99 protein-coding genes and 1 pseudogene (2 of these 100 cut by a window edge) are annotated in these 115343 nt (G+C 48.7%); 53 read left to right on the forward strand and 47 right to left on the reverse strand.

Annotated features, from left to right (window positions below):
* From BLU97_RS06870 to BLU97_RS06880, 3 genes are all read left to right on the forward strand, one after another.
* On the forward strand, positions 1-955 hold the 3' portion of the coding sequence (locus tag BLU97_RS06870; protein WP_074760817.1) for a glycoside hydrolase family 10 protein. The gene continues 512 nt to the left of window position 1, outside the view; 955 of the gene's 1467 nt are visible here — the last part of the coding sequence; its start codon lies off the left edge, out of view; its stop codon occupies positions 953-955.
* Positions 956-1037: 82 nt separating this feature from the next.
* Positions 1038-2291 carry a mannonate dehydratase gene (gene uxuA / locus BLU97_RS06875; protein WP_074760818.1) on the forward strand — a complete coding sequence of 418 codons (1254 nt, stop codon included), beginning with the start codon at positions 1038-1040 and terminating at the stop codon, positions 2289-2291.
* Between the two features lie 61 nt (positions 2292-2352).
* A complete protein-coding gene (locus tag BLU97_RS06880) occupies positions 2353-3939 on the forward strand; it encodes a mannitol dehydrogenase family protein (protein WP_074760819.1) in 1587 nt (528 codons plus the stop codon).
* 55 nt (positions 3940-3994) lie between these two features.
* Here the strand turns inward: BLU97_RS06880 and BLU97_RS06885 are convergent, their stop codons facing one another.
* From BLU97_RS06885 to BLU97_RS06910, 6 genes are read right to left on the reverse strand one after another with little or no spacing between them, the layout of a single operon-like run.
* Entirely contained in the window at positions 3995-4663 is a 669-nt protein-coding gene (locus BLU97_RS06885; protein WP_074760820.1) for a tetratricopeptide repeat protein, read from the reverse strand.
* Entirely contained in the window at positions 4656-5717 is a 1062-nt protein-coding gene (gene leuB / locus BLU97_RS06890) for a 3-isopropylmalate dehydrogenase (protein WP_074760821.1), read from the reverse strand. The genes BLU97_RS06885 and leuB overlap by 8 nt, the downstream gene beginning before the upstream one ends.
* A gap of 23 nt (positions 5718-5740) precedes the next feature.
* Positions 5741-7315 carry an alpha-isopropylmalate synthase regulatory domain-containing protein gene (locus tag BLU97_RS06895; protein ID WP_074760822.1) on the reverse strand — a complete coding sequence of 525 codons (1575 nt, stop codon included), beginning with the start codon at positions 7313-7315 and terminating at the stop codon, positions 5741-5743.
* Complete coding sequence (gene leuD, locus BLU97_RS06900; protein ID WP_074760823.1) at positions 7294-7890, reverse strand: 3-isopropylmalate dehydratase small subunit; 597 nt, start codon at positions 7888-7890, stop codon at positions 7294-7296. Before leuD ends, BLU97_RS06895 begins: the two co-directional genes overlap by 22 nt.
* Before the next feature lie 10 nt (positions 7891-7900).
* Positions 7901-9286 carry a 3-isopropylmalate dehydratase large subunit gene (gene leuC / locus BLU97_RS06905; RefSeq protein ID WP_074760824.1) on the reverse strand — a complete coding sequence of 462 codons (1386 nt, stop codon included), beginning with the start codon at positions 9284-9286 and terminating at the stop codon, positions 7901-7903.
* On the reverse strand, positions 9287-10792 hold the full coding sequence (locus BLU97_RS06910) for a 2-isopropylmalate synthase (protein ID WP_074760825.1): 1506 nt from the start codon (positions 10790-10792) through the stop codon (positions 9287-9289).
* 426 nt (positions 10793-11218) lie between these two features.
* Between BLU97_RS06910 and BLU97_RS06920 the strand changes: the two genes are divergently transcribed.
* On the forward strand, positions 11219-12535 hold the full coding sequence (locus BLU97_RS06920) for a GH25 family lysozyme (protein ID WP_074760827.1): 1317 nt from the start codon (positions 11219-11221) through the stop codon (positions 12533-12535).
* A gap of 2 nt (positions 12536-12537) precedes the next feature.
* The gene (rlmH, locus tag BLU97_RS06925) at positions 12538-13008 is read left to right on the forward strand and encodes a 23S rRNA (pseudouridine(1915)-N(3))-methyltransferase RlmH (RefSeq protein WP_074760828.1); all 471 of its coding nucleotides are present in this window, start codon (positions 12538-12540) and stop codon (positions 13006-13008) included.
* Here the strand turns inward: rlmH and BLU97_RS06930 are convergent, their stop codons facing one another.
* Together BLU97_RS06930 and BLU97_RS06935 are read right to left on the reverse strand one after the other, a co-directional pair.
* Positions 13009-13884, reverse strand: a complete 876-nt coding sequence (locus BLU97_RS06930; protein ID WP_074760829.1) for a neutral zinc metallopeptidase — start codon at positions 13882-13884, stop codon at positions 13009-13011.
* A 57-nt stretch (positions 13885-13941) separates the two neighbouring features.
* A complete protein-coding gene (locus tag BLU97_RS06935; RefSeq protein WP_074760830.1) occupies positions 13942-14712 on the reverse strand; it encodes a DUF5715 family protein in 771 nt (256 codons plus the stop codon).
* Between the two features lie 78 nt (positions 14713-14790).
* Here BLU97_RS06935 and BLU97_RS06940 point away from each other — a divergent pair, with 78 nt between their 5' ends.
* Genes BLU97_RS06940 through BLU97_RS06960 form a run of 5 tightly spaced genes read left to right on the forward strand, consistent with a single transcriptional unit; the run spans position 14791 to position 19407 of the window.
* Positions 14791-15753, forward strand: coding sequence for a PhoH family protein (locus BLU97_RS06940; protein WP_033149339.1), 963 nt, complete (start codon positions 14791-14793; stop codon positions 15751-15753).
* 31 nt (positions 15754-15784) lie between these two features.
* Positions 15785-16741, forward strand: coding sequence for a phosphoribosylaminoimidazolesuccinocarboxamide synthase (locus BLU97_RS06945; RefSeq protein ID WP_013064788.1), 957 nt, complete (start codon positions 15785-15787; stop codon positions 16739-16741).
* A 1-nt stretch (position 16742) separates the two neighbouring features.
* Complete coding sequence (gene ubiE / locus BLU97_RS06950) at positions 16743-17474, forward strand: bifunctional demethylmenaquinone methyltransferase/2-methoxy-6-polyprenyl-1,4-benzoquinol methylase UbiE (protein WP_074760831.1); 732 nt, start codon at positions 16743-16745, stop codon at positions 17472-17474.
* 11 nt (positions 17475-17485) lie between these two features.
* Positions 17486-18232, forward strand: a complete 747-nt coding sequence (locus BLU97_RS06955; RefSeq protein ID WP_033149280.1) for a shikimate dehydrogenase family protein — start codon at positions 17486-17488, stop codon at positions 18230-18232.
* Between the two features lie 8 nt (positions 18233-18240).
* Positions 18241-19407, forward strand: coding sequence for an AIR synthase-related protein (locus BLU97_RS06960; RefSeq protein ID WP_074760832.1), 1167 nt, complete (start codon positions 18241-18243; stop codon positions 19405-19407).
* Between the two features lie 87 nt (positions 19408-19494).
* On the opposite strand, the gene BLU97_RS06965 is transcribed toward BLU97_RS06960, so the two are convergent.
* From BLU97_RS06965 to BLU97_RS06980, 4 genes are all read right to left on the reverse strand, one after another.
* Positions 19495-21846, reverse strand: a complete 2352-nt coding sequence (locus BLU97_RS06965; protein WP_074760833.1) for a DNA/RNA helicase domain-containing protein — start codon at positions 21844-21846, stop codon at positions 19495-19497.
* Positions 21843-22172, reverse strand: a complete 330-nt coding sequence (locus BLU97_RS06970; protein ID WP_139208883.1) for a nucleotide pyrophosphohydrolase — start codon at positions 22170-22172, stop codon at positions 21843-21845. Before BLU97_RS06970 ends, BLU97_RS06965 begins: the two co-directional genes overlap by 4 nt.
* Positions 22173-22405: 233 nt before the next feature.
* Entirely contained in the window at positions 22406-23191 is a 786-nt protein-coding gene (locus BLU97_RS06975; protein ID WP_317039891.1) for a metallophosphoesterase, read from the reverse strand.
* A 352-nt stretch (positions 23192-23543) separates the two neighbouring features.
* Complete coding sequence (locus BLU97_RS06980) at positions 23544-24854, reverse strand: ATP-binding protein (protein ID WP_074760835.1); 1311 nt, start codon at positions 24852-24854, stop codon at positions 23544-23546.
* Between the two features lie 1307 nt (positions 24855-26161).
* On the opposite strand from BLU97_RS06980, the gene prfA reads away from it, so the two are divergent.
* From prfA to mnmE, 17 genes are all read left to right on the forward strand, one after another.
* Entirely contained in the window at positions 26162-27277 is a 1116-nt protein-coding gene (prfA, locus tag BLU97_RS06985) for a peptide chain release factor 1 (protein ID WP_074760836.1), read from the forward strand.
* A gap of 11 nt (positions 27278-27288) precedes the next feature.
* On the forward strand, positions 27289-28152 hold the full coding sequence (gene pyrF, locus BLU97_RS06990) for an orotidine-5'-phosphate decarboxylase (RefSeq protein ID WP_013063298.1): 864 nt from the start codon (positions 27289-27291) through the stop codon (positions 28150-28152).
* Between the two features lie 36 nt (positions 28153-28188).
* The gene (locus tag BLU97_RS06995) at positions 28189-29418 is read left to right on the forward strand and encodes an HD domain-containing protein (RefSeq protein ID WP_074760837.1); all 1230 of its coding nucleotides are present in this window, start codon (positions 28189-28191) and stop codon (positions 29416-29418) included.
* Between the two features lie 37 nt (positions 29419-29455).
* The gene (lpxD, locus tag BLU97_RS07000) at positions 29456-30499 is read left to right on the forward strand and encodes a UDP-3-O-(3-hydroxymyristoyl)glucosamine N-acyltransferase (protein WP_013064825.1); all 1044 of its coding nucleotides are present in this window, start codon (positions 29456-29458) and stop codon (positions 30497-30499) included.
* 6 nt (positions 30500-30505) lie between these two features.
* On the forward strand, positions 30506-31903 hold the full coding sequence (locus BLU97_RS07005) for a bifunctional UDP-3-O-[3-hydroxymyristoyl] N-acetylglucosamine deacetylase/3-hydroxyacyl-ACP dehydratase (RefSeq protein WP_139208886.1): 1398 nt from the start codon (positions 30506-30508) through the stop codon (positions 31901-31903).
* Positions 31904-31925: 22 nt separating this feature from the next.
* Entirely contained in the window at positions 31926-32699 is a 774-nt protein-coding gene (gene lpxA / locus BLU97_RS07010) for an acyl-ACP--UDP-N-acetylglucosamine O-acyltransferase (RefSeq protein ID WP_074760839.1), read from the forward strand.
* Complete coding sequence (miaA, locus tag BLU97_RS07015) at positions 32686-33606, forward strand: tRNA (adenosine(37)-N6)-dimethylallyltransferase MiaA (protein WP_074760840.1); 921 nt, start codon at positions 32686-32688, stop codon at positions 33604-33606. Before lpxA ends, miaA begins: the two co-directional genes overlap by 14 nt.
* The gene (locus BLU97_RS07020; protein WP_074760841.1) at positions 33587-36085 is read left to right on the forward strand and encodes a transglycosylase domain-containing protein; all 2499 of its coding nucleotides are present in this window, start codon (positions 33587-33589) and stop codon (positions 36083-36085) included. The genes miaA and BLU97_RS07020 overlap by 20 nt, the downstream gene beginning before the upstream one ends.
* Positions 36085-37893, forward strand: a complete 1809-nt coding sequence (locus BLU97_RS07025; RefSeq protein ID WP_074760842.1) for an ATP-dependent RecD-like DNA helicase — start codon at positions 36085-36087, stop codon at positions 37891-37893. The genes BLU97_RS07020 and BLU97_RS07025 overlap by 1 nt, the downstream gene beginning before the upstream one ends.
* A gap of 434 nt (positions 37894-38327) precedes the next feature.
* On the forward strand, positions 38328-38645 hold the full coding sequence (gene rplU, locus BLU97_RS07030) for a 50S ribosomal protein L21 (RefSeq protein WP_028903441.1): 318 nt from the start codon (positions 38328-38330) through the stop codon (positions 38643-38645).
* 21 nt (positions 38646-38666) lie between these two features.
* The gene (rpmA, locus tag BLU97_RS07035) at positions 38667-38930 is read left to right on the forward strand and encodes a 50S ribosomal protein L27 (RefSeq protein WP_013064241.1); all 264 of its coding nucleotides are present in this window, start codon (positions 38667-38669) and stop codon (positions 38928-38930) included.
* 165 nt (positions 38931-39095) lie between these two features.
* Positions 39096-40415, forward strand: a complete 1320-nt coding sequence (gene serS / locus BLU97_RS07040) for a serine--tRNA ligase (protein WP_074760843.1) — start codon at positions 39096-39098, stop codon at positions 40413-40415.
* 20 nt (positions 40416-40435) lie between these two features.
* A complete protein-coding gene (locus BLU97_RS07045) occupies positions 40436-42814 on the forward strand; it encodes a bifunctional dihydroorotate dehydrogenase B NAD binding subunit/NADPH-dependent glutamate synthase (protein ID WP_074760844.1) in 2379 nt (792 codons plus the stop codon).
* Positions 42801-43580 (forward strand): tRNA 2-thiocytidine biosynthesis TtcA family protein, encoded by a 780-nt coding sequence (locus BLU97_RS07050; RefSeq protein WP_074760845.1) that lies wholly within the window; start codon positions 42801-42803, stop codon positions 43578-43580. The genes BLU97_RS07045 and BLU97_RS07050 overlap by 14 nt, the downstream gene beginning before the upstream one ends.
* A 3-nt stretch (positions 43581-43583) precedes the next feature.
* Positions 43584-44714, forward strand: a complete 1131-nt coding sequence (locus BLU97_RS07055) for a hypothetical protein (protein WP_139208888.1) — start codon at positions 43584-43586, stop codon at positions 44712-44714.
* Positions 44715-44726: 12 nt separating this feature from the next.
* Positions 44727-45599, forward strand: a complete 873-nt coding sequence (locus tag BLU97_RS07060) for a nucleoside phosphorylase (RefSeq protein WP_013064290.1) — start codon at positions 44727-44729, stop codon at positions 45597-45599.
* 34 nt (positions 45600-45633) lie between these two features.
* Positions 45634-46977 (forward strand): tRNA uridine-5-carboxymethylaminomethyl(34) synthesis GTPase MnmE, encoded by a 1344-nt coding sequence (gene mnmE / locus BLU97_RS07065; protein ID WP_074760846.1) that lies wholly within the window; start codon positions 45634-45636, stop codon positions 46975-46977.
* A 234-nt stretch (positions 46978-47211) separates the two neighbouring features.
* Here the strand turns inward: mnmE and BLU97_RS07070 are convergent, their stop codons facing one another.
* The 6 genes from BLU97_RS07070 to BLU97_RS07095 form a co-directional block, all read right to left on the reverse strand.
* The gene (locus BLU97_RS07070) at positions 47212-48375 is read right to left on the reverse strand and encodes a hypothetical protein (protein WP_074760847.1); all 1164 of its coding nucleotides are present in this window, start codon (positions 48373-48375) and stop codon (positions 47212-47214) included.
* A gap of 142 nt (positions 48376-48517) precedes the next feature.
* Positions 48518-50281: a hypothetical protein gene (locus BLU97_RS07075; protein WP_139208890.1), complete on the reverse strand. Its 1764-nt coding sequence runs from the start codon at positions 50279-50281 to the stop codon at positions 48518-48520.
* Between the two features lie 32 nt (positions 50282-50313).
* A complete protein-coding gene (locus BLU97_RS07080; RefSeq protein WP_074760849.1) occupies positions 50314-51225 on the reverse strand; it encodes a nucleotidyl transferase AbiEii/AbiGii toxin family protein in 912 nt (303 codons plus the stop codon).
* 63 nt (positions 51226-51288) lie between these two features.
* Positions 51289-53322 carry a DUF262 domain-containing protein gene (locus BLU97_RS07085; RefSeq protein ID WP_074760850.1) on the reverse strand — a complete coding sequence of 678 codons (2034 nt, stop codon included), beginning with the start codon at positions 53320-53322 and terminating at the stop codon, positions 51289-51291.
* Between the two features lie 5 nt (positions 53323-53327).
* Positions 53328-54839, reverse strand: a complete 1512-nt coding sequence (locus BLU97_RS07090; protein WP_074760851.1) for a DUF262 domain-containing protein — start codon at positions 54837-54839, stop codon at positions 53328-53330.
* Positions 54832-55593, reverse strand: a complete 762-nt coding sequence (locus BLU97_RS07095) for a type IV toxin-antitoxin system AbiEi family antitoxin (RefSeq protein ID WP_074760852.1) — start codon at positions 55591-55593, stop codon at positions 54832-54834. The genes BLU97_RS07090 and BLU97_RS07095 overlap by 8 nt, the downstream gene beginning before the upstream one ends.
* Before the next feature lie 300 nt (positions 55594-55893).
* Here BLU97_RS07095 and BLU97_RS07100 point away from each other — a divergent pair, with 300 nt between their 5' ends.
* Complete coding sequence (locus tag BLU97_RS07100) at positions 55894-56463, forward strand: PHP domain-containing protein (RefSeq protein ID WP_074760853.1); 570 nt, start codon at positions 55894-55896, stop codon at positions 56461-56463.
* A 12-nt stretch (positions 56464-56475) separates the two neighbouring features.
* Here the strand turns inward: BLU97_RS07100 and BLU97_RS07105 are convergent, their stop codons facing one another.
* The 6 genes from BLU97_RS07105 to BLU97_RS07130 all read right to left on the reverse strand — a co-directional run bounded on the left by BLU97_RS07105 (position 56476) and on the right by BLU97_RS07130 (position 60292).
* A complete protein-coding gene (locus tag BLU97_RS07105) occupies positions 56476-57003 on the reverse strand; it encodes a hypothetical protein (RefSeq protein WP_074760854.1) in 528 nt (175 codons plus the stop codon).
* Between the two features lie 19 nt (positions 57004-57022).
* Positions 57023-57550 carry an RICIN domain-containing protein gene (locus tag BLU97_RS07110; RefSeq protein WP_074760855.1) on the reverse strand — a complete coding sequence of 176 codons (528 nt, stop codon included), beginning with the start codon at positions 57548-57550 and terminating at the stop codon, positions 57023-57025.
* A 5-nt stretch (positions 57551-57555) separates the two neighbouring features.
* Complete coding sequence (locus BLU97_RS16195) at positions 57556-58044, reverse strand: hypothetical protein (RefSeq protein ID WP_074760856.1); 489 nt, start codon at positions 58042-58044, stop codon at positions 57556-57558.
* 227 nt (positions 58045-58271) lie between these two features.
* Positions 58272-58403: a 4Fe-4S binding protein gene (locus BLU97_RS16430; RefSeq protein ID WP_139208891.1), complete on the reverse strand. Its 132-nt coding sequence runs from the start codon at positions 58401-58403 to the stop codon at positions 58272-58274.
* Between the two features lie 565 nt (positions 58404-58968).
* Positions 58969-59148: a hypothetical protein gene (locus tag BLU97_RS07125; protein ID WP_074760858.1), complete on the reverse strand. Its 180-nt coding sequence runs from the start codon at positions 59146-59148 to the stop codon at positions 58969-58971.
* A 271-nt stretch (positions 59149-59419) separates the two neighbouring features.
* Entirely contained in the window at positions 59420-60292 is an 873-nt protein-coding gene (locus tag BLU97_RS07130) for a helix-turn-helix domain-containing protein (protein WP_074760859.1), read from the reverse strand.
* A gap of 186 nt (positions 60293-60478) precedes the next feature.
* On the opposite strand from BLU97_RS07130, the gene BLU97_RS07135 reads away from it, so the two are divergent.
* From BLU97_RS07135 to BLU97_RS07150, 4 genes are read left to right on the forward strand one after another with little or no spacing between them, the layout of a single operon-like run.
* On the forward strand, positions 60479-61498 hold the full coding sequence (locus tag BLU97_RS07135) for an efflux RND transporter periplasmic adaptor subunit (RefSeq protein WP_074760860.1): 1020 nt from the start codon (positions 60479-60481) through the stop codon (positions 61496-61498).
* Entirely contained in the window at positions 61495-64551 is a 3057-nt protein-coding gene (locus BLU97_RS07140; protein ID WP_074760861.1) for an efflux RND transporter permease subunit, read from the forward strand. Before BLU97_RS07135 ends, BLU97_RS07140 begins: the two co-directional genes overlap by 4 nt.
* 2 nt (positions 64552-64553) lie before the next feature.
* Positions 64554-65807, forward strand: a complete 1254-nt coding sequence (locus tag BLU97_RS07145) for a TolC family protein (protein WP_074760961.1) — start codon at positions 64554-64556, stop codon at positions 65805-65807.
* Between the two features lie 22 nt (positions 65808-65829).
* A complete protein-coding gene (locus BLU97_RS07150) occupies positions 65830-65988 on the forward strand; it encodes a flavodoxin (protein WP_081352902.1) in 159 nt (52 codons plus the stop codon).
* A gap of 47 nt (positions 65989-66035) precedes the next feature.
* Here BLU97_RS07150 and BLU97_RS07155 read toward each other — a convergent pair whose 3' ends face one another.
* The 9 genes from BLU97_RS07155 to BLU97_RS07195 form a co-directional block, all read right to left on the reverse strand.
* A complete protein-coding gene (locus BLU97_RS07155) occupies positions 66036-66560 on the reverse strand; it encodes a M48 family metallopeptidase (protein ID WP_175456323.1) in 525 nt (174 codons plus the stop codon).
* A 43-nt stretch (positions 66561-66603) separates the two neighbouring features.
* Complete coding sequence (locus BLU97_RS07160) at positions 66604-67332, reverse strand: sulfite exporter TauE/SafE family protein (RefSeq protein WP_074760863.1); 729 nt, start codon at positions 67330-67332, stop codon at positions 66604-66606.
* Positions 67333-67342: 10 nt separating this feature from the next.
* Entirely contained in the window at positions 67343-68833 is a 1491-nt protein-coding gene (locus BLU97_RS07165; protein WP_074760864.1) for a type II toxin-antitoxin system HipA family toxin, read from the reverse strand.
* A 6-nt stretch (positions 68834-68839) separates the two neighbouring features.
* Positions 68840-69154 carry a helix-turn-helix domain-containing protein gene (locus BLU97_RS07170; RefSeq protein ID WP_074760865.1) on the reverse strand — a complete coding sequence of 105 codons (315 nt, stop codon included), beginning with the start codon at positions 69152-69154 and terminating at the stop codon, positions 68840-68842.
* 685 nt (positions 69155-69839) lie between these two features.
* Entirely contained in the window at positions 69840-70880 is a 1041-nt protein-coding gene (locus BLU97_RS07175) for an ABC transporter permease (RefSeq protein WP_074760866.1), read from the reverse strand.
* Positions 70881-70899: 19 nt separating this feature from the next.
* On the reverse strand, positions 70900-72000 hold the full coding sequence (locus BLU97_RS07180; RefSeq protein ID WP_074760867.1) for an ABC transporter permease: 1101 nt from the start codon (positions 71998-72000) through the stop codon (positions 70900-70902).
* A gap of 26 nt (positions 72001-72026) precedes the next feature.
* Positions 72027-73496, reverse strand: a complete 1470-nt coding sequence (locus tag BLU97_RS07185) for an ATP-binding cassette domain-containing protein (RefSeq protein ID WP_074760868.1) — start codon at positions 73494-73496, stop codon at positions 72027-72029.
* 23 nt (positions 73497-73519) lie between these two features.
* Positions 73520-74410: an HlyD family secretion protein gene (locus BLU97_RS07190; protein WP_074760869.1), complete on the reverse strand. Its 891-nt coding sequence runs from the start codon at positions 74408-74410 to the stop codon at positions 73520-73522.
* Positions 74411-74414: 4 nt separating this feature from the next.
* Complete coding sequence (locus BLU97_RS07195; RefSeq protein WP_074760962.1) at positions 74415-75689, reverse strand: TolC family protein; 1275 nt, start codon at positions 75687-75689, stop codon at positions 74415-74417.
* Positions 75690-75850: 161 nt separating this feature from the next.
* Here BLU97_RS07195 and BLU97_RS07200 point away from each other — a divergent pair, with 161 nt between their 5' ends.
* A complete protein-coding gene (locus BLU97_RS07200) occupies positions 75851-76756 on the forward strand; it encodes a helix-turn-helix domain-containing protein (protein WP_175456324.1) in 906 nt (301 codons plus the stop codon).
* Positions 76757-77223: 467 nt separating this feature from the next.
* On the forward strand, positions 77224-77604 hold the full coding sequence (locus tag BLU97_RS07210; RefSeq protein ID WP_074760871.1) for an MmcQ/YjbR family DNA-binding protein: 381 nt from the start codon (positions 77224-77226) through the stop codon (positions 77602-77604).
* Positions 77605-78131: 527 nt separating this feature from the next.
* On the opposite strand, the gene BLU97_RS07215 is transcribed toward BLU97_RS07210, so the two are convergent.
* The gene (locus BLU97_RS07215; RefSeq protein WP_074760872.1) at positions 78132-78641 is read right to left on the reverse strand and encodes a NimIJ family nitroimidazole resistance protein; all 510 of its coding nucleotides are present in this window, start codon (positions 78639-78641) and stop codon (positions 78132-78134) included.
* A 143-nt stretch (positions 78642-78784) separates the two neighbouring features.
* On the reverse strand, positions 78785-79678 hold the full coding sequence (locus tag BLU97_RS07220) for a helix-turn-helix transcriptional regulator (RefSeq protein WP_074760873.1): 894 nt from the start codon (positions 79676-79678) through the stop codon (positions 78785-78787).
* Between the two features lie 178 nt (positions 79679-79856).
* On the opposite strand from BLU97_RS07220, the gene BLU97_RS07225 reads away from it, so the two are divergent.
* Genes BLU97_RS07225 through BLU97_RS07260 form a run of 8 tightly spaced genes read left to right on the forward strand, consistent with a single transcriptional unit; the run spans position 79857 to position 88151 of the window.
* Positions 79857-81023, forward strand: coding sequence for an iron-containing alcohol dehydrogenase (locus BLU97_RS07225; RefSeq protein ID WP_074760874.1), 1167 nt, complete (start codon positions 79857-79859; stop codon positions 81021-81023).
* A 3-nt stretch (positions 81024-81026) separates the two neighbouring features.
* Positions 81027-82133: a cyclophilin-like fold protein gene (locus tag BLU97_RS16145; protein ID WP_074760875.1), complete on the forward strand. Its 1107-nt coding sequence runs from the start codon at positions 81027-81029 to the stop codon at positions 82131-82133.
* On the forward strand, positions 82130-83065 hold the full coding sequence (locus BLU97_RS07235) for an EFR1 family ferrodoxin (protein ID WP_081352903.1): 936 nt from the start codon (positions 82130-82132) through the stop codon (positions 83063-83065). Before BLU97_RS16145 ends, BLU97_RS07235 begins: the two co-directional genes overlap by 4 nt.
* A gap of 1 nt (position 83066) precedes the next feature.
* Positions 83067-84155, forward strand: a complete 1089-nt coding sequence (locus BLU97_RS07240) for an alpha/beta hydrolase (protein ID WP_410543905.1) — start codon at positions 83067-83069, stop codon at positions 84153-84155.
* 1 nt (position 84156) lies between these two features.
* Positions 84157-84729, forward strand: a complete 573-nt coding sequence (locus tag BLU97_RS07245; RefSeq protein WP_074760876.1) for a DapH/DapD/GlmU-related protein — start codon at positions 84157-84159, stop codon at positions 84727-84729.
* A 13-nt stretch (positions 84730-84742) separates the two neighbouring features.
* Positions 84743-86086 (forward strand): amidohydrolase family protein, encoded by a 1344-nt coding sequence (locus BLU97_RS07250; RefSeq protein ID WP_217631760.1) that lies wholly within the window; start codon positions 84743-84745, stop codon positions 86084-86086.
* Positions 86087-86099: 13 nt separating this feature from the next.
* Positions 86100-87134, forward strand: coding sequence for an aldo/keto reductase (locus BLU97_RS07255; protein WP_074760878.1), 1035 nt, complete (start codon positions 86100-86102; stop codon positions 87132-87134).
* A 9-nt stretch (positions 87135-87143) separates the two neighbouring features.
* Positions 87144-88151, forward strand: a complete 1008-nt coding sequence (locus BLU97_RS07260; protein ID WP_081352904.1) for a carboxymuconolactone decarboxylase family protein — start codon at positions 87144-87146, stop codon at positions 88149-88151.
* Positions 88152-88335: 184 nt separating this feature from the next.
* Here BLU97_RS07260 and BLU97_RS07265 read toward each other — a convergent pair whose 3' ends face one another.
* Positions 88336-89664 carry a uracil-xanthine permease family protein gene (locus tag BLU97_RS07265; RefSeq protein ID WP_254771677.1) on the reverse strand — a complete coding sequence of 443 codons (1329 nt, stop codon included), beginning with the start codon at positions 89662-89664 and terminating at the stop codon, positions 88336-88338.
* A gap of 12 nt (positions 89665-89676) precedes the next feature.
* On the reverse strand, positions 89677-91374 hold the full coding sequence (gene ettA, locus BLU97_RS07270; protein ID WP_074760879.1) for an energy-dependent translational throttle protein EttA: 1698 nt from the start codon (positions 91372-91374) through the stop codon (positions 89677-89679).
* A 129-nt stretch (positions 91375-91503) separates the two neighbouring features.
* Here ettA and BLU97_RS07275 point away from each other — a divergent pair, with 129 nt between their 5' ends.
* Positions 91504-91809 (forward strand): Dabb family protein, encoded by a 306-nt coding sequence (locus BLU97_RS07275; protein WP_013065314.1) that lies wholly within the window; start codon positions 91504-91506, stop codon positions 91807-91809.
* Here the strand turns inward: BLU97_RS07275 and BLU97_RS07280 are convergent.
* Positions 91806-92750 carry a D-2-hydroxyacid dehydrogenase gene (locus BLU97_RS07280; protein WP_074760880.1) on the reverse strand — a complete coding sequence of 315 codons (945 nt, stop codon included), beginning with the start codon at positions 92748-92750 and terminating at the stop codon, positions 91806-91808. The two genes, BLU97_RS07275 and BLU97_RS07280, sit on opposite strands and share 4 nt — an antisense overlap.
* 76 nt (positions 92751-92826) lie before the next feature.
* Here BLU97_RS07280 and BLU97_RS07285 point away from each other — a divergent pair, with 76 nt between their 5' ends.
* Positions 92827-93357, forward strand: a complete 531-nt coding sequence (locus BLU97_RS07285) for a hypothetical protein (protein ID WP_074760881.1) — start codon at positions 92827-92829, stop codon at positions 93355-93357.
* An 82-nt stretch (positions 93358-93439) separates the two neighbouring features.
* Here BLU97_RS07285 and BLU97_RS07290 read toward each other — a convergent pair whose 3' ends face one another.
* From BLU97_RS07290 to pyk, 4 genes are all read right to left on the reverse strand, one after another.
* A complete protein-coding gene (locus BLU97_RS07290) occupies positions 93440-94456 on the reverse strand; it encodes a GGGtGRT protein (protein WP_013063070.1) in 1017 nt (338 codons plus the stop codon).
* A 15-nt stretch (positions 94457-94471) separates the two neighbouring features.
* The gene (locus BLU97_RS07295; RefSeq protein ID WP_013065322.1) at positions 94472-95173 is read right to left on the reverse strand and encodes an iron-sulfur cluster assembly scaffold protein; all 702 of its coding nucleotides are present in this window, start codon (positions 95171-95173) and stop codon (positions 94472-94474) included.
* 129 nt (positions 95174-95302) lie between these two features.
* Positions 95303-97393 carry a M3 family metallopeptidase gene (locus BLU97_RS07300; protein ID WP_074760882.1) on the reverse strand — a complete coding sequence of 697 codons (2091 nt, stop codon included), beginning with the start codon at positions 97391-97393 and terminating at the stop codon, positions 95303-95305.
* 24 nt (positions 97394-97417) lie between these two features.
* Complete coding sequence (gene pyk, locus BLU97_RS07305; RefSeq protein WP_074760883.1) at positions 97418-98863, reverse strand: pyruvate kinase; 1446 nt, start codon at positions 98861-98863, stop codon at positions 97418-97420.
* Positions 98864-99056: 193 nt separating this feature from the next.
* On the opposite strand from pyk, the gene BLU97_RS07310 reads away from it, so the two are divergent.
* From BLU97_RS07310 to BLU97_RS07330, 5 genes are all read left to right on the forward strand, one after another.
* A complete protein-coding gene (locus BLU97_RS07310) occupies positions 99057-99332 on the forward strand; it encodes an HU family DNA-binding protein (protein WP_028907795.1) in 276 nt (91 codons plus the stop codon).
* Positions 99333-99588: 256 nt separating this feature from the next.
* Positions 99589-101163 carry a ribonuclease E/G gene (locus BLU97_RS07315; RefSeq protein WP_074760884.1) on the forward strand — a complete coding sequence of 525 codons (1575 nt, stop codon included), beginning with the start codon at positions 99589-99591 and terminating at the stop codon, positions 101161-101163.
* A 24-nt stretch (positions 101164-101187) separates the two neighbouring features.
* Entirely contained in the window at positions 101188-102372 is a 1185-nt protein-coding gene (locus BLU97_RS07320) for a glycosyltransferase family 2 protein (protein ID WP_074760885.1), read from the forward strand.
* An 86-nt stretch (positions 102373-102458) separates the two neighbouring features.
* Entirely contained in the window at positions 102459-103712 is a 1254-nt protein-coding gene (locus BLU97_RS07325) for a hybrid sensor histidine kinase/response regulator (RefSeq protein ID WP_074760886.1), read from the forward strand.
* A gap of 35 nt (positions 103713-103747) precedes the next feature.
* Entirely contained in the window at positions 103748-104824 is a 1077-nt protein-coding gene (locus BLU97_RS07330) for an endonuclease/exonuclease/phosphatase family protein (RefSeq protein ID WP_081352905.1), read from the forward strand.
* 37 nt (positions 104825-104861) lie between these two features.
* Here BLU97_RS07330 and BLU97_RS07335 read toward each other — a convergent pair.
* Positions 104862-105323, reverse strand: a pseudogene (locus BLU97_RS07335) (hypothetical protein); the annotation flags it as partial.
* A gap of 127 nt (positions 105324-105450) precedes the next feature.
* Here BLU97_RS07335 and BLU97_RS07340 point away from each other — a divergent pair.
* Positions 105451-106116, forward strand: coding sequence for a GIN domain-containing protein (locus tag BLU97_RS07340; protein WP_175456325.1), 666 nt, complete (start codon positions 105451-105453; stop codon positions 106114-106116).
* 160 nt (positions 106117-106276) lie between these two features.
* Here the strand turns inward: BLU97_RS07340 and BLU97_RS07345 are convergent, their stop codons facing one another.
* Complete coding sequence (locus tag BLU97_RS07345) at positions 106277-107932, reverse strand: alpha-amylase family glycosyl hydrolase (RefSeq protein ID WP_074760889.1); 1656 nt, start codon at positions 107930-107932, stop codon at positions 106277-106279.
* Entirely contained in the window at positions 107919-108809 is an 891-nt protein-coding gene (fabD, locus tag BLU97_RS07350) for an ACP S-malonyltransferase (RefSeq protein WP_074760890.1), read from the reverse strand. Before fabD ends, BLU97_RS07345 begins: the two co-directional genes overlap by 14 nt.
* 192 nt (positions 108810-109001) lie before the next feature.
* Between fabD and BLU97_RS07355 the strand changes: the two genes are divergently transcribed.
* The 3 genes from BLU97_RS07355 to BLU97_RS07365 are packed head-to-tail and all read left to right on the forward strand — an operon-like array spanning position 109002 to position 111183.
* Entirely contained in the window at positions 109002-109610 is a 609-nt protein-coding gene (locus BLU97_RS07355) for a thiamine phosphate synthase (protein WP_074760891.1), read from the forward strand.
* Positions 109611-109652: 42 nt separating this feature from the next.
* Positions 109653-110591: a ribose-phosphate pyrophosphokinase gene (locus tag BLU97_RS07360; RefSeq protein ID WP_074760892.1), complete on the forward strand. Its 939-nt coding sequence runs from the start codon at positions 109653-109655 to the stop codon at positions 110589-110591.
* Position 110592: 1 nt separating this feature from the next.
* Positions 110593-111183 (forward strand): DUF4369 domain-containing protein, encoded by a 591-nt coding sequence (locus BLU97_RS07365; RefSeq protein ID WP_074760893.1) that lies wholly within the window; start codon positions 110593-110595, stop codon positions 111181-111183.
* Positions 111184-111217: 34 nt separating this feature from the next.
* On the opposite strand, the gene glgP is transcribed toward BLU97_RS07365, so the two are convergent.
* Both glgP and BLU97_RS07375 read right to left on the reverse strand, forming a co-directional pair.
* The gene (glgP, locus tag BLU97_RS07370; RefSeq protein ID WP_074760894.1) at positions 111218-113797 is read right to left on the reverse strand and encodes an alpha-glucan family phosphorylase; all 2580 of its coding nucleotides are present in this window, start codon (positions 113795-113797) and stop codon (positions 111218-111220) included.
* A 39-nt stretch (positions 113798-113836) separates the two neighbouring features.
* Positions 113837-115343 carry the 3' portion of a glycogen/starch synthase gene (locus tag BLU97_RS07375; protein ID WP_074760895.1) on the reverse strand. 167 nt of this gene lie beyond the right edge of the window, so the window shows 1507 of its 1674 coding nt (coding positions 168-1674); the start codon falls outside the window, past its right edge — the gene reads right to left on this strand; the stop codon is at positions 113837-113839.

Raw genomic sequence — 115343 nt, forward strand, 5'->3', positions numbered from 1 at the left:
AGTTACCCGCAATTACGATGTAGATGGCATCCATCTGGATTACATCCGCTACCCCGAAACCTGGAAGCTGAAGGTATCGCGCCCACAAGGTCGACAGTACATCACCGATATCGTTCGCAAGATTAATCGCTCCGTTAAAGGTTTAAAACCATGGATTAAGCTATCTTGCTCGCCTATAGGAAAATACGACGACTTGACTCGTTACAAAAGTTCGGGTTGGAATGCCAACACCACCGTGTGTCAGGATGCCCAAGGATGGTTGCGCGACGGACTGATGGATGCCCTGTACCCGATGATGTATTTTCAGGGTAATAACTTCTTCCCCTTTGCGGTAGATTGGTTGGAGCATAGCTACGGACGTATGGTAGCTCCAGGCCTGGCTGTTTACATGATGCATCCCCGCGAAAAGAACTGGAATCTGGATGTGATTACCCGCGAGATGAACGTGCTGCGCCAGCTTGGTTTGGGATGCACTTTCTTCCGCAGTAAGTTCTTTACCGATAATACCAAAGGTATCTACGATTTCACCCGCGATTTCAATATCGTACCAGCCCTCATTCCACCTATGACGTGGGCAGGCAAGCAGGCCCCATCGGCTGTTAACCATTTGCAGATGAAACGCGGTTTGATCAACGATATGATTTCGTGGCAGAAGGCTACCGACTATTCGGGTGCCGACTATCTATTATATAATGTCTATGCCTCAGAAACACTTCCCGTTGACGTGAACAATCCCGAGAACCTGATTGCTACCCGTCAGCGTGATTTGTCGATTACCGTACCCCATAAGGGTCGCACCTTGTATTATGCCGTTACAGCCATGAATCGTTATGGGATGGAGGGCGAGGCTGCCTGCATTCCCACAGCAATGGGGCCTCAAGGTAGCAATCGCTTCGATTTTCGCGAGCTAATCATGGGAAATAAGCTAAAAAAGTACAAATCAACAAAGAAATGAGCTAAAAACACAACCTCATTTGCCAATAATTGCGTAATTTTGCAGCATTCAAAAATATAGCAAATCAAAAATATAACTAATTATGGAAAGAACTTGGAGATGGTTTGGCAAGAAGGATAAGATTACTCTTGCACAACTCAGACAAATCGGTGTTGAGGGCATTGTTACCGCCCTGCACGATGTACCCCTTGGCGAGGTTTGGACTCGTGAGAAGATTCGCGACCTGCGCGAGTACATCGAGAGCTACGGCATGCGCTGGAGCGTAGTAGAATCGTTGCCCGTTGTTGAGACAATCAAATACGGCGGTCCCGATCGCGATCACCAGATTGAGGTTTACAAAGAGAGTCTGCGTAACCTTGCTGCCGAAGGTATCCACTGCATCTGCTACAACTTCATGCCCGTACTCGACTGGGCTCGCACCGACTTGTTCCACGACAACCCCAACGGTGCCACTAACCTCTATTTCAACTATGCCGAATTTGCTTATTTCGACATCTATATCCTGAAGCGTCCAGGCGCTCGCGAGGAATGGGAGAAGTTCCAGTTCCCCGAGGGATGGGGCCAGGGCCGCAGCGTCATCGCCGAGTGCGATGAGCTGGCCAAGACCATGACACCAGAGAAGGACCACAAACTGGTAGAGAATATTGTGATTAAGACGCAGGGCTTTGTATCAGGTAACTTCAGCGAGAACGATGAGGCTCCTGTACAGAAGTTCCGCGAGTTCCTCGATCTGTATAAGGGCATCGACAAGGCTAAGCTGCGTGCCAACATGAAGTACTTCCTCGAGGCTATCATGCCTGTTTGCGAGGAGTGCAACATGAACATGTGTGTTCACCCCGACGATCCCCCTATCGAGATTCTAGGCTTGCCACGTATCGTACGTACCGAGGAGGATATCCAGTGGTTCCTGGATGCTGTGCCCAACAAGCATAACGGACTCACCTTCTGTGCTGGTTCGCTCTCTGCAGGCGCTTATAACAATGTGGTTGAGTTGGCTAAGAAGTTTGCCTCTCGCACACACTTCGTTCACCTGCGTTCGTGCCACATCTTCCCCAATGGCGACTTTACTGAGGCCTCTCACCTGGGCGGTCGTGCCGACCTGATCGAGCTGTGCCGTATCTTCGAGAAGGAGAATCCCGCTCTGCCCATGCGTGTGGATCACGGTATGACCTTTACCGATGAGCCTGGTGGCATTATGGACGAGAGCAGTCACGGTCACAATGCCGGTTACACTCTCCTGGGTCGTATGTTCGCCCTCGGTCAGGTACAGGGTATCCTCGCCGCCGTTGATCGCGAATTAGGCATCGAATACAAACAACCCGGCTTTTTCGATTAATTAAAGCCTACCCCAACCCCTCCCAAAGGGGAGGGGCTTTAAAATATTAAAACAAAAAGAAATGAAACTTAATGATATTATAAGCGGTAAGTTTAGCGCCGCAGAGTGGGAAGCTAAGGGCTACCAGCTTCCTAAGTTTGATATCAAGGCTGTACGCGAAAAGACAGCCAAAGAGCCCACATGGGTACACTTCGGTGGCGGAAACATCTTCCGTGCTTTCCCTGCTGCCATCCTGAACGACGCACTGAACACAGGTAAGTACGATCGCGGTGTGATTGTAGCCGAGACTTTCGACTTCGAGGTCATCGATAAGGCTTATGCCCCCTATAACAACCTTTCGCTTTGCGTGAACCTCTGCTCAGACGGTTCTATCGAGAAGAAGGTGATTGCCTCAGTAACCGAAGCCCTGAAGGCCGACCCACAGTTTGAGGATTGGAACCGTCTGGTTGAAATCTTCAAGAACCCATCATTGCAGATGATTTCGTTCACCATCACCGAGAAGGGTTACACTTACAACGAGGCCGATCTGGCTCGCGGACTGAAGCCCCTCTTCGCTATGGGTAAGGTTTGTGCCCTGTTGCTCGAGCGTTTCAACGCCGGACAGCTGCCTCTCACCGTTCAGAGTATGGACAACTGCTCGCACAACGGCGATAAGGTAAAGGCTGGCGTATTTGCTTATGCCGAGCGTTGGGTGAAGGACGGACTGGTACCTGCTGCCTTCCTCGACTACCTGAAGGATGAGAAGAAGATCACCTTCCCATGGTCGATGATTGATAAGATTACCCCTCGTCCACACGAGAAGGTAAAAGAGATGTTGGCTGCTGATGGTTTCGACGACAACAACTACATCGAGACCGAGAAGCACACCTTCACAGCTCCATTCGTAAATGCCGAAGAGGTGCAGTATCTGGTAATCGAGGATAACTACACCAACGGTCGCCCACCATTGGATCTGGGCGGTGCGCTCTACACCACTCGCGAAACCGTTGATAAGGTTGAGACCATGAAGGTTACCACCTGCCTGAACCCTCTGCACACCGCCATGAGTATCTATGGCTGCATGCTGGGCTACACCTTGATTTCTGCCGAGATGGCCGACGAGGACCTGCGCCCATTCGTTCAGAAGCTGGGTTATATCGAGGCTATGCCGGTAGTAGTTGATCCAGGTGTGCTGAACCCCTACGAGTTTATCGGCGCTGTTATCAATCGCCGTTTACCAAACCCATTCATGCCCGATGCCCCACAGCGTATCGCTATGGATACCAGTCAGAAGCTGCCTATCCGTTTTGGTGAGACTCTGAAGAAGTACATCGCTCGCGGTTTGGATAAGAGCAATCTGGTACTCATCCCTCTCACCTTGGCTGGTTACGCCCGCTACCTGAAGGGAATTAAGGATGATGGTACAGCCTTTGATTGTTCCCCCGACCCCATGCTCGAGGAACTGCAGGCTATCGTTGCTCCATTGCAGATCGGTAAGGCCGATCAGGATTGGAGTTGTCTGAAGACGCTCTACAGTCGCAAGGACGTGTTCGGTCTCGACCTTTACGAGGCTGGTCTGGGCGAGCAGATTGAGGGAATGGTTAAGGAACTGTTTGCTGGCAATGGTGCCGTTCGTGCAACCTTGCACAAATACGTTTCTGCTAGATAAAATAAAATGGCCCTAATAATAATGAAGCCCGCCAAATTTGGTGGGCTTTATTATTTTATTTGCACTTATCGTACCACTCACGTAACGCAGCACGTGGGGTGCCTTGTTTTACGGCTTGGTCTAATGCCTCGCGGGCCTCTTTCTTTCTGCCTAAGCGCAACAGCACATCAACCTTCGATGCCGTCAGTTCTGCGTTCTTAGGCGCTAATCGTAAAGCTTCGTCCCAATCGTACAGGGCTGCATCGTATTGCTCCTGTTGGGTTTCAAATACAGCTCTGGCTGCATAGGCATCCGTACTGTCGGGGAACATCTGTACAGCACGGTTCAACTCATCGGCAGCATCGGTCTTTCGTCCCAACAACTGCAACACGTGCGCCAAACCCAAGCGTGCCTCCAGGTGTTCGGGCTGGATAGCTAAGAACGCCTCGTAATCAGCACGGGCAAAACTATACTGTCGCAACTGCGTCTGACAGAACGCACGGAAGTAAAGTGCCGCCAAGTTTTTCTCGTCTTTCTTCAATACAGCCGAATATTCATCGCGGGCATACTCGTACTGCTGCAGATTAATATTAGCCTCAGCCTTTTTTAATCGCAACTCCAGATTACTGGGATTCAGATTTATCTGCTCTATCAGTACCGATACCGAATCGCGCCATTGTTTGGGCGTCTGGGCAGCTGCGCCCAACGCCACAAACATAGCAGCTATCATTACAACTTTACGCATTCTTAATGTAATTTACAATCCACTCTCCTACTTCGGTTGTGCCGTATTTCTTGCCACCCTCGACCTGAATCTCCGGGGTGCGTACGTTGGCATCGAGCGAGGCGGTGACAGCCTTACGGATAAGACCACCCTCCTCGTTCAGTCCGAAGTGCTCCAGCAGCATAGCTGCTGAGAGAATCTGAGCGATTGGGTTAGCCAGATTCTGACCGGCAGCCTGTGGCCACGAACCATGAACGGGCTCGAACAGCGGTGTGTGCTCGCCTAATGACGACGAAGGCTGCAAGCCCATCGAACCAGTAATACAGCTGGTCTCGTCGGTCAGGATATCACCAAAGGTATTCTCGGTAACAATCACATCGAAGTAACGGGGCTCTGTGAGGACACGCATCGAGGCATTATCGATAAACATGTAATCGGTAGTAACCTCGGGATACTGCGACTCCATCTCCTTGGCTATCTGGCGCCACAAACGACTAGATGCCAGCACATTAGCCTTATCAACCACAGTCAGGTGCTTCTTACGGGTCATCGCCATCTCGAAGCCCACCTTCAGGATGCGCTCCACTTCTGGACGGGTGTAGATATTGGTATCGTAGGCCTGATCGTTATCCTGATACTTGGCACCGAAATACATACCGCCAGTCAACTCGCGAATCACCACAAAGTCGGCACCCTTCAGGAGCTCTTCTTTCAATGGCGACTTGTGCAGCAGACAATCGAAAGTAGCCACAGGGCGCACGTTGGCAAACAAACCCAGCTTCTTACGCATGGCCAGCAAACCTGTCTCAGGACGTATCTTAGCGGTAGGATCGTTGTCGAACTTCAGCGAGCCAACAGCAGCAAACAGCACAGCGTCGGCCTGCATACATACCTCGTGAGTGCTGTCGGGGTAAGGATCGCCCACCTCTTCGATGGCGTGAGCACCACAGATAGCAGGGGTATATTCAAACTCGTGACCGAACTTAGCGGCAATCGCATCCATCACAGCCACACCTTGTTTCATAATCTCTGGGCCTATTCCGTCGCCCTCTAATACAGCAATTTTCAGTTTCATAATTCCATTTTTGTTTTTTCCAACTAAATTTCTTTCTCTTGTTCATCTTCGATGATGTTCAGCATCTTGAAGGTAGCCTTGATGGCCGCTTCGGTCTGGTCGGCATCCAGTCCGCGGGTGCGGAGGATTTTGCCGTTATCATTCCAGGTAATCACGGTCTGTACCAACGCATCGGTTCGTCCACCTGGTGGGATGGTAACAGCGTAGTTCTGCAGGATGGGGAACGTACGTCCGAGATACTTCTTATAGATATAGCGCAACGACTTTACGAAGGCATCGTACTGACCGTCACCAGTAGCCGAAGCCTCATACGCCTGTCCGTTAATCTCCACCTTCACATTTGCTCCAGGTTTTAAGCCATAAGCCGTTGATACCACGTAACTTACCAACTTAACTTTATTCTCAGGCGCATCGTGTTTCAGCACGTCGCTCACAATGAATGGCAGATCCTCCTGCGTTACAATCTCCTTCTTGTCGCCCAGTTCGGTAATACGCTGGGTTACACGTTTGGTCTGTTCAGGTGTGAGTTCCAAACCGAGCTCCTCCAGATTCTTGGCGATGTTAGCCTTACCGCTATTCTTGCCAAGGGCATATTCACGCTTTCTACCGAATCGTTCTGGCACCAAGGCGTTACAATACAGGTTGTCCTTCTTATCGCCATCGGCATGCACGCCAGCCACCTGGGTAAACACATTGTCGCCGATGATGGGCTGATTAGGCGCTACGGCAATACCGCTATAGCTCTCAACCATTCGCGAGATATCGTTCAGCTTGTCCTCGCGGATATTGGTGCGGGCGTTAAACTGATCCTTCAGAATTACCTGCACACTCGACAGCGGTGCATTACCACAACGCTCACCCAGTCCGTTCACCGTTACGTGCAGACCTTTGGCGCCACTCAGCACAGCAGCCAACGAGTTTGATACCGCCAGGTCGTAATCGTTATGGGCGTGGAAATCGAAGTGTGTATCGGGATAACGCTTCAGCATTTTGCGGAAGTACTCGATACACTGCAACGGGTTCATGATACCCAAGGTATCGGGCAGCATAAAGCGTCGGATACCTACATCGCACAGCGCATCCATCAGCTTGTAAACGTAGGTGGGCGACTCGTTCATACCGTTGCTCCAATCCTCCAGATACAGGTTAACGGTGATACCTTTCTCGTGGGCATAACGCACCTCGCGATGGATATCCTCAATGTGCTCGTCGGGTGTTTTCTGCAACTGCTGGGTACAATGCTTCAGCGAGCCTTTGCCCAACAGATTCACGGTCTTACAACCGCACTCAGCAGCCCAGTCGATGCTTTTGCCGCCATCGATAAAGCCCAGCACCTCTACCCTTTCGAGGGCATCGATACGTGAGGCATAGCGACAAATCATGCTTACCGCCTCGCGCTCGCCCTCGCTCACTCGGGCCGATGCCACCTCGATACGATCCACATTCAGATCGTTCAACAGCATACGGGCCATCATCAGCTTTTCGTGGGGCAGAAACGATACGCCGCTGGTTTGCTCACCATCGCGTAGCGTAGAGTCCATAATCTCCACAAAGGGCTTTACACGCTTGAATTTGTTTACTTGTTCGCTTGTTCCCATTGTTCTGTTTTCTGTTTGTTCTCCACCAAGAAGTCGATATCGTCTAAGCCGTTCATCAGACAATGCTTCTTGTAGGCGTTAATGTCGAAGTGCTCGCTACGACCGGTAGCCTTGTTGGTTACCGTCTGGTTGGGCAGATCCACCTCTACTTCGGTCTTAGCGTCAGCATCGATGCTGGCAAAGAGTTCAGCCAGGAACGCCTCGCTTACTACCACGGGCAGCACAAAGTTGTTCAACTCGTTGTTCTTATGGATATCGGCAAAGAAACTGCTGATAACCACACGGAAGCCGTAGCCTGCGATGGCCCACGCAGCGTGTTCGCGACTACTACCCGAACCAAAGTTCTTACCTGCCACCAGGATGCAACCCGAGTACTTGGGGTTGTTAAGCACAAAGTCGTTGTTCAGCGTACCGTCGGCATTGTAACGCCAGTCGCGAAACAGGTTGTCGCCAAAGAATTTCTCTTCGCGTGTGGTAGCCTTCAGGAATCGGGCGGGTATGATCTGGTCGGTATCCACATTCTCCATCGGCAGGGGCACACACGTACTTGTTATGATGTTGAATTTCTGTTTCATCTTTTTTTTGCTATATTAACTCTCGTGGATCTGTTATTACACCCGTGATGGCTGCGGCGGCAGCGGTGAGGGGCGATGCTAAGATGGTGCGGGAACCGGGGCCTTGACGACCTTCGAAGTTGCGGTTGGATGTTGATACCGCCAACTTGCCTGCGGGCACCTTATCATCGTTCATGGCCAGACAGGCCGAACAGCCAGGCTGACGGATTTCGAAACCAGCAGCCTCGAGCACCTTGTCGAGTCCTTCTTCGCGAATCTGCTTGTCAACAGCCCACGAACCAGGTACCAGCCAAGCCACTACATCGGGCGACTTATGGCGCCCCTTAACCAGATGGGCAAACGCACGGAAATCCTCGATACGTCCGTTGGTACAAGCACCCAGGAACACATAATCCACCTTGGTGCCCAGCAACTTCTGTCCAGCCTCAAACTGCATATAATTCATAGCCTTTTCGTAGCTCTCCCTCCCTTTGGAGGGGGCTGGGGGGAGGCTTTCAGTAATACCGATGCCCATACCTGGGTTGGTACCATAAGTAACACGGGGCTCGATATCAGCAGCATTAAACGATAGCTCCTTGTCGAACACAGCATCGTCGCCGCTCTTCAGCGTTTTCCAATAGGCCACAGCCTTGTCCCACGCCTCGCCCTTGGGTGCATACTCCCTACCCTTCAGGTAATTAAACGTGGTGCTGTCGGGAGCGATAAAACCACCACGCGCACCCATCTCTATCGAGAGGTTACACAGCGTCAGTCGACCCTCCATACTCATGGCCTTTACTGTCGATCCGGCATACTCGATAAAATAGCCTGTAGCACCACTGGTAGTTATCTGTGCCATCAGGTAAAGGGCCACATCCTTAGGGGTTACCCCCTTACCCAACACACCGTTGATGGTGATACGCATCGACTTGGGTTTCTGCTGCAGAATACACTGCGAAGCCATTACCATCTCTACCTCGCTGGTGCCGATACCAAAGGCCACAGCACCCATTGCGCCATGGGTAGAGGTGTGCGAATCGCCACAAACAATCGTCATGCCTGGCAGCGATAATCCCTTCTCTGGACCTACCACGTGGATAATACCGTTATCCTTCGACATCATGCCGTAATGCGTCAGTCCGAACTCAGCTGCATTCTTGGCGAGTGTGTCCACCTGCTTACGCGATACGGGGTCCTCGATAGGTTTATCCTGATCGTGTGTAGGTGTATTATGGTCGGGCATACAAAAAATCTGCTGGGGGCGGAAACACTTCAGTCCGCGAGCACGCATGCCGTCGAATGCCTGAGGCGATGTTACCTCGTGACAATACAAGCGATCGATATACAGCTGCGTAGGTCCGTCCTCCACCTGCTGCACCACGTGCTTATCCCATATCTTATCAAAGAGTGTATTCATTTAGTCTTCCTCCTTTTTAAATTTGTTGATACAATCGATATACGCCTCGACGCTGGCGGTTACAATATCGGTGTTGGCACCAAAACCATAGTAAAGTGCGCCATCGTACTCCACCTGCATGTGTACCTTACCCACATCGTCGCTACCCTTCGAGATAGCCTGAATGGTAAACTCCTTCAGCGTCATCTGCTTCATGATAATCTTCTTGAGTGCCTTGATAGCTGCATCAACCGGACCGTTACCAGAAGCAGCAGCCTCGAACTTCTGTCCGCTGATGTCCAGTCCGATACTGGCCACACTCTTCACGCCCTTACCTGTAGTAACCTGCAGGAAGTCCAATCTAACAGCGTGCGTATCAGCTGTATCGGCACCAGCCAGCATCAGGGCATCGGCATCGCTCACCTCCTTCTTCTGGTCGGCCAATACCAGGAACTTCTCATATACCTTATCCAATTTCTCCTCGGTCAGATCCACACCATTTACATGCAGACGATGCTTCAAGGCAGCACGACCTGAGCGGGCGGTGAGTACGATTGAGTTATCGTCGATACCCACATCCTTGGGATCCATAATCTCGTAGGTCTGTACGTTCTTCAGAACGCCGTCCTGATGGATACCGCTTGAGTGCGCAAAGGCATTACGACCCACGATAGCCTTGTTAGGCTGAACGGGCATATTCATCAAGCTCGACACCATACGGCTGGTGGGATAAATCTTAGTGGTATTGATATTGGTCTCGATACCCAACTGCTTGTGGCACTTCAGTATCATGGCAATCTCTTCGAGCGATGTGTTACCGGCACGCTCGCCAATACCGTTGATGGTCACCTCCACCTGACGGGCACCTGCCATCACACCGCTGAACGAGTTGGCTGTAGCCATACCCAAGTCGTTATGACAATGGGTTGAGATGATGGCGCGATCGATATTATCCACGTGCTCCATCAGGTATTTGATTTTATCGTGATACTCCTCAGGCAGACAGTAGCCTGTGGTATCGGGGATGTTTACTACGGTAGCACCAGCCTTGATAACAGCTTCCACTACCTGGGCCAGATATGCGTTGTCTGTTCTTCCGGCATCCTCGCAGTAGAACTCCACATCATCTACAAATCGCTTGGCGTACTTGGTGGCGGCAACGGCACGCTCCAGGATCTCCTCACGGGTTGAGTTGAACTTATACTGAATGTGCTCGTCGCTGGTACCGATACCCGTGTGGATACGCTTGTGCTTGGCATACTGCAGGGCTTCGAAAGCCACGTCGATATCACGTTCAACGGCACGTGTCAGCGCACAAATCACTGGCCATGTAACCGCTTTCGAGATTTCAATCACACTGTTAAAGTCACCTGGACTTGAGATAGGGAATCCTGCTTCGATCACGTCCACGCCCAACTGCTCAAGCGCCTTAGCCACCTGAATCTTCTCTACGGTGTTCAACTGGCATCCGGGCACCTGTTCGCCGTCGCGGAGCGTTGTGTCGAAAATAAACAATCTGTCACTCATTTTTAAATTTTTATTTTAACGATAATACTTGTTATTCCAAACGAAAAGAACCTTTCACACTCGGAAGTGAGAAAGGCTCTTTCTTAATTTTTAGTTTCAATGAAACATTGTCAATTATCTACATACCCTGTCACTTCCGACCTGCCCCATGCAGTCGAATAATAATAAACAGGCTGTTAAGTAGATTCAGACTCTTCATTTTTGCTTAATTTCTTATTTTCGGCTGCAAAATTAATCATTTTCGTTGGAATAAACAAACAATTCGTAACTTTTTTATCGAAAAAATCTATCAATTTATTAGTTTTAGCCTTTTTTGGGGGCCTGTTCGCACATCAATTCTTTATCATAAGCATAAAAATTATCATTATTTTGATGGCAAAGATAGCAAATTAATTTGTAACTTTGCACCCGAAATCATGTAAATAAATGAAAAAGGTATTAATATCTATTATAACACCCTTTGTCCTGCTGTTGGCATCAACCTACTTTCTGAGGCAACCCACACATCCCGGCATGCAACTGAGTGCCGATATGCAGAACACACTTGCCGCCGAGGCCGACACCCTGCCCAACGACTCTATGCCTGATTTTGGCGACGAATTTGAGTACTACTTCGACCGTCACAATGTGATGGACGAGGGTTATGAGATGGTGGCTGCCTTTGCCAACGGCAAGCGCCTGCAGATTGAACCTGCCCAGCGACTAACTGTTTGGAACGTGGGCAACTGGCGCAACCGTACCCACGAGGGCACCACGCTGGCTTTAGACTCGGCTGGTTTTACCATCGTGGCCACTTATCAGGCCGACACCATCAAAACGGGTTTGCGTATCGACAGCTTAGGAACTTACCAAGGCGACTTCAGAGGTACCAAAGCCAACGGTCATGGTGCTTACATAGCCGATGGCAGCTATTTCGAGGGTCACTGGACCGATGACAAGCGCGACGGATTCGGCATACAACTGCTTACCCCCACCGATGGCGAGCCACGCCTGCAGGTGGGCGAATGGAAGAAGAACCGATTCTGGGGCGAACGCATGAAGTACACCTCCGAGCGTATCTATGGCATTGATATCGCCCGCTACCAGCACGGCAAGGGGCGCCACAAATCACCCATTCTCTGGGACAAGCTCAGCATCAGCTTCTTAGGCAAGAAAAACCACAAGAATGTGCACGGCAAGGCCAACTACCCCATCTCGTTTATCTTTATCAAGAGTACCGAGGGCGTTACCGTAACCAATAAGTTCTATGCCGACGATTACGCCAAGGCACGCAAGCATGGTATCCCCATCGGCGCCTACCACTTCTTCTCGCTCAAGACATCGGGTGCCGCCCAGGCCAAGCATTTTATCAAGCACACCAAGTTCCAGAAGGGCGACCTACCCCCAGTGCTCGACGTAGAGCCCAGCGACGCACAGATTCGCGCTGCAGGCGGTGCCGAGAAGATGTTCCAGCAGATACGTATCTGGTGCAGGATGGTAAAGGCCCGTTGCGGCGTAACACCTATCTTATATATAAACCAGATGTTTATCAATAAATATTTTGGTATGGTGCCCGACATTAAGCGCGACTACGACGTGTGGATTGCCCGCTACGGCGAGTATAAGCCCGATGTGCGCCTGGCCTTCTGGCAACTGTGCCCCGATGGTCGCGTAAACGGTATTCGTGGCGATGTAGATATCAATGTGTTTAACGGCTATAAGAGTCAGTTCGACGAGTTCGTAGCCACCAAAAGTATCAAGTGATTATGAAAACGATTTTGATTCTGGTGGGCAAGACCACCGACAAGCATTTCCAGGCAGGCATCAACGATTATGTGGATCGCATCGGTCATTACATGCCTTTCGAACTCGTAACCATCCCCGAACTCAAAAACACCAAGAGCCTGTCGGAAGCGCAGCAGAAGACTACCGAAGGCGAGCTGATTCTGAAACAGATCCAGTCCAGCGACACCGTAGTACTGCTCGACGAGCATGGCAAGGAGTTTCGCAGTATCGAGTTTGCCAAGTGGCTGGAGCAGAAACGCAATACGGCCCGCCGACTGGTATTCGTCGTAGGCGGACCGTATGGATTTTCTCCCGAGGTATATGCCCGTGCTAACGAGCAGCTCTCGCTTTCAAAGATGACGTTCTCGCATCAGATGATTCGTTTGGTGTTTACCGAACAGATCTATCGTGCCTGCACCATCATCAAGGGTGAGCCCTATCATCACGAGTAATTATAGATCGTTGTAATTCTGTACAGCGAAGGTGCTGGTGCGCATGTCGCCAGTCTCAAAGCCACGCTTCAGCCAGCGCTTACGCTGATCGCTAGTGCCGTGGGTAAACGATTCGGGTGTTGCCCTACCCTGAGCCTTCTTCTGCAACCAGTCGTCGCCGATAGCCTTAGCCAGCTCCAAGCCCTTTTCTAAATCGCCGTACTCCATCGAGTGGTTCATGGCATCTTCGTAATGCGCCCACACGCCGGCATAGTAGTCGGCCAGCAGCTCCAGTCGCACACTTATCTGGTTGGCAGTCACCTTATCTGTCTGATTCATAGCCTGATGCGCCTTATTCAGCGTACCCGTCAGGTACTCAATATGGTGACCAATCTCGTGGGCTATCACATACGCGTAGGCAAAGGTGTTACCCTCAACCCCCAACTGACGTTTCATCTGGGTAAAGAACGACAGATCCACGTACAGCTTCTGGTCGCCCGAGCAATAGAACGGACCCACCGCAGCTGTTGCCGAACCACAGGCCGAGTTTACCTGATTACTGAACAGCACCAGCGTGGGGTACTGATATTCGCCCCAGCCATTCTCCTCGAACACCTTGGTCCATACCTCCTCGGTACTGGCCAGAATCTTCTTACAGTCCGAGGCCAGTTCCTGTTCCTCCTCAGTAAAATTCTCCTCGCCAACGGTCTCGGTAGGCGCCTGCATGGTTTGCTGCACCACATTCTGTACCACATCTGTTACATCGCCGCCTTGCAGGAATGTAAACAGCGCAATCAAAATAATACCTCCGATACCACCGATACCAGCCTTAGCACCACCGCTCATACCGCGGCGATCCTCAACATTCGAGCTTTCTCTTCGTCCGTCTAATCTCATAGTCCTAAGTTCTTATTTAATGTTTAATCTTTAATGTTCAATGCTCAATGTTCAATGTCATCTCACCGTCATATGAAAGCACCCCTGCTTCACCTCGTATTTGATGTAGCAGCGCCCCTGTTCGCGCATATCGCGCAGCACCTCGCACAACACGTATTTCAAGCTGTCGTTTCGCACAGCTCTGCGCTCAGGCCCATCAGGATCCTGAACCGTTTCGTAACGGTTGTAACAGATATCGAAGGTGGTACCATACAGATGGCACGAGTTCTCGGTAGCGTTGCCGTTATGTCGGCGCAGTTTGGTCACATCGGCCTCGGTACGCAGCACGCTGGTAACGATAGGACGATGCAGAGCAATGCCTTTTACATACAAACTGTCGAAGAATGCCTGTCCTACATCCTGCAGCAGTACCGCCGCACGGGGCACCAGATAAGGAATACTCGAGTACAGCTTGTCGATATGGTAGTAAGGGTTGGCACCCACATACACCAGTTCGCTCTTACGTTTCTCGGCATCCTCGCGGTTCTTCACACGCTTCACGCCCCACTTCATCGCTGCCGCCAACTGCACCGACTGGGTATCGGGGAAGCAAGCCTTAAAGCTGGGCACCGAGAATATTTTGTGCTTCTTTGTTTGATAGCTGATGGGCTTTGGTTCAGCCAGGCTGTCAGCTGGGGCGATCGCCCCAGCACTAGAGCTAGAAATACTAGCAGGGCTAGAAGTGCTAGTTCTGGCTTCAGCCAGCTGCGGAAACTCTGCTCGCACTACCGAAAGCACCACTACCACCACCGTAAATCCTATTAAATATCTTTTTTTTGTAAGTTTCATCTAAAAATTCTGTTTTTACGTTGCAAAGATACAAAAATTATTTGTAACTTTGTGCCCAAAAATAAAAAACTTCAGCTTTTGATAGAGAAACATATCGTATTAGAAGACATTGACCCCGTGATATTCTATGGGGTTGGCAACGGGCACTTACAGATGATTCGCTCGTTATATCCCAAACTGCGCATCATGGCCCGCGACAATGTGATTCGCGTTTTGGGCGACGAGGAACAAATGGCAGCTTTCGAGGAAAGCGTTGAAAAGCTGCGCGCCCATGTACTCCGTTTTAATTCGCTTGGCGACGAGGACATCCTCGATATCATAAAAGGTAAGCGCACGCGCGATGATGTGCCCGATGGCGTTGTGGTTTATTCCATGTCGGGCCGCCCCATCAAGGCGCGAACGCCCAACCAGCAGCGACTCATCGAGGCTTACAACCATAACGACATGGTGTTTGCCGTTGGCCCAGCTGGTACCGGAAAAACATACCTCTCCATAGCCCTTGCCGTTAAAGCCCTGAAAGACAAAACCGCCAAAAAGATTATCCTCTCGCGCCCAGCTGTAGAAGCTGGCGAGAAACTCGGATTCCTACCTGGCGACATGAAGGATAAAATCGACCCCTATCTGCAGCCCCTTTACGATGCCCTCGAGGACATGCTGCCTCAGGTAAAGCTGCAGGATATGATGGAGAAAAACATCATTCAGATTGCCCCCTTGGCATTTATGCGCGGTCGCACGCTGAACGATGCTATTGTGATTCTCGACGAGGCGCAGAACACCACACCCGCCCAGATCCGCATGTTCCTCACCCGTATGGGCTGGAACACCAAGATGATTATTACAGGCGACATGACGCAGATCGACCTGCCCCACTCGCAGAAGAGCGGACTCATCGAGGCCCTGCATATATTAAATAATGTAGAGGGCATTGGTATTGTTAATCTGCAGCGCGATGATATCGTTCGCCACAAGCTCGTAACCCGCATCGTGAACGCCTACGAGGAGTTCGACAAAGAGATGAAGGGCGAAATACCAAACAAGTGAAAAAGGTCAAAAGGTAAATAATAATAAAACAATGAAAGCATTAACTAAGACGGACTTTAAGTTCGCAGGACAGAAGAGCGTTTATCACGGCAAGGTTCGTGACGTTTACAACATTAACGACGATCTGATGGTGATGGTAGCCACCGATCGTATCTCAGCATTCGATGTAGTACTGCCCAAGGGAATCCCCTTCAAGGGTCAGGTGCTCAATCAGATTGCAGCCAAGTTCCTCGATGCCACTACCGACATCTGCCCCAACTGGAAGCTGGCTACCCCCGATCCCATGGTAACCGTTGGTCTGAAGTGCGAGGGTTTCCGTGTTGAGATGATTATCCGTAGCATCCTTACCGGTTCGGCTTGGCGCGAGTACAAGAATGGCTGCCGCGAACTGTGCGGTGTTAAGCTGCCCGACGGCATGAAGGAGAACGAGCGTTTCCCCGAGCCCATCATCACCCCAACAACCAAGGCCGATGAGGGTCACGACATGAACATCTCGAAGGAAGAGATTATCGCTCAGGGCATCGTATCTGCCGAGGACTATGCCATCATGGAGGACTACACCCGCAAGATCTTTGCTCGCGGACAGGAGATTGCCGCCAAGCGCGGACTGATCCTCGTTGACACCAAGTACGAGTTTGGTAAGCGCGATGGTAAGGTTTACCTCATCGACGAGATCCACACCCCCGACTCAAGCCGTTATTTCTATGCTGATGGTTACGAGGAGAAGTTGGCCAAGGGCGAGCCCCAGCGTCAGCTCTCTAAGGAGTTCGTTCGTCAGTGGCTCATCGAGCACGACTTCATGAACGAGCCCGGACAGACCATGCCCGAGATTACCGACGAGTATGCCGAGAGCGTATCAGAGCGTTACATCGAGCTTTACGAGCACATCGTAGGCGAGAAGTTTGAGCGCGAGAACAGCGACGAGGACATCGCCCAGCGCATCGAGAAGAACGTCAGCGAATGGCTCGCAGCTTTTAAGTCACGTTAATATGTACGAACAGGAGAAGATAAAGCCATACGGCGAAGGTGAAAAAGCGTCGCAGGTAGAGCAGATGTTTGATAACATCGCCCCTACCTACGACAAGCTTAACCACCGTTTGTCGTGGGACATCGATAAGGGCTGGCGCCGTAAGGCCATCAAGGCTTTGGCGCCCTACAAGCCCCAGTCGCTGCTCGATATAGCCACAGGCACAGGCGACTTCGCCATCCTGGCCACCCAGATGCTGCAGCCCACCCGCGTGGTAGGTGCCGACATCAGCGAGGGCATGATGGAGATAGGCCGACAGAAGGTAAAGGCACTCGGTCTCGACAGCATAGTAACCTTCGAGAAAGAGGATTGCCTACACCTATCTTATAATAGCGATACCTTCGACGCCGTTACCGCCGCATTCGGCATCCGCAATTTTGCCGACCTCGATGCCGGTCTGCGCGAAATGTACCGCGTGCTTAAGCCCGGTGGCCATCTCAGCATCGTAGAGCTTACCACACCTGTTAAGTTCCCCATGAAGCAGCTGTTCCACATCTACTCGCACACCGTGCTCCCCGTTTATGGCCGATTGATCTCGCGCGACACCAGCGCCTACTCCTATCTCACAAAAACCATCGAGGCTTTCCCCCAGGGCGAGCGCATGGTAGATATTCTGATGAAGGCAGGATTTGCCGAGGCCTCGTTCCGCAGGCTCACCTTCGGCATCTGCACCATGTATTTTGCAACTAAATAAATACGAAATTTATGGACAAGTACGGACTTATCGGTTATCCCTTGGGACATTCGTTCTCCATCAGCTACTTCAACCAGAAGTTTGCCGACGAAGGCATCAATGCCAAGTACGAGAACTTTGAGATTCCCACGATTGATGAACTCCCCGAGATCATCGACCGCAATCCCAACCTTAAAGGTCTCAACGTCACCATCCCTTATAAAGAGAAGGTGATTCCTTTCCTCGACAGCATTTCGCCCGAGGCACGTGCCATCGGTGCTGTCAATGTGATCCGTGTGGTCCATGAGAAGAATAAAACGCTGCTCAAGGGCTATAACAGCGATGTCATCGGGTTTACCCAGAGCATCGAGAGCATGCTCGACCCCAAGTGGCACAAAAAAGCCCTTATCCTGGGCACCGGCGGCGCCTCAAAGGCCATTAACTTCGGTCTCAAGTCGTTAGGCATCGAGCCCGTGTTCGTCAGCCGTTACGAGCGCCCCGACACCATCCAGTACAATCAGATTACCCCCGAGGTTATCAAGGAGTACAACGTCATTGTTAACTGCACGCCATTAGGCATGTATCCCAAAACCGACGAGTGCCCCGACCTGCCTTACGAGGCAATGGACTCGCACACCATCCTTTACGACCTCATTTATAACCCCGACCAAACCCTGTTTATGCGCAAGGGCGCCAAGTACGGTGCCGAGGTTAAGAACGGCCTCGAGATGCTCCTGCTCCAAGCCTTCGCCAGCTGGGAATTTTGGCACGAAAAATAATTTAGATTATGGATAATAGATATATGATGCGAGGCGTGAGTGCCGCTAAGGAAGACGTGCACAACGCCATCAAAAACATTGACAAGGGAATCTTCCCACAGGCCTTCTGTAAGATTATCCCCGACATCTTAGGGGGCGACCCAGAGTATTGTAACATCATGCATGCCGATGGCGCTGGCACCAAGTCGGCCCTCGCCTACATGTATTGGAAAGAGACTGACGACCTCTCAGTATGGAAAGGTATCGCTCAGGATGCCATCGTGATGAATACCGACGACCTGCTTTGCGTGGGTGCCGTTGATAACATCCTGGTATCAAGCACCATCGGTCGTAACAAGATGTTGATTCCTGGCGAGGTTATCTCAGCCGTTATCAACGGTACCGACGAGTTGCTGGCCGAGCTGCGCGAGATGGGTATCGGTATCTACCCCACTGGTGGTGAGACTGCCGATGTAGGCGACCTGGTTCGCACCATCATCGTAGATAGCACCGTTACCTGCCGCATGAAGCGTGCCGACGTGATTGATAATGCCAACATCAGTCCAGGCGATGTTATCGTTGGTTTGTCGTCAACCGGTCAGGCCACTTACGAGAAGCGCTACAATGGTGGTATGGGCTCAAACGGTCTTACCTCAGCCCGTCACGATGTGTTTGCCAAGTATCTGGCCGAGAACTACCCCGAGAGCTTCGATCACGCTGTACCCGACGAGCTCGTGTATAGCGGCAAGTACAAGCTTACCGATGCTGTCGAAGGTTCGCCCGTTAATGCCGGTCAGCTCGTGCTCTCACCCACCCGCACCTACGCACCAGTTATCAAGAAGCTGCTCGACGAGCTCCGTCCCGAAATCCACGGTATGGTTCACTGCACAGGTGGCGCCCAGACCAAGGTGCTCCACTTCGTGAACGACAACTGCCGCGTGGTTAAGGACAACATGTTCCCCGTGCCCCCATTGTTCCGTGCCATCCACGAGTGCTCAGGTACCGATTGGAAGGAGATGTACCAGGTATTCAACATGGGTCACCGCATGGAAATCTACGTACGCCCCGAGGTTGCCGATCAGGTCATCGCCCTCTCAAAGAGCTTCAACATCGATGCTCAGGTAGTAGGACATATCGAGGAAGGCAAGAAGAGCCTCACCATCAAGAGCGAGTTCGGTACATTCGATTACGAGTAAACCCGTTTACACATACAAAAAGCAGCGGAGCCCCACGGCCCCGCTGTTTTTATACGAATTAAGTTTACATTATTTTTCTTTCATAAATTACAAGACACCAACTAATTCGCCTACAACCTGGAACTCATCACCATCCTCGGGAGTGATGATAATACTATTATAATCACGGTTCAGCGGTTTCAATTCAATCTTCTCGTGTTGCCAAGAGCCAAATTCATCGTAACTCTTCACACTCGAATACTCTTTGATAGAATAAGCCCCAGCATTGTCGGCATCATAATAATTACGATGTTGTACCAACATAATTTTGCCCTGTCTGCTGCCAGCCGGATTGATGCGGAACACACAGAAATCTCCATCATTGATGCGAGGTTCCATAGAGTGTCCGCAGGCTTGTACAACAAACATGTTGCGATTTAACTTCCCCATGCCTTCCACTCTTATCCATCCCAACTCGCTGTAGTCTTCGCCTTCGCCGAAATAACCACATGCAGCCTTCATCGAATATACCGGCAGGAAATCAATGTATTTTACATCATCATTAACTACAGGCTCAATACGAACTGTTGGTTCTTTTGATGGTTTCTCGGCCATTAGTTCGCGAAAATGCTCGGCCAAAGCCTTGTCACAGAAATACACATAGCAGCCCTTCATACCACGGGTCATCAGTGTACGATAAGTATTTTTGATGATGGCATCAGCTGATTGTAAAGCTTCGGTTGGATTCTTACGTACCATCGCCTTGAAACCTTTAAGCGACTGATCGTTAGGCGAACGCTTAAATCCATCCGTTACTACCCGGTTGTTTTTATACGTCAAGTCTGGTCCAACAATCACTCCAACATAATCAAGCTCCAACCCTTGACAAGTATGGATGCATCCTATCTGATCGATTGATTTCTCGCCAATCAACCAAGGCTCGTTACTATTAAAGTTCCATTGTTTACGAAAACCGAACTGAGGTATAACAATATCGTAGGCAGCATGGTTCTGTTTACTATTCCAATCCCAGCAATACCCAGCCACTACTCTACTTTTATTGTTTGCTTGATTTCTACGTTTCACCTCTTCGAACATCTCGGTCGGCGAATCATATATACGGAAATCATAATCTTCTGCGGTTAATCGTATATTGGCGGTTTCACGAATCTGCAAAGCATTGTCCAACCAACTAAGAAAACCATCAGAACCATTACAACGGAATTGAGAACTAAGATGCTCCAGATGTACATCAGCTCCCATCTCCTCTGCATATTGTTTGATGGATTGCACACTACCGATATCTTTCATGTGTATACGTTGGCAATCATCTACAAAGAATACAGAAAACCTTGCTGTCTTGATTATTTCCTTAATCTGATTCTCACCTTTGTTTGAGAACAGTCCACTCTTAAGATTCAATCTATGTGCTTCATCAACAATCAAAGCCCCCATCGTGTCGGGCATAGTCTCAGTAAAGGTTCCACTACCAACGAATAGATTATCAATGTATGTTTTCTTAAAACTACCTGATAGTTTTACACTATAAACTGCACGTGGTGCACTATTCTTGGTTACGTATTGCGAAGCAATGCCCTCGGCTGTGAGATTAACCAACAGATTGATTGCCAATACACTCTTACCTGTACCAGGACCACCCTCAACTATCAGTACTTGCTTTTTGCCTTGCTGTGCCTTCTCTGCCAGATAGACTGCCGACTCATACACCACCTTTTGATCGTCAAGCATCATAAACTCTTCATTGCCACGAAGCATGGATGTTAAGGAGTCAGCCAGTTGCTTTGAGGGTCGCAACTTACCATTATCAATCTTCCAAAGCACATCTTCGGGCGAGCAATATCGCACATAACGTAAAATATAGTCCTGTAATCGTGCTGCATCGTTTTTTAGGAATACAGGCGCCTTTACTACATAGTCCTCGTAAAGTTTGCCATTAATCATGCCATCAGGTGCATAATTGTGCAAATAAGCACAAGGGCAAATGTCAACGCCTCGCTCCTGAATGGTCATGTTATAGTTCTGTAACATATAAGCATACGACCAGGCCTGATATGATGGGTGAGCTACCTCAGCCTTACCATGTTGGAATTTTGTAACAACAACGCCAGGTTTTGGGGTTGGCTCTGCATTTTCCCATTGCTTTAATTCAATGATTACAAGTTGCTCTCGTTTCTGGGAGTTTAAGCCAGAAACAATAAAATCTACTCGCTTTGCGGTCAACGGAATCTGATATTCTATAGCCACTCCGGTATCATCGGGTAATTCGGGCGTATTAACCACTCTCGACATATATTGCATTGAATTTTGCCACGAACGCACCTCGTTAGGCGAAGTATGCCTGCCAAGGTGCTCGTAAAACGCCTCGTCGATGTTATCTGCAATCGTGTTATTGAAAACATCAGTAACAAACTGCTTCTTAGTGGCTCTATAGATAATCATAGTTCGTTATATTTCTTAGCACTCCCGTAGGCTTTGTCTACAGGATATTTCTCGGCATTGCGTTTTAGTTTATCCAATACTATTTGCTTAATGTCGAGATTGTATTTGTCAGCGATAAGGATAGCGTAGTTTACGATGTCAGCCAGTTCCTCTTTCACCTTCTCAACTTTTACATCGTTGGCATCTTTCCACAGAAAGGCCTCGTTCAGTTCTGAAGCCTCGATTGACAAGGCTAAAGCCAGATCCTTTCCATTATGAAATTGATCCCAATCGCGCTCTTGAGTAAACTCGACAATTGCCTTACGCAGTTCCTCTAAATCGCTCATATCTCTTCTCGTATTTTGCGTCATACATCTTTAAAGTGACCACAAATCCTGCATCACCACTGGTAGTAATCACGCCATCATGGCGCAGGTATGGACATTGCAAAAGTACAAAAAGTTTTGTGAAATACACAAGAATGGGGCTAAAAATATGCAATTTAAAAGAAAAAAGTCTCAAAATATTTGGAACTTATTGAAATTGTTCTTGCTTTTTAGCATGCGGCTGAGCCGAGCGCTTAAAGAATCTCTCTTAATTCCATAATATCGAGCATATGGAATATCACATGATCTATTTCGGCGTGCCAGCTCTCGTGGAAATGTCCGTAATACCAATTACTTAAAGGATGATTCTTGCTATAAAGATAACTATAGATATCGTCCATCACCTGGCGCTCATACCTTACGTCGTCCAACAAATCAACATCATGCGCAGCCCAGCTTTCCAAGAAATGGTGTGATGATAATTCACAGAACGATGGTGAAGTATGGGTAATTATGGTATCTACAGCGCATTGCTGATCAATTTTATTAAGCTTCTCCTTGTTAAATTCAGGGAGTTCATTTGACCAATAAACATTTGGCAAAAGAGGATCATTTGGATTGGGTATATGAAATTTATTAGATGTCATACGAAGAGTTCTGTCGATGGATGTTGCACCACCTACACAAAGAACCGTATGACCACAAGCCTTAATTACCGAATAATCACATAACGTACGCCAGCGTTGGTGTTTTATTGGCAGTCTGTTGAAATAAGCTGGATTATCGTGATTTCCTCTTATAAAAGCTATCCAGTTATTGGATTTTGAAAGCCGGTCGCGACAACGATTGTAAACAGCCTCATAATAGCCAGGCCTTTCAAAACCGAATCCACAATCACCAGCTACAATGATAAGTGTATCGGTCATTTCATACTGTACGCAGCACTTAAATACGAGCTGAGTAAAATCACCATGAATATCGCCACTCACTACGATTTTCTTGGCGCGAGGGTATTCTACTATATTGCTGTTTCTATTCACTATTTTTATTTGTATTATTGCATGCAAAGATACAACAAATAAGTGAAATAAAGAAAAACTAAGAATAAAAATAATCGTCTTTCAACAAAAACAAGGGTTTAGAGAGAATGATTCAACTTTTGGCAGGGGTAAGGTAAAATCCATTCCGCTCGGCTTTGCCGCTTCGTTTACGAAGAACTTTTTCTAGGGTAGTACAGTTTTCCCCTCTATAGCTCCATGTTGAGTGGTAGTTCGGAATTTCCGAACAACCACTGTCTCGTCCAATTCCTTGTCCTCAAAGATATTCCATACAATCGCCATTTTAGAAGGCATCTGCCGTTCATTAAACCAGATGACATCTACTGTGCGAGCTTTACATTTGATTGTTAAAATATCCTAGTACCCCATATAGAGGAATGTTCTCCATCCAGTCCTGATCGATATAGGACTTCATAGAACAACGCAAACCTTTCAGATGCTTATCGGCGTGATCAACTGTTACAAACTGTTTTAGCGACTTACTTTTCACGTTCTCCTCTGCCTTAACCTCGGTGGGGATAATGCGTTCGGCCGTCTGAACTAAGAAATCAACTTCCTGAGTAGAATTATCCTTGCTGAAATAATAGACATCCAAAGCCCCAATTGATTTTAATTGCTGCAATACATAATTCTCTGTAAAAGCTCCTTTGTATTCTGTAAACACACCATTATTAATGAGCATGAGCCTTGGGCTGGCCTTAGACATAGCCCCTAAAAGCCCCACATCCAACAGATAAAGTTTGAATGCATCGAAGTCTTCATAGAACTTCAATGGCATCGCAGGATTCTTACATCTGCGAATCTTATATACAAGGCCTGCCCTTACAAGCCATTCTATTGCGATTTCAAAATCGCGAGCTCGACCACCTTCCTTTACTGCACCATAGATAAACTTCTTGTTTTCTTTAGCAAGCTGATTTGGAATACTTTCCCATACCATACGTATGCGTTCTGTTTCATCACCTGCATGCTTGGCAAAATCGTTGTCATATGCCCGCAAGATTTCCTCGTGTATCTGCCGTACTTTATTTACATCTCCCTTTGTGGTATATTGCAATACTGCCTCAGGCATTCCGCCTACATAATAGTATTGTCGTAGTAGTTCCTGAATCTTAGAATCCAATAACTGCACCATTCCCCAATCTGTACGTGCCAAAATCTCAGCAATTCTTTCTTCACCTTTTGCCCAAAGAAACTCCTCGAATGTCATAGGATAAAGTGTGAGAAGATTAACCTTGCCAACAGGATAAGACTCACCTTTACGATGAGTGGTGCCAAGCAGCGAACCTGCTGCAACAACATGCTGCTCGCGTGCATTTTCACAAAAATATTTTAAGCTGTCAAGCCCTCTATACGCCTCCTGAATCTCGTCCATGAATATCAGCGTCTTGCCTGCTGTAATCTTTTGATTCGTTATGGATTCCAACAAATATAAGATGCGATCTACCTTAAGATCAACACGAAATATCTCCTGTGCTTCAGGATCATCATGAAAATTCACATAAACCAGATTCTGGTATTCATTCTGTCCAAACTCTTTTAGCAGCCAAGTTTTGCCCACCTGACGAGCCCCCTCAAGCACCAAAGGCTTGCGGTCTGGGTCGTTTTTCCAATTTATCAGCGCATTATACAATTTTCTTTTCATATCAATCTACACTTTTCTGGATGAATTATCGCTGCAAATATACACTTTTTTGGACAAACCTCCAAATATTTTGCCAATTTTATGAGGGAATAATCACCACTTCTTGCCAATTTTATGAGGGAATAACTACCACTTCTTGCCAATTTTATGAGGGAATATTCGCCTATTTCTGATAAAGAGAACCGATCCTACTGATACCGCCTAAGGCCAGAGCCACATTCTTTCTGGTTGCTTTTGGGTAGTTGTTTCGCCCTTTTTGGGTAGTCAAATTCTCCTTTTGGGTGGTAAAAATCAACTCATCAGTTGCCTTTTGGGTAGTCAATCACCAGCTACTATCTAAGCCTTTGAAGAACTTTTCGTCTATGGTATTAATCAATTGTTTTTGTTCATTTTCTAAACCTTTTAGTTGTTCTTCACTCCCTACACATAAACATACATGCGATTTCTTCATGTGATAAAGTATTATTTTTCAGGAAACGATTGTTATATTGCTCCAAGAAATTCTGCGACTACATGCAGTTTTTCTTTAAAAATTATCCAAAATATTTGGAACTAATAGAAAATGCTTCTATATTTGCAGCGTCATTATTTTATACGAATAAACCTAACATTTATTTTTAGCTTAGGCTTGTAAACTCCGCTAAAATGCAAAAAACGAACCTCTAAACTCCGCTAAAATGCATGTAGTGGTGATAGCACCACACCGCACGCCGCACGCCGCAACTTTTTGGTTTTGCGGTGTGGATGGGTGCGATGGTGGAGGTAGATTAATTAGTATTATAAATATTATATATTATTATATATATTATAATATATATAATAATATATAATATTCTAAAGACAAGATGCTGCGAGTGTGAAGTACGGAAAAGTTGCGGCGTGCGGCGTGCGGTGTGGTGGTGAGCACAGGAAACGAGATTGTACTAATTTGAGCATAATCAGTAATATTCGAAGCCATAAAATCACTATTCTTTGCGCAAGAAATGGACAACCAAAATATTTTTGCTTTTTCAACTAAAAAAGTGGCTAAAACATTTGGTGGATTAAAATAATTTTCGTACCTTTGCAGAGCTCTCAGGAAAGAAGAATAAGACAACTATCACCTCCACCCCAAACGACACTTAGTTATTAACCATTTTAAAATTTAAAATCGAAATACAGAACACCTGCACTAAGCTTTACTATCGATTCACATTGCAAAATATAACCATAAAAAACAGAAAAACAGCATTTTAGCGGAAAAATATTTTGATATACGGGCTTTTTTTTGTAACTTTGCCGCCCAAATATAATATATTATAAATAAGATGGCAGAAACAAGTAACAGCATTCTACAAAAATTAGATGGACTGGAGGCACGATTCGAGGAGGTTTCGACCCTGATTACCGACCCCGCCGTGATTGCCGACCAGCAGCGATTTGTTAAACTAACAAAGGAATACAAGGACCTGGGCGATATTATGGACGCCCGCAAACGTTATATTGCGTGTCTGAATGGTATTAAGGAGGCTAAGGATATCCTGGCTAACGAGAGCGACCCAGAGATGAAGGAGATGGCACGCGAGGAGCTGACTATGAACGAGGAGTTACAGCCACAGCTTGAGGAGGAAATAAAGATTGCGCTGATACCGAAAGACCCCGAAGATGCCAAGAACGTAGAAATGGAGATACGTGCAGGAACAGGTGGCGACGAGGCTGCCCTGTTTGCTGGCGACCTGTTTAAGATGTACAAGAACTACTGCGAGTCGAAGGGCTGGCAGGTGTCGATTACCTACGTATCTGAGGGTGCCGTGGGCGGATTTAAGGAGGTTGACTTCTCGGTAACAGGTGCCGATGTTTACGGTACGCTGAAGTACGAGAGTGGTGTACACCGCGTGCAGCGTGTGCCAGTGACCGAGAGCAACGGACGTATGCAGACCAGTGCTGCCACCGTGGCCGTGCTGCCCGAGGCCGACAAGTTTGAGGTACACGTGAACGAGGGTGAGATCAAGTGGGATACCTTCCGTAGCTCGGGTGCCGGTGGTCAGAACGTGAACAAGGTTGAATCGGGTGTACGCTTGCGTTACATGTGGAAGAACCCTAACACTGGCGAGACCGAGGAAATCCTGATTGAGTGTACCGAGACCCGCGACCAGCCTAAGAACAAGGAGCGCGCACTCTCTCGTTTGTACACCTTTATTTATGACAAGGAGCACCAGAAGTACGTGGATGATATCGCCAACCGTCGTAAGAGTCTGGTTTCGACCGGCGACCGAAGCGCCAAGATCCGCACCTACAACTTCCCACAGGGTCGTGTAACCGATCACCGCATCGGCTATACCACACACGATCTGCAGGGTTTCCTGGGTGGCGATATCCAGGCCATGATTGATGCGCTGACCGTTGCTGAGAATGCCGAGCGCATGAAGGAAAATGAACTTTAAAAAACAAAGATATGACCAGAAAAGAACTGATAGAACAGATTCGCGAGAAGCAGAGCTTTCTGTGCGTGGGACTGGACACAGACCTGGACAAGATGCCCAAAGGCCTGAAGGAGATTGTGAAGAAAGAGTACGAGGAGGAGGAGATGACCTTCGGCATGCTGTTTGAGTTTAGCACCCGCATTATTGATGCTACTGCTCCCTACTGTGTGGCCTACAAGCCCAACCTGGCCTTCTACGAGGCTTACGGCATTGAGGGTATGGCCGCTTTCGAGGGCATTATCGAATATCTGCAGGAGAACTATCCCAAGCACCTGATTATAGCCGATGCCAAGCGCGGCGATATCGGTAACACATCGAAGATGTATGCCAAGACTTTCTTTGAGCAGTACAACGTGGATGCGCTGACCGTTGCACCTTACATGGGCGAGGATAGCGTTACACCATTCCTGGGCTACGACGGCAAATGGGTGGTGCTGCTGGCTCTTACCAGCAATAAGGGCAGCCACGACTTCCAGCTGATGAAGGACGAGAATGGCGAGCGATTGTTTGAGAAGGTACTGAAGAAGAGTCAGGAATGGGGCAACGACGAGAACATGATGTACGTGGTTGGTGCCACACAGGGACAGATGTTTGAGGACATCCGCAAGCTGGCTCCTAACCACTTCCTGCTGGTTCCTGGCGTTGGTGCGCAGGGCGGCAGTCTGGAGGAGGTTTGCAAGTACGGCATGATTAAGGACTGCGGTCTGCTGGTTAACTCTAGTCGCGGCATTATCTACGCCAGCAATGAGAAGGACTTTGACGAGGTGGCCGGACAGAAGGCCCAGGAGCTGCAGCAGCAGATGGCCAAGATCCTGGCAGATGCCGGCATCTGCTAATGGTCAATGTTCAATGTTCAATGTTCAATGTAACAAGTGGGCGAGGTTAAGATCATTAACGACCCGGTTTTCGGGTTTATCAAGATACCACGCGGCATACTCTACGGGATTGTAGAGCACCCGCTTTTTCAGAGGCTGAACCGCATCAATCAGTTGGGGTTGGCCTCTGTGGTGTATCCTGGGGCTAGGCATACGCGATTCCAGCACTCGCTAGGTGCTTTCCACCTGATGAGCGAGGCTATACAGAACCTGCAACAGAAGGGGCAGTTTATCTTCGACTCGGAAGCCGAGGCGGTACAGGCCGCCATCCTGATGCACGACATCGGGCACGGTCCGTTCTCGCATGTACTGGAGAACACGCTGATTAGCGGCATCAGTCACGAGGAGATCTCGCTGATGATGATGGAGGAGATTAACCGCTCGTTGAACGGACAGCTGAATCTGGCTATCTCGATATTCAAAGGCGAGTATCCGAAGAACTTCCTGCACCAGCTGATATCCAGTCAGTTGGATATGGACCGACTGGACTACCTGCGACGCGACTCGTTCTACACGGGCGTTACCGAGGGAAACATCGGTAGCGCACGTATCATCAAGATGCTGAACGTGGTAGACGATAGCCTTGTAGTAGAACAGAAGGGTATCTACTCGCTGGAGAACTATCTGACCACCCGACGACTGATGTACTGGCAGGTGTATCTGCACCGCACATGTGTGGCCTACGAAAAGGTGCTGGTAAACATGCTGAACCGCGCCAAGTGGCTGATACGAAACGGCCAGCAGGTGTTTGCATCGCCCGCCCTACTCTACTTCCTGGAGAACGATATCGATGCCGAGTGGTTTGCCACCCATACCGAGGCGCTGCAGTACTACAGCGAGCTGGACGACAGCGACATCTGGAGTGCCATGAAGGCCTGGAAGCACCACAGCGACAAGATACTGGCCACACTGGCTACCGACATGCTGGACCGCCACATCTTCAAGGTGGAGGTACTGGAGGAAGAGCCCACAGCCGAACGCCTGGACGAACTGAAACGCAGCATTGCCCAGCACATGGACATAGCTTACGAGGATGCCCACTATCTGATGAGTCTGAACACCATCCAGAAGGATATGTACAACGTGGATGATGATAAGATACAAATACTTTACAAAAACGGCGAAATCAGAGACATATCGGAAGCCTCGGAGCTGCTAAATGTTCAGTTACTATCAAAAAAAATACGAAAATATTATCTTTGTTATCAAAGATTTGAAGAAAAATAGTTATCTTTGCACGGATTTTTAAATAATTGCAAACAATATGGAGTTTACAGCCAAACAAATTGCAGAATTGATACAGGGAAGAGTGGAAGGCAATGAGAATGCAGCCGTTCGCACTTTCGCTAAGATTGAAGAGGGCGTTGAGGGAGCCATTTCGTTTCTCTCAAACCCAAAATATACCCATTACATTTACGACACCAAGTCGAGCGTAGTACTGATTAACGAGGATGTAGAACTGGAGCGCCCAGTAAGCTGCACACTGATTCGCGTGAAAAACGCCTACGAGTGCGTGGCCAAGCTGTTGCAGTTCTACGAGAGCATGAAGCCTGCCAAGACGGGTATCGACCCACTGGCATCAATCTCGCCCAAGGCTAAGGTTGGCGAGAACGTGTATATCGGTGCATTCGCCGTGATTGGCGATGGCGCTGTGATCGGCGACGGCTGTCAGATTTATCCCCACACCGTGATTGGCGATGGCGTACAGGTAGGTCAGAAATGCCTGTTCTACCCCCATGTAACCATCTATCAGGGATGTAAGATTGGAAATAATGTTACAATACACGCAGGTAGCGTGGTAGGTGCCGACGGCTTTGGCTTTGCACCTAACACCGAGGGCTACGATAAGATTCCACAGATTGGTATCGTAGTGATCGAGGATAACGTTGAGATTGGTGCCAACACTTGTATCGACCGCAGCACCATGGGACAGACCACCATCCGCAAGGGTGTGAAGCTGGACAACCTGATTCAGGTGGCTCACAACTGCGAGATTGGCGAGAACACCGTGATGAGTGCTCAGGTAGGTCTGGCAGGCAGCACCAAGATTGGTGCCTGGTGTATGGTTGGCGGACAGGCTGGATTTGCAGGACACATCCAGGTGGCCGACAAGACTTTTGTAGGTGCCCAGTGCGGTGTGATCAGCAACACCAAGGGTAATGGTGAGCAGCTGATCGGTTCGCCCGCCGTTAATCCAAAGATGTACTTCAAAGCACGCGCCATCGATGCCAAGCTGCCCGATATGTATCGCCAGGTAGCCGCCCTGCAGCGCGAGATCGACGCCCTGAAAGAAAAACTGGAGAAATAAAAGAAAATAAATGATATGAAACAGAAAACACTGAAAGGCAGCTTTTCTTTGTTCGGAAAAGGTCTGCATACAGGTTTGAACCTGACCGTTACATTCAACCCTGCCCCCGAGAATACAGGTTATAAGATTCAGCGAATCGACCTGGAGGGTCAGCCTATCATCGACATCGACGCCATTGCCGAGAACGTAATCGATACCCAGCGCGGTACCGTGCTGGCTAAGGGTGATGCGCGCGTTTCGACCGTTGAACATGGTTTGTCGGCCCTCTATGCACTGGGCATCGACAACTGCTTGATTCAGGTTAACGGTCCCGAGTTCCCTATCCTCGACGGTTCGGCCATCCTCTACGTAAACAAGATTCAGGAGGTGGGCATCGAGGAGCAGAACGCACCCAAGGATTACTATATCATCCGCAAGAAGATAGAGATTAAGGACGAGCAGACAGGATCGTGCATCACCATCCTGCCCGACGATGCATTCACCATCACCGCCATGTGCTCGTTCGAGAGTAAGTTTATCAACTCGCAGTTTGCAACACTCGACGACCCCGCCAAGTATGCCACCGAGATTGCCAGCGCACGTACCTTCGTGTTTGTACGCGATATCGAGCCTCTGCTGCAGGCCAACCTGATTAAGGGCGGCGACCTGGATAACGCCATCGTTATCTACGAGCGTCAGACCACTCAGGAGCGTCTGGACATGCTGGCTGACATGCTGCACGTGGAGCATCGCGACGCTACCGACCTGGGTTACATTCAGCACAAGCCCCTGCAGTGGGAGAACGAGTGCACACGCCACAAGCTGCTGGATATCATCGGCGATATGGCACTGATTGGTAAGCCCATCAAGGGACGCATCATTGCCACACGTCCTGGCCACACCGTAAATAATAAGTTCGCACGCATGATGCGCAAGGAGATTCGCAAGCACGAGATCCAGGCACCTATCTACGATCCGAACGAGGAGCCAATCATGGACGTGAACCGTATTCGTGAACTGCTGCCACACCGCTACCCCATGCAGCTGGTTGACAAGGTGGTAGAGCTGGGCGCAACCACTATCGTAGGTATCAAGAACATCACCGCCAACGAGCCTTTCTTCCAGGGACACTTCCCACAGGAGCCCGTAATGCCAGGTGTGCTGCAGATTGAGGCTATGGCCCAGTGCGGCGGACTGCTGGTACTGAACACACTGGAGGAGCCCGAGCGCTGGAGCACCTACTTTATGAAGATAGATGATGTGAAGTTCCGTCAGAAGGTGGTACCAGGCGACACCCTGATTTTCAAGGTTGAGCTGTTGGCACCCGTACGTCACGGTATCTCATCGATGAAGGGCTACGTTTTCGTTGGCGACCACGTAGTAAGCGAGGCCACCTTCACCGCCCAGATCGTAAAGAATAAGTAAAGTTCAAAGTTCAAAGAAACATATGGCAAATCAGATACATCCAATGGCAATTGTTGATCCCGAGGCAAAACTGGGCGACAACAATATTATCGGCCCTTTCTGCGTGATCGACAAGAACGTAGTAATCGGCGACAACAACAAGCTGTATAACAGCGTAACACTGCATTTTGGTACCCGTCTGGGTAACAACAACGAGATCTTCCCAGGTGCATCAATCTCTACCAAGCCCCAGGACCTGAAGTTTGTGGGCGAAGAGACCACCTGCGAGATTGGCGACAACAACTCTATCCGCGAAAACGTAACCATCAGTCGTGGTACTGCCTCGAAGGGTAAGACCACCGTGGGTAACGGTAACCTGCTGATGGAGAATATGCATATCGGACACGACTGTGAGATTGGTAACGGCTGTATCATCGGTAACTCAACCAAGTTTGCCGGCGAGGTAGTAGTTGACGACAACGCTATCATCTCGGCCTGCTGTCTGTTCCACCAGTTCCTGCACGTGGGTGGTTACATCATGTTCCAGGGTGGTAGCCGTACCAGTCAGGACATTCCTCCCTACGTGATTGCTGGTAAGGAGCCTATCCGCTATGCTGGCGTGAACCTGATCGGACTGCGCCGTCGTGGTTTCTCTAACGAGACCATCGAGGCCATCCACGATGCCTACCGTATCATCTACTCAAAGGGTGTGATGAAGGAAGGTGTGGCCGAGGCCCGCGCTAAGTACCCCGACTCTAAGGAGGTAGAATATATCTGCTCGTTTATCGAAAATTCGAAGAGAGGTGTCATCCGCTAAAACGCTTATCGTGATCACAGGGCCAACGGCCGTAGGCAAAACAGCCTTGTGTCTCGACATAGCCCAGCACTTTGGCATACCTATCATCAATGCCGATTCGAGGCAGATATACAAGGAGCTGAAGATAGGGACAGCGAGTCCCACCATCGAGCAAATGCGACGAGTGCCCCACTACTTTGTGGGATCGCTCTCGCTGCACGATTACTACAGTGCATCGCTCTTTGAACAGCAGGTTCTGGACATTCTGCAGCGCGAGTTTGAGTATAGCGACTACGCCCTGCTTACTGGTGGCAGTATGATGTATATTGATGCTGTGTGCAATGGTATCGACGACATACCAACGGTTGACGATGCAACTCGCGAAGCCCTAAAAGCTAGGTTATCTAGCGAAGGTCTAGAACCTCTAGTAGAAGAACTTAGAAGGCTTGACCCTGAGTACTACGAGATAGTTGACAAGCAGAACCCTCGCCGCGTGGTGCACGGACTGGAGATATGCCTGATGACAGGTAAGACCTACACCTCGTTCCGCAAACGCGAGAAGAAAGAACGTCCGTTCCGCATTGTAAAAATCGGACTGAACCGCGACCGCGAGGAACTGTACAACCGCATCAACCAACGCGTTGACCAGATGATGACCGACGGACTGCTGGACGAAGCACAACGTTTGTACCCGATGCGCCACATGAACGCGCTCAACACGGTGGGTTATAAAGAGATGTTTGCCTACATCGACGGCACCTGGACACTGGAAGAGGCCGTTGAACGTATAAAGGGTAACACCAGGCGATACGCACGCAAACAATTAACATGGTATAAGAAAGATGAACAGATAAGGTGGTTTCACCCCGACGAAATAGAACAAATTTATAGTTACATATCTCAAGACTATGAGCAACGAAACAACTGAAAAATTGATGGGCTGGCTGAATCTGGCTCTGCAGAAAATCAAAGGTTTCTGGCCTTGGTATAAAGGCTTGTATCAGGGACGTGCCTGGTACGTTAAGATACTGGTAGGCATTGCCTCGCTGGTAATAGCTTTCTTCCTGTATCTGGTAGCAGTCGATATCAACTTCCTGTGGCTGTTTGGTAAGAGCCCCTCGATGAGTACCATCAAGAACAAGCGCCCAGCCGAGGCTTCGATGATTCTCAGTGCCGATGGCAAACAGATTGGTAAGTTCTTTAGCGAGAACCGCACCCCTGTAGGCTACGACGATGTTAACCCCGCCTTCTGGAAGGCCCTGATTGATACCGAAGATGAGCGTTTCTACAGTCATCATGGTATCGATTATCAGGCTTTTGCAGCTGCTCTGAAGGACTACGCCCTGCATCACGATGCACGTGGCGCATCAACCATCACACAGCAGTTGGCCAAGAACCTGTTCCGCACACGTTCGGAGTATTCTACAGGTTTGCTGGGTAACATCCCCGGCATCAAGATGCTCATCCTGAAGAGCAAGGAGTGGATTACAGCCTATAAGCTGGAGTTCTTCTTTACCAAGAACGAGATTCTTACACAGTATGCCAACACCGTTGACTTCGGTTCGAACGCATTCGGCATCAAGACGGCCTGCAAAACTTATTTCGGTTGCTCGCCAAAGGAGCTTACTACCGAGAAAGCAGCTGTGCTGGTAGGTATGCTGAAGGCTACCACCTACTATAACCCGCTGATTAACCCCAACAACTCGCTGAAGCGTCGTAACATTGTGCTCGACCTGATGCACCAGCACGGCGACCTGACCAAACAGGAGTGCGACTCGCTGAAACAGCTGGAGATTAAGCTGGACTACAGCGTGGAGAATGCCTACGACGGCGAAGCCAACTACTTCCGCGAGGCTGTGGCCGACTTTATGAAGAGCTGGTGTACCGACTACTACGGCGAGAACAACAAATACGCTTACTACACCGAGGGACTGAAGATTTACACCACACTCGACTCGCGCATGCAGAAGTATGCCGAGGAGGCTGCTGTAAAGCAGATGAAACAGGTTCAGAAGAGCTTTAACTCGCACTGGGGCAGCACAAACCCCTGGCAGGACGAGCGCCACGTTGAGATCCCCCACTTTATCGAGGATCTGGCCAAGAAGACACCTTATTATAAATATCTGAGTCGCAAGTTCGAGGATAATCAGGACTCTATCGATTACTATCTGAACCTGCCTCATAAGGTACGCCTGTTCGACTACGACAGCGAGACGGGCTATATCGAGAAGGAGATTTCTACACTCGACTCGCTGCGCTATATGGAGCGCTTTATGCACTGCGGATTTGTGGCCATCGAGCCTCAGACCGGACACGTAAAGGCTTGGGTGGGCGACGTTGACTTCAAGACCTGGAAATACGACAAGGTTACCGCCATGCGTCAGCCAGGTTCTACCTTCAAGCTGTTTGTTTACACCGAGGCCATGAATCAGGGCATCACCCCTTGCGACACCCGCAAAGACGAGTACTTCTCGATGAAGGTGATGGATCACGGCGAGGAGGTGACATGGGCACCAACCAATGCCGACGGACGTTTCTCGAATGCCGACATCACCCTGAAGCAGGCTTTTGCCATGAGTATCAACTCGGTAGCCGTTCGCCTGGGTCAGGAGTGCGGTATCGACAATATCGTAAAGACCGCCCACGACATGGGTATCAAGAGCAAGCTCGACGCTACCCCAGCCCTGGCGCTGGGTTCGAGCGACGTAAACCTGCTGGAGATGGTGAGCGCCTACTGCACACCTTGTAACGATGGTGTACAGCACGACCCCATACTGGTAAGCAAGATTGAGGACCGCGACGGTAACGTGATCTACGAGGCTCCCACACAGGGCGAACAGGCCATTCCTTATCGCAGCGCCTTCCTGGTACAGCAGTTGCTGATGGGTGGTATGAGCGGCACCAGCTCGCGCCTGAGAGGTTTTGTAGGCTATGACGTGACCGACACCGACTTTGGTGGTAAGACAGGTACATCAAACAACCACTCTGATGCCTGGTTCATCGGCACCACACCTAACCTGGTTTGTGGCGCATGGGTAGGCGGCGAGTATCGTTGCATCCACTTCCGTTCGGGTATGCTGGGTCAGGGTAACCGTACGGCACTGCCCATCTGTGGTTACTTCCTGGGCAGTCTGCTCAAGGATCCTGCCTTCCAGAAGTATCACGCTAAGTTTGGCGCATCAAAGGATAACTCGCTCACACAGAACATGTATGGCTGCGGCGGTTATCTGGCTATGCCTTCGGATTCCGACTCAATCGCTGTCGACTCGCTCCACGTTTCGGAGAGCGGCGAGCTGATTGAGGTGCAGGGCGATGGCAGCATCAAGACCGGTGAGGCCGACCACGAGAACGCCAACACCACACCAACACCAAACAATAACGGCGAAGCTACCGAGAAAAAAGATTAATGCAAGCAGAACAGCAACTTGATCTGGACAACAAAGAGTGGCAAGACGCTCTCCAGATCATCAACTATACACGGCGCTCGCTTTTCCTAACCGGAAAAGCGGGCACTGGTAAATCCACCTTTCTGCGCTACGTTTCGAAGAACACCAAAAAGAAACATGTGATACTGGCACCTACCGGCATTGCGGCTATCAATGCAGGCGGATCAACACTTCACAGCTTTTTTAAACTCCCCTTCCACCCGCTATTGCCCAACGATGTGCAGTACAGTTGGAAGAACCTGAAGAAAACCCTGAAATATAACGGCGCCCAGTGCAAACTGATACGCGAGGTGGAGCTGATTATCATCGACGAGATATCGATGGTGCGTGCCGATATCATCGACTTTATAGATAAGGTATTACGCGCGTACACGCGTAACCCCGAACCATTTGGTGGCAAACAGCTGTTGCTGGTGGGCGATATCTTCCAGCTGGAACCCGTGCTGAAGGACGACGACCGACAGCTGTTACAGCCCTTCTACCCTTCGGCCTATTTCTTTAATGCCAAAGTGTGGCAGACGATGCCGATTGTGTCTATCGAGCTGCGTAAGGTGTATCGCCAGACCGACGATAAGTTTATCGCCATCCTGGATCGCATCCGCAACAACACCGCCACCCAGCACGATTTAGATTCACTCAATTCGAGAGTGGAGAAATCTCCTTCCTCTCCCCTCCTTCCTCCTTCCTCGGACAGCACTCCCTCCTCGCCCCCCTCACCGCTCTCCATCACTCTCGCTGCCCGCAGGGATACCGTTGATTTCATTAACGACCAGCATCTGGATGCGCTGGATGGCGAAGTGAGCATGTTTAAGGGCGAGATAAAAGGTAACTTCCCCGAAAGCTCGTTGCCCACTCCCATGGAGCTGCACCTGAAACCAGGCGCGCAGATTATCTTTATCAAGAACGATAAGGAGAAACGCTGGGTTAACGGTACGCTGGGCACCATCGAGTATATCGACGAGGAAGGCGGCGTGATTGGTGTGATGACCGAAGATAACGAGGAGTTCGACGTGGAGCGCGACATCTGGGAGAACATGCGCTACACCTTTAACGAGAAGGAACAGAAGATTGAGGAAGAGCTGCTGGGCACCTATACCCAGTTTCCACTTCGCCTGGCGTGGGCCATTACAGTACACAAGAGTCAGGGCCTGACTTTTTCGCAAATCTCCATCGACTTTGGTGGCGGGGGCGCCTTTGCTGGCGGACAGACTTATGTGGCCCTTTCGCGCTGTACATCGCTCGAAGGCATCACGCTGAAAGAGCCCTTACGCCCCAGCGATATCTTTGTACGCGCCGAGGTAGTAAGGTTTGCCAATCAGTACAACAACCAGCAGATGATTAACCAGGCCCTGCAGGAAGGTAAGGCCGACCGCGAATACCACGATGCCGTAACCGCCTTTGACCGAGGTGATTTCAAATCATTCCTCGACTCATTCTTCAAAGCCATCCATCTGCGCTACGATATCGAGAAGCCGCATATCCGTCGTTATATCCGCCATAAGCTGGAGATTATCAATCGCCAGAAACGTGAGATAGAACGTCTGAAGGAGAACCACGCAACCGAGATGGCCCAGCTGAAGAACGAACTGGAGGCTAAGCGCGAGATGCTGAAGCGCCTGGCTGCCGAATACACCATCATGGGTCGCGAGTGCGAGCACGAACACATGACCGAAGCCGCCATCCGCAACTATCAGAAAGCACTCGAGCTTTATCCCGATGCCGGCGACGCTCAACGCCGACTGAAAAAGCTTCAGAAAGCAACCAAATAATTTGTATTATTTAAAACACAAAATACCCCCATTTTGCAATCGATTACATGGTAATTTTAGTTAAATTTGTTTAATTAACAACTTTGTGTAGGCACACGGAGGCAGTTCGTCAAAAAAAAACGCGAAAAAATTTGTGAGTTTCCAAAAAAAACCTTACCTTTGCCACCGTTATCCTGAAAACAATCTTTTTACCTTAGAAGACTAATACCTATTGAAGATATGGAGCGATCGCTTGCGAAAGTCATTGCTCTTTTTTTTATCCCTACCCCAATAGTTAAACTTTCATAAATCTTCGCCAAAGTTCAATGTTCAATGTTCAATGTTCAATAAAAATGTGTACCTTTGCACCCCGTTAGAGTCCGTTGGGGCAGAGTTAAGTGTGTACGAACGTATGCCGCCTCGCGGAAAAACCCCTAAATACAAATAAAAGCAAAATGTACGCAATTGTAGAAATTCAGGGTCAGCAGTTCAAGGCCGAGGAGGGCAAGAAGCTCTTCGTGCACCACATCAAGGATGTTGAGGCAGGCAAGACTGTTGAATTTGACAAGGTACTGCTCGTAGATGCTGACGGTGCAGTAAAGGTAGGCGCTCCCACCGTAGACGGAGCAAAAGTAGTGTGTGAAGTAGTGAACCCACTCGTAAAGGGTGACAAGGTCATCGTTTTCAAGATGAAGCGTCGTAAGGACTATCGCGTTCGCAACGGTCATCGTGAGCAGTTCACAGAAGTAGTAATCAAGTCGGTAATCGCTTAAAAACGTAGGAGGAACAACATTATGGCACATAAAAAAGGTGTAGGTAGTTCTAAGAACGGTCGTGAGAGCGCAGCTCAGCGACTTGGCATCAAGATCTTCGGTGGTCAGCAGTGCGTTGCTGGTAACATCATCGTTCGCCAGCGTGGTACAAAGCACAATCCTGGTAACAACGTTGCCATTGGTAAGGACGACACTCTCTACGCTCTCGTAGATGGTACCGTAAACTTCCACAAGGGCAAGTACAACAAGAGCGTTGTATCAGTAATTCCAAACGCTGAGGCCTAAGAGAATTATTAAGAAACACTTATTCCAAACAAACAACAGGATCCCGCACTCCGCAAGGAGTAGCGGGATTTCTGCTTTTTTTAGCTTATTTCTTTGGCTATTTAACCGATTATTTGTACCTTTGCGCCTTAGAAAAGAATATAAACTAATAAATACGTATTTAAAATGTTAACACTCAAACTCATCAATGAGGAAACAGAACGCGTAATTCGCGGATTGGAGAAGAAACACTTCGCCGGCGCCAAAGAGGCTATCGACAATGTATTGGCCGTTGACAAGCAGCGTCGCGAAGCTCAGCAGGAACTTGACAAATGCCTGAACGAGCAGAAGCAGCTTTCAGGACAGATAGGCCGCCTGATGAAGGAGGGCAAGAAGGACGAGGCCGAGCAGGTAAAGGCTCAGGTGGCTCAGCTCAAGGAGAAATCTAAGGAGCTGGACGAAACCATGGCCAAGGCTCAGGAGGAGATGACCACTCTGCTGTGCCAGATTCCTAACATCCCTTACGACGAGGTGCCCGAGGGCCGCGTTGCTGAGGATAACCACGTAGTAAAAAGCAACCTGAAGGAGTGCACCGCTAACGACACCGTTGGCAACTGGGACGTTAACCCATCACTGGGTATCGCTAATCCCCTGCCCCACTGGGAGCTCACCAAGAAATACAACCTCATCGACTTTGATCTGGGCGTAAAGATCACAGGTGCCGGATTCCCCGTTTATATCGGTAAGGGTGCCCGATTGCAGCGTGCCCTCATCAACTTCTTCCTCGACGAGGCCCGTAAGAGCGGATACACCGAGATCATGCCTCCTACAGTAGTTAACGCGGCATCAGGCTACGGTACAGGTCAGCTCCCCGATAAGGAGGGACAGATGTACCACTGCGAGGTGGATGATTTCTATCTCATCCCAACAGCCGAGGTACCTGTAACAAATATCTATCGCGACGTGATTCTCGACGAAAAGGATCTGCCTATCAAGAACTGTGCTTACACAGAGTGCTTCCGTCGTGAGGCTGGCTCATACGGTAAAGACGTTCGCGGACTGAATCGTCTGCACGAGTTCTCGAAGATTGAGATTGTACGTATCGATAAGCCCGAGCACTCAAAGGAGAGCCACAAGGAGATGCTGGAGCACGTTGAGGGCCTGCTCAAGAAGTTAGAGCTTCCCTATCGTATTCTGCTGCTTTGCGGTGGCGATCAGAGCTTTACAAGCGCCATCTGCTACGACTTCGAGGTTTACTCAGAGGCTCAGGGACGCTGGCTCGAGGTTTCGAGTGTATCTAACTTCGATACCTATCAGGCTAACCGCTTGAAGTGCCGCTACCGTAACAGCGAGACCAAGAAGACCGAACTGTGCCACACACTGAACGGATCGGCTTTGGCTCTGCCTCGTATCGTGACTGCCCTGCTGGAGAACAATCAGACCGAAAACGGTATCAAGATTCCAGCAGCACTCGTACCCTACATGGGTTGCGACATGATTGATTAATCAACAACTTACAAATACTTATGAACAAAATCGTTAGAAAAGAGCAGTTCTCCGAGAAAGTATTTCTCTTCGAGATCGAAGCTCCACTGATTGCAAAGAGCCGTAAAGCCGGTAACTTTGTGATCGTGCGCGTAGGCAAGAAGGGTGAGCGCATGCCGCTTACCATCGCTGGCGCAGACATCGAAAAGGGAACCATCACACTGGTTGTACAGATGGTGGGACTCTCATCTAAGAAACTCTGTGCCCTGAATGTGGGCGACTATGTGACCGACGTGGTTGGTCCATTAGGTAACCCCACTAAGATTGAGAACTACGGCACCGTGGTTTGTGCAGGTGGTGGACTGGGCGTTGCTCCAATGCTGCCCATTATCCAGGCCCTGAAAGCTGCTGGTAACCGCGTGCTCTCAGTAATGGCTGGTCGTTCGAAAGACCTCATTATCCTTGAAGATAAGGTACGCGAGAGTTCTGACGAGGTAATTATTATGACCGATGATGGAAGCTACGGCGAAAAGGGCGTAGTAACCGTTGGTATCGAGAAGTTTATTGAGCAGGAGCCACACGTTGACAAGGTATTTGCCATCGGACCTCCAATCATGATGAAGTTCTCGAATCTCACCGCACAGAAGCACAATATTCCTTGCGAGGTATCGCTCAACACCATTATGGTGGATGGAACTGGTATGTGCGGTGCTTGCCGACTCACCATCGGAGGCAAAACAAAGTTCGTATGTATCGACGGACCCGAGTTCGACGGTGCACTGGTAGACTGGGACGAGATGTTTAAGCGTATGGGCACTTTTAAGCGCGAGGAGCAGGAGGAACTGGCCCACTACGAGGAGCACTTAGACGAAGCCTCCCCCGCCCCCTCCAAAAAGAGGGGTGAAACAACCTCAGCAACTACTGAAGCTTCCCTCCCTTTGGAGGGGTTGGAGGAGGCCTCTATCGAGGTGCTGACCGACCGCAACGCCGCCTGGCGCGATGAGCTCAGAAAGAGCATGAAACCCAAGGAGCGCACACAGATTGAGCGCGTGATCATGCCCGAGCTCGACCCCGTTTATCGTGCTACCACACGTACCGAGGAAGTAAACATCGGTCTGACCAAGGAGATGGCTATGACCGAGGCTAAGCGCTGTCTCGACTGCGCCAAGCCAACTTGTGTTGAGGGCTGTCCTGTAAACATCAATATCCCATCGTTCATCAAGAACATCGAGCGCGGTCAGTTCCTGGCTGCTGCCAAGGTGCTGAAGAACACCTCTGCCCTGCCCGCTGTGTGCGGACGTGTTTGTCCTCAGGAGAAGCAGTGTGAGAGCAAGTGTATCCACCTGAAGATGAATGAGCCCGCTGTAGCCATCGGCTATCTGGAGCGTTTCGCTGCTGACTTTGAGCGCGAGAGCGGCAACATCAGTCTGCCCGAGATTGCACCAGCCAACGGTATGAAGATTGCCGTAGTAGGTTCAGGTCCTGCAGGACTGAGCTTTGCTGGCGACATGGTAAAGAAGGGCTACGATGTGTATGTGTTCGAGGCGCTGCACGAAATCGGCGGTGTGCTGAAGTACGGTATCCCCGAGTTCCGTCTGCCTAACAAGATTGTTGATGTAGAAATCGAGAATCTGGCCAAGATGGGCGTTCACTTCCAGACCGACGTGATTGTGGGTAAGACCATCAGCGTTGAGCAGCTTGAGGCTCAGGGCTTCAAGGGCATCTTCGTTGGTTCGGGTGCCGGACTGCCTAACTTCATGAATATCCCTGGTGAGAACAGTATCAACATCATGTCGTCGAACGAGTATCTTACTCGTGTGAACCTGATGGATGCTGCCAACCCAAAGACAGATACCCCACTGAACCCCGCCAAGAGCGTGCTCGTTGTGGGTGGTGGTAATACCGCTATGGACTCTTGTCGTACAGCCAAGCGTCTGGGTGCCGACGTAACATTGGTATATCGTCGTAGCGAGGTTGAGATGCCAGCCCGACTGGAAGAGGTGAAGCATGCTAAGGAAGAGGGCATTAAGTTCCTCACCCTGCACAACCCTATCGAGTATATTGCCGATGAGACAGGTGCTGTTAAGCAGGCTGTTCTGCAGGTGATGGAGCTGGGCGAGCCCGATGCATCAGGTCGCCGCAGTCCTGTTCCCGTTGAGGGCAAGACCGTAACACTCGATGTTGATCAGGTGATTGTGGCCGTTGGCGTATCACCAAACCCACTGGTACCAAAGAGTATCGAGGGCTTGGAGCTGGGCCGCAAGAACACCATCGCTGTGAGCGAGGAGATGCAGTCGTCTCGTGCTGAGATCTTCGCTGGTGGCGACATCGTGCGTGGTGGCGCAACAGTCATCCTCGCTATGGGTGATGGCCGTCGTGCTGCATTGAACATGGATAAGCATCTGCGTGGAGAAGCTTAATCAAGATAAAGAGAGCCATCGCCTCTGGCATCGCCTCAATGAGCGTTTTGTCAAGGCGATGGCTACTTATCATCTGATAGAAGATGATGACCACATACTCGTGGGTCTATCGGGCGGTAAGGACTCGCTCCTATTGCTCGAAATGATGGCCAAGCGCTCGCGCATCCAGCATCCACGATTCAAGGTAGAGGCCTTGCACGTTAGGATGGCCAACATCCACTACGAGACCGACACCAGCTACCTGCAGCAGTTCTGCGACAACCTGGGCGTAAAACTCCACGTGCTAACTACTAGCTTCGAGGTTGACGCTACAGCCGAATCGGAACCTACCGATGCTGCCCGTCGCCGCAAGCAGAAAACGCCCTGTTTCCTGTGCTCATGGAACCGCCGCAAGCAGATGTTTAATCTGGCGCAGGAGTTAGGTTGCAACAAGATTGCCTTAGGGCATCACCAGGACGACCTGCTGCATACGGCACTGATGAATCTCACCTTCCAAGGCAGATTCGACACCATGCCCGCCCTGCTCAGGATGCGCAAGATGCCACTCGCCATCATCCGTCCGCTGTGTATGATCGAAGAGAAAGACATCAAGCAGTACGCTGAGTTGCAGGGCTATCAGAAACAGCAGAAACTCTGTCCGTACGAGACTCACTCGCATCGCGCCGACATCAAGCACATCTACGATGCTATCGAGCAGATGAACCCCGAAGCCCGCTACAGCATGTGGAACGCGCTGAACACTGACAACAAACTAATAGAAGAATAAGATATGAACCTGAGAAAAATTACGATACTCGCATTGGCCGTACTGCTATCGCTCCCGATGGCAGCACAGAAACGTAAACGTGTAAAGCCCAAAGCTAAACCCGTGCCTGTGATTGAAGAGCCACAGGAGGATCCACGCATCACCAACATGCGCGAGATGACACAGCAAATTGTGATCATCGACAGTATCGTAACCGATAAAGAGCAGTTCTTGGCTTCGATCCGACTCTCGTCAGAATCGGGTAAGCTGATGCCTACGGGCACCTTCTTCAACAACCAACAGCAGGGTTGCCTTTACATCAACGAGATGGGCAACAAGGTGTACTTCAGTCAGCCTGTCGACACACTGCAACAGCTCTTCACATCCGACAAACTGGGCAACGAATGGAGCCGTCCACAGCGCCTTACTGGTATCAGCGAGGGCATCAGCGAGGCCTCCTACCCCTTTATGCTTGCCGATGGCGTAACCTTCTACTTTGCCGGTAAGGGCGAAGAGAGTATTGGCGGCTACGACATCTTTGTAACGCGCTACGACTCGCGTAGCGGCTCGTTCCTGAAACCCGAGAATATCGGTATGCCTTTCAACTCTGAGGCCAACGACTACATGTACGCTATCGACGAAACCAACCGTATCGGTTATTTCGCCAGCGATCGTCGCCAGCCTGAGGGCAAGGTATGTATCTATATCTTCGTGCCATCCGAAACACGTAAGACCTACGACGGCGCCGTGTATTCAGAAGAACAGATTCGTCACCTGGCCGATATCACCAGCATTGCTGATACCTGGGGCGACGGAACAGAACGCAAAGCCGCCCTCGAGCGTATCAAACAGAAATACGCCGCTGGCACATCAGCCGAATCAACAAATAATAAAAGTAAAGCGGCAGTAAACCTCCTGTCGAAAGAGGCCAAATCGCTCTACCCAGAACTGGTGGAACAGCAGAGCAAGCTGGATACCGCCAACGCACGCTTGGCCCAATTGCGCCAGCAATATCACGCCGCCAACACCAACGGCCGAAAAGTGCTGAAGAACGAGATTCTGAAGCTCGAAGCCGAGGTTGTAGAGCTGAACGCCAACGTAAAACAGTTGGATAAAGCAATCCGTAATGCAGAAATTAAAAGTAAAATTCAATAATACATACAGTCTATGAAGAAGAATTTTCCAGAATCAGAACTGATTATCAATGCCGATGGTTCATGTTTCCATCTGCATCTGAAGCCAGAACAGCTGGCCGACAAGGTGGTGCTGGTAGGCGATCCAGCCCGAGTAGACACCGTTGCAGCTCACTTCGACTCAAAGGAGTGCGAGGTTAGCAGCCGCGAGTTCCACACCATTACTGGTATGTATAAAGGCAAACGCATCACCGTACAGAGTCACGGTATCGGCTGTGACAATATTGATATCGTAGCCAACGAGCTCGACACGCTCGCCAACATCGATTATAACACCCGCGAGGAGAAAGCCGAGCATCGCACCCTCACCATGGTACGTATCGGTACCTGTGGCGGTTTGCAACCCAACACCCCTACCGGATGTTTCGTAGCAAGCGTAAAGAGCATTGGTTTTGATGGTTTGCTGAACTACTATGCCGACCGTAATAAGGTGTGCGACCTGAAGCTTGAAGAGGCCTTTAAGCAGCACATGAACTGGAACCCCATCAAGGGTGCCCCTTACGTATCGGTGGCCGATGCCGAGCTCATCGACCGCATTGCTAAAGACGATATGGTTCGCGGCTATACTATCTCGTGTGGTGGATTCTACGGTCCTCAGGGACGCGTGCTGCGCGCCAATATCGAGGATCCCAAGCAGAACGAGAAGATTGAGAGCTTTGAGTATGATGGCTTGAAGATCTGCAACTTCGAGATGGAGTCATCAGCCCTCGCTGGTATGGCATCGCTGCTGGGTCATCGTGCTATGACCTGCTGCATGGTTATCGCCAACCGCTATGCCCAGAAGATGAACACCGAGTACAAGAACAGCATCGATACCCTTATCGAAAAAGTTCTCGACCGCATCTAATGTTTAATCTTTAATGTTTAATGTTTAATCATTAATGAACGAAACAATTTGCGCACTCGCTACCGCCCCAGGCGGAGCAATAGGAATCATAAGAATCTCAGGTACTCAAACACTTGAGATTCTTTCTCGTGTATTTACCAAGGACCTCACACAAGCCCAGCCCAACACCATTCATTATGGGCATATTAAGAACGGCGAAGAGATTGTCGACGAGGTTCTGGTGAGCGTATTCCGCGCCCCCCACTCTTATACGGGCGAAGAGAGCGCAGAGATTTCATGTCACGGCTCGCGTTATATCCTGAACAAGGTGTTATCGCTGCTGATTGCCAACGGTTGCCGCCAAGCTGGTCCGGGCGAGTTTACCCAGCGTGCCTATCTGAACGGCAAGATGGACCTCTCGCAGGCCGAAGCTGTAGCCGACCTGATAGCCTCTACCAATCAGGCTACTCATCAGATAGCTATGAGTCAGTTGCGCGGTCATTTTTCGTCCAAACTGGCCCAGTTGCGCGAACAGCTACTCAAGCTCACCTCACTCTTAGAACTGGAGCTCGACTTCTCCGACCACGAAGATCTGGAGTTTGCCGACCGCAGCGAGCTGATGGATTTAACGAAAACGATTGACAATCACATCACCCGATTAGCCAAGAGCTTTGAAACGGGCCAGGCACTTAAGCAAGGTATCCCTGTAGCCATTGTGGGCAAGACCAACGTGGGAAAATCCACCCTTCTGAATCGTCTGTTAAAGGATGATCGCGCCATTGTGAGCGACATTCATGGTACCACCCGTGATACCATCGAGGACACCATCGACATTAATGGTATCACCTTCCGCTTTATCGATACGGCAGGTATCCGACAGACTCAGGACGAGGTAGAACAGATAGGTATTACCCGTACTTACGCTGCTATCGACAAGGCCCGCATCGTGCTTTGGCTGATTGATGCGGAGCCTTCGACAGAAGAATTTAACAACGTATTACAACGCACTGAAAGTAAGAAACTTATCGTTATCAAAAATAAAGCCGACAAGGCAGATAACAATAGTTACAATCTGTTAAATCGTCCATTTATCACCATCAGTGCTAAGTTTGGTACCGGTATTGAGGAGTTAGAGCAAGCCATCTACGAGGCAGCGAATATTCCAGCCCTAACCGAAAACGATATAATTGTTACCAACGCCCGTCATTACGACGCTTTGGTGCGTGCTCACGACAGCATCCAACGCGTTATCGACGGTCTCCAAATGCAACTTAGCGGAGACCTTCTGAGTGAAGATCTCCGCCAAGCCCTTGACACCCTCGCCGAAATTACCGGCGGTCAAATCACCCCCAACGAAGTTTTAGGAAATATCTTTAAAAACTTCTGCGTGGGAAAGTGATTTTTTGCAAAGAAAAGCATATTATCTGCAAATATAGCTCATAAATCGCATAATTTCAGGCATTTAAAATTTCGCCCATTTTTGCAGATTTTTGATTTTTAACTTCGATATTTGCAGATTTTCGCCCATTTTGTCCCTCAGCTGTCCCCCGGGATAGTCAAAAATAGCCGAGGGACAAAAATATCTCATAGGTGGTGATTTACATTTTTGCTTGTGATTCTAGAATAATAAAAACTACTTTTTGAATTGCCCCTTAGTCAATACTTTATTGACAAACATTGATGGTTGCCAACCATTGATTATTTTATCGCCAGCAAATCCATCTAAGCAAGTAAGTGCTCCACCTGCTATTGGGCCTATTATTGGTATCAACCCCGTAACAACTTGTGCTAAGGTCCTTATTCCCTTAACCCATAATTTGTTGCTATTTTGATTTTGTATAGCTTTATATAGTTCACCAGATATTGGTTGACCTTGTGGGATTTTCGAAAGCCACTCGCGAAATTTCACACTATCGTCGCAATTCAGGTTTTTTACCAATTCATTTGGGGAAACCAAGCCATCTACGAAAGACTGCCCTGGAGATAAATAATCATTGGCTGTCATTTCATGAAAATGATCTATATTGTCTATAGTTTTGTCTACCTGTTTTATACACTCATTTATTCGGAGCTTATACACTTCACTCCAACGCTGGTTCACCATCATTTCTGCCTGTAGCTCAGAGGCTAAATAACAATCCATATGGGTTTCACCTAATGCCATTAGAATTGTAGAATATCCAAATGTACCAGAATATCCATTCTGTTGATGCATCTCATTCAATTCATTTATTCGAAGATTACCACCTATTTTATAAAATGTCATAAAGGAAGATACGGATGGGTCTGCCTTAATACGAATATCTTCAACATTCTGATAATTCGGATAATATTGTTTAATAAATACTTGTGTTACCTTCGACAATAAATGCTCATTTTCGACATCTTTATATAATGAATCATTTATCTCTTTGGGATAGCGATATTCTGACAAAACTTTTGAGAATCTGTCAGCAAATCTTTTGTTTTCTTTGAAATCCTTGCTTGTTTCTTTATGAAAATTAAATAGAAGTTCATCAATAGAACGGAAATTATGGCGAAACAAACCTACAGAATCAAACTCCCCATATTTGGAAGCACCTATGTGCTGGTCACAAGGGTGGACAATCAAACGCTTTGACGTTATTAATTCATAAAAAGAGTCTTCGCCAAATACTGCAAGTAATTGCTTCAGTTCAAACTGAGAAATGACAACATGCACTTCGTTAAAGTAGAACATCATATCTACAATATCTGCTATGGATAGATATCGTTCTGCCACATTAGAACCTGACTTTATAAGAATCTTATTGAACATGTCTATACTTATTTATAATAATAACTTCGAATTACCCTATTAATCCTGCAGAAATACATTATCAATTGCTCAGCCACCTCCTGCAACTTCTGCGGAATCTGCTTAGCAAAAGATATTAAGAAAGCAGATATCATCACTAATACTATTTTCGTATGTATTTCTCCCAATGTTTGGAAAACTCATCAAGCCCTTCATTATGTTGAGTTTTCATGTATTCTGGAAAGGAAGCTAAACCATTAAACAAATCTGTCAGTTCATTACTTTTCTCAAAACGTTCTATTGACGACTTCTTATAGTAGTCATCAAGATATGACTTAAAATTATTATTCGAGAAAGTTTTAGCATATAAACATATAGTAGCTATATCAGTAAGGACTACAGGCATAATATTTGAACCGTCAATAAGAGAATATTTGCAGTATTCTTCTTTCTGCCAATACTGAAGGAAATTTTTCACGCCATTCATTGTTTGTTTCACGTCAGCTAAAACAAGTATCGGATATACAATCGCATCTTTAGGACAAGCCGAATCCCATCGTTTTTGAAACTCTCCAGTTCTTATTCTTTGAACATTCTTCAGTAATTGTCCAACACCTTTCGGTTTTCCTTTTTCATTACGAATTAAATTCAAGTAAAGGAAATCAAGATAATCATTAAGCCTACCATACTCTTTAGTGTAATCTTTAAGTTTTATATCCTTATTCTCGAAAAGAAAGACTACATTATTATAGCGCGCGTAAAAATCAGGAGCGCCACAATTTAACGCATCTTTAGATTTATCTATCTTTACGCATTCGTTCTCACATAGATTAATATCTGATTGAGAAAGAAAAATCTCTTTTAATGTTTGAGTAAAAAGACAACCTTCGGAAAAATCTGTGGTGTATAGCTTGTTGAAATCTTGCCCTTTAAACCCTAAAACATTTTCTGCAATTTCACGAAAGTCAAAATAAAGGCTATTATATATATGCTCAATCCATAAATTATGATTGAACAAGAAAAAGCGAGTCTTATCCATACGAATCAAAGGACGCGAACGAAATTTTGTAAAATCACGATTTTCTTTCTTGGGCACATAGTCATTTATACCCAAAGACGATTCAATTGCAACCCTATATGTTATATTTCCATCGGGCATCTTACACTTAGCAAAATCAATTTCACCTACATGAGAATTAAAAATGCATTCCAATTCCCATATCGCCTTGGGGTAATACCACCATTTAGAATCAAGTCCATACTTATCACAAAACAACGGTACTATTTTACTAAACACAGTATGTTCAGCTGCAAATTCAAAGAGCCGAATACACTTAATAGTCTGAGTAACCAGTAACATATGATTATCATGGTAGTTATTAGATGAGAACTGTCTTACCATTGTAGCTGCATAGAAAAGTTCTGGATTTTCTTCTAATGTATAAGGAGATACACCGCCACCACGTTCACATGTAATTTGGTTTGCAGCATAAAGAGATTTGAAAAAATTCTTTTCAATTTTGCCTTTATTATAATTATTAACCTTATATGTTGTAGCAAAAATATCCCTCATCAAATATAGTAAAGAATCTTCCGATGCTGCCAAATAAGAATGGGGCTGTTTCTTTGCACGATTGACAAGTTTATTAAAACGCGATATAACGTCATTAATATACTTGGCATTGTCTTGGCTAAAAAAGAACCCAAGTGCATCTATATCCTTTCTTCCAGGCCCGTAGTAAGGATTATAGAATGGTTTGTTGACAAGTTTCTCTGCCATATTACTAACTAAGTGCATCAAGGCTTCACGTTCAAGAGTGCTAACGCACTTTCGAATGTTTGGCATCATCCGTTCATGGAACAAATCGCGATATCCCACAATTTGTCCAATACCAGAGCTAGAATATATAGGAACATTGTTAACCATAATGACAATATTGTTATTAATCTCGTAATTCTTTAGTTTAGAACAAAAATCAATTTCTCTTTTTCCTCCTGCAACTTATTCGGATTCAGCTTAGCGAGTTTCTTCAGATTGAGTAGCTTCCATTGTACTGAAGGATAATCCTTGAAATATTCAAACTCATAGCCATCCCATTCTGGCTGACCTGATTCGAAACTAATCAGGAACTTCTTATCCGCTTCTGTCATCAACGACTTGACATCACTGATGAGTTTTGCGCGAGTTTCTTCAAACTCTTCGTATGTAAAAGGAATATTTGTCATGCCAGCAAACTGGTTTTCCATTGCTTCCCGCTGGTCAATCAGGCCTGGAACAAAAGACTCATGAATGGGCCTATCGCTGCCAAGTAAGCAGAAGATAAGTCCCTCTCGGCATTCACTCAATGGAATATCCATATACTTCACATCAAACAAATCACGAGGATGCTGACGTGATAACGCTGCTGCTATCTTGCCACCATATAATTGAGTTGGGGGCACAACATTTGCCTCGCAAAAGAGAGAAAACTCGTCTTGCGCCTTCGCGCTCAATGGAAATGTTTGAACATTACCACCTATTATTCCTCTCTTAGTTTGATTGACCTCTATCTTCACCTGCTTACCTCGATACTCGCATAGTAGTTTGCAGGTATTGAAATTGGGTACGATGTGCATCCCTTTGAAAGCTTTCTTTGCCTTTTCCGCAATGGCTTTCAGATGCATATTAATGTCATCCAAACTTGTCTGACGGTCAGCCAATGGAATATAGGTTAAATCTATATCTACGGAATAACGTGGCAGGTCCTTCAAGAACAAATTGATGGCGGTGCCACCATGTATGGCAAATACCGTATCTTCCATCACTATCGGAATGAGACGGAGTAGCAACTCAACCTTCTGTGCGTAAACACTTGATCTTATATCATTCATATTCTGCAAGTTCTTTTGAGATTGTCATATTATACTTATTGATATACTTTCCTGTAGGCGTTATCATATGTTCATAATAATCTCAAGCATTTTCTCTTGATGCCGAACCATATCATCAACATTCCATTCTAAGCCAAATGGACGTTTCAAATATTCATTTATGACACCAGCATCGTAATTGTCCTGGCATATTTGTAACATAATTCGAAACTTTAGGGAAGCGACACTTACTTGATTGGACTTTGTATCAAGATAGCGATTCTTTTTATCAATTGGATTCCAGTTAGAGCCTGAACTATTTGCATCAGAACCTATCATTGCAAAATTACCAAAGCAATTTATATCTTGCGAACTAATTGGCATATTGTCCCCTGCTTTAGCTTGTGGATAATAATGCTCCAAACTTTTTCGAGTTCGAGAGAAATAGAAATTCTTGAATGGTTCCAACTCAAAGTCACTACAACCTAATGCGCTGAAAAACTCTATTCTATTACGCGAACCCTTCTTTTCTTTATTACTTCGAAGTTCTTCTGCATATTTTTTCCATAGCTTATAATCTGTATAGTTAAATACATAGAGAGGTATATTGCATGAACCTACAGGATAAACGCTATCAAAGCAACGATCAACGTCCTCTAATTCAACATTTAATTCGCCGCCATTAAGAATAGTTTCATCGAAACTATTAGGCTTTGGTTGATTGATTTCGTTGAGTTTACTTGCATCGAGATATACATCAAAGAAATACTTGTCTGCAAGTTTTCTCAAGAATTCTAAATAATTATCAAGGTCCCAATCTTCGAATAAATGAAGTAAGCAATAGAACAGATAGTTCTTTCTTTGCTTGGGTGTAAAAGAAACTTCAAACATGGAAAGAAGTTGAATAACCTCGTTTTGTCGTGCTTTATTACCCTCGTATAAATCCTTTAGATAAGCAGCCTTATTACCTTTCTTATAATAATATTGCAACTTCCATGGATTTTCAATGACTCTATCTTCACCATTTGCGTGGTGTATAACATAATTGTCAAGGAAATATTTAGCAGAAAGGAGATTATATGCAAAGTCTTTAACAAACTCTGGAGTAAGATTTACCTTCTCGAACTCCTTAATGAGTTCTTTATCATCAAGCGTAAAACTCAAAGGATTGAAGTCTTTTTCATCCTTCAGCCTCGTAATTTTCAGTACAATCAATAGAAAATTCGGAAAGTCTATTATTGGCTGGAAATGATCGTTATTGTCAATCACATCATCTTTATCTATCTTTTTTATAGGCGAATTTAAAAACTCTGAAATGGTTTTCATACCTAATGATGAAGATGTATCTACATCAGAACTTGGAAACTCGTCGAAAGACTCTATATCAAAGCTTTCCATAGTTTTACCAAAGACACTTGTCATATCTGGGAGTTTCTGCTGAATATAGAAACTCATATCACTACAAGCCTCCCATATACGGCTAAACTTCTGCATTGCATTGTCATCGCCTATTAACTGTTCGCTGAGTTTAGCTTTTACTATTTCATGCTTTTCCAACTGCTCACCACGAGAGTTCATAACTTCAAAATAGTGATTTAAATCCACATCTTTCGGCACACGATAATGAATGATATGTACCTTGTTCAAGAAAAAATCCTTGAATGTATCTATTTCATCATTCTTTTCGCCAACAATGTCTTTGAGAGCTTCTTTTGCATAATTGAACCCATCGACAATACCAAGGTCTTTTTCTTCACCAAACTTAGGCATCTTTTCTATTGTCACTGCTGAAACTTTTCTTGCAGAATAAGTAAGAGTATTTGGAATAGTTTCTATACCCAAAGCTTTCAAAATAATGTAGATTGTTGTCAATCGTTGCTGACCATCAATAACCTCAAAGATATTCTCATCACGCTTATATGTGACAAGAGTTCCAATATAGTAAACCGACTTCTTCAAGGAATCGTACACATCTTTTATCAAGGCGTAGATCTCTTCACGTTCCCAAGCATAATTACGCTGATATATAGGAATCTTATATATTATAGAAATCCCTCTGTTTGTGAAATATATATCGTTAATAGAACACTCTTCAAGAATATTATTCAAATCTTTCATTGTAATCAATTTTTATAGTAACCATTTATTTGAAAGAAATACAGATAGTTTTCATACACACCATCTTTCTCATCCTTTAGATCCTTCAATGTTTCTCCTTTGCCACTATACTCATAACACTCCTGCGCCCATCCGTCTTTAATGTCATCATTTGAAAGAGGATTTAGCATGTCAGCTAAAGCACTCAATAATGAGGTCGGTGAATCTTGCTTAACAATGAGTTTATACATATTGAATGCATTGATTTTATCACTCCATCCCATAATGTAATTCTGTGCAGAAAGCCAACCGAGATTAGTGTATTGGGCTCTCAATGAATAAGCCCAAATAAACGCGTAGATAACAAATTGTTCAAATAGTTCTATATCTTCTTTTGTAGGATATGTTTCTGGGCAGAATCTATCAACGTAAAGTAGAACAGAGGTGTCAAACATCAGACGTACTATACTATTACCTATTCCTTTTTTGAAATGTCGATCCAAAGTTTTAACTATAATGTTGTCGTTGATATAGAACCCTTCATACTTATTATTGTTCTGAATATCCTTTAATATCTTATAATAGTGCTTTGTATATTCAAAGAACGGCTTACCTGCAATTATAGGAGTGTTCAATTGGAACGCATTTACATTTCGAGTTCCTGAAACAAAAGGCATAGCAGAAGAGTTGACCATATCTGCATAACAATAGGCACTCTTATAGAATTGGGCATAAGGCGTTCTTGCCGAACGCGTAATACCTTTGAACATATGGATATTATGCTCATTTAAAACATTTGCTTTATTGCCACTTACCCATTCTTTGATACGATATAGGTAATTACCAAAGAAATCTGCTAAACCACTTTGTGAAACCTGTTCCCAATCCTTTACAATCTTTTCTGTCTCATCCTCACTAATGTCATCCATTTCGCGAAGATGGTATGCTTTCAACAAATCATGAGGGTAAAGAGCCTTACCTCGTGCATTTTGAGAATCAAAGAATTGGAATGCTTCCGATACGTCTGATGTTATAACAACAATCAACTCGCACCTATTCTCTATGTAGTCCTTTAGACGTTCCATCTCTCGTTGGTGTTCGATAGCCGAATCACTTTCTTTCGATTTTAAACCAACCCTTCGGAAAAGTGCATTATAGTTGTTGGCAATGTTATGATTATTATGCTCATTGTCATATATTTTCTGCTGCAAGAACTCGATTCCATCTTCTCCTAATGCAGTCAGAAGTAGTGAGAATGTTATGGTACGTTGTTGACCATCAACAATATCATATTGATTCTTATCATTTAACTTGTGAAGGATAAGTGTACCTACTCTGTATCTTTCCTTGTTGCTATTCTTCGCATCAATAATGTCATCAAGCAATTGTATGGCATTACGAGCCGTCCATTTGTATGGGCGCTGATAAATAGGCACACAAAGGCTTACGTTCTTAATTGGTTCCTCGCCATTAGTTATGGTTTTACGAAGGAGCAAATCACCTATAGTTGTTATTGATAATGTCAGATTATCATTCATATTCTGCAAGTTCTTTTGAGATTGTTATATTATATTTATTGATGTACTTTCCTGTAGGCGTAACCATAAACCTGGATGTACCAAGATTGATATTCTCCAGTTTCAAAGCTTTATACCAGGAGTGGCTAGCCTTTTCTGCCATATAGAGGAACAGGCGCTTCACTTTTTGCGATGTGCATGCCTCTAATAATGTCTGAACCAACTTGGGACGTAATGTAGTTAAGCCCTCCATGATGTAATAGATGTCAAGCAAAGATGACGATGCATCCGGCAAGTTCAGACACTCTAATATGGCACGCTCTGGAGATGACACAAGCAAATCATGTTGATTGACAGTCATGTTTTCTACACCCAAAAGTTCATCACCCAGGAAAGAAGTTGTCATATATTTTATAGTCATATCCCAATCCTCTTTTAGCAACCATGAAGGCAACTTATTGCTTTTGTCTGTAAACAGATAAGCTTTAGGCTTTCCCATTGACAGGTAATGGGAGTATCCTCGAAGTTCCAAAGCTGTATATGCACCTACCACACAACTCTTACTAAGTTGCGTGTTATATGACGATACAGCAGCAAATAAACTTGGTTCTGTTCCATGTATCTTATAGACCCCTTTAGATATACGGTCAAGCCATCCGCTTTTCATATAAGCATACTGACCACGTGCATCTAATCCCTGACCTGAAAGCCACGAACCAAACAAGACCGATTCATTGGGTGCTGCCTCTAATATTTGCTGTATTTTTGTAGCCATTTTCGTTAATTTTATGAATACCAGTCTAAATTTGTTGCAAAAATACTCTTTTTGTTTTGTCTAACCAAACATTTCACTCAAATATTGGCAGTTTTTATATAAATTTATCTCCAAATTCGCAATTTTAGCGAATTTAAGAACAAAAAGCACGCATAAAACTATAAATAGAAATACAATTGCCACCCAAAGAAAAAGAGGCCATTGAACATAAAAAAACGCTTATTGTACTTGTGTCATCAAATGATTTGTCCCACAAGTATTCTCACATTTTATTGGATTTAGAAGAAAAACTATACAAATATGAAAACTCCTAATTTCGTACATCTTAATGTACATTCACATTATTCCATTCTTAACGGATGCTCCACCATCCAACAAATTGTGGACTCTGCTATAAAAAACAGAATGCCAGGCATTGCCATTACTGACAATGGTAATATGTTTGGTATTATGGAGTTTATTGACTATGTAGCTCGCATCAATAAAGAAAGACAAGAGAAGGGAAAGAAACCCTTCAAGCCCATTATAGGATGTGAGCTGTATGTGGCAAAACACGGCCCTAAAGAACAGAAGAATGGAATCAAAGATTATAAGGGCTATCATCTGACTGTTCTTGCCAAGAACCTACAGGGATACAAGAATCTTATCAAGATAGTCAGCAATGCCTGGACAGACGGATTCTATATGGCTCCTCGATCTGACCGGATGGATTTGGAGAAGTACCATAATGGACTGATTGTTCTGTCTTGCGGTTTTGGCGGTGAGGTATTCACTCATGCCACGAAGGAGGATATGACTGCATTAGATGAAACCATCAAATGGTACAAACATGTATTTGGCGACGACCACTCCAGTCAGGACAAGCAATAATCCGTATCATAGTTATTTCTTCACCCAAGGCATCGACAGGTCAATGTCCGACAAACTTTCCAGTTGCTGCTGATAGATGTCGGCATGTTCGCGCGTGAAATAGTCGAGCGTGAAGAGTGTCAGCGTAAAATAGATGCACATCAGGGCGATGGCTCGCCAAATTGGTGCTTTGAAAAGGGCGAAGCCCAGGAAGCCCGCCACCAACATCACACCTCCTAAAACCAGGGCGACGGTATAGTTGGGCATGAATGCTGCCACACGTTCCTTCTCAGACTGCAAGAACCTTTCCGGCGAATCCTGGTATGCCTCGCGGAAATCATCAATCCGTTGGCGGTTGGTGTAAGTCGTACCGACGGCAATCCCTATCTGTAAAACCGACATTGCCACCAAGGGCAGTACGATGGCACGTGCCGTCTCTATCGTCCCCCACTTCCAGAAGGCGATAGCCACTATCAGCCCGACGACGCCGACGGCTGTGAGCCATTTGGCGGTGTAAATCTCGCTCTCGCACCATTTGATGCTGTAGTCAATCAGTTCCATATCTATTTTGTTCTAATGTCTAAATCCACGGAGTTTGGCGTATGATTCGCCAGCGTTGGCTATTGTCACCCCTGTAGGGCTGTAGCTGAATGCGGTCGTTCTCCTCGTTGGTCGGAGACGTGATGTATAGGTCACTGCCGTCCAGTCTGATAAGATAGGAGTTGTCTTCCTGTTTCAAGAACTGCCACAGTTGATTTCTTGTGCCGTCCATCGACTGCTGGCAGAGGAATGTTCCTACTTTTGGTTCTCCGTCAGGCTGGAAACTGCGTTCACTATAAAGGTTCATCAGCAGTACATTCGCCGAGTCCGCCTTTATCATTTCCCAGGTGATACACTCCCAGTTATGGAGAGGATATTGGATAAGTGGCGTTCCATTCTCATACCCGGCATCAAGCGGTCGTAGGCACAAGCCGTTACCCACATTCTGAATGGCGTATGTGTTTTCGAAACTCTTTTTCTTCTTAATATCCTTACTGAACCTTGGAGTATACACGGCCAATACTATCAGCACGAGTACGAGAAGTACGGTTGAAATCTTGTATATCATACCAGTTAAAGCGAAAATTCTATAGATTTTGCAAAGTCCTTTCTGTCTTCCAGTCCCTTTACATGACCAAGATTGTTCATTGAGCCATGGATGTTCTTCAGATAGAAAGTCTTGAAGAGCGGATGGTCAGGGTTGTTCTGATAGAGTTCGTGCACGATACTGCTCTTCTCCATAATCAGCTGCTTCACCTGGCGGTTGTCCTCAAACACCACCTCTGCACTTAGCATACATACATAGTAGGGCTTGCTAAGATAAGCCATCAGCTGGTCTATATAATAGGTTGCAGGTACTGAACCACGAAGAACGTAATGAACAGGAATGATTACATAAAAACCTCTATACACATTGGCTATAGTCTTATTTGAACATAGCCTGGAAAGTTCATTCTGAAGAATCTGTTCAGAAGAGCACAAGCCAGCAACTCTCACTTCTTCGATAGAAAACGTGGGATAACCATGAATGGCTCGGTCTTCAATCCACTTTTGCAATGTCATACTTGGTAATTTTGGTGCAAATATAATAAAATTATTATTAAATACGCATTTCTTTTACCAGAATCTATTCTACTTTATACATTTTTCTAATAAACAAATCTATTTTTGACACTCTAAAATGACTTTTTGCCGTCAAAAGGAGAAAGATACGGAAATTAGTTTGTAGCGCAGCAATAGCCTGTTTAGTTTATCCCCATATTAAATATCCATAACCTAAACTAAACCTTTTATCTTCCGACTATAATATATATTACGTCGAAGGGACAGAATTTGGAACAGGAGGAACATGATGTACAAAAGTGTACCCCGAGGGACAGATTTCGATTTTTGCCTCCAAGGGACAAAATTAGTATCAACACTTTTTAACAACCCAATTTTGAGATAAAAAATGCTCCGATTTTTTGCCTGATTATAAAGATATACAAAGAACTGCAAAGATAATTGTACCTGAAGGGATTTAAATTGGAGGTCGCTCTTCACTCGCTTCTCAGTGAATACAAAAATGTGCAAGAATCCGTGTTAACGAATGTGAATATACAAAGAACTGGAAAATCGTCTTTGCAGATGTTTGTATATTTTATTTTTGACGGCAGCTTCATTTGCAGATGTTTGTATATTTTACGTCCCTCCTCCGTCCCTCGGCATACAATCTGTCCCTCTATATTGGAGGAATATACATTGATTATCATACACTTATATTTGCAGATTTTACATTCTGCATCGGAAAGTAGATTCTGCGTGGGCAAATAAGGTAGTCCAAACTACCTGAATATCAGCAAGTTACAAATTTCTCGAGAAACATATATATATATTTAGGAGAAAACCTAATTATTTCATTATCAGTGAGTTATGTTTTAAATGGCATGACAAAAACGACTGTTTTGAGGCCATTTTTCTACCCTATTTCTACCCTCTAGAAAGTTTTTATTTTTTAAAAACGCCCAAAAACGAGGCAAAAAACTTCTTGCCTTGTTCCGAAAACTTGTTGCCGACGAAAACACGGTCATCATCATCGAACACCGCCTTGAACTCATCGCCCAAGCGGATTACATCATCGAGATGGGACAAGGCGGCGGCACCGACGGCGGCAAAGTCGTCTTCCAAGACCCTCCGCAAGAGATTATCCACTGCCAGCAATCGAAGACGGGGCGGTATCTGAAAGATGCCTGTTATGCCCAATTCTCATAATAAATCCCAAAAGTTTCTCCCACATCAGCGCGATGCGGGAGTTTTTTGTGCCTTTGCACTAGAAACAACTATAATATAGATGTACTATGTCATCTCGCACAACGGACTGGACTTCTCGCCTTTGAACGGCGGACGGCCTGTAGTCGTTGCAGATACTATCAGCGTGAGTGGTGAAGATAATATGAATTTATGGGATGTCCGGTGTCTGTGAGGACTGAGTATGGCTGATGCGATATTCCATTGGTGTGCAGCCAAAGTGTTTCTTGAAGTACTTGCCGAAGAAGGAGGTGTTCTCAAAGCCCAGCCGCAGGGCCACCTCCTTGACACTAAGGTCGGTGGAGAGCAGCAAGTAACGGATGTCCTCGTTCACCATATCAGCAATCCACTCGTGGGCCGACTTTTGGCTGCAAGCTTTGCAGATGGTGGCAAGATACTTGGGCGTGATGCAGAGCTGCCGGGCGTAGTATTCTACCGTCTGCTTCTTGACGGTGGCATTCGTTAGCGTGTCAAGGAATCTCTTGAAGTGCATATGTCCAGTACTGGCATCTTCGGCCATGTCGGTCTGCCACTCGCTTTGCTCCATCATCGACAGAATCTCGTAGAGCAAGGCATGAATGATAGTACGGATAATCTCCTTATGATAGGGTTCATTGGGAGTCTGTAGCTTCGACTCCAACAGATAGTCGTAGTAGGCCAATTGCTGCAGGTGTTGCTCTGACAGATTGTTTACCTGTCTCTTGTTGATATACAGCATACGGTTCCACTGCTTGATGTTATTGCGCATCAGTTCCTGTACCAGCCTTACAGACAGCCGCACCACGTTGACCTTGGTATCGGGGCTTACCAAGAGGTGGTCGATGTGCTGTCCTGGCATGCAGATGATGAATGTATGCTCGGCGATGTCGTGCGGCTGTCCGTTTAGGTGAAGTTTCACCAGTCCCTGACGGCACATAATAAATATGTAGCCGTCGGCTTGTGTATGGTTCAGACGCGACAGGTCGGTAATGTTCCGCATTTGCGTGATACACTCGTCGATATAGTCTATGTCTTTTTTATCCATTATCGGTTGCAAAGGTAATGAATATTTTTCTTTCGTCGTGTCCTTTACGTCGAAAATTGTGTGCTTTTTCCGTGAAGTTCGCCTTTTAGCACATTTCCTTCGCCGTATGGAATATCATTGAATGTTCCTTTTGTGCTACTTTTGCGCCTACAAAACAAAATTCGAGTTATACAGGAGTAAAAAAGTATGAAAAAGGAAAATCATGTATTAATGATGTTCGCGCTACTGGCACTGGCAGGTTGCGGCGGGCAGAAAGAGAAACGGGAGGCGGCTCCCGTGCGAGTGACCACAGAGAAAGTAAGTCTAGGGATGGACTATGCCCAAAGTTCCTACGTGGGACAAGTTCAGGAGGCATCAAGTACTGCTGTCAGCTTCATGTCGGCAGGCACCGTGAGCCGTGTCTATGTAGAGGAGGGGCAGCGTGTTAGTCGTGGCCAGTTGATAGCCGAGATGGATAACACCTCTGCCCGCAATGCCCTGCTGGCCGCCGAGGCCAGCCTGCGGCAGGCTAAGGATGCCTATGAGCGCATGAAGCAGTTGCACGACGACCAGACGTTGCCCGAGATGCAGTGGGTGGAGGTGCAGAGTAAGTTGCAGCAGGCGCAGTCGGCCTACGAACTATCTAAGAAGAATGTCGCTGACTGCCGTCTGGTGGCTCCCGTCAGCGGCATCGTCGGTCAGAAGTTCGTCGATGCCGGTGAAACGGCCATGCCCGGCAGTCCTGTGGTGACACTACTCGACATATCCCATGTCAAGGTCAAAGTCTCTGTGCCTGAAAACGAAATCAACGGCATTCCGACCTCTGTCGCATCCACCATCAAGGTAGCGGCACTCGGCGGCGAGACTTTCCAGGGCGGACGCATCGTGAAACACGTTGCCAGCGATGCTATGACCCACAGCTACGGCATCCAGATTCACCTCGCCAATCCCTCGGGGCGCCTGCTGCCTGGCATGGTCTGCACTGTGAGGTTCAACCATGAGTGCAACCCGCAAATAACCGTTCCTGTCACCGCCGTGCAGCGCGGGCAAGGCCAGTCGCTATATGTCTGGACTATCAGCAACGGGCGGGTACGACAGCAGCCCGTCTCGACTGGCGAGACCTACGGTAGTCGCATCGTCATCACCGACGGCTTGAAGGAGCGCGACAGCGTGGTGACTGCTGGCTGGCAAAAATTGAGTAACGGAAGTAAAGTGTCGGCGTTATGAGCAAGGAAAAAAACAGCCGGTGGGTGGCGTGGATGATGCGCAACTACCGCCTCACCTTTCTGGTCGTGGGGCTGATGTTTATTCTGGGCATCTACGGACTGGGTAGGATGTCTAAAGCTGAGTTTCCTGATTTTACCCTGCGGACGGGCGTTGTGGTAGGCATCTACCCGGGAGCCACCAGCGAGGAGGTGGAAGAGCAGCTTGTAAGGCCGCTCGAGCGCTACCTGTTTACTTTCAAGGAGGTGAACCGTTCCAAGACCACCAGCACGAGCCAGAACGGGATTTGCAGTGTTATGGTGGAACTGAACGATGATGTAAATAACAAGGATGAAGTATGGAGCAAGATCAAACACGGGCTAAATGCATTTAAGTGTACTTTGCCGAAAGGTGTGGCAGACGTTGTGGTCAATGACGAGTTCGGCGACACGTCAGCGCTGCTTGTCGCCGTTGAAAGCGATAGCCGGGATTACAGGCAGCTGGAAAAGTATTGTGACCTGATTGGCGACCGCCTGCGAACATTGCCTTCCGTCTCGAATGTGCGTATTTTGGGGAACGTGAAAGAGCAGATTTCCGTCATCGTCGATTACGACCAGCTGTCGGCATACGGCATCAGCAGCCAGCATCTGGCCGACGCATTGTCCGCGCAGGGTATCACCACTGTCAGCGGAAGTGTGAGCGGTTGGCAGAAGGATATGCCTGTCCATGTGTCGCCCGCCTTACGGGGCGAAGATGAAATATCCGAACAGATTCTATACAGCGATGCCGCAGGCCGGGTAGTCCGAGTAAAGGACGTGGCGCGTGTTGAACGCGGGTACGACCTGACGGATGGTTTCATTGAGTACAACGGGCATCGCTGCGTCATCATCTCGATGGAAATGCTGGCAGGCAACAACATCGTGCAATATGGGCGAGACGTTGAAAGCCTGCTGGCAGAGGTCAAGGCCGCCGAACTGCCGGATGACGTGGCAATACACACCATCAGCGACCAAGCCAGTGTGGTCAGTGCCAGCGTCAATTCATTCCTGCGTGACCTGTTCGTCTCGATGGTAGTCATCATCCTCACGATGATGCTTCTTTTCCCGTTGAGTTCGGCACTGGTTGCTTCCACCGCAATTCCCGTGACGACGTTCATCTCGGTGGGCATCATGTATCTGGCCGGCATCCCACTCAACACGATTACGCTCGCAGCTCTGATTGTGGTACTCGGTATGGTCGTGGACGATTCAGTCATTGTCATCGACGGCTATCTGGAATACCTCAATACAGGGATGAGTCGCTGGCACGCTGCCTGCCGGAGCATTTCGACCTATTTTATGCCCATGTTGTTGGCTACTGCTTATATCAGTGCCATTTTCTTCCCGCTGTTGCTTACCTGTACTGGGCAGAAGGGAGATTTCCTGCATGACTTTCCGATTGCCATCGCTATTAACCTGATGACCTCGCTGTTCGTGGCTTTGGTCGTTATTCCGATACTGCTGGTCACTCTTATCCGGAAGAAGACTCATAAGGAAGGACGTAAAAGCATTACCGACTACGTGCAGGAAATATACGACCGACTGCTCGGCTGGGTATTCCGTCACGCATGGCTGGCACTGGGCATGGCCGTCGCCGTTCTGCTCTCCACGGTGTTCTATGCCAGCGAGGTCAAACGGCGCATGATGTCCTGCTCGGAGCGCGACCAGTTCGCCGTGGAGATCTACCTGCCTAAAGGAACGGGACTGGCTGAGACGGTACAAGTGGCCGATTCTGTCTATACTGTGCTGGGCAGCGACGAGCGGGTGCGAGCCATCACCTCGTTCAAAGGTTGTGCATCGCCCCGTTTCCAAGCCTCCTACACCCCTAAGCAAGGTGGAAAGAACTATGCGCAGTTCATCGTGAACACCATCTCGAACGAGGCTACGGAGCAACTCGTGGACGAATACACGGCACGACTTTCGGAAGCCTTCCCTAATGCCTTTGTCAAGTTCAAGCAGTTGGACTCCCAGGTGTTTCAGGCACTGGAGTATCGCTTTTATGGGGAAAATCTGGACTCCCTGCATAGTGCTGCCGGGCAGCTTATGGACTATATGCGCAGCAATCCCGACTTGATGTGGGTGCGCACCGACTTCGAACAGCCGGAACCGATAGTGGAAGTTACACTCGACGAGATAGCCGCAGCACAGTTGGGTATCAGTCGCCAGTCTCTTTCGCTCGGTCTGATGTCACAGATTGATGCCCGTCCGGTAACAACCCTGTGGGAGGGGGATTACGGAGTTCCAGTCATGTTGAAGGACGACCGTTGGGACGATGCGGGATTCGAGGACTTCGGTCATATCCACCTGCAGCCGATGACATCCCCCTCGAAGGTGCAGTTGAAACAGGTAGCCGGAGTGTCACCCAAGTGGAGTGAGACGAAAATCGTCCACCGCAACGGTGTGCGCTGCATGACGGTGACGGCCGAACTTCCACGCACCATGACAGCGGAGAACTTCGCCCCCGACTTACAGCGGTTTGTCGAGGAAGAGATGCGCTTGCCCCAAGGTGTAACCACCGAGTTAGGCGGAGAGATAGAAAACGACAAAGAGAGCATGCCGCAGCTCGGAGCGGGACTGTTCATCGCCATGATTATCATTTTCTTCTTCCTGCTGTTCAATTTCAAGAAATACAAGCTGACGTTCGTCTGCATGTTCGCTGTCATACTATTCATCCCCAGTGCCATGTTCGGCCTTTTCATTACCGACACCACAATGGGACTGACAACCATCTTCGGGTTCATCACGCTGATGGGGCTGATTATGCGTAATGAGATTCTCATTTTCGAGCATGCCGAGGGAGGAATGAAAAACGGGCTGTCGGCACGCGAAGCAGCATTCGAAGCGGGCAAGCGACGAATGGTTCCCATTTTCCTGACAACGGTAACGACTGCCGTAGGCGTCGTGCCGATGATTGCTGCGGGCTCCGCCATGTGGAAGCCCGTGGGCATCACTATTCTTTTTGGCGGCCTGGGTGCGCTCGTGCTGGTCGTCACCGTGTTACCGGTCATTTATTGGAAAATTAACGAAAAAAGAGGATGAAAATGAAATACTTATCGAAACACTTGTCAATACTGCTATTGTTGCTCCCCATAACAGCAGCAGCACAGCCATACACATTAGACCAATGCCGCGAACTGGCACTGAAGCGAAACCGTACCCTACAGTCAGCCCGTCTCGATATGTCGAAAGCCGACGAAGACAAACGCAAAGCCTTTACAGCCTATTTCCCTGAAGTGTCGGGCATGGGTGCCGCGTTCTGGGCTGATGACTATATGATTCAGATGGGGCAAACGGCAATGTTGAAAAACGGAAGGATGGCTACCCTGAGTGCCACGCAACCCCTGTTCGCCGGTGGGCAGATTGTCAATGCCAACCGTTTGGCGAAGGTACAGCAAGAGGTGTCGGCGTTGAAATACCATCTCACAGAGAACGAAGTCCTACAGCGCGTTACCGAAACTTACTGGCAGATTTTCAGCTTGCAAGCCAACCTCACTACGCTCGACAGTAGCGACCGTCTGCTGGCTGAACTCCTGCGTATGACAAACAGCTATGTCCGTGCCGGGGTACGCCTGCCGGCCGACACGCTGCGCTTGCAGCTGCGCCGTCAAGAACTGGAATCCAACCGACTCTCCATCGACAACGCCCTGCGCCTCTGCCAGATGTCGCTGGCCAACATGATGGGTATCGACTGGCAAAGATTCTCCATCGTCGACACCACCTTTGCACAGCCTGCAGACCCCGTCACAGCTTTCATTCCTGCCGACGATGCTGCCACCCAGCGCAGTGAGTATCTGCTGCAAGAACGCGCCGTCGATGCAAGCCGACTTCAATTACGTATGGAACGTGGAAAACTGCTGCCTACGCTTGGTGTCGGTGTGAATGGTATCTATGCTAACCTGATGGAGAAGAATGAGACACACGGCATTCTCTACGCCACCCTCAGCGTCCCCATCTCCGCATGGTGGGGAGGCAGTCATGCCATCCGCAAGGCACGTTATAACCGCCAGCAGGCTGAACTCGCACTGCAAGACACTCGTCAGAACTTGCGCTTAGACATTGAGCATGCATGGAACTCCCTCGTGGAGTCCTACCGGCAAATCGATGTCGCCCGCCGCAACGTCATCTCTGCCCAGGAGAACCTGCGCCAGAACCAGTCCTACTACCGTAACGGCACCACGACTATCAACGACCTCCTCGATGCCGAAAACCAACTATTGCAATCCCAAAACCGACTAACCTCCGCTCTTGCGACCTACCAAGTGCGTCTGGCCGATTACGGGCGGAAAGTGAAATAGAACCCAAGGAGACCCTACACGGATGCCGACCGTCATTCCCTTCGCCACCTATGGCGGCAGCAGCATCAAGAAGGCCTGCGAAGACCTGAAAGCTGCCTACCCAGATGTAAACTGGAAGGAAGGCAAACTCCTGAACAGGACAAGCAAAAAGGAATTAGAGACTTGGGTAAAAGGATTGTAACAGCAAAAACGTCCGTGTCACGAAAGAATGGCACGGACGTTTTTCTTTCAATCATCTTCATCCTCTTCCATTTTACAGATTTGACGTGTCGCCTTACGGGCTTCCTTCCAACGAGGGAAGTATTTGTCCATCAGCGCATGGAAACGGGCATTGTGACTGGGTTCCAACAGATGGCACAGTTCATGAACCACCACATGCTCGACACACCATTCCGGCAACAGCAGCAGATAGGCCGAGAAGCAGATGGACTTATCATTAACTTTGCAGACACCCCAACGTGAAATCATCGCCTTGTAATATACAACCGAAGGTTTCACACCCATCTCCTTTGAATGGCGTTCCACCATCGGCTCTATCAGGGCTTTAAGTCGCCGTTGGGCATCATCAGCCTGTTCTCTTGTCTTTAGCGGCAGCTTATTATAGAAGTTTGCCCTACGCTTTTGGCTTTCGTAAGTTTTCTTCCGTGCCTCCGTTATCCAGTCGCGGTGTTCCTCAATGAACCGTTCTACCTCTTTCTTTGGCATACCAATGAGTGCTGATACATGCACATCGCCATTCTTCACGATGCGCATTGACAGCCTCCTGGTTCTCCTGTATGTTACCTGTATTGCCATTTCAATTTGTCATTAGAATAATCACGCCGCTCACTGCGATATAAGCATAGACAATATAACGAAAGATTCGGTTGGGAATGCACTTAAAGACATAAGCTCCAAGGGGTGTGCCGATGATGACTCCACCAAGTCCAAAACAATAATCAGTCAGGACGGTCGTGGTGAAGAAACCGTTGTAGGCACGAACGAAGGTCATCATTATATTGCCAATCAGGAAGTAGGTCTGAGCCATTGCCATATAATGCTCCTTAGTGGGTTCTGATTGGATGAAGTAGAGCACGGCTGGCGGGCCTTGCATGCCAAAGAAGCCTCCCATCAGACCGCTCAACGTTCCTGCTCCTACCTGCACTCGTTTGGTTGTGGATAGCTTGATCTTTTGGCTGAACAGCGCGAAATAGACGCTGATGACTATCAACGCCACACCCAGAATCCGCTTCAAGATGTGGTCTTCGATGCGGGTCAAGGCAAAGATGGCTATTGTCGAGACAACAATAAACGTCTGCAGTATCGGCCAAAGCCGTTTCCATGTGACATAGGCCTTCAATCTCCAAACGATGACAGCTGAAGTCGTGATTGCAAGAAGTCCTGAGAGTGTTGTGGCCTCACCGTATGTTGGCAGGAAGAACGGCAGCATCGTCATGATGAAGATGCCAAAGCCGAAGCCAGTTGTGCGCTGCACAAAGCTGGCTCCAATGCTCAACAAGAATATGGCTATGACAAGGCTACTCATCGTTATTCCGTCAAGAGAAAAAGTATTTCTCAGCCATAGCCAGCAACTGTTCTGGAGTAAGGTTGGCTACCCCTGTCTTCTCAATCAGCGAGAACTCTTCCTTGTTCTTGCCGATGACGTACTTCCGTTCCTTGCCATCGATTTCAGCGAGCAAGTGGAAGTTGCCTTTATAGGCTTGCTCTATACGGATACTGGAAACCAAATGGCCGTTGATAGTCTGTTCTGGCATTGCCACATCTTCCTGCCATTCACCCCATTCCTTCAGGTGGCTGATAATTGTTGCCTCTACCCTACCCGTCCATTGTTCAGACACACCGTATTTCGTAGCAATGGACCTGAACTGTTTCAATGATGCAACCACTTCACGGATGATGGCATCAGGTCGGCGAATGCCATTGTCGCGGGCAAACTGGATGGCATCCTCACGGGTAATGCCACGAAGCTTGGCCCTGATATACAAGCAATGGTCTTCGTTAGGCAGGAAACCACCATTATCTATAATATAGGTGATATCATAGGCTGGTGACAGTCGCCAACTGCCATCCTCATCCATGATGAACGAGAAGTTCTTATTGTGGTCATCGGTGTTGTTGGCCAGAATATTGAAGACCATTCTACGGAAAACCTCCTGGCAGTCGGATTCTGGTAGATGCAGCTTGCGACAGACGGCTATCAGTTGCTCATAGCTGTCAGCATCTGGACTGATGGCAGCTAACGTTTGGGTATAAATCTTCCTCTCACCGTCACGATCAAAACGCTTGGTGATGAAATGATTATTGCCGTCAACGGTATATAGTTCAGACGGCATCATACGGATTCCTGCCATCGTAGCCAGTTCATAGTAGGCCATCTCCAGTTCAGCCGAACTGTACTGCGTATTGCCGAACTTCAGCAGACAGTAGTCATAGTTCTTCAAGCCGGATATCTGACCACTACGAATCTCACCCGTCTTTCGGTTGATGGCAATGATGGCCTTCGGCTGACGGCCACCTGCAGATGTGCCGACAGTCAACAATGACTGCATGGTGATATTTTCATCAGGCATGATACGAGCCTGTTCCCTCTCTGTGTAGATACGTTCTGCCAAGTCAGCCAACGATTTCATGTCAATCTTCTGAGCCTTTTGCTCACGGGCGTATTCTGGCTGGAACTCCAAGGCTCCCATGCCACGTTTGCCAATGAACGAGAGTTTGTCCAAAGGTGTGATGTCGGCATTAGCCAGATGGTTCTGCTGTCGCCACAGGTCGAAGAGCTGATTGCCCCAGGCATCAGGCAAAGAGTCGGCAACAAATGCAGGTAGTTTCTGGTAGATCCTGGCATCTTCACCCCAAACTGGTGTAAGACTACGTGCTCCATCGATGGGTGCAACCAAGGGAGAAATATTCAGACCTCGCTTGATCCACTCAGGGTTATACATGAAATAAGCCAGCCTCCTGCGCTCATCCCATGCCAATCTGCCTATCTCTTCTCCCCAAAGGATAACTTTCAATGAACTTGTCATAACAGCCTACTTCTTATTCGTGTGACGTATTCTCTGTGCCTTCTTCTCTTCCTTGCGAACAAGGTAAGGCGACTCAGGCAGCTCTGGCAGCACATCGTCCAAAGCATTCACCTGACCAACCACCCTGAGAAGCAAGATGAAGGTGGACAGCGACAAACTGTTTGCCGTACCATTCTCAAACTTGTGGATGGTGGTCAAACCGATGCCTGACTGCTCTGCCACCTCCTTCTGGGTGAGGTTGCAGCGCATCCTGTATTCCTTGAACCGTGAACCAAGCAATCGAACCAGTTCTGGCGTAGAATATTCATAAAAGTCTGCCATAATTGATGTATTTATTATTCAATAAACTGATATTTATATATTGGTTTTATTATTTATCTTCACTTTTTTAATATTTAACGCTGCAAAATTAAGCATTATTTTCCAATCAAACAAACTTTTTCGGGTAAATATGCGAATCTGAAGTCCACTTTTAACAATCAACGTCGTAAGACAGGATTTCGGTCAAGAAAAAAAATCAGGTTTAAGGTTTAGGTTTAACCATGTATATATACATGCCTTCATAACCTCAATCAAACGTACCTGAATCACATGGTGGGTTTAGTTTACCTCTTATATGTATATAAGCCTCCCTAAACTTAAACCTAAACCCAGAGGCACAACCTGAGGCGATTTTTTCTTTTGACCGAAAAAACAGTTGCAAAGATGCGGCTCTTTGAAATAAAAGTCGTACCTTTGCAACCGACAAGATCGATGGTAAGAGATCGATTCGAGTCAAAACGGGAAAACGGATGGTTAAACTTGTTTAAAACTGAAATTTCCTGACATCAGGCTAGAATCCGTAAAAACTACGGACAAAGCAGACAAAAACCACCACTGCCCGTCACTATGAGGCATTCGTAAGTCTCTCAAAAACAAATTTTTAGAAAGGGTTTATCCTATTTCTACCTTTTCGTTGTAACTAACTGATTTTCAGTAACTTACATTTCCTGCGTGGGAAAATAGATTAACTATTCTTTTTATAGCTCTGTACGGCCCAACAACCCATCAGCGTACCAATGCCAGCAAGGGCTAAGACCTGATGGACAGTTTCGTGCAGCCCACCACCACGGATGAAGACGGTGCGGATGGCATCAATGAAGTAGTGCATGGGGTTGATATAGGTGGTAAGATACGCCCACTGGGGCATGGATCGCGTAGGGGTGAAAAGTCCCGACAGCAACATGATGCTCACCACAAAGAACCACATCACGAACATGGCCTGCTGCATGGTGTCGGAGTAGTTGGACACGATGAGTCCGAAAGAAGAGAAGAATAGCGCCAGCAGCATAGCAAGCACGTAGATGAGCCACACGGGACCAACAGGTGTGATGCCATAAACGAACCACGCCAACAACAAGCACACGGTGATGACAAACAGCGCAATGAGCCAGTAAGGGATAAGTTTGGCGAGGATGAACGACCACTTGGAAACGGGCGTAACGTTAATCTGTTCGATGGTGCCTGCCTCTTTCTCGCCAACGATGTTGAGTGTGGGCAGAAAGCCCGTCATCAGCATCATCACAATGGCAAAGAGGGCGGGAATCATGTAGAGTTTGTAGTTCTGACCTTTGTTGTATAAGGTGAGAGGCGTGATGTTTGATGTGTGATGTGTGACGTTTGAGGTGACTATCTGACTCAGATAGGCGCTACCCATTGAGCCTTTGGTGCCGTTGACGGCATTGGCTGCAATGAGATACTTGCCACCGCGAATCTCGAGGATGACATCGGCCCTACCCTTCTCAATGTCCTTCATCGCATCAGCGTAGGTGGCCTTCTGTCCACCGAAGATGAAATAATTAGAGGCAGCAATCTGCTGTACCAACCGCTGCGACTCCACGGTGTGGTCTATGTCAACCACATCTACCACGATGTTCTTCACTTCCATCTGCATCACCCACGGCATGACGCACATGATGACGATGGGGAACATGATGATGAGCTTGGGAAGAAACGCATTGCGGCGTATCTGCAGGAACTCTTTCTGTATGAGATACTTAATCATAATTAAGAATTAAGAGGTATTATCACTTCAATCTTACGTTAAACTTCTTCAGGGCAATAGCCAGCAACACCACCGTCATACCAGCCAGCACAGCCACCTCGCGAGCCACTTCGCCAATGCCCACACCCATAATCATCAGCTTGCGCATGGCCTCGATATAGTAGCGTGGCGGAACCACAGCAGCCAGCCATTGCAGCACTTGCGGCATCGACTCTACTGGAAACAGCATGCCCGACAGCATCACCACAGGCATCAGCAGCACCATAGCCGACAGCAACAGTGCCACGAGTTGCGTCTGTGCCACGTTGGAGATGAGCAGTCCTAACGAGAGCGCCAGCAGAATATAGAGGGTGCTCACAGCCAGAATCCAGAACAGCGAACCAGCAAGGGGCACTCCCAGCACGAAACGCGCCATCAGGAGGATGGTGATGAGGATGGCGAAGGCCAGCACCAGATAGGGCACCACCTTAGCGATGATTACCATCAAGGGGCGCACAGGCGATACGAGCAGTACCTCCATCGTTCCTTTCTCTTTCTCGCGGACAATCGATATCGAGGTCATCATGGCACAGATGAGCATCAGCAGCATACCCATGATGGCAGGCACGAAGTTGTAGGCCGACTTCATCTGCGGATTGTAAAGGAGCCTCACCCCCAGCCCCTCTCCAAAGGGCGAGGGGAGTGAATAGTGTTTGCCGTCAACTGGCTGAGACAGTATGCTTTGGGCGTATGTGGTCCATTGCTGAGCCATATTGGGGTCGCTACCGTCAACCATGATTTGCCACTGAAGGTTACTACTCCCCTCGCCCTTTGGAGAGGGGCTGGGGGTGAGGCACATATCAGCCTTCTGACTGCGGATGAGCCGTTCGGCCTCCTGTGGGGTGTTCACCGTCTGAGTGATAATGAAGTATTCCGATTGTGCCAGTCGTTCTACGGCCTGCTGCGTACGGGGCGACATCTCAGAGGTAACCAACACCGTGCGCACATTCTTCACATCGGTGGTGATGGCAAAGCCGAAGAGCAGCATCATTACCACGGGCATACCAAAGAGGATGAGCATCGTACGCTTGTCACGCAGAATATGCTTGGCTTCCTTGATTACAAATGCTATAAACTGTTTCATTTCTCTAAACACTAAACTCTAAACGCTCAACTGTCACTACGGGTGGCCTGACGGGCCAGATAGGTAAACACATGGTCCATATCGGGTTGGTGGAAACGCTGTTTCAGTTCATCAGGTGTGCCGAGTGCGCTTATTTTGCCGTCCACCATGATAGAGATGCGGTCGCAATATTCTGCCTCGTCCATATAGTGGGTAGTCACAAAGACGGTGATGCCGCGACGGGCAGCGTCGTAGATGAGTTCCCAGAACTGGCGGCGTGTGGCGGGATCGACACCACCCGTGGGTTCATCGAGGAACACCACGCCCGGCTCGTGGAAGATAGAGACGGAGAAGGCCAGCTTCTGCTTCCAACCCAATGGCAGCGAGCCAACGAGGTCGTTCTTGTGCTCCGTGAACTGCAGGCGTTCCATGAGTTCATCGGTCTTGCGGCGAATCTCATCGTCCTTCATGCCGTAGATGCCTGCAAAGAGACGGATATTCTCGGCTACGGTGAGGTCTTCATAGAGCGAGAACCGCTGCGACATATAGCCTATGTGGCGCTTAATCTGCTCATACTCCGTGCGGATGTCGAAACCTACCACCCTACCCGTTCCACTGGTGGGTTGGTTCAGTCCTGTCAGCATGTGCATCGCCGTCGTCTTGCCAGCACCGTTGGCTCCCAGGAATCCGAATATCTCGCCTCGCTTAACGCTGAACGAGATGTCGTCAACGGCATGGAATGAGCCAAAGGCTTTTACCAGATGTTCTACTTCAATGACATTCTCCGACTCTTCACTTTTCACTTTTAGCCCTTCACTTTTATCTATGCCTGGCGGGTTAAAGATGCTGGCAAACTGGGTGAGGATATCATCGGGAGTGCCAATACCGCGCACCTTTCCTTGGTCCAGAAAAGCGACGCGCTCACAACAGCGTACCTCATCGAGATAAGGCGTTGAAGCCACAATGGTGATACCACTTTCCTTCAGCATCAGCAGCATCTCCCACAGCTCCTTACGGCTCACGGGGTCAACACCCGTGGTGGGCTCGTCGAGGAAGAGCACACTGGGTTGGTGTACCAATGCACACGAGAGTGCCAGTTTCTGCTTCATACCACCCGAGAGGGCGCCCGCCTTGCGGTCTTTGAAGCGTTCTATCTGCGAGTAGATGGCTTTGATACTATCGTAGCCTTCAGCAACGGTAGTTCCGAAAAGCGTGGCAAAGAAGTTCAGGTTCTCCTCGATGGTGAGGTCTTGGTAGAGCGAGAACTTGCCCGGCATATACCCCACCCTGCTACGCACCTCGCGCATCTGCTTCACCACGTCGTAGCCATCTACCACCGCCGTGCCTGCATCGGGCAGCAACAGCGAACAGAGGATGCGAAACATCGATGTCTTTCCGGCACCATCAGGGCCAATCAGTCCAAAGACCTCACCCTTGCCGACAGCAAACGACACATCGCAAAGTGCCTGCACCCGTCCGTACGACTTACTGATATTCTTTACTTCAATGGCATTCATAATTGTCAATTATCAATTGTCAATTAGAATTTCACCTCGCCGTACATACCAATCTTCACAAATCCATCATTTTTGATAGCCACCTTGACGGCATACACCAGATCGGCACGCTCATCGTCGGTGAGGATGGTCTTGGGGGTAAACTCCGAGCGCGACGATATCCAGCTGATCGTACCTGCATACTCCTTGCGCTGGTTGTCGCCATAGTCGGCAAACACCTTCACCTGCTGACCTATCTTGATGTGCTGCAGCTGGGCTGAAGTGACGTAGGCACGCAGGTGCATCGACTCGGTATCAGCTATCTTGAACAACGGCTTGCCCACACTTACAAACTCGCCACGCTCCACATATTTCTCGAGAATGGTTCCCTTGGTGGGAGTCATGATGTGACACTTGCGGAGCATATCCTGCAACTGTGCTTTCTGAACCTCAGCAGTCGAAAGTTGAGAGTTGAGAGTTGAAAGTTGAGTGTTGAGCGATGATATCTGCGCATCCAACTGTTTTTGCAGCACCTTCACCTGGTTCGTGGCATCGTCGAGCATCTTCGAGGGGGCAGCCCCGTCGGCCACCAGTTCGCGGTAGCGCTGCTCGTCCTGCTGGGCCTTAACCAACTGCTGGCGTGTGGCAGCTATCTGGCGTTCCATATCAGGCTTCTGACTCTGATACACCGCTTTGGTAGCGTCCATCTGCTGAATCTTCAGCCACGTCTGCGTGGTGTCAATAAGTCCCACCTCTCGGGCTGCCTCCATCTTGTCGCCCTCGTTCACGTCAAACGACAGCAATGCCCCACTCTGTTCGGCAAACACGGTCGTCTCGGTAGCCTCGAACGTGCCCGTTGCATCGTATTCTTTCTCGTTGCTTCCGCAGGCTGTTATTATCAGCGCCACACCTGCCAATACATATATCTTTTGCATAACCTTAATTATTTGTCGTGTATTTGTTGTCGTATATCTCTTTCAGCATTTCAATCTCGTGTACTGACTGTTGCACACAGGCAGCATGCTCCTGATTAATTTCGCGCACCAGGTCGTTCGCATCGATGATGCCGTGTGCCAGCTTCGATTCTGCCGCTTTTCTCACAGCCTGTCGCAGCGATATAATCTCTCCGTCTTGAGCCATCAGCTTCTGATAGCGTGCAATGTTCTCGTGCTGCTGAATCTGTTCCAGGTTGTTATTGAAGAGGAATACCTCCCGGTTGTTTTCTGTCATATCACGCTGCAACTGCAGTTTTGCCTTGTCGTTCTTGCGAGTATAGAGGGCACCGATGTTCCATGTAACCCGTGCACCGATGATGCCGTTCAAGCTCCATTTGTGGCGCATCATGTCCTCAAACATATTCAGACCTGGATAACCATAGAATCCCTGAGCAAACACACCCACCTTCGGCCTCAGCGCGGCGTTGAGTGCTTTTTCCTGAGCATTCAGCACGCTGATCTGTGCGTCCAGCGCCTTCAGTTCCGGACGACGGTTTTCAGCCATGAGCCCTCCGTTGTCAGCCCTCATTTGCGGTTTCAGCACCTCCGTCACCTCTATGCCGCAGAATGTACTCAGCATGCGCTGCAACATCTGTTTCTGCGATGCCAGTTCGGTGGCTTTCTGTACTGCGTTGAGTCGCTCTGCTTTCACACTTTGTAGGTCGCTTTCGGCTGCTGTACCTCGTTTGGTCATCGACTCCAATTTGTTTTCGTTGCCTGCTAACATTGCCTGCAAATCGTTGTTTAGCTTAATCTGCTCATCAATCAGCAACAATCCGAAATACATCTCATTCACACGCTTGCGAACATGATATATATTTACTTCGTTCTGCGCTGTTTGTACCTTGCCCTGTTCACGGGCTATGCGTTTCTGACTGCTGATGACGCCTCCGTCATAGATGGTCTGCTGCACATCGATACCCACGCGATACTGGTCCTTCGTCAGTCCCTTCATGTCAATGCCCATACCGCCCATCATCGTCTTCATCTCGTCAGGCCAAGCCGTCACATCACTCTGATACGTGGCTTGTGCGGTTGCCGACACTTGCGGTAGCCATCCCTTCTGGATATTGGCTACCGTCAGCTGGGTGGTCTTTTCGACAAGTCCATACTGCTGTATCAACGGATAATTCTTTTCTGCTGCCTGCTGACACTCTTCCAGCGTCTGCCCCTGTACCAGCATGGGCAACATCGTCAAAGCTAAAAACAATTTCTTCATATCATCTTTTGTCATTGAATTCCGGATGCAAAAGTACGATGTTTTTTTCATCGTGGTGTTATCTGTAAGAATGGGGAAATGTTCTTTTTGTTCGATTTATACATAAACAGAGCATTGTTTCGCGGAAAATGATTATCTTTGCCAACAAAAAAGGACGTATTATGAACAGACAACCGCAACTGATGGATGCCACACGAATGCGCGACATTCTCACACCACACCTCTCGCAAATGCGCGAGCATATATTCATGAATAGCGAACTGGCAATGGTTCGCGGCGACAGCACGGTGTTCAGTCTGCTGATGCGCCAAAAGCCACCTTTTACCATCAATGATCACCGTTTGGGCATCATCATGAGCGGCGAGGCTGAAATTACCATCAACCTGCAAGACCGCCACCTTACGAGCGGCACACTCGTCTATATCGGTCCTGGAACCATCATCCATCCCAAGCGTCTGTCGCCTGACCTCCGCATCTTCGGAATGGGACTTTTTTCTAACTTCCCCATGCCCTTTGCACAGGGACAGATGCCGTCGGCCTTCAACGGGCAGGTGCGCGACTTCCAGATACCTGCCGGTGAAGCAGATATCACTACAGCTATACATATTATTGACGCCATCTGGCAAATAGTTCATGCTACCAGCGACTATCATCGTCCCACCGTCACAGCCCTCGTAGCTGCCCAGATGCATCACTACGACCAGCTGTTCCATCGGCAGACTGACCAGCTGGCCAGCAGTCGTTCACGCGAGCAGTCCATCTTCGACCGCTTCCTCCAACTGGTCACCCAGCATTGTGCCGAGCATCACCAAATAGGCTACTATGCCGACCGCATGTGCCTAACTGAGCGCTACCTGAGCACCGTCATCCGACAAACCAGCGGCACCACCGCCAAAGACTGGATAGACCGTGCCCTCATCACACGCATCAAAATAGAACTGCGCCACACGGACAAGCCGGCTGCGCAGATTGCCGATGAGATGCATTTTGCCAATCCCTCATTCTTCTCAAAATACTTCCGTCGCCTCACCGGCATGACTCCCGGCGAGTATAAATCTATCAGTTGAGTAACTTTTGTATTGAAAAGTAAATGTGACTCGCTTTCGTCGGAAAAGGCATAAATGAAGATTTCAATAAAGGAGCCTACTCTACTATTAAAGAAACTTTGCAAGGATAAAGACAAAATATCCATCGTCAATTGTCAAATATAAGACAAAAATAGCTTTATTATGAACCTTTTTGCGATATTTAACCACAAACATCGTCGAAAGAACAAAAAGTCTTGGCCATTGATGCTTATTTTCCCAAAAAATTAGTAGCTTTGCACCCATAAAGACCTAATTATATGAAACAAATCATGCTATGGATGCTGACTACCATCCTTATATTGGTTTGAGTACATCGGAGTAAAGAATGATCGACATCAAATAAGAGCCAAGAAGGGATTTTCGATAATTGGTTATAGTAAGATTGATTTAGGCATTGCCAAATATCACTTTGAGATTGGTGCCGAAGAAGTCAACTTTGATTGGGTATGAATATTGAAGAGGTTAGAGAGTACACATTATCACTTCCAGGAGTGACCGAAGACCAAGCGTTTGGTGAAGACATCCTAAACTTTCGCTTGGAAGGAAAGATATTTGTCTGCCTATGGTTAGGTGGTGGCAGATATGATATGAAGGACGGAGAATCAAGAATCGCCTTGAAGTTATCTCCAGACAGGAATATCGAACTTAGAGAACAATTCTCTGCTGTAACACCTGCCTATCATTGGAACAAGACACACTGGAGCGACATTTATTACGAAGAAATGGACAAAGCATTAGTAGAGGGGTTGATAAGAGAATCCTATCAACTCATTGTATCGAAACTCCCAAAGGCTATTCGGTCAAAGTATTTATCAGAATCAGATTAACGCCGAAGTTGTAAAATGAAATTTAAGGATAGCCTTATTACTATTGGTCATTCTACCCACATGGACAGTTTACAAATTCACAGAAGAACGATAAATCGGAATTTAACAATATGACACTCAAAATCATTGATAAATCAGAGAACTTTGAACGCGCTATCGGCTTGCTACAAGCCGCTGGGTATTCAATCAAGTAAATTACAATTTAGCTTACTGAAAAGCGAGGCCTAACATCGACATTGCAGCAAGAATGAAACTACAACAGGACAGTATTATTGTAAGCGACAGGCTACAGGCACTCTATTCAATACACATTTCTTGACAAACGTACTGAACTCAATATTGATATAGAAAAAACTCCCCCAAAACCATGAGTTAACTCGATTAACTTCATGAATTAACTCAATAGACAAATCGAATTAATTCAATAGACAAAATGAATTAATTCACCTAGTTATTTCGCCTAAAGCTTTTTTGTTAGTCTAGCCATCATTTTTTATTACAATATATACACAAAGATATACCAGTCATCAAGTGCTGTTTCTGTTATGCCTTGATTTCATCAGTTCGATAGCTTCCTTACCCGTCAGATGTTCGATATCGAAGCGGATGACCAACATATGGGATAATCCGCTTTCAATCTCTTTCTGAAGGTCTTCGTCATGATTAGGATTGTAGCGATTGCCCAACAAACGGGCTATCTCAAATCTTTCGGAATCGTTTTCCACAATATGGACTCTACCGAATGCAATCACGCTACGAAAGAATGTGGTATATTTCTCAGGCTTTACGTCATCTTGATCAATGACACAGAAAGATGCCTTAGAGCATTTACGGATGGCATCGACTTTATGCCCCTCCATAGCGCTATGGAAATAAAGTCGGCCCTCTTGATACACATAGCTGATGGGAACAGCATACGGATAATCATTATCGCCAAGTAATGCCATCGTACCTGATGTGGCTTTCTGCAAAATAGCGATGCTCTCCTCTTCGGCAAGCATCTGACGCTTGCGCCTCATTTCTCTGAACTCATTCATGATATACCTAATAATTCTATTTCAAAAATAAGCGTGGATCCACTTCACACCATTCTCTTTGGCTTTCGCCTCCAACCAATCCTTGTTGGCCTGTATATACTCTCGTTTTGCCATATATCTATATTCTTTTTCTGATAATTGATTTACTTTCTCACAAACTCGCTGGGTGTAAGACCTGTAATACGCTTGAACAAACGGGTGAAATGATGGGGAAAATCGAACCCCAACAGGCGTGAGGTCTCGCTAATGTTATGCCCTTGCATCAGAAGACTCTTAGCCCGATTAATAATATAATTATGTATATATCCGATAGCTGTGCCGCCTGTGACCTTGTGGACGATGTCACCAAAGTAACGGGGAGAATAGGCCAGTTGGGAGGCACACCAGGCTACGGTAGGCAAGCCTTGTGACAGTTGGCGGTTCTCACGGAAATAGGTTTGCAGCAAGTTCTGGAAGCGCTTCAACAGGTCGGTCTCTCCCCTATTCTCTTCCGACAGCTGACGCAGATAGATACGATTGCAGTATTCCAGTATCAGGTGCAGGTAAGCCTGCAGCACACTTCGGAGTGAAGGGGAATCCTCATGTGTCTGCAACTCTTGTCGCATCTGTGCCACCAGCTGCGTGATGCAGAGCCACTCATCGGGCTCCATGCGCAACGAACCATCAAAGAAATAGGAGAAGAACTGATAGCGGTCTATCTGGCGTTCCAACACGCTGCCATGCAACAGCTCGGGCGACCATAGCAGAACCCAACCACACAAGGAAATGCGCTCACCATTGTCCTCCAATCCGCCTATCTGTCCTGGTTCTACAGCTATGATGGAGGCATCGCTTACCTGCAGCGTCTTCATACCGTAAGAGAGCGTATTGGGGAACTGTCGCTGGATAAACAGTCCATACACGCCATAGTTGTTCAGGCTATGACGGAAGGGTGCCAGTTCGTCGTAATGGATAATGCTGATTAATGGGTGCAACACCGGTGCATCCACAAAACGAGCATAGTCGTTGGGGCTGTCTAACTTCAAAATATTCCTCATATCGGTGGCAAATATACGCAAAATAGTCTAATAATGGTAGAAATTTAATGGTTTTTTAGCACTTTCTGCGAAATTGGTATATAATCAGCCAATTTGTGTAATACCTATATAAAATAATGTGCGTAATTTTGCAGTCGAAATAAGATTCGATTACAAAAAACTTTAAAACTATAAAATTATGTTAGGCAATTTCACATTCCACAACCCCACAAAGTTGCACTTCGGTGAGGATTCTTTGAGCAAACTGAGTGAAGAACTGAAAAAATATGGCAAGAAGGTGATGCTCTGCTATGGCGGTGGTAGCATTAAGCACAACGGCATCTACGACCAGGTGATGGCAGAGCTAAAGAAGGCTGGCTGCGAAGTGGTAGAGATAGCTGGTGTGATGCCGAACCCGACAATAGAAAAGGTTCTGGAGGGTGCCCATATGGCTCGCAAGGAGAATGTCGATTTCATCCTCGGTGTGGGCGGTGGTTCTACCATTGACTACTGTAAGGCCGTAGCCGGAAGCGCTTGCTACGACGGTGATCCCTGGGAGTATTACTTCAAGAACTGGCAGCCTATGACCTGCCGCTGGATTCCCGTGGGCTGTGTGCTCACAATGGCTGGCACAGGTTCCGAGATGGACAGTTGTTCGGTCATCTCCAGCCACTCGGAGAACCGCAAGTTGTTCTATAACTTCCGCAACCCTGACTTCGCCATCCTCAATCCCCGTTTCACCTTTACCGTTCCCAAGTATCAGATGGTGGCTGGTATCTACGACATCATGAGCCACATCTTGGAGCAGTATCTCTCTGGCACCGACGACAACACCAGCGACTATATCGCAGAAGGTCTGATGCGCTCACTCATCGTCAGCTCACGCAAGGCTAACGTTAATCCTGAGGACTACGAGGCTCGTTCTAACATCATGTGGACAGCAACCTGGGCACTCAATACGCTCATCGACCGAGGTAAGGCTACCGACTGGATGGTTCACATGCTTGGTCAGGCTGTGGCTGCCTTTACCGATGCCACTCATGGTCACACACTCGCTGCTGTCAGTGGTGCTTACTACCGTCTGCTCATCAGCAAGTCACCCGATGCTGTACAGAAGTTCAAGCGTCTGGCTATGAATGTATGGGGCGTTTCTGCTGAGGCCAAGACCGACAAGCAGATTGCAATGGAAGGTCTTGAGACGATGGAACAGTGGATGCGCGAACTGGGACTGGCGATGAACATCACCGACTGCGGTGCCAAACCCGAACAGATTGAGGGAATGGCCGATGCATGCCCGATTTGCCAAGGTGGCTACTACATTCTGAATCGTGACGAGGTTGTACAAGTTTTGAAAGATAGTCTTTAGAATATGAAACAGATATTTTTGTTTTTAACAGCATTGCTGTTCACCTGCTGTTCTTCGGACATTGAGATGAAGGCTGAGACGACATCGGCCAATCATGGCAAGACACTTGTCGCATACTATAGTTATACTGACAACTGTCGCAGCATCGTGACTGAACTCACGAATCAGATAGAGGCCGATGTAGTTGAAATTACTCCCGTTGACAAAAGTCAGAAATACGAGGAAAATGGCTATGCAATCGGTACGGCTCTCTTGAATGCCATCAAAGCCAATCCCAACGATGCCAGCAGTTATCCGGCCATCGATCCTGTCACGGTATCGCTCAGCGACTATCAGAACATCATCGTTGTTACACCACTGTGGTGGAGCCAGATGGCAGCTATCATGCAGACCTACCTGTTTGGCGCTGGATCGCAGATGGCAGACAAGAGTTTCAGCATGATTGTGTCGAGCGCCAGCAGTGGTATCAGCGGCGTGGTCAGCGATGCCAAGCGACTTGTGCCAGAGGCTTCATGGATGGGCGATGCATTGTGGATCAACAACTCGAACCGTAGAAACACGGCCTCGCTTATCGAGGAATGGCTCAAGACATTGAATTTTACAGAAGGACAAACTACTACGAACAAAATGTATATCACCATCGATGGAAAAACGCAGAGCGTGACTCTCGTAGAAAATGCAGCCACGCATGCTTTGTTTGAAAAGTTGCAGCAGGCACCTGTCAGTATAACGCTCAACAGCAGCGGCGGCTTTGAGATTTGGGGCCCATTGGGCTTCTCTCTGCCTGAGAACGATCAGCAAACGACAGCCCAGCCGGGCGATGTCATCCTCTACAACGGCAGTAACCTCTGTCTCTTCTATGGCACCAACTCGTGGAGCTACACCCGCTTGGGCAAGATTGACGGCCTTTCGGAGAGCGAATTGCGCACTTTCCTGAAAGCAGGGGAAAGTAATATCGGCGTAGTTTTGTCGCTGGATAATTCCGCTGCCATCAAGGAGGTGAAGAGCAATGGGTCGGAAGATGGAACCTATTACTCGGTGAATGGTCAGCGGGTACAGAACCCTACACATGGCATCTATATCAAGAACCATAAAAAAGTTTTCCTATGAACGTCAACAAACCTATCAGTCGAAGAAAAGCACTCAAGGTAATGGGCCTTGGAATGCTTGCAGCCTGCGTTCCGACGCTTCCGTCGTTCGGAGAGTCCCCAAAGGAAAATGAGAAGATGACCAAACGTCTGATCTTCTATTTCTCTGCAACCGGCAATAGCCTTTATATAGCCAGGCAGTTGGGCGGAGATGAAGCGACCTTGCTGAGCATCTCACAGGAAATTCACAACGAGCATCCTGATTATGAGGCAGAAGAAATAGGATTCGTGTGTCCCGTCTACTGTTTCATTCCTCCTGCCATTGTCCAGGATTTCATTGCTCGTTCATCTTTCAAGGCCGATTATTTCTTTACAGTGGGCACTTATGGAGCCCATAGCACGATATTCCCAGAGTTCGTTGATGACCTTGCCAAGAAGCACGGTTTTCAGATGAATTATATCTCCACCATCCAGATGGTCGATACTTACCTGCCGTATTTCGACATGGAAAGGGAATTGGCCGACCCCAAGCTTCAGCGTATTCCCGAAAGAGTTGCCACAGTTCTTGCTTCTATCAACAATCGCGAAAACTATATTCAGGAGGTTACAGAGCAGGACAGGATGATATGTGACGGATATTACCGCATGTCGGGACGCGACCGCCAGCGCCCGACTGTGACAAGATCGGAGAAGATTGTCTTTGCCACGGATGACTGCATCGGATGTGGAGTTTGTACTTCGGTTTGTCCACATGGCTCCTGGAAAGTGATTGATGGTCATTCGGTTGCCAATGGGGAATGCGAAAATTGTCTGGCATGTGTTCACAACTGCCCGAAGAAAGCAATTTCAATCATTCCCACGCCTCCTGAACCCGAAGAGGCAAACAGGAATGCACGATATCGTAATCCGAATGTCAGCTTAGCTGATCTCATCAAGGCCAATAGTCAAAAATAATATGAAAGTAGTTTTAGCCGCAGTACTGATGGGCGGATTGCTCACAGCCTGCACAAACCAAGAACAAAATAAAAAAGAAGAGAATATGACAACATTGAATCTGACACAGGAGTGGGACAAGGTGTTCCCACAGAGTGACAAGGTAGAACACAAGAAGGTCACGTTCAAGAACCGCTACGGCATCGAATTGGCTGCCGACATGTACACACCGAAAGGCGCAATAGGCAAGTTGGCAGCGCTGGCTGTCACGGGGCCCTTCGGAGCCGTGAAAGAGCAAACAAGCGGCCTCTATGCCCAGCACATGGCCGAGTGTGGGTTCCTGACCATCGCCTTCGACCCCTCGTTTACTGGTGAGAGCGGTGGCGAGCCTCGCCGTATGGCCTCGCCCGACATCAACACCGAGGACTTCCTCGCTGCCGTCGATTTCCTGAGCAATCAGGAAAATGTAGATGCAGAAAGGATTGGCATCATCGGCATCTGCGGCTTTGGTGGAATGGCCGTGAACGCTGCCGCCATCGATCCAAGAATCAAGGCTACTGTTGCCTCGACGATGTACGATATGAGCAAGGTGAACGTGGAGGGCTACTTCAAGAGCGAGGACACCCAGGCACAGCGCATGGAGAAGCGCAAGGCCATCGCCCAGCAGCGCACCGAGGACTTCCGTACAGGTACTTACAAGCGTGCAGGCGGTGTCATCGACCCGCTGCCCGAGGATGCACCGCAGTTCGTGAAGGACTACTATAATTATTACAAGACCCCACGCGGCTACCACGAGCGCAGCGGCAACTCCACTGATGGCTGGAACGTCATCGGCTGTCAGTCGTTCCTCAACCAGCCCCTATTGGCTTGGGCACACGAGATTGAGTCGCCCGTCCTGCTCATTCACGGCGAGAAGGCCCACAGCCGCTACTTCTCTGAGTACGCCTTCGAAAAGATGACGGGCAAGAATCCAGACGGCAAAAGCATAACTATCGGCAACAAGGAGCTGATGATTATCCCCGATGCTGTCCACACCGACCTTTACGACGACAAGAACGGGAAGATTCCATACGACAAGATGGAGGAATTCTTCAAGACAAATCTGAAATAAAATGACGACACAAGAGTTCAGGGATTACATGGCCTCTGACAAGCCCGTTGAAGGCGGGTCTGAGGTTCACATGATGTTTCATAAACTTTCCCAAGAGGCTTTGCAGATTACGGCAGAGATTAACGGCAAGTATCACACGCCCGAAGAATTACATGACCTGTTGGAGCAACTTTGGGGACGTGAGGTGCCGAAGAGTGTTGGGATGTTTCCACCGTTCCACACCGACTGCGGAAAGAACACCGTGGTTGGCGAGCGCGTCTTTATCAACATGGGCTGCAAGTTCCAGGATCAAGGCGGCATCATCATCGATGAAGGCGCACTCATAGGCCATAATGTCGTGCTGGCCACGCTCAACCACATGCTTGAACCAAGCATGCGAGCGGGAATGACACATGCGCCCATCCACATCGGCAAGAACGTATGGATTGGCGCAAACGCTACTGTACTTGCAGGTGTTACCATCGGCGATGGTGCAGTGGTAGCAGCCGGTGCCGTCGTGACAAAGGATGTCGAGGCAAACACGATTGTCGGTGGTGTCCCTGCCAAAGTGATTAAGAAGATTGAAATCGAATAATAAACAAAAAGGTATGAGACTGAGGATAACGCTAATCTCGCTGCTGTTTGCGGCAATGGTACAGGCTCAGGGCATAATCGATGTACATTCACATCTGATTACCTCTGAGTTTGTGTCAGCTTTGGAGAGCGAGGGCAAACTGATGGACGAGGGATTCCCCTTGCCGAAGTATGACGTGACGGAGCATCTGCGGTGGATGGACGAAGCTGGCATTGAAACATCGGTGCTGACATTAGCGGCACCACAGCCGACATCAGCCGAAGTGGTTCGTAAGACCAACGAGACCGCTGCCCGCATAAAGCGCGAGCACCCTGGGCGATTTCTGTTCTGTGCCGCCCTTCCTTTACCTGATGTGAATGCTGCTATCGAAGAAGCGAAATACGCCCTCGACGTGCTGAAGGCCGATGGTATTAAGTTGGCAACAAACGTAAATGGGCAGTATCTTGGCGCACCAGAACTCGACACGCTGTTTGCTGTATTGAACGAGCGCAAGGCGGTGGTGATTCTGCATCCGCATCGCCCTGAACCAGTGAACAAGGAGGTAATGATACAGACGCCGCTGGCTATGCAGGAATACCTATCTGAGACCACTCGTGCCGTAACGAATATGATTAGTCGCAACGTGCTGGCCCGTTTTCCGAATGTAAAGGTGGTGGTGCCCCATTGTGGAGCCTATCTACCGCTTGCCGTGCCTCGCATGAAATCGCTGACACCCGTGATGCAGGCCAACAAGATGGTGGGTGAGATAGACTGGAAGGCCAACCTTCGCGCCCTGTACTACGACCTCGCAGGCGCACACAGTCCAGAGACCATCCGCATGATGCTCACCATCACCACGCCCGACCATCTGTTCTACGGTTCCGACTATCCTTACGTTGCTACACAGGTGCTCACCCAGAGCCTCGCCCGCATGAAGGACTATCTATCGAAAGAGCCCGACCTTGCGCCATTCCAAAAGATGATTCTTTCGGAGAATGCCCGTTGGCTTTTTGGTCAAACCACCAATAAGCCAACCGCTGACGTACCTCACACTGATACGATGTTGTATCGCCTGGCTGAAATCGAGATTTATCCGCAATACTTGAAGGAATACCTTGCTGCAGCCGCAGAAATTCAGAAAGCGAGCCTTGCCGAAGAACCAGGCGTAATCTGCCTGTTCCCAACACAAACAAAGGAAGATAGCTGCCAAATTCGTATCCTCGAAATCTACGCCTCGCAGCAGGCCTACCAGCACCACATCCAGACAGCCCATTTCCTGAAGTACAAGCAGGGCACCCTACACATGGTGAAGCACCTGAAGCTGCAAGACCTGCAGCCGCTGACACCAGAAACAATGAACAGTATATTCAAACGATAAACAAACTACGATTATGGAATACGTAAAACTTGGAAATTCTGACCTGCGGGTGTCGCGCATCTGTTTGGGCTGTATGGGATTCGGCGACCCGACTATCGGTCAGCATGCATGGACTATCGGTGAAGAACCCACACGAGAGATTATACGTCGCTCGCTCAATCTGGGTGTGAACTTCTTCGACACGGCGATTGCCTACCAGTTGGGTACGTCGGAGCAGTACGTGGGTCGTGCGCTGAGGGATATGGCTCGTCGTGAGGACGTGGTGGTAGCCACCAAATTCCTGCCTCGCAGGGATGAGGAGATTGCCGCAGGCATCGGTGGCCGTCAGCATGTGATGAACTCGATCAATTCCAGTCTGGAGCATCTGGGCATGGACTACGTGGACCTCTACATCTACCACATCTGGGATTACAAGACGCCCGCCGAGGAAATCCTTGAAGGCATGAACGATGTAGTGCGCGCTGGCAAGGCCCGCTACATCAGCATTGCCAACGTGTATGCCTACCAGTTGGCAAAGATGAATGCGCTGGCCGAACGGAACGGTTGGGCGAAGTTCATCAGCGTGCAGAATCACTACAACCTGATTATGCGTGAGGAAGAGCGAGAGATGCAGCTACTGTGTCGTGAGGACAACATCGCACAGACACCCTACAGCGCACTGGCCTCTGGTAAGTTGGCGAAGCGCCCCGGCGAGACATCACTGCGACAGGAGAAGGACGCATTCATGCACTTCAAGTACGATGCCACCGCCGAGCAGGACAACCGCATCGTAGAGCGCGTGGTGGAGTTGGCTGACCGCTACGGTGTGGAGATGACGCAGGTGTCGCTGGCCTGGCTGCTACAGAAGGTAGAATCGCCCATCGTTGGCGCCACGAAGCTGCATCACATCGAGGGTGCCGTGAAGTCGCTCGACCTGCACCTGACCGCTGAAGACATCGCTTATCTTGAAGAGCCCTACGTGCCACACAACCTCAGTGGCGTGATGGCAGTCAATAAGCCCATCATGAGCGAGGACCCCGTGTGGGTGACGGCAAGGAGGAATAAGTAAAAAACGACTATGAAGAAGATTGTAATATTTTTATTTGCAATACTGATGATGACAACAGTAAACAGTCAGACGCTGACAGAGCGTCAAAAGGGATTGGCAGCGTGTGCCTGTCTGATGGCACAGGGTGATATGAATCGTTTGGAGCCTACCGTGCGTATGGCTCTCAACAAGGGCGTAACCATCAACGAACTGAAGGAAGCATTCTCGCAGTTGTATGCATATACAGGGTTCCCACGAAGTCTGAATGCGCTGGGCATATTGAACAAAGTACTGGAGAATCGGAGTGCAAACTGGCAGGAAGGCAAGCCCTGGGTGCGACCTGCCAAGTGGGACGATGCCCGCAAGGCCTACGAACTGGGCGTGAAGAACCAGACGCAGCTATCGGGCCGTCCTTTCAACTACGACTTCTGTCCGCAGGATGATTACTATCTGAAGTCGCACCTTTTCGGCGACATCTTCGCTGGCGAACAACTCACAAATGCCGACCGCGAGATAGTGACCGTTGCAGCCCTAAGCGGTCTTGAGGGTGTGACACCTCAGTTGGCTGCCCACAAGAAAGGTGCTGTGAACATGGGTAATTCGCAGGAGCTTGTCGATGAACTCTGTGCGTGGCTCGATAGCGAGGGCTATACCCTGCGCAGTAAGTGGCCGAAGGGAGAACCGAATACTGGCTACGCGCAGTATTTCATCGGCAACAGCTATCTGGCCAACGTAGGCGGTGGTGTGATGAACGTGACCTTCGAGCCTCGCTGCCGCAACAACTGGCACATCCACCACAAGCAGGTACAAGTGCTCATCTGCGTTGCTGGTCGCGGCTGGTATCAGGAATGGGGCAAGGAGCCTGTGGAAATGACTCCCGGCACCGTCATTGCAATCCCTGCAGAAGTAAAACACTGGCACGGTGCCGCCAAGGACTCATGGTTCCAGCATCTGACGTATCATAAGGATGTGCAGGATGGAGCATCGAACGAGTGGTTAGAGCCTGTGACGGACGAGATTTACAACAAACTACAATAGATATTATATTCTCTTTGCCGTCCCAAAAAGAAAGAGGGGCGGCAAAGAGTTTGTCAAACCGCAGAACGGTTTAGTTTATTCCCATATAAAGCATCACTTAAAGACGCATCAGATGCATTCCTTGCTCGCTTCACAGCGATTGCAAGAATGTGCAAAAATCTGCGTGGGAAAGTGATTTTGGGTTTTATTTCTTTTCCTTACCGTGAACGCTCTTAATCTTCATGCCTAACTTACCAGGCAGGATGGCGTTAAGACCTACGCCTACGATAGCCGAGAGGGCTAAGCCTGAGAAGTGGATAGGACCGAAGCTTACGTTATCGTCGGCACCGTATTTCACGCCGATAGCGATAACCAGAATCAAAGCAGCCACAAACACATTTCGTGAAGAGTTGAAATCTACGCTATCCTCAACCAGGTTGCGAACACCCACAGCCGAGATCATACCGTAGAGAATCAAGCTAACACCTCCGATGGTAGCAGCAGGCATCAAGCCAATCAAGCAAGCGAACTTAGGACAGAACGACAGCAGGATGGCAAAGATAGCAGCCAGACGAATCACAGCAGGGTCGAACACCTTAGTAAGGTTCAGCACGCCGGTATTCTCGCCGTAAGTGGTGTTAGCAGGCGCACCAAACAGCGAAGCAAACGCAGTAGCCAGTCCGTCACCCATCAGCGTACGATGCAAGCCGGGCTCCTTCAGGAAGTCCTTACCTACGGTAGATGAGATAGCACACATATCACCGATGTGCTCCATGATGGTAGCGATGGCGATAGGCATGATGGCGATGATGGTAGAAATCAGGAACGTGGTATCCATATTATCCCATACAGCCAGCGCGGTCTGCTCCTTGCTGAAAGGCAAACCAATCCAGTCGGCCTCGCCCAGCGAAGTAAAATCAACCTCGCCCATCGCAACGGCAACGCTATAGCTCACCACAACACCCAGCAGGATAGGGATAATCTTGATGATACCCTTACCACACACGCTGGCAATAATTACTGTAGCCAAAGCCACGATAGCCAAAGTCCAGTTGGTGGTACAGTTCTGGATAGCGCTACCCGAGAGCACCAGACCGATGGCAATAATCATCGGGCCTGTTACCAAAGGCGGGAAGAAACGCAGGATTCGCTCGATACCGAACGACTTGATGAGTCCGGCCATCACGAAATAGCACAAACCGGCAAAGAACACGCCGATACAGGCATAATCCAAAGCCAGCGTCTCGCTCATTCCCTGCTCTACGCCCAGTGCCTTCACCGCCATGTAGCCGCCCAGGAAGGCGAACGACGAGCCAAGGAAAGCTGGCACCTTAAACTTGCTGATAGCATGGAACACCAATGTGCCGATACCCGCAAACAGCAAGGTCGACGACACTGAGAGACCGGTTAACACAGGTACCAACACAGTGGCACCAAACATCGCAAACAAATGTTGGACACCCAAAATAACATACTTTGGCATGCCCAGTTCTCTGGCATCAAAGATGCCTTCTTTTTCTTCTATCTGATTCATGTGATTAAAAAGTTATTCTTCCATCAATTTACGGTAACGGGCGCGTTTGGGCTCCTCTAAGCCTAAGCGCTGGGCCTTGTTGCTCTCGTACTCACTGTAGTTACCCTCGAAGTAGAACACATTTCCTTCGCCCTCGAAGGCGAGAATGTGTGTACAGATACGATCCAGGAACCAACGGTCGTGACTGATGATAACGGCACAACCGGCAAAAGCCTCCAGACCTTCCTCGAGTGCACGAAGGGTGTTTACGTCGATATCATTGGTAGGCTCATCGAGCAACAGCACATTACCTTCCTGTTTCAGGGCAATGGCCAAGTGCAGACGATTACGCTCACCACCTGAGAGCACGCCGCACTTCTTTTCCTGATCGGCACCGCTGAAGTTAAAGCGGCTCAGATAAGCACGCACGTTTACATCCTTACCGCCCATACGGATGGTCTCGTTACCCTGACTCACCACCTCGTAAACCGACTTGGTGGGGTCGATATCCTTGTGCTGCTGATCCACGTAGCTCAGCTTAACGGTCTCGCCCACGGCAAACGAACCGGCATCGGGCTTGTCCAAGCCCATAATCAGGCGGAACAACGTGGTTTTACCCGCACCGTTAGGACCAATCACACCTACGATACCGTTTGGTGGCAGGTTGAAATTCAGATCAGTAAACAGCGTTTTCTCGGGGAACGACTTAGCCACGTGCTCAGCCTCGATCACCTTATTACCCAAACGAGGTCCATTAGGAATAAAGATTTCCAGTTTCTCTTCCTTCTGCTTCTGCTCCTCGTTCAGCATCATCTCGTACGAGTTCAGACGGGCCTTACCCTTAGCGTGACGAGCCTTGGGCGCCATACGTACCCACTCCAACTCGCGCTCCAGAGTCTTGCGGCGCTTCGATGCCGATTTCTCTTCCTGTGCCAAACGCTGACTCTTCTGCTCCAGCCAGCTTGAGTAGTTACCCTTCCAGGGGATACCCTCGCCGCGATCCAGTTCCAGAATCCACTCAGCCACATCGTCCAGGAAGTAACGGTCGTGCGTTACGGCAATCACCGTACCCTCGTACTGCTGCAGGTGCTGCTCCAACCAGTCGATACTCTCAGCATCCAGATGGTTGGTAGGCTCATCGAGCAACAACACATCGGGCTTCTGCAGCAACAAGCGGCACAAAGCCACACGGCGGCGCTCACCACCTGAGAGGTTCTTCACGCTCCAGTCACCTGGAGGACAGTTCAGCGCAGCCATCGCGCGATCCAGCTTCGAGTCCATATTCCAGGCATCGGTGGCGTCGATGATATCCTGCAGTTCAGCCTGGCGCTGCATCAGCTTATCCATCTTATCGGCATCCTCGTAATATTCTGGTAATCCGAACTTTACGTTTATCTCATCGTACTCAGCCAGCGCGTCGTACACGTGCTGCACGCCTTCCATCACGTTCTCCTTCACCGTTTTCTCCTCGTTCAGCGGTGGTTCCTGTGGCAGATAGCCCACGCTGTAGCCTGGACTCCACACCACATTTCCCTGATACTGCTGATCCAGTCCGGCGATAATCTTCATCAACGTAGATTTACCAGCACCATTCAAACCGATGATACCGATCTTAGCGCCATAGAAAAAGCTCAGGTAGATGTTTTTGAGTACTTGTTTCTGATTTTGCTGGATAGTTTTGCTCACGCCTACCATCGAGAAAATCACTTTCTTATCGTCAACTGTTGCCATATTGATTTTTGTTATTTGGCGCAAATTTACTAAAAATCCTTGAATTGTGCTTTGTTTTCAGCAAATTTCTTTGCCAAACAGATTATTTTGCCTATTTTTGCACCTAACAAACATTAAATATTAAAGGTTATGGTAAAGCATATTATTCTTTGGACATTGAATCCAGAACTGAGTGAAGAGGAGAAGCAGACCGTTAAGGCAGGTATCAAAGCTGGCCTTGAGGGATTGGTAGGTAAGGTTCCCGGACTGCTCGATGTTAAGGTTCATATCGATGGCCGTCTGGCTTCATCAAATGCCGACGTGATGCTCGACAGCACGCTCGAAAGCGAAGAAGCGCTGAAGGGCTATGCCGTTCACCCCGAGCATGTAGCCGTAGCCAACGGTAAAGTTCGTCCTTACACCGTTCAGCGCTCCTGCCTCGATTTCGAGATTTAAATCACGTTCTGTGGTTTTCCGCTTATAAAGCAACGTACATTTTCGGTTGCTATCTGTATCAGTCGCACTCTTGCTTCGGTGCTTGCCCAAGCAATGTGCGGCGTGATATAAGCGTTGGGTTGCTTCTGCAGTTTATTATCGGCAGCAGGTGGTTCAACCGTCATCACATCGGCACAGAAGGCACCCAGTCGTCCTGAGGCCAGCGCCTCGGCCACAGCATCGTCATCAATCAGCGGTCCGCGACCGGTATTAATCAGGATGGCCGATGGCTTCATCTTCTTCAGGCTCTCTTTATTAATAAGGTGACGCGTGCTGTCGGTTAACGGACAGTGCAGCGACAGCACATCGACGGTAGCCAACAGCTCGTCCAAGCCCACTTTCTCGATACCGGCGGGCAGCACCTCTTTACTGCTGAAGGCCTTTACCTTCATGCCGAAGGCCAACGCAATCTGGGCCACGCGCATACCGATATTTCCCAAGCCCACAATACCGAATGTCTTACCGGCCAGCTCTGTAATCGGCGCATCCCAGTAGCAGAAGTCCTTACTCCTGCTCCACTTGCCCTCGCGGTTCTGCTGGGCATAATGCTCTGTGCGGTTAGTCACCGTGAGCAGATGCGAGAACACCATCTGTGCCACGCTCTCGGTGCTGTAAGCGGGCACATTGGTTACCACAATGCCGCGCTCGTGTGCCGCCTCGATATCCACCACGTTGTAGCCCGTTGCCAGCACGCCGATATACTTCAGCTGTGGCAACTGTGCGATCACTTCGCGTGTCATCAGCACCTTGTTGGTTAACACCACGTCGGCCTCAGCCGCACGCACTACCGTCTCTTGGGGCGCCGTACGCTCATACACCGTCACATCGCCCAACTTCTCCAGCTCGTTCCACGACAAATCGCCAGGATTAGCTGTGTACCCGTCAAGAATTACTATTTTCATTGTTGTGTTAGAATTTGGTGCAAAGATACAATTTTTTTTTGTAATTTGCCAGAAAAGAATTAATTTTGCACCCGAAATGGAAAAATTTGAAGAACAATTACGTAATGATCTGCACCAGTTTCTGCAGAGTTTGAACGAGGTAGATGAGCGCATGCCCGAGTGCCCCGATGTAGAAGACAAGTGGGAGGAGATAGCCAAGGCTTATCTCCCCGATGGCATTCGCGAGTTTCAGGCTTACCCTTCGGCCTCGTTGGGTTGGATGATGTATATCGGTCTGGCTGTAGCCAAGATGTGGGATACCGAATGGGAGATCTACTCGAAAGTAGAAGACCTGTATGCTTACATGCGCGACAAGCGCGGCTACGATGCGATGGACGAATACATCCGTGAGGAAGTGCTCCTGCTGCAGGGCGACGATTACACCGCTTTGGAAAAGCTCACCGGCGAGTGCGCCCAGCGTGTTTACAACGCACTAATGCACCAGCACCTGGAGCCCGGCACTAAAGAGGCCTTTAACGGTTATGTGAGTTGCTTGCACCAGCTATACCTGATGGGTGCCGCCGTGCAGCTTAAGCGTATGGGCTATCACATGACCAAGGTGCAGTAAGTCCCCCGCTCTCTTGCTGATAACAAAAAAAATAAGCCCCGCCAATTGGCGAGGCTTAAATTTTAATATCTCAAGAAATGATTTATTTCTTATTCAGGGCGAGGTCGATAGCAACTGCTACAGAAACAGTAGCACCTACCATTGGGTTATTACCCATACCCAGGAATCCCATCATCTCAACGTGAGCAGGAACAGAAGAAGAACCTGCGAACTGAGCGTCAGAGTGCATACGACCCATGGTGTCGGTCATACCGTAAGAAGCAGGACCAGCAGCCATGTTATCTGGGTGCAGAGTACGACCAGTACCACCACCAGAAGCTACTGAGAAGTAAGGCTTACCAGCGAGTACGCGCTCCTTCTTGTAAGTACCAGCTACTGGGTGCTGGAAACGTGTTGGGTTTGTAGAGTTACCAGTGATAGAAACGTCAACGTTCTCCTTCCACAGGATAGCTACACCCTCACGTACGTCGTCAGCGCCATAGCACTTAACCTTCAGACGGCTAGGATTGTTACCGTAAGGAACCTCCTTAACCACGTTCAGATCACCAGTGAAGTAATCGAACTTAGTCTGTACGTATGTGAAACCGTTGATACGGCTGATGATCTGAGCAGCGTCCTTACCAAGACCGTTCAGGATAACGCGCAGAGGATTCTTACGAACCTTGTTAGCCATCTCAGCAATCTTGATAGCACCCTCAGCAGCAGCGAAGCTCTCGTGACCAGCGAGGAAAGCGAAGCACTCAGTCTCCTCACGGAGCAGACGAGCGGCGAGGTTACCGTGACCGATACCTACCTTACGATCGTCGGCTACTGATCCGGGGATACAGAAGCTCTGCAGACCGATACCGATAGCCTCAGCAGCCTCGGCAGCTGTCTTAACACCCTTCTTGATGGCGATAGCAGCACCACAAACATATGCCCATTTAGCGTTCTCGAAGCAGATCAGCTGTGTGTCCTCACACATCTGATATGGATCGATACCAGCCTTTTCACAAATCTCATTGGCCTCCTCGATAGAGTTGATGCCATTCTCCTTCAGAGCAGCAAGAACCTGGTTGATACGGCGCTCCTGACTCTCAAACTGTACTTTTCTAATCATTGTCGTATCCTCCTATTATTCTTTACGTGGATCAATAGCCTTAACTGCACCCTGCTCCTCGGTTGTACGACCGTAAGAACCAGTGAACTTCTTCATAGCCTCGTTGGCGTCCATACCGTTCTTGATGGCCTCCATCATCTTGCCGAGGTGTACATACTCGTAACCGCAAACCTCGTTGTTAGCATCGAGGTACTGCTTTGTGATGTAACCCTCAGTGAGCTCGAGGTAACGTGTACCCTTAGCAACGGTGCCATAAAGTGTACCAGTCTGTGAACGAAGACCCTTACCGAGGTCCTCAAGACCAGCGCCGATAGCCAGACCGCCCTCAGAGAAAGCACTCTGTGTACGTCCGTAAACAATCTGCAGGAAAAGCTCGCGCATAGCGGTGTTGATAGCATCGCAAACGAGGTCGGTGTTCAGAGCCTCGAGGATGGTCTTACCAGGCAGAATCTCAGAAGCCATAGCAGCTGAGTGAGTCATACCAGTACATCCGATGGTCTCAACAAGAGCCTCCTGGATCACACCGTCCTTAACGTTCAGGCTCAGCTTGCAGGCACCCTGCTGAGGTGCGCACCAGCCAATACCGTGGGTGTAACCAGAAATTTCCTTGATTTCCTTTACTGCTACCCATTTGCCCTCCTCGGGGATAGGTGCAGGTCCATGGTAAGCGCCCTTACAAACGCTACACATGTTCTCCACTTCTTTTGAATAAATCATTGATAATAAAACATTTAAATGTTAAACAACTTAATATATCCTTCTTTTTGACCTACAAAATTACGCCAATTATTTGATATTACCCCTTTTATGGTATATCATTTAGGAATTATTAACCAACTTGTGGTATTATAGACCTCTATACTTCAGGAAACCTGAAGCGTCGGGGTTCTTCATGCCTGTAAAGTCGGTAAACATCTCCATCTGGTCCTTGGTGTTACCGCGACTCAGCACCTTCTGACGGAAGGCCTCACCGGTCTCGGGTTTCAAGGCGCCCAGCTTCTCAAAGGTATCGGCCACGTTGCAGGCCAGCACCTCGGTCCACAGATAGCTGTAGTAGCCGGCAGCATAGCCCCCACCCCAAACATGGTTGAAGTAAGATGTGCTGTAGCGTGGTGGAATCTGGGTATCGTAAAGACCGATCTTCTTCAGCGCGTCGATTTCGAACTGCGCAGCGTCGTCGGCTGTAGGTATCTCGTTTACAGAAAGATGGTGCCAAGCCAGATCCAGACAGGTAGCAGCCAGGTTCTCGCCCAGGGCGTAGGCTGTCTGGAAGTTAATGCTCTTCAGCATCTTCTCCTTCAGGTCGGCAGGCATAGGCTCACCGGTAACAGCGTGCTTGGCGTAGTGGTCGAAGATCTCGGGAATCGAGGCGAAACTCTCGTTGAACTGCGATGGCATCTCCACAAAGTCGCGAGCCACAGCGGTACCGCTCAGGGTGTTGTAGTAACAGTTAGAGAGCATACCGTGCAGGGCGTGACCGAACTCATGGAACAGCGTGGTTACCTCGTCCCAGGTAATCAATGTGGGCTGACCCTCGGGTGCCTTGGCATAGTTGGTTACATTATATATAATAGGCAACTGCTGGCGCAATCCGCTCTGCTTGGCAAAAGCGCTCATCCAGGCACCACCGCGCTTGGTTGGGCGGCGATAAGGATCGCTGTAGAACAAAGCCAGCATCTTACCGTTCTTATCGCGAACCTCAAACACCTTCATATCGGGATGATAAGTAGGCACATCCTTGCGCTGAATGAAATTCAATCCGTAAACACGATGAGCAGCGTAGAACACACCATTCACAATCACGCTGTCGATATTAAAATAAGGCTTAACTTCGTCGTCGCTCAGGTTCAGCATCTCCTTCTTCATCTTAGCCGAATAGTAGAAACGGTCGTAAGGCTGCAGTTTGAAGTTGGGTCCCATCTCCTTGCGGGCAAACTCCTCGATGGCCTTGGTCTCGGCCTGGGCCTTTGGTGTGTACTCAGCAATCAGCTGCTTCAGGAAGTTGTACACATTGTCAGAGTTTTTAGCCATCGTGCGCTCCAGCGAGTACGAGGCATAGTTCTTATAGCCCATCAGCTCGGCCTTCTCAGCGCGCAGCTTGGCAATCTCCACTACCAGGGGGAAGGTGTTGTACTGATCAGAGCCGTCGGCACGATGACGTGAAGCCTCGAACACACGGCGACGCAGATCGCGGTTTTCCAAGCTACTCAGGATAGCCTGCTGGGTGGTGTTTACAATCACGATAGCGTAAGGAGCCTTACCTCCACGAGTCTCGGCATCCTTCTTGCACTGGGCAATATCAGCATCGCTCAAACCCTTCAGCTCGTCCTTGCTGTACACCCAAACCACAGCGTTGTTGGTAGCAGCGGGTAGCATGTCGCCCCACTGCTGCTGCAGCTCAGATATACGCATATTAATCTGCATCATACGGTCCATCTTGGCATCATCCAGCAGCGCACCCGAACGTACAAAATCCTTATATACCACCTCGGTCAGGCGTTTGTCCTCGCCCTTCAGGTTCTTGTACTCGTTGTCGTAAACATATTTCACACGCTTAAACAGCGCCTTGTTGAACGAGATCTCGTTCTCCAGCTCAGTCAGCAGCGGTGTCGACTTCTTCTCAGCCTCGGCAATGGCGGGCGTCTTATGTGCGCTGGCCAGGCCCTCGGCTACGTTCAGCCATTTGTCAAGCTCCAGTCCGCTCTTCTCCAACGCCAGGATGGTGTTCTTGAAGGTGGGCTTCTGCTTGTTGCTTACAATCTTGTTAATCTCCTGTCGCTTCAGCTTGATAGCCTTCTCGATGGCAGGCAGGTAATCGGTTTCCTTAATCTTGCTGAAATCGGGTGCGCCCTTAGGCAGACCGTCAGCGGCAAAAGTGGGCAGCATCACAGCTGCAATACTCATCGTCATGAGCGTTTTCTTAAAATCCATATCCATTAATGTTAGTTTATAAAGTAAAGTCTACTTATTTGAGTGTGGCAGGTGGAACTTATACTGGTTGGTCATCACCTCCTTCACGGTGTTAATCTCCAGGAACTTGGTACCGCCACCTTCGCCAACATTTCCGCTCAGGTAGGCAATCTTATCAGCATCCTGTACGTAACCCTTCTGGCGCAGCATGCGTACAGCCGCATGGAACAGCACCTCGTTGTCGATATGTTCCTTCTGATATACAGGGATTACACCGTATGAAAGATTCAGCAGACGCTGCAGTTTATCGTTGTAGCAGATAGCCAGCACAGGGTTAGGACCACGGAAGGCAGCCAGGTTACGGGCAGTGTCGCCCGAGCTGGCGTCGGTGATAATACCCTTCACACCCAGCTTTTCTGTAGCCTCGATAGCAGAGTGCGCCATAAACTCGCGGATGTCGCAAGTTGGCGACAGGGGCACCTCGATGTCGTTCTCGCGCATCTTGTCCTTCTCGGCCTGTTCGGCGATAGCGGCCATGGTGCGAACGGCCTCTACAGGATATTTTCCGCTGGCAGTCTCGCCCGAGAGCATCAGTGCGTCGGTGCGATAGTAGATAGCATTAGCAATATCAGTAACCTCGGCGCGTGTGGGGCGTGGGTTATTAATCATGGTGTGCAGCATCTGTGTAGCAACAATTACAGGCTTCTTAGCGCGTACGCACTTGCGGATAATCTGTCGCTGGATACCAGGAATACGCTCGATGGGCACCTCGATACCCAGGTCGCCACGGGCAATCATGATACCGTACGAAGCCTCGATAATCTCGTCGATATTGTCCACACCCTCCTGGTTCTCGATCTTCGAGATAATCTTGATGTCGCTGTTGTAGGCATCCAGGATAGCCTGCACGGCACGCACGTCGGCAGCCGAGCGCACAAAGCTGTGAGCAATAAAGTCGATGTCCTGGTCGATAGCCAGTTTAATGTTCTTGCGGTCCTTCTCGGTCAGCGTAGGCAGTGCGATGTGAACACCGGGCACATTCACACTCTTATGCGAACCCAGCACACCGTCGTTCTGCACCTGAGCGATCACAGCGGGACCGTTGATACCGATCACCTTCATGTCGAGTGCACCGTCGTCGAACAGGATATGACAACCCTCGTGTACGTCGGCAGCAAAGTCGGCATACGACAGGTTAATGATATCGTGCGTGGTATCCATTTCGGGTCGACCGAAAATCTTCACCACATCACCTGTCTTATAGGCGATGGGTTCGGGGCATCCGGTGGTACGCACCTCCGGACCCTTGGTATCGATAAGGATACCAATGTGGTGGCTCACGCTACGCACATTATTAATAATGTTTTTAATACCCTGCTCATCGGCATGTGCCGTGTTCATTCTCACTACATTCATGCCTGCCTCGAAGAGACTGCGGATGAAATCCTGATCACATCTTCTGTCACTAATGCTAGCTACAATTTTTGTCTGCTTCATGTTATTTTTCCTTCATTTTGTGGTGCAAAGATACAAAAAAACGGCCAAAAAGCGGTGATTTTTGTGATTTTTTGAAAAAAAAACGAGAAATATTTTCGTAATCGGCTGAAAATTAGTAACTTTGCAGTCCGAAATCGAAGCATTTCGAGTTTACACATTATTAATATATAAAGAGAAAAGAAACAGATAAGAAATGACAAAGGCAGAAATCATCAACAGAATTGCTGAAGAGACCGGCCTGGCTAAGAAAGATGTAGCCATCTCAGTAGAGGCATTCATGGAGTGCATCCGCGAGAGTCTCGCTGACGAGAAGGAGAATGTATACCTGCGTGGCTTCGGTACTTTCGTAGTAAAGCGCCGTGCTCAGAAGACCGCCCGCAACATCTCTAAGAATACCACCTTGGTAATCGAGGCTCACGACTATCCAGCCTTCAAGCCTTCGAAGAGCTTTATTGAAAAAATGAAGTAATTAACATTATAAATTATTTAGTATTATGCCAAACGGAAAGAAAAAGAAGGGCCACAAGATGGCTACTCACAAGCGTAAGAAGCGCCTGCGCAAGAATCGTCATAAGAGCAAGTAAATCTTGATCCTCTGTGACCAATAGTAAAGAAATGAAAGGAGTGTGTCTTGCTAATCTATAATGGATAGCGGCACACCCTTTTTAGTGCTAACGAGACATTCCCTCAAGAAAAAAAACAGAAAACATTTAAGGAGAAAGACAATGACAAGTGAAGTTATCATTGATGTGCAGCCAAAGGACATAAGCATTGCCCTGCTCGAGGATAAGCAGCTGGTAGAGTACCAGCAGGAGCAGCGCACAGCCTCGTTCTCGGTGGGCAACATTTATGTGGCAAAGGTAAAGAAGCTGATGCCAGGACTTAACGCTTGTTTCGTTGATGTCGGAGCCGAACGTGTTGCATTCCTGCATTATCTTGATCTGGGAACTCAATTTAACTCTTACGAGAAATATCTGAAACAGGTAGTGAGCGACCGCAAGAAGCTCTACCCTATCCAGAAAGCCCACATCCAGCCAGAACTCAAAAAGGATGGCAGCATTGCCAACACCTTGAAAGTTGGTCAGGAAATACTGGTACAAATTGTAAAGGAACCTATAAATACCAAGGGTCCACGACTCACCTGCGAGTTGAGTTTTGCTGGCCGTTATCTGGTACTGATTCCTTTCGAGGAAGGTGTTTCTGTTTCGACCAAAATCAAGAAGGGCGAAGAACGTAGCCGACTGAAACAGCTTATTCAGAGCATCAAGCCAAAGAATTTCGGTGTTATTGTACGTACAGTAGCCGAGGGAAAGCGCGCAGCTGAACTTGATGCCGAGCTGAAGATACTGTTGAAGCGTTGGGAAGACGTGATTAGCAAAGTACAGAAGACCACAGAGCGACCACAACTCTGCTTCGAGGAGGAAAGCAGGGCCGTAGCACTGTTGCGCGATCTCTTCAATCCCACTTACGACGGCATCCATGTAAACGACAGCGGCATCTACGACGAAATCAAGAACTATCTGGGACTCATCGCACCCGAAAAGAAGGATATCGTGAAGCTCTATAACGGCACGGTACCCATTTTCGACAATTTCGATGTAACCAAGCAACTCAAGTCGGGCTTTGGAAAAACGGTAAACTACAAACATGGTGCTTATCTGATTATCGAACACACAGAGGCCATGCATGTAGTGGATGTTAACAGCGGTACGCGAATCAAGAAAGAGAACAACCAGGAGGCCAACGCCCTCGAGACCAACCTTGGAGCAGCCGACGAGCTGGCCCGCCAGCTCAGACTCCGTGATATGGGCGGTATCATCATCGTCGACTTTATCGACATGAAGTTACCCGAGGACCGCCAGCTGCTCTACGAGCGCATGTGTAAGAACATGCAGAAGGACAGAGCCAAGCACAATATCCTGCCACTTTCTAAGTTCGGACTGATGCAGATTACCCGTCAACGCGTTCGCCCAGCTATGAATGTGAACGTTGAGGAAACCTGCCCCACTTGTTTCGGTAAAGGCACTATCAAGTCGAGCATCCTGTTCACTGATACCCTCGAGAGTAAGATTGACACCCTAGTAAATAAGATAGGTATGCGCAAGTTCTATCTGCACGTTCATCCCTACGTTGCCGCCTACATTAACCAAGGCCTGTTCAGCCTCAAGATGAAGTGGCAAATGAAGTACGGACTGGGCGTACGGGTCATCCCCTCGCAGAAGCTGGCGTTCCTTCAGTACGAGTTCTATGATGCCGACAAGCAATTCATAGACATGAAGGAAGAAATCGAAACAAAGTAATGAAACTCTTATATCGAAAAATCTATGCTCACACTAAAAATCCTATTCTGGGCCATGTTGCTCATAGTATTCTACACCTATTTAGGTTATGGAATTCTACTATACATCATCCTCAGGCTAAAACGGCTTTTTGCGGGCGCTCCCCGCAAGGCCGTTGTGCCTGCCGATGAACAGCTGCCCACCATCACCCTGCTTATTTGTGCTTATAACGAAGAAGACGTGGTGGCCGAGAAGATGGCCAACACGCTGGCTATCGATTACCCCCGCGAAAAATTCCACATCATGTGGGTAACCGATGGTAGCACCGACCGCACCAACGAGTTGCTCAAGGCCTACCCCGAGGTTGATATCGTGTTCAGTCCCGAGCGCCGCGGTAAGTCGGCAGCCCTTAAGCACGGCTTACAGGAACTCAAGACCCGCTATGTGGCCTTTACCGATGCCAACACCATGATCAACCCAGGCGCCATGAAGGAGATTGCCCGCCTGTTTACCGACCCCACCGTGGGCTGCGTATCGGGCGAGAAACGCGTGGCCGCCCGCAAGGAGGATCAGATGGCTGCCGAGGGCGAAGGACTCTACTGGCGTTACGAGAGCACTTTGAAACGCTGGGACAGCGAGCTCTTCTCGGCCATGGGTGCCGCCGGCGAGCTTTACGCCATGGATCCCACACTCATCCGCGAGGTTCCCGACAATGCACTGTTAGACGATTTCATGATGTCGATGTACGTGGTACGCGACGGCAAGCGCATCGCCTACACTGCCGACGCCTACGCTCAGGAGTACGGCTCTGCCAACATTTTTGAAGAGAGCAAGCGCAAGCGCCGCATCGCTGCCGGCGGACTTCAAAGCATCTGGTGGTTGCGCAGTCTGCTCAACCCCATCAAGTACCCGCTGGTAAGCTTCCAGTACATCAGTCATCGCGTGCTGCGTTGGAGCGTTACTCCAATCGCCATGGTTATTTTACTGGGTATCAGCGTATTACTTTCAGTAATGCGCGCAGGTTTATTCTACGATTTGATGTTAGCAGCGCAGATTCTGTTCTATCTGGGCGCCTTTGCAGGCTGGCTTTTGGCCCGCCACGGCGTTAAGAACAAGCTGCTTTACACCGCCTACTATTTTGTGTTTATGAACCTCAATGTTTTTCGCGGAATGGCCTATCTGCGCAGCCATAATCACAGTGGCGCATGGGAAAAAGCTAAGAGAAGTTGAAAATTTTGCTAATTTTCTTTCATTTTTCTTTTGTGTTTACAAAAAAAGCATTACCTTTGTAGCCAAATAGTGATTTTTGACGACAAATGGAATATAGCGAGAAGGAAGTAATGCTTCAGAAATACGCGGAGGCTAACCGCAAATTATCCCTTGCGCAAGAACAGTTGGCCATCGCAACGCAGAAACTGAAGGAATATGAGGAGAAGGCCCAAAAAGCAGAAAAAGCGAGCAAGATGAAGTCGCTTTTCTTGGCTAATATGAGCCACGAAATCCGCACCCCCTTGAATGCCATCGAGGGTTTCTCTCGCGTATTGGTCGAGACTGATTCTCAGGAAGACCGCATGAAGTTCTTCGAAATCATTGAAAGCAACAACAACCGTTTGATGAGTCTGGTAAACGAGATCCTCGACCTCTCGCGTGTAGAGTCGGGCGAAATCGTGATGAAGAAGTCGAGCACCGACCTCAACCAGCTCTGCGACAGCATCAAGAATCTGTTTAAGTTCCGTTGCCCCGAGACGGTAAAGCTCAGTTGGAAGAAGCCCAATATGGCCGTTACCTTCAATACCGACGCTAACCGTATCACACAGGTATTCTCAAACCTCATCAGCAACGCCTTGAAACATACTTCGGCTGGCAGCATCACCTATGGTTACCGCATGCTCGACGAAGGCTCAAACATCGAATTCTTTGTCCAGGATACCGGTACAGGTATTGCCCCCGAAGACCTTCAGCACATCTTTACTACTTACGTTTCTCGCGATGCCGAGACTAGCAACAACGGCTACGGCCTTGGTTTGGCGCTCTGCAAGATTATCGTAGAGAAGCTGGGCGGTAAGATCTATGTAGAATCAAAGCTTGGCGAGGGTTCGCTGTTCCATTTTGTGCTGCCCTTCGAGGGTACCATTGGCGGCGTAGCACCAGCCCGCAACACCACCACCTCGAACGTCCGTACCATCCGTGTAAGCGGCCGCCCCGACGATAAGAACAAGAAGACCATCCTAGTAGCCGAGGACGAGGATAGCAACTACGAACTGGTAAAAATTGTGCTCCACAAGCGTTACCGCCTTATTCGCGCCCATAACGGTATCGAGGCTGTAACCATGAACGAGGAAGAGCACCCCGATCTGATACTGATGGACATTCGTATGCCCGAGATGAACGGTCTTGATGCCACCCGCATCATTAAGGAGATAGATACCGACACTCCCGTTATCGCCCTGAGCGCCTATGCCTTCGAGGAGAATATCCGCGATGCAAAGGATGCTGGCTGCGACGAGTTCATGGCCAAGCCATTCAAGGTTGAGAACCTGATCGAGATGGTTGGCAAATACCTCGACTAAGCATAACTACACATATTTTTTTATACTCACACATTATGGGAAAACTTGCTGTACAGAAGTACTTTTCATTCTCCATTCTTATTCTCACCGTACTTGTCATGATATTCACCCTTGTAGGTCTCTACGGTGGTGATGTTCAGCCTGCAGGTAATACAGCCCGCGCCATGCTGGTTTATGCCCTGCCCTTGCTGATAGCAGCCAATGTGGTACTGTTTCTTTACTGGGTTATTATGCGCCGTTTCCACTGGGCTTTCATTCCGCTCATTGCCATCATGTGCTGCATCCCCTACTCAGGCACCATCTATCAGTTTGGTTCGCTCGATGAGCATGCCGACATCAAGCCCGGCATCAAGATTGCAACCTACAACGTGGCCATGTTCGGTCGCGAAACCTCAGGCTTTATTGCCCAGGATATTCTGAGCGAGATGAAGAAGCAGAAGGTTGATGTGGCCTGTTTCCAGGAGTATAACGACCAGAGCGGCGACAAGAAGAACAGCGACTCGTACAAGGAGTACTTCCCCTATATGGCCCAGGGCGAGAGCGATATGATGATCTATAGCCGCTACCCCATCGTCAAGTCGAAGAACATGAACTTCGAGATGACCAACAACAGCGCCATGTGGGCCGAGATCAACTACAAGGGCACCATTATCCGCGTGTATAACGCCCACTTGGAAACCACCGGTATCAACAGCACCCTGCACAAGGCTGGCAAGCTGATGAATCAGGGTATGGATATCGAGGGTAACGCCCTGATGCGTGCCTTCTATGGCAACTACACCTTAGGTATGATAGCCCGCTCGGGCCAGGCCAACGTGCTGGCGATGGACATGCGCGATTGCGAGCGCCCCATCATTGTATGCGGCGACTTCAACGATGTGCCCTACTCTTACGTCTACAACACCATGCTGGGCGATAAGGTCGATGGCTTCAAGGAGTGCGGCAGCGGCTTTATGTACACCTTCCGTGGTGGAAACAAGAAAGTGCGCATCGACTATATTTTCCACGATAAAACCTTCTTAGGCTTGTCGTATTACAAGCGCGAGTTGAGTTATTCCGACCACAACCCCGTGTTCTCAAAAATTCAGATTCCTCAGGATCAACAGAAGTAACAACATAAAGAATCCCGCCTGTTTGAGCGGGATTTTTTTATTGCACGATTTTAAACCTTACACGGAACGATCGTTCCTGTTCGTCCCAGTTGGTGCCCAGCAGCTCAAAGCGCCCTATCTGACTGGTGCTTCTTACGTGCTTACCAATGCAGGGGCACACGTCGTAATCGCCAATGCGCACCAGGCGGATGGTCTCCGATGCGTCGTCGGGCAACCGGTCAAGCGTCACATCATCAGGTATCGTGTCGCGGGTCACAAACTCAAACGTCACAGGCAGGTCCTGCGCTATCAGGTCGTTCATGCGCTCCTCAATCTCACGCTCCTCGGCGCGCGACGGTTTCTGGGCCAGGTGGAAACTCATCTTACTCTTCTTGCGCTCCACATGGGCATTATACGATCGTCCGCAGTCAAACATCCTGATCATCGTCTGGTTCAGCAGATGCTCGGCTGTATGCGCAGGTGGAAACTCCTCTTTGTTGTGCTCGTTCAATACAAAATCGGCCATATCTTTAAAATTTTGGCGCAAAAATACGAATTTTAACTAAAAAAAACAAGTTTCTTGCAACTTTTTCCTACCTTTGTGCGTCAAACCAATAAAAATAAACCAATTAAAATAATAAATGTATATGAAAAAGGTATTGTTTTTGATGGTCAGCGTTTTGGCGCTCACATCGTGTAAGTTAGATTTGGGTATCAACAAGGTAACTCCCAGCGACAACATCGTAACCAAGACCTATAAGGTTGATACTTTCGAGGAAGTAAACATGAGTTGCGTGGGCCACGTAGAGATCGTGCAGAACGTGAAAAAGAGCGGCACCATCGAGCTCACTGCTCCCGACAATTATATTGAATACTACAAGTTCGAAAGTGCCAACGACGCACTGAACATTAAGTTCACACAGAAAAATCTCAATCTGAATACACAAGAGGTAAGAATCAAGGTTTATACTGCCGACCTTACCAAGGTAACCAATAGTGGTGCCTCTAACATTAAGATGGACAGTCTGGATACCGATAAATTAGAGATTACCAATAGTGGTGTTGGTGAGATTGCAGTCAGCGGTATTGCCGATGATGTTGAGTTGCGCAATAGCGGTGTTGGCAGTATCGAGGCTGGCAACCTAAAGGCACTGAACGTAACAGCCAGCGTATCAGGTGTGGGCAGCATCAAGTGTTATGCTTCCGAAAGCATCGAAGGCCGCGTGTCGGGTGTAGGATCGTTAGAGTACGGCGGTCATCCCAAGAAGAAGGATACCCACCGCTCCGGTGTCGGCAGCATCAGTGAAATCTAATTTTTAGGCACAGATTTTTTAGGCACGGATTACACGGCTTTTTTTATAAAAAAGACACGGATTTATAATAAAAAGAACACGGCTAAAGTTGAAATAACCAAAGCCGTGTTTTTAATTTATTAAATCCGTGTTAATCCGCGAAATCCGTGCCTTATATTTCCTACACGCGGAATTTTAGGATGGCGGCACCATTTTCGGGAACTTCTACCTGTACCGCTTCGTCGCGCTTAAAATGGAGGCGCGATTTCGTGTCGGTCAGCAAGTCGGTTACCTGCGCGTTTTTCTCGCTCAAGCCCAAGTAATCGAAGGCATGGGCGGGAATATTGACGCTTACCGTAGTAGCCTGGTCGGCAAAGTTGGCAACCACCAGGATGGCCTCGGTGCCGTGCTTGCGTATAAACGCATACTGACGCTGCAGATGGCCGTTGGCATACATCAGGTCGAACATCTCACCCTGTGTGATAGCCTTCTCCTTTTGTGCCAGCGTCATCACCTTGCAATACATATCGTAGATATACTTTTCGCGGATGGTGTATTTGCGGTTAGCCGCACGCACCATGGTGTCAACGCTCCAATAATCAAAAATGGTGGTTCGTCCGTCGCAGCCGCTAAAGCCCTCCTTGTCCATACCACGCTCACCATACTCCTGTCCGAAGTAAATCATCAGCGGGTTCTGCTGCAGCAGGGCCGACACCACTAAGCCTGGAATACCCTTGCGCCCGTCGCCGGCAAAGAAGTCGCTGGCCACGCGCTGCTCGTCGTGATTCTCCAGGAAGTACAGCATGTGCTGCTTGATATCATCCGTCTGCTGCCAGGCGCCTGTAATCGCATGGGCACTCTGCTGGTTGCAAATCACGCTGCGCACCGTATCGTACATGCCCACCTTATCATACAGGTAGTCGAAACCGGCCCCCAGGTAGTTGCGATACTCGCCGGGGTTATACACCTCGCCGATAAACACGCACTCAGGATAACGGTACTTCACCTTATCCGTGGCCCAATGCCAGAAGGCAGCAGGCACCATCTCGGCCATGTCGCAACGGAAACCGTCAACGCCCTTAGCCGCCCAATACAGCAGTATCTCAGTCATCTTATCCCATGTGTTGGGGATAGGATTAAAGTGGCCCACGCCGCCGGCATAGTAATCCACGCCGTAGTTCAGCTTCACCGTCTCGTACCAGTCGTTCATGCCTGGTGCATTGTGGAAACAGTCGTTACCTGTGGCCTTGGCAGGCTCCTCGTCATACTCCTCGGCCTCGCCATGATACAGGTCGAAGTAAGGATGGAAACGCTGTCCGGGACAATAGTAAAAGTTGTTCTGCGGGTCGAATCCGTTCTGTGGGTTATCCTCCTCGCCCAGGTCCTTCACCCCTTGTGGCTTGCAGATTGAGTGATACTGGCGTGCCACGTGGTTGGGCACAAAGTCGATAATCACCTTCAGTCCGGCCTTGTGCGTACGCTCCACCAGCGCCTCAAACTCCTGCATGCGCTGCTCTACGTTCTCGGCCAGATCAGGGTCGATATCATAGTAGTCGGTAATGGCGTAAGGCGAACCAGCCTTACCCTTCACCACCGCAGCGTGCTGTTTGGGAATGCCGTACTGGGTGTAATCCGTTTGCGATGCATGTCGGATCACACCTGTGTACCAAATATGGCTCACGCCCATCTCCTTGATAGCTTTCAAGGATTTGGGCGTGAAGTCGTTCAGTTTTCCGCAACCGTTCTCGGCCAATGTTCCGTCCTCATGGCGCGTCACATTCTTATTGCCGTACAAACGGGTGAAAACCTGGTAGATAATCATCTTATTCGATGCCATGGGCTGCAACCTCTTTATTGATCTTAACGATCATACCCTGCAGGGCCTTACCAGGACCGCACTCTGTAAAGTCGTCGGCACCATCGGCAATCATGTTCTGTACGCTCTGAGTCCAGCGAACCGAGCTTGTGAGCTGAGCAATCAGGTTAGCCTTGATCTCAGCGGGATCGGTATGAGGCTTAGCATCTACGTTCTGGTAAACGGGGCACTTAGGAGTCTTAATCTCAGTAGCCTCGATAGCTGCCTGCAGCTCATCTTTAGCAGGCTGCATCAGTGGCGAGTGGAAAGCACCGCCCACCTTCAGCACCAGTGCACGCTTAGCACCAGCAGCCTTCAGGCGCTCGCAAGCCTCCTCGATAGCCTCAACGTTACCGCTGATAACCAGCTGTCCGGGGCAGTTATAGTTAGCGGGCACTACTACACCCTTACCCAGCTTGCTAACCTCGGCGCAAACCTGCTCTACAGTCTCATCGGGCAGAGCAATGATAGCAGCCATGGTTGAGGGCTGAGCCTCGCAAGCCTTCTGCATAGCCATAGCACGAGCGTAAACCAGCTTCAAGCCATCCTCAAAACTCAGGGCACCAGCAGCTGTAAGAGCCGAGAACTCACCCAGTGAGTGACCAGCAGCCATCTTAGGATCGAAAGCGTCGCCCATGCAGAGTGCCGAGATAACGCTGTGAAGGAAAACGGCTGGCTGTGTAACCTTAGTCTGCTTCAGCTCCTCGTCGGTACCAGCAAACATGATATCGGTAATACGGTAGCCAAGAATCTCGTTAGCCTTCTCAAAAAGTTCCTTTGCCAGGGGGTTGGTATCATACAGATCCTTACCCATTCCTACAAACTGTGCTCCCTGTCCGGGAAAAACAAATGCTTTCATCTTTCTTTAATTTTACTATTTTACAATTTTACTATTTTACTATCTAAAACTCCTCCTTTTGCTCTTTTCAGGATGCAAAATTACTAAAACTTTCTGAAAAATGCACCCTAATGACTTTTTTTTTGCCGAAAGTGGTGATAATATCGAAAAATCTGTGTAATTTTGCACTTAGAAAGAGAACAGATGGCAAAAATGAAGCTTATTGTAATGACGAAACCCACATTCTTCGTCGAAGAGGACAAGATACTTGTGAACCTCTTCGAGGAGGGATTGGAGAATCTGCACCTGTACAAACCAGGTGCTTCGCCCATGTATTCTGAGCGCTTACTGACTCTGCTTGGCGACGACTATCACAACCGCATAACCGTTCACGGGCACTTCTATTTAAAAGAGGAGTATCGCCTGCGCGGCATACATATCGACGATGCGTTCACCGAGGCTCCCGTTGGCTATAAGGGCAACATCAGCCGCACATGCCACGCTATCAGCGAACTCAAGGAAACAAAAAAGAAGTCGAACTATGTTTTCCTGCACTCTATTTTCGACAGTCAGACCAATGCCGACGAGAAGCAGTCGTTTACGATGGACGAGTTACGCGCAGCCTCCAAGCAGGGCCTGATAGACAAGAAGGTTTACGCCTTAGGAGGAATGAATCTCGACCGCGTGAAGGAGATTAAGGATTTAGGCTTTGGTGGCATGGTGATATGCGGCGACCTATGGAACCGCTTCAACATCCACAACGAGATCGACTACAAGGCCTTACTTAACCACTTCGAAAAACTACGCAAAACGATTGAATAGCATGCTAAAGTACTAATATAAAAATATAAATAGGTATTAACAATGAGTGATAAGAGCTCCTTTTTGGTATTCTCAGGAACAGCCACGAGATACCTGGCAGAAAGAATCTGTCAAAGTCTTGGTTGCCCGTTAGGTAAGTTACAAATCACCAAATTCTCAGATGGAGAGTTTGCTGTTTCGTACGAGGAAAGTATCCGCGGTCGCGACATCTTCCTGGTTCAAAGCACCTTCCCCAGTTCCGACAATTTGATGGAGTTGCTGCTGATGATCGATGCAGCCAAGCGCGCTTCGGCCCGTACCATCAATGCCGTTATCCCCTACTTCGGATGGGCCCGCCAGGACCGTAAGGACAAGCCCCGTGTAAGCATCGGCGCCAAGCTGGTGGCCGATCTGCTCAGCGCAGCTGGTGTTAACCGTGTGATCACCATGGACCTGCACGCCGACCAGATTCAGGGTTTCTTCGATGTTCCTGTCGATCATCTGTATGCATCAAACGTTATTCTGCCCTACCTGCAGTCGCTTAAGCTCGACGAGCTGGTAATCGCTTCGCCCGATGTTGGTGGTTCAAAGCGTGCCAGCACCTACGCCAAGTACCTGGGCTGCCCACTGGTATTGTGCAACAAGACCCGTGCCCGCGCCAACGTGGTAGCATCAATGCAGATTATCGGTGATGTAGCAGGTAAGAACGTAGTGATTATCGACGATATGGTTGATACTGCCGGTACCATTACCAAGGCAGCCGACCTGATGAAGGAGAACGGTGCTCTTACTGTTCGCGCTTGCGCCAGCCACTGCGTGATGAGTGGTCCTGCCAGCGATCGCGTACAGGCTTCGGCCATCGAGGAGATTGTATTCACCGACTCTATTCCTTACACCCAGCGTTGTGCAAAGGTTAAGCAACTCAGCGTAGCCGAGATGTTTGCCGAGGCCATCCAGCGTGTAATCGACAACAAGAGCATTAGCGATTTGTACATAGTATAATATGCATTTCGAGAAAAAACTAAGGAGGAAGGAGGAAGGAGTTATCTTTTTCCTCCTTTTTCTATTTTGCGCCTGCCAGTCAGATGTTTATCAGATCAAGGGTTGCGCGCCCCAGCTTAAGGATGGCGACACCGTAACGCTGGCATTCGAAGACCCGCCACAAAAGGTTCTGGGTCAGGCCATCATCAGTGGCGGCACCTTTAAGTTTGCCGGCACCACCGATACCACGCTGTTCTGCCGTGCCTATCTCAACCGCCAGCAGCTCACCAGCTGCAGCTTCTTCCTCGAACCTGGCGAGATTACCATCGAGCTCAACCAGCACCCCCACCCATCGCGCGTGTCGGGTACCGTGCTCAACAATCAGTGGCAGACGCTTAACGATACCGTGCAGAAGCTTGGCACCCAGCTCATCCGTCTGGCCCAGCTCTCCACCCGTACCAACGCCGCCCATCGCCAGCAGTTGCAGCAGCAGGTCGACAGTCTGCACCGCCGCATCAGCGATTGCATCACCCAAACCGGCCAGCGTAACAGCAAGAATGTTTTAGGCCGCTACATCATCCAGAATTATAAAAAACCCGAGTTCAGAGATTGAACCCGGGTTCTTTTTTATGCTTGTACCAATGTAATTACACGGTGTGTGCAGGCAGCTCCAGCCACTTAATGTAGCAGAAGTCCTGACGGTGAGGCAGCTCCTTATGCTTAGGATACATACGGATGGCGCTCTTGAACTGTCCAGCCTGCTGTGGAGCCAGTGTAGCCTCAAAGATATAGTTGTTACCCTCGTGGCCCACCATCTTCAGTGGCTCGATCGAGAAGATACGCTCCTCGCCCTCCTTATTGATATGTACGTTCACCTTCTCGAGTGCCACAGCATCCTCCAGTCCCTGCTCGTCAATCACGTAGCGGATGGTGTACTTCTGTGCAGTCTCGATACCGGCAGCAGGATAATCCCACTCGGCGCTAACCACGTGGATAGCATCCCAGCGCTCAGCTACGGTCTCCTTCCACTGAGCCAGCTCCTTAGCCAGCTTGTTGTTGTCCTTGCTCAGAGCCTTAAAGCGCTTAGCCTGCTTGTTGTAGAACTTCTCGTAGTAGTCGTCAAGCTGGCGCTTCATGGTGTAGTGAGGAGCAATCTGAGCAATCGAGTTCTTGATGACCTTCACCCAACCCTTCGACAGGCCAGTCTTCTTATCCTTATCGTAGTACAATGGGATAATCTCGTTCTCCAGCAGGTGGTAGATGGTAGCAGCATCCAGGTTGTCCTGGTAGCCCTGGTTCTGGTAGGTACGCTTCTCGGTAAGAGCCCAACCGGCACCCTCACGATAGCCCTCAAGCCACCAACCGTCTTTTACTGAGAGGTTTACTACACCGTTCATCTCGGCCTTTTCGCCCGATGTACCCGATGCCTCCAGTGGACGTGTAGGTGTGTTCATCCAGATATCCACACCCGATACCAAGCGGCGGGCCAGCAGGAAGTCGTAGTCCTCCAGGAAGATGATTTTTCCTAAGAACTCGTCGCGCTGACTAATCTCGTAGATGCGCTGGATCAAGCCCTGACCGGCACCATCAGCTGGGTGAGCCTTACCGGCAAACAGGAAGATTACTGGGTGCTCAGGATCGTTCACAATCTTGCTCAAGCGCTCCAGGTTGGTAAACAGCAGGTGTGCACGCTTGTAAGTAGCAAAGCGGCGGCAGAAACCGATTACCAGTGCGTTAGGATTCATACCCTCGAGCAGTGAAACCACACGCGAAGGATCGCCCTGGTTCTTCAGCCACTTCTCGCGGAACTGCTCCTTGATATAGTCGAACAACTTGTTCTTCAGTGCCATACGTGTAGCCCAAACCTCCTCGTCGGGACAGTTGTAGATACCGTGCCAGATCTCCTCGTTGCTCTGATCACTCATGTGCTTAGCATCAAAGTACTTGGCATACACCTTACGCCACTCGGTAGCACACCATGTGGGGAAGTGAACACCGTTGGTAACATAACCCACGTGGTTCTCCTCGGGATAGTAGCCGGCCCAGATAGGTGCAAACATCTTCTGGCTTACCCAGCCGTGCAGCATTGATACACCGTTAACCTCCTGACAGGTGTTGCAGGCAAATGTACTCATGCAGAAACGCTCGCTGTGGTCGTTAGGATTGATACGACCCATGCCGATGAACTCGTCCCACGAGATACCCAGCTTCTGTGGGTAACCGCCCATGTACTTGCCAAACAGACCCTCGTCGAAGTAGTCGTGACCAGCAGGTACTGGTGTGTGAACGGTGTAGAGACCGCTGGCACGTACCAGCTCCAGAGCCTGGTTAAATGTCATACCCTCGTCGATATAGTCGCACAGGCGCTGCAGGTTACACAGGGCAGCATGTCCCTCGTTACAGTGGTAGATATCCTTCTTAATGCCCAGCTTCTTCAGCAGCAGCATACCACCGATACCCAGCAGAATCTCCTGCTTCAAGCGGTTCTCCCAGTCGCTACCATACAGGCTGTGGGTGATAGGCTTGTCAAACTCCGAGTTCATCTCGTTATCAGTATCCAGCAGGTACAGCTTTACACGACCCACGTTTACACGCCAAACATAAGCGTGAACCTGGTAGTTGGTGTAAGGCACATCAATCACCATGGGGCTACCATCCTTGTCAAGCTGGCGCTCGATAGGCAGGTTGCTAAAGTTCTGTGCCTCGTAGTTGGCCACCTGCTGTCCCTCCATCGAGAGACTCTGTGTAAAGTAACCAAAACGGTACAGGAAACCAACGGCACACATATCCACGTTCGAGTCCGAAGCCTCTTTTACGTAGTCGCCGGCCAGCATACCCAGACCGCCCGAGTAGATCTTCAGGGCCGAGTGGATACCGTACTCCATACAGAAGTAAGCCACCGATGGGCGCTTCTTGTCGGGTTCTACATCGATATACTTACGGAACAAGGTGTAAACGCTCTTAATGCGCTTCATCAGCGCCTTATCCTTTACAATTTGCTCTTTACGGGCAAAACTCAGTCGCTCAAGCAGCATAACTGGGTTGTGTTTTACCTCATGATAAAGCTCAGGGTCCAGGTCGCGGAACAAGTCGCGAGCCTCGTAGTTCCATACCCACCACATGTTGTGGGCAATCTCGTCCAAACACTTCAGTTCTTCAGGAAGACTCGACTTCACGGTCAAATCCTTCCACATTGGAGCATTTGCATAATCAGCTTTAATTTTCATAATCTCTCAAATTTTTATTTGAATTCTTCTTTAATCTTTCTATTTTTCCATTCTATCTTGTGCTTTGCGCAGCGCGATATCATACGCTTCGTAGTAGTACTCGATAAAGTGAGTCCAGAGAGCCTTCTCCGAGAGGGCTTCAGCATTCTTGCGGCAAGTCTCAATCTGCTTTTTAGTCATGTTCGAGAACTCAGCCACCGTATCCTTGATATTATCGGCCACTTCGCTATAGTTGTAATCCGTGCGGTGAATCACCTTCACACCATCCTCCAGCTGTCCGTCGTGACCGAACACCGTGTTGGCCCACAGTCCGAATCCAGCCAGGTCGGTAGTGATACAAGGCACCTTAAAGGCTATTGCCTCAAGTGGGGTGTAACCCCAGGGCTCGTAGTACGATGGGTAGATGCACAGGTCGTTGCCCAGCACCACATCGTAGTATGTCATGTTCACGATACCATCATTACCGTCCAGATAGCAAGGCAGGAAAATCACCTTCACGTTCTCATCCTTACGGTTGTGCATATCGTAGTATTTCAGCATGCTCAGCACGTTGTCATGACTCATGTTGTGCAGCCAGTGCGTCACCATCGGCACCTCAAGAGGAGAATCAAACTTTAATGTTTCATGTTTCATGTTTAATCTCTCCTGCAAATCTTTACGAGGCTCTCCTACCCAACCGGGCACCTCGATAAATGCCACCACCTTCTTTTTCAGGTCACGATCGCGCAGCAGTCGGTTCATAGCCTCAACAAACACGTCGATACCCTTATTGCGGAACTCGTATCGTCCCGAAGTCGAAATCAGCAGCGTGTCGTCGTCCAGCTCCTCGCCAAGCAGCGCATTAGCCACCTGCAGCATTTTTTTGCGAGCGGCCTTACGCTTGCGGGCAAAAGCCTGCGCTGTGCTGGGCACAAAACTATTATCAAAACCATTTGGCAGCACCACGTCCACCGGCTTGTCAAGCAGCTCCACGCACTCCTTAGCCGTAATGTCGCTCACCGTGGTAAAGCAGTCGGCATAGTGGGCAGTCTGCTTCTCAATACTGTGTTTGCTCTGCATGTTCAGCTCACCAGCCATCTGGTCGCCGTTATAGGCAAACAGGTAGTCGTACAGCGGCTTCTGGTTGCCGGCAATCGATCGGCCAATGCTCGTAGCATGGGTCGTAAACACCGTACCAATCTGTGGCAGCTTGTTGTTCAGGTACAGCAGTCCCAGTCCGCACATCCACTCGTTAGCGTGGTATATCACCTTCTGTTCGGGCTTCAGGCTGTGCTTGTAGAAGCTCTCTACTACGAGAGCTGCAGCATACGAGAACATCGAAGCCTCATCATAGTCGCCATAGGCATGCAACGAATCCACCTGGTAGTGTTCCCACAACCAGCCGTAAATCTCGTTCTTCTTTTCGAAGTAAGGGTTAAAATCCACCAGGATAGCAATCGGTTCGCCGGGCACGGTCCATCTTCCCACTCTCACCTTCAGGCCCTGCTCTTTCGCAGCCCACTGCCACTCGGCCAGCAAGCTGTTGTCCTCCCTAAAGTAAGGGCTC

Origin of the sequence: Xylanibacter ruminicola, assembly GCF_900107775.1 — a bacterium.
GTDB lineage: Bacteria > Bacteroidota > Bacteroidia > Bacteroidales > Bacteroidaceae > Prevotella > Prevotella ruminicola_C.

Coding starts and splice junctions, on each gene's coding strand:
- ubiE (WP_074760831.1), top strand. CDS start 16,743: ATGTACGAACAGGAGAAGATAAAGCCATACGGCGAAGGTGAAAAAGCG.
- BLU97_RS06910 (WP_074760825.1), bottom strand. CDS start 10,792: ATGAGTGACAGATTGTTTATTTTCGACACAACGCTCCGCGACGGCGAA.
- BLU97_RS07110 (WP_074760855.1), bottom strand. CDS start 57,550: ATGATATACAAGATTTCAACCGTACTTCTCGTACTCGTGCTGATAGTA.
- BLU97_RS06895 (WP_074760822.1), bottom strand. CDS start 7,315: ATGGGAACAAGCGAACAAGTAAACAAATTCAAGCGTGTAAAGCCCTTT.
- BLU97_RS06930 (WP_074760829.1), bottom strand. CDS start 13,884: ATGAGATTAGACGGACGAAGAGAAAGCTCGAATGTTGAGGATCGCCGC.
- BLU97_RS07140 (WP_074760861.1), top strand. CDS start 61,495: ATGAGCAAGGAAAAAAACAGCCGGTGGGTGGCGTGGATGATGCGCAAC.
- BLU97_RS07135 (WP_074760860.1), top strand. CDS start 60,479: ATGAAAAAGGAAAATCATGTATTAATGATGTTCGCGCTACTGGCACTG.
- BLU97_RS07285 (WP_074760881.1), top strand. CDS start 92,827: ATGGAAAAATTTGAAGAACAATTACGTAATGATCTGCACCAGTTTCTG.
- BLU97_RS07300 (WP_074760882.1), bottom strand. CDS start 97,393: ATGGATATGGATTTTAAGAAAACGCTCATGACGATGAGTATTGCAGCT.
- BLU97_RS07045 (WP_074760844.1), top strand. CDS start 40,436: ATGAACAAAATCGTTAGAAAAGAGCAGTTCTCCGAGAAAGTATTTCTC.
- glgP (WP_074760894.1), bottom strand. CDS start 113,797: ATGAAAATTAAAGCTGATTATGCAAATGCTCCAATGTGGAAGGATTTG.
- serS (WP_074760843.1), top strand. CDS start 39,096: ATGTTAACACTCAAACTCATCAATGAGGAAACAGAACGCGTAATTCGC.
- BLU97_RS07280 (WP_074760880.1), bottom strand. CDS start 92,750: ATGAAAATAGTAATTCTTGACGGGTACACAGCTAATCCTGGCGATTTG.
- BLU97_RS07250 (WP_217631760.1), top strand. CDS start 84,743: ATGAGACTGAGGATAACGCTAATCTCGCTGCTGTTTGCGGCAATGGTA.
- BLU97_RS06970 (WP_139208883.1), bottom strand. CDS start 22,172: ATGAGCGATTTAGAGGAACTGCGTAAGGCAATTGTCGAGTTTACTCAA.
- leuB (WP_074760821.1), bottom strand. CDS start 5,717: ATGAAACTGAAAATTGCTGTATTAGAGGGCGACGGAATAGGCCCAGAG.
- BLU97_RS07105 (WP_074760854.1), bottom strand. CDS start 57,003: ATGGAACTGATTGACTACAGCATCAAATGGTGCGAGAGCGAGATTTAC.
- BLU97_RS07020 (WP_074760841.1), top strand. CDS start 33,587: ATGAGCAACGAAACAACTGAAAAATTGATGGGCTGGCTGAATCTGGCT.
- pyk (WP_074760883.1), bottom strand. CDS start 98,863: ATGAAGCAGACAAAAATTGTAGCTAGCATTAGTGACAGAAGATGTGAT.
- BLU97_RS07320 (WP_074760885.1), top strand. CDS start 101,188: ATGCTCACACTAAAAATCCTATTCTGGGCCATGTTGCTCATAGTATTC.
- BLU97_RS07185 (WP_074760868.1), bottom strand. CDS start 73,496: ATGAATGCCATTGAAGTAAAGAATATCAGTAAGTCGTACGGACGGGTG.
- BLU97_RS07340 (WP_175456325.1), top strand. CDS start 105,451: ATGAAAAAGGTATTGTTTTTGATGGTCAGCGTTTTGGCGCTCACATCG.
- BLU97_RS07235 (WP_081352903.1), top strand. CDS start 82,130: ATGAACGTCAACAAACCTATCAGTCGAAGAAAAGCACTCAAGGTAATG.
- BLU97_RS06960 (WP_074760832.1), top strand. CDS start 18,241: ATGGATAATAGATATATGATGCGAGGCGTGAGTGCCGCTAAGGAAGAC.
- BLU97_RS07240 (WP_410543905.1), top strand. CDS start 83,067: ATGAAAGTAGTTTTAGCCGCAGTACTGATGGGCGGATTGCTCACAGCC.
- BLU97_RS07290 (WP_013063070.1), bottom strand. CDS start 94,456: ATGATTAGAAAAGTACAGTTTGAGAGTCAGGAGCGCCGTATCAACCAG.
- uxuA (WP_074760818.1), top strand. CDS start 1,038: ATGGAAAGAACTTGGAGATGGTTTGGCAAGAAGGATAAGATTACTCTT.
- BLU97_RS07095 (WP_074760852.1), bottom strand. CDS start 55,593: ATGGCTACAAAAATACAGCAAATATTAGAGGCAGCACCCAATGAATCG.
- BLU97_RS07315 (WP_074760884.1), top strand. CDS start 99,589: ATGACAAGTGAAGTTATCATTGATGTGCAGCCAAAGGACATAAGCATT.
- BLU97_RS07180 (WP_074760867.1), bottom strand. CDS start 72,000: ATGAAACAGTTTATAGCATTTGTAATCAAGGAAGCCAAGCATATTCTG.
- BLU97_RS07325 (WP_074760886.1), top strand. CDS start 102,459: ATGGAATATAGCGAGAAGGAAGTAATGCTTCAGAAATACGCGGAGGCT.
- rpmA (WP_013064241.1), top strand. CDS start 38,667: ATGGCACATAAAAAAGGTGTAGGTAGTTCTAAGAACGGTCGTGAGAGC.
- BLU97_RS07210 (WP_074760871.1), top strand. CDS start 77,224: ATGAATATTGAAGAGGTTAGAGAGTACACATTATCACTTCCAGGAGTG.
- BLU97_RS07260 (WP_081352904.1), top strand. CDS start 87,144: ATGAAGAAGATTGTAATATTTTTATTTGCAATACTGATGATGACAACA.
- BLU97_RS07055 (WP_139208888.1), top strand. CDS start 43,584: ATGAACCTGAGAAAAATTACGATACTCGCATTGGCCGTACTGCTATCG.
- ettA (WP_074760879.1), bottom strand. CDS start 91,374: ATGGCAACAGTTGACGATAAGAAAGTGATTTTCTCGATGGTAGGCGTG.
- BLU97_RS07275 (WP_013065314.1), top strand. CDS start 91,504: ATGGTAAAGCATATTATTCTTTGGACATTGAATCCAGAACTGAGTGAA.
- BLU97_RS07080 (WP_074760849.1), bottom strand. CDS start 51,225: ATGAATGATATAAGATCAAGTGTTTACGCACAGAAGGTTGAGTTGCTA.
- BLU97_RS07265 (WP_254771677.1), bottom strand. CDS start 89,664: ATGAATCAGATAGAAGAAAAAGAAGGCATCTTTGATGCCAGAGAACTG.
- BLU97_RS07225 (WP_074760874.1), top strand. CDS start 79,857: ATGTTAGGCAATTTCACATTCCACAACCCCACAAAGTTGCACTTCGGT.
- lpxD (WP_013064825.1), top strand. CDS start 29,456: ATGGAGTTTACAGCCAAACAAATTGCAGAATTGATACAGGGAAGAGTG.
- BLU97_RS07200 (WP_175456324.1), top strand. CDS start 75,851: ATGAACAGACAACCGCAACTGATGGATGCCACACGAATGCGCGACATT.
- leuC (WP_074760824.1), bottom strand. CDS start 9,286: ATGAATACACTCTTTGATAAGATATGGGATAAGCACGTGGTGCAGCAG.
- BLU97_RS07025 (WP_074760842.1), top strand. CDS start 36,085: ATGCAAGCAGAACAGCAACTTGATCTGGACAACAAAGAGTGGCAAGAC.
- mnmE (WP_074760846.1), top strand. CDS start 45,634: ATGAACGAAACAATTTGCGCACTCGCTACCGCCCCAGGCGGAGCAATA.
- BLU97_RS07330 (WP_081352905.1), top strand. CDS start 103,748: ATGGGAAAACTTGCTGTACAGAAGTACTTTTCATTCTCCATTCTTATT.
- BLU97_RS07085 (WP_074760850.1), bottom strand. CDS start 53,322: ATGAAAGATTTGAATAATATTCTTGAAGAGTGTTCTATTAACGATATA.
- BLU97_RS06955 (WP_033149280.1), top strand. CDS start 17,486: ATGGACAAGTACGGACTTATCGGTTATCCCTTGGGACATTCGTTCTCC.
- rplU (WP_028903441.1), top strand. CDS start 38,328: ATGTACGCAATTGTAGAAATTCAGGGTCAGCAGTTCAAGGCCGAGGAG.
- BLU97_RS07060 (WP_013064290.1), top strand. CDS start 44,727: ATGAAGAAGAATTTTCCAGAATCAGAACTGATTATCAATGCCGATGGT.
- lpxA (WP_074760839.1), top strand. CDS start 31,926: ATGGCAAATCAGATACATCCAATGGCAATTGTTGATCCCGAGGCAAAA.
- BLU97_RS07130 (WP_074760859.1), bottom strand. CDS start 60,292: ATGGATAAAAAAGACATAGACTATATCGACGAGTGTATCACGCAAATG.
- BLU97_RS07160 (WP_074760863.1), bottom strand. CDS start 67,332: ATGAGTAGCCTTGTCATAGCCATATTCTTGTTGAGCATTGGAGCCAGC.
- BLU97_RS06965 (WP_074760833.1), bottom strand. CDS start 21,846: ATGATTATCTATAGAGCCACTAAGAAGCAGTTTGTTACTGATGTTTTC.
- BLU97_RS07090 (WP_074760851.1), bottom strand. CDS start 54,839: ATGAATGATAATCTGACATTATCAATAACAACTATAGGTGATTTGCTC.
- BLU97_RS07365 (WP_074760893.1), top strand. CDS start 110,593: ATGCATTTCGAGAAAAAACTAAGGAGGAAGGAGGAAGGAGTTATCTTT.
- BLU97_RS06880 (WP_074760819.1), top strand. CDS start 2,353: ATGAAACTTAATGATATTATAAGCGGTAAGTTTAGCGCCGCAGAGTGG.
- fabD (WP_074760890.1), bottom strand. CDS start 108,809: ATGAAAGCATTTGTTTTTCCCGGACAGGGAGCACAGTTTGTAGGAATG.
- BLU97_RS06980 (WP_074760835.1), bottom strand. CDS start 24,854: ATGAAAAGAAAATTGTATAATGCGCTGATAAATTGGAAAAACGACCCA.
- BLU97_RS07245 (WP_074760876.1), top strand. CDS start 84,157: ATGACGACACAAGAGTTCAGGGATTACATGGCCTCTGACAAGCCCGTT.
- prfA (WP_074760836.1), top strand. CDS start 26,162: ATGGCAGAAACAAGTAACAGCATTCTACAAAAATTAGATGGACTGGAG.
- BLU97_RS07220 (WP_074760873.1), bottom strand. CDS start 79,678: ATGAGGAATATTTTGAAGTTAGACAGCCCCAACGACTATGCTCGTTTT.
- BLU97_RS07070 (WP_074760847.1), bottom strand. CDS start 48,375: ATGTTCAATAAGATTCTTATAAAGTCAGGTTCTAATGTGGCAGAACGA.
- BLU97_RS07355 (WP_074760891.1), top strand. CDS start 109,002: ATGAAGCTTATTGTAATGACGAAACCCACATTCTTCGTCGAAGAGGAC.
- BLU97_RS07075 (WP_139208890.1), bottom strand. CDS start 50,281: ATGGTTAACAATGTTCCTATATATTCTAGCTCTGGTATTGGACAAATT.
- pyrF (WP_013063298.1), top strand. CDS start 27,289: ATGACCAGAAAAGAACTGATAGAACAGATTCGCGAGAAGCAGAGCTTT.
- BLU97_RS16145 (WP_074760875.1), top strand. CDS start 81,027: ATGAAACAGATATTTTTGTTTTTAACAGCATTGCTGTTCACCTGCTGT.
- BLU97_RS07100 (WP_074760853.1), top strand. CDS start 55,894: ATGAAAACTCCTAATTTCGTACATCTTAATGTACATTCACATTATTCC.
- BLU97_RS07190 (WP_074760869.1), bottom strand. CDS start 74,410: ATGCAAAAGATATATGTATTGGCAGGTGTGGCGCTGATAATAACAGCC.
- BLU97_RS07195 (WP_074760962.1), bottom strand. CDS start 75,689: ATGAAGAAATTGTTTTTAGCTTTGACGATGTTGCCCATGCTGGTACAG.
- BLU97_RS07150 (WP_081352902.1), top strand. CDS start 65,830: ATGCCGACCGTCATTCCCTTCGCCACCTATGGCGGCAGCAGCATCAAG.
- BLU97_RS06935 (WP_074760830.1), bottom strand. CDS start 14,712: ATGAAACTTACAAAAAAAAGATATTTAATAGGATTTACGGTGGTGGTA.
- BLU97_RS07310 (WP_028907795.1), top strand. CDS start 99,057: ATGACAAAGGCAGAAATCATCAACAGAATTGCTGAAGAGACCGGCCTG.
- BLU97_RS06920 (WP_074760827.1), top strand. CDS start 11,219: ATGAAAAAGGTATTAATATCTATTATAACACCCTTTGTCCTGCTGTTG.
- BLU97_RS07255 (WP_074760878.1), top strand. CDS start 86,100: ATGGAATACGTAAAACTTGGAAATTCTGACCTGCGGGTGTCGCGCATC.
- BLU97_RS06885 (WP_074760820.1), bottom strand. CDS start 4,663: ATGCGTAAAGTTGTAATGATAGCTGCTATGTTTGTGGCGTTGGGCGCA.
- BLU97_RS16195 (WP_074760856.1), bottom strand. CDS start 58,044: ATGACATTGCAAAAGTGGATTGAAGACCGAGCCATTCATGGTTATCCC.
- BLU97_RS07295 (WP_013065322.1), bottom strand. CDS start 95,173: ATGATTTATTCAAAAGAAGTGGAGAACATGTGTAGCGTTTGTAAGGGC.
- BLU97_RS07165 (WP_074760864.1), bottom strand. CDS start 68,833: ATGACAAGTTCATTGAAAGTTATCCTTTGGGGAGAAGAGATAGGCAGA.
- BLU97_RS06945 (WP_013064788.1), top strand. CDS start 15,785: ATGAAAGCATTAACTAAGACGGACTTTAAGTTCGCAGGACAGAAGAGC.
- BLU97_RS07155 (WP_175456323.1), bottom strand. CDS start 66,560: ATGCGCATCGTGAAGAATGGCGATGTGCATGTATCAGCACTCATTGGT.
- BLU97_RS07360 (WP_074760892.1), top strand. CDS start 109,653: ATGAGTGATAAGAGCTCCTTTTTGGTATTCTCAGGAACAGCCACGAGA.
- BLU97_RS07170 (WP_074760865.1), bottom strand. CDS start 69,154: ATGGCAGACTTTTATGAATATTCTACGCCAGAACTGGTTCGATTGCTT.
- BLU97_RS07215 (WP_074760872.1), bottom strand. CDS start 78,641: ATGAATGAGTTCAGAGAAATGAGGCGCAAGCGTCAGATGCTTGCCGAA.
- leuD (WP_074760823.1), bottom strand. CDS start 7,890: ATGAAACAGAAATTCAACATCATAACAAGTACGTGTGTGCCCCTGCCG.
- BLU97_RS07345 (WP_074760889.1), bottom strand. CDS start 107,932: ATGGCATCGAATAAGATGATTATCTACCAGGTTTTCACCCGTTTGTAC.
- BLU97_RS07145 (WP_074760961.1), top strand. CDS start 64,554: ATGAAATACTTATCGAAACACTTGTCAATACTGCTATTGTTGCTCCCC.
- rlmH (WP_074760828.1), top strand. CDS start 12,538: ATGAAAACGATTTTGATTCTGGTGGGCAAGACCACCGACAAGCATTTC.